We start from the raw sequence: 112350 nt of genomic DNA on the forward strand, positions 1-112350 counted from the left end.
GCTGTCGACGAGGCTGCCACCACCCGCGGCCGCGTTGTTGACCAGAATGTCCAGCTTCCCGAACTGCTCGACCACGCGCCGGATCAGGCCCGCCGCCTGCGTCGCGTCCGCCTGGTCGGCCCGGAAAGCCGCCGCACGCACTCCCTTCGCCTCCAGGCCGGCGACCACGGCCTTGGCTCGATCCGCCGAGGCCGAGTAGCTGATCGCGACGTCGGCTCCTTCGTCAGCCAGCGCCAGCGCCGACGCCGCCCCGATCCCCCGCGACCCGCCGGTGACGATCGCCACCTTGTTGTCCAGCTTTCCCATGTGCTTCCCACTTCCCCAGATGCAACGTGCCACGGAGTTCTTGACCGTGCGGTCCACCATAAGGATGGTGGACCGCACGGTCAAGAATCCGTATCCTGTTCGCATGGCACGTCCGCGATCGTTCGACGAGAAGCAGGTGCTGAACGCCGTCCGGGAGCAGTTCTGGGACGCCGGTTACGCCGCGACCTCGCTGGAAGACCTGATGCGGGTCAGCGGGCTGGGCAAAGGCAGCCTGTATGCGGCGTTCGGCGACAAGCGTCAGCTCTTCCTCCGGGCGCTGCGCAGCTACACCGACGACAGCCATGGCCATCTTCGGAAAGCCCTCTCCGAGGCTCCACGGGCCCTGGACGCACTGCGCATGCTCCTCGAGGCGCCGATCGACGATCCGACCGGCGCCGGCACGCGGCGTGGCTGCCTGATGGCCAACAGCACCTGCGAACTCGGTAACGCCGATCCGGAAGTCCTCGACCACGCCCACCGCACCTACGAGACGTCCACCGCGCTGATCGGTGACTGCGTCGCCCGCGCCCAACGCGAGGGCGACCTGCCGGCCGGAGCGGATCCGATCGCACTGGCGCGGGCCCTCCTGGCCGCGCAACAAGGGATCGTGTTCATGAGCCGGACCGGGCTGGACACGGCCACACTCACCGCCACGGCACGATCGCTCGCGGCTCAACTCCTGCCGGACCACTGCGGCGACTGAACCGACAGGCGCGAACCGACCGTTCGCACTAAGCCCTGCCAACCTGGGTGAACCTGCTGGTCAGGGCCGAGCGGCGGGTCGTGTCCTCGAATGAGTGAAGCTCCTCGCAGACGGACGATTGACCAGATCGACACGTCCCATCAGGAGCTTCACGATGCTGCCCTACCCGTCCGGGATGACCATGTCCAGCCGCGGGCTCGACCTGCTCGCAGACCTACAGCGCGGCCACCGCGCCGAACGTGGGACCCGGTGGCGCAAGCTGCCCGCCGACCGCCAGGCCCTGCTGGTCCTAGAACTAGCCCACCTGCGCAAAAACAACACCTACGCCGACCTGGCCTGCGGGTTCGGGGCCGGCACCTCGACGGCCTACCGCTGCAGCGCGAGGCGCTCGACCCGCTCGCGGCGAAGGCACCCACCCTGGAACAGGCGATCGAGGTCGCTCGCCGCAAGGCGTTCGTGATCCTCGACGGGACCCTGCTGCGCATCGACCGGGTCGGCATGACCTCCGGCTACGACCGGGCGTTCTCCTCCGGCAAACACAAGGCCCACGGGCTGAACGTACAGGTCATCGCCGACCCGATCCGGCGGCTGGCGTGGATCTCAGCGCCGCTGCCCGGCGCACGCCACGACATGGGCGCCACCCGCGAGCACGGCATCATCGACGCGTTCACCGCCCACAAGATCCCCGCGGCCGCCGACACCGCCTACCAGGGCGCGCCGGACCGACCGTGGCCGTCCCGCAGCGGCGCCGACGCAAGGACCCCGACACCGGCCGCTACCGGCCCCTGTCCCGGAACCAGAAAAACGTGAACGAAGCCCCCGCCCGCCGTCGCGGACCCGGCGAGCGGGTCAACGCCGAGCTGAAGAACTGGAAGATCCTGCGCAAGATCCGCTCCAGTCCCAACAACGCCGCCGAGCTCATCGCCGCAGTCCAGACCCTCGTGATCGCCAGCACATGATCAGGTTGGCAAAGGCCCACTGCATCCCGGCCTTGTCCAGAGCATCGATGATGCCGTGGGTTCGCGCGGCCTTGATGTCGTGAACCGCTCCGGGCAGGGCAGGTGAGGCCCGGAGTAGGTGCCCCACAGCTCGGGCCATCATCTGCTCGACGGTGCAGCGGACCAGCTGATTGCCCCTGCGTCGCAGGGCGTGGGTGATCCGCCGAGCCCCAAAGGTGGCCCCGGGTTCGGCGTGGATCTTCTCGATCACGGGCATCAGCTGCTCTTCACGGAACCGGCGGGCTGACTTCGGACGCTTCTTTCCGGCGCAATACGTCGCCGTGACAGCCCGAGAACCCGGCAGCGGGATCGCCGGAGGCCGCGCTCGCGCTGTGGTCGATCACTCGCTCGGCCTCGTCCGGGGATGGTCGATCTCCTGGGCAACAGCACGCTGGCCGCCGTAGGCCCGCCCCAGGGCCTCCAGGCCGGTTCACGTATCCTCCTGGCATGGTGACGAGTGTCGATCTGGCGCGGCATCTGGGTCTCTCACAGGCCACGGTGTCGCGGGCGCTGCGCGGTCATCCTGCGGTGACGGAGAAGACGCGCCAACGGGTTCTCGAGGCGGCGAAGGCGTTGGGGTATCGGCCCGATCCTGCCGCCCGCATGCTGGTCACTCGGCGGGCGAAGGCGCTCGGCGTCGTCGTGGCCGACTTGAGGAGTCCGCTGTACGCGCCGGTGATCGCGGCGATGCAAGAGCAATCAGCGGCGCGTGGGTACCGCATGGCTCTGATTCGTGATCCCGAGGAAGCCCATGACGGCGACGCTGTGGACATCCTGAACGAGGCGATCGTCGATGGATTGATCTTCATGTCCGCAACGGACGATTCGCCGGCGGTGGCTCGGGTGGCGGCGCATCAATTGCCGACGGTGCTGCTGAGCCGCGACGTCTCTGATCTGCAGGTGGACGCGGTCATGAGCGAGGACCGTGCAGGCGGCGAACTGGTCGCGGATCACCTGGTTGCGCTCGGGCACCGCAGGATCGCGGTGGTGTCGGTCCGGCGCGCCGTCAGCAACGGCCGCGATCGTGAGGACGGTGTGCGGGACGGGCTTCGGGCGCGTGGTCTGGACCTGCCTGAGGAGTATGTGCGGCGGGGGCCGATCGATCATGAGAGTGGTATGGAGATGGCCCGCTCGTTGCTGGCCATGGATCCACGGCCGACCGCGATCTTCTGCTCGACGGATTCGTTCGCGTTCGCGACGCTGGATGCGGCGGTCCGGCTCGGGATCCGGGTTCCTGAGGAGCTGTCCGTCGTCGGGTTTGACGATTCCGAGCCGTCTCGGTGGTCGATGATCAACCTCACGACGGTGCATCAGCCGTTCACGGAGATGGCCGCCAAGGCGGTGGACTTGCTGATCGACCGGCTCGATGGTCGGCGGGAGGGCCCAGTCTCACGGATGCTCTTCCCGGTGCGGCTGGTTGTGCGGGGCACGACCGCCGCACCGGTATGAAGGAGCAGAGGGTCAGGCGGTGTTGCGTCCGCCGCTGAGGTCGAGGGTCTGCCCGGTGGTATAGCTGGCCTCGCGTGAGAGCAACCAGGCTGCGAGTGCGGCGAATTCCTCGGGTGTGCCGACGCGTCCCATTGGTACCCTGGCGAGCAATGCGGCATTGCGTTCCGCGCTGAGGTCGTCGAGCATCCGGGTCCGCATCATCGATGGCGCGACGGCGTTGACGGTGATGCCGTCGCGGGCGTACTCCTTGGCCGCGGTCTTCACCAGGGAGATGACTGCCGCCTTCGACGCGGAGTATGCCGCCTGGTGCGGGTTGCCTTCTCGTCCGGCGATCGAGGACAGGATGGTGACGCGTCCGTAGCCGCGTTCACGCATCGGCGGCAGAGCCGCGGCGAGGCCGTGCAGGCAGCCGTCAAGGTTGATGGCAAGGGTGCGCTGCCAGCCATCGCGCGGGGTCTGGTCGATCGGGGTCTCGGGTCCTTGCACCCCGTGAGCGAACAGCGCGCCGTCGAGTCGTCCGTAGGTGCCCAGGATCTCGGCAATTGCTTGGGACCAGGCGTCGGGATTGGTGACGTCCAGGGGCAGGCAGGCCTCGGCTGAGGAGCCGTCCCCGCTGGCTGCCACGTCGGTGCGAATCACGGTGGCGCCCTCGCGGGTAAGGCGCTGACACGTCGGTGCAGCGAGTCCTCCGGCGGCTCCGGTGACCAGGATGACTTGGTCACGGTATCGGCCGGGCCAGTAGTCGGTGCTGGTGGGGAGGGTGTCGAGGAATTCGGTCATCGGCGGGCTCCTGCTGTGTCGATGGAGTTCAGAAGTGTGGTGGCCGCCAAGTGGAGTGCCGTGAGATGAGCGTTGGTCCCTTCGCGTTCGACCAGGGCGACGTTGGGGACCTCGACGCTGATCGGCACGTCCGGCAGGGCGCGCAGGATCTCGGCCAGCGGGAACGCACCAGCCCCAGGCGCGAGGCGATGTGACCGGGACTCGAGCTGGCGCGGCGAACCGTCGAGGCTCTGCCCGAGCGGCAGCTGCGCCGGCGTGGGCAGGTCTGGGACCGAAGACGGGCCGTCGCAGAGCTGAACGACCTCGACGATTTCCGTGGGCAGTGCTTCGAGGTCGGCAATGGTGCCGCCGGCGCGCACGAAGTGCAGTACATCGAGCATGATCCCTGCACCGGTCACCTGGGCCAGCCGCATGGCCGCGGCGACGGTGTTAACGCACTGATATGAGATCGGCTCCAGGCACGGGCGGATGCCGAACGCGGACGCGTCGGCCACCAGCGCGGCCAGAGAGTCCTGCAGCCGGGACGGATCAGGATCTGCCCCGATGACGTTCAGGAGGCGCGCGCCGAGCGCCGCCCCGGCGGCCAGGGCGGGTGTCCAGTCCGCTGGCCCGCGCGCACCGTCGAGGGTGAAGGCCTCGACATCCAGGACGGAGACTCCGGTCGCGCGGCAGCGCCGGACCGTCTCAGCGGTCATTGGCGTGCCGGGGGCGATCGGGTAGCGGGCCTCCGTCTTGGTGGCAGGGAACACCCGCACGCCGACAGAGGTGAACCCCGCCTCGCCTGCCGCGGTGACAAGAGAGGGCGGGGTCAGGTGCAGGGCCGACAGATGGGCGAGCCCGAACTTGACGTTCACGTTGAACCACCATCCGAGTTTGGGTATTGACGCAGCGCGTGTGAGGTTCCTACGCTGCTCCGACCAGAATGTATACGTAGTCATTCGGTGTCAATGACTCCCTGGCAGCAGGACCTTCCATATCCCGGCGGCCCGTAGAGTGATCGGTGGCCACGGCAAGTTTGGAGCAACGATGCCCCACAACGACTCTCACGCATGGCCCGTGGAGACGGCGGCCGTCCCCGCAGCGACTCCGCAAACCTCAGGTGGCGCTTCGCCGCGGCGCAGGGCGGCCGCCAGCATGGCCGGTGCTGTCATCGACTGGTATGACTTCTTCCTGTACGGCTTCGCCGCAGCGACGATCTTCGGCCCGCAGTACTTCCCGTCGCACGACCAGTTCATCGGGACTCTCGCGTCAATGGGCTCCTTCGCCGTCGGGTTCGTCTTCAGGCCGCTGGGCGGGGCGATCTTCGGGCACTTCGGCGACCGCATCGGGCGTCGGCAGATGCTGTTCCTCACTGTGCTGATCATGGGTCTGGCCAGTGCCGCGATCGGGGCACTGCCCACCTACTCGCTGATCGGCGTCGCCGCCCCCATCTGTCTGGTGCTGCTGCGCGCACTGCAGGGCATCGCGGTCGGTGGCGAGTGGGGTGGGGCGGCGCTGATGGCCGTGGAGAGCGCCCCGCAGGGAAAGAAGAACTTCCTGGCCAGCGGTGTCCAGGTCGGTTCCTTCATCGGTCTGCTGCTCGGCACGGCCGTGTTCTCACTGATGCAGGCCCTGACCACCCAGACCCAGTTCGAGGCCTGGGGCTGGCGCATCCCGTTCCTGGTCAGTATCGCTTTTACCGCCATCGGACTACTCATCCGCAAGGGCGTAGAGGAGTCCGCCGAATTCGCCAAGGTCAAGGTGGAGCGACAGCGCGCCTCGGCGCCACTGTGGGTGGCGCTGAAGACCTCGCCGCTGCAGATCCTCGCGGTGATCGGCATGCGGCTGGTCGACCAGGGATGCTTCTACATCGCCTTCACCTTCTCCCTCGTCTACGTCGAGAACTACACCGAGCACCCAACGAGCACCGTGCTGACCGCCTCGATGATCGCGCTGTGTCTCGGCTCGTTCCTCACCCCCGCCTATGGCAAGCTCGCCGACCGCGTCGGCGTCCGCTGGTTCTACATCGCCGGCCCGCTCTGCGCCGCCGCGGCCGCGATCCCGTTCTTCCTGGCCCTGCGTTCGGGGTCTCTGACGCTGATGACGCTGGCTTTCTTCGCCCTGATCAACCTGGGCCACAACGTCTCCACCGCGGTGCAGCAGACCTGGTTCACCGGCATGTTCGACATCTCCGTCCGCTACAGCGGCGCCGGGTTCGGCTACGCCCTCGCCGGAGCGGTCGGCGGTTTCATCCCCCTGGTCGCCACCGCTCTTGCCGGACACAGCGGCAACTGGCTCGGTGTGGCGCTGCTCCTGGGCTCTCTCGCCCTCGCCGCCTTGGTCACCAGTCTGTTCGCCTACCGATGGACCTCGGCAGGGTCGATGGCTCGGCGGCACCGGCCTGCATGAGCGCGGCGGCAAGGTGTCGGCCGCGCAACCGGCGGCGGCGCGCTGTGCGCCGCCATCGTCGCCGCCCACTACGAGACCGCCTGACCGTGCCGGACACGGTCGACGTCCCAAGCAAGACGAGCAAGCAATGCGCCAGGGAAGCACCCCGGCACGAGGAGAATGCGCCATGAGTGCGAAAACCATCATTCCCATAAACTCAGAAGGGGAAGCGGCACAGCTGGACTGCGACCTGCTGGTGATCGGCTCAGGCGCGGGCGGGCTGTCGGCCGCGGTGACCGCCGCCTGGCACGGCCTGAAGGTAGTGGTCGTCGAGAAGGATCCGGTGTGCGGCGGCGCCACCGCCTGGTCCGGCGGCTGGATGTGGACGCCGCGCCACCCCCTCGCCCACGCCGAGGGCTTCGTCGAGGACGTCGACCAGCCGCGTACCTACCTGAAGAACGTGCTGGGCAAGGACTTCGACGAGGCACGGGTAAACGCCTTCCTCGAAGCCGCCCCCTACATGGTCGGCTTCTTCCACGAGCACACCGCTCTGCGCTTCGTCAACGGCGCCAAGATCGCCGACATCCAGGGGTGGCAGCCCGGCGCGAGCACCGGCGGCCGCCAGGTGGGTCCCAAGCCGATCAACGCCCGCCGCCTGAGCAGGTCCCTGCGCCGCAAACTGCGCCCGCAGATGTACGAGACCTCCTTCCTCGGCATGGGAATCATGGCCGGACCCGACCTGCAGCACTTCCTTCACGCCACCACCTCGGTGAAGGGCTTCTTCCATGCCGCCTGGCGCGTCGCCTTCCACGTGCTGGACCTGATCACACACCGGCGAGGAATGCAGCTGGTCAACGGGCCGGCGCTCGTCGCCCGGCTGGCGAAGTCCGCCGAGGACCTGGGCGTAAAGCTCTACGTGAATGCCCCCGCCACGCGCCTGCTCACCGAGGACAGCCAGGTACGTGGCGCCGTGGTGTCCACCCAGGAGGGCGAGGTGGCAATCCGCGCCCGCCGCGGCACCGTCCTGGCGACCGGCGGCTTCCCGCATGACGACCAGCGGCGCCGCGCCCTCTTCCCCAAGGGCACCGGCGTGGACCACAAGACCCTCGCCCCCGCAGCCACTACCGGCGACGGCATCCGCCTTGCCGAGGAGGTGGGCGGCGTCCTCGACTCCACCGGCGCCTCCCCCGCCGCCTGGTGCCCCGTCTCCACCATCCGCCTGCCGAACGGCCGTACCGGCACCTTCCCCCACATCGTCGATCGAGGAAAGCCCGGCCTGATCGCGGTGATGCGCGACGGCCGACGATTCGTCAACGAGGCAAACGGCTACTACGACTACGCCACCGCGATGATCGACGCGACCCCACCCGGGGACGAGGCGGTCTCCTGGCTCGTCTGCGACCACCGTTTCCAGCGCCGCTACCCCTTCGGCATGGCCAAGCCGTTCCCGATCCCCCAGTGGCCCTACCTGCGCAACGGCTACATGACGCGCGGGCGCACTCTTGAGGAACTGGCGCAGGCCTGCGGCATCGATCCGGTACAACTGCGGCGCACTGTCGAGGAGTTCAACCAGCACGCACGCCGGGGCGAGGACCCCGCTTTCCACCGCGGCGCCACCGCGTTCAACCGCGGCTCCGGGGACCATGCCCACGGCCCCAACCCCTCACTCGCTCCCCTGGAAAAGGGCCCCTTCTACGCGATCAGGGTGCAGCCCGGCAGCTTCGGCACCTTCGCGGGCTTGAGGACCGACGGCCACGCACGCGTACTGAACGCGAACGGCGACCCCATCCCCCATCTGTACGCGGCCGGCTGCGACCAGGCCAACGTGATGGGCGGCCATTACCCCTCCGGCGGTATCAACATCGGACCAGCCATGACCTTCGGCTACGTCGCTGCCCGTCATGCAGCGGACGCCACCACCTACGAAACCCAGACCAGGGCTCGTTGAGTGGCCGTCCGCACACAGTGAAGAGACTGAGCGGGCCTGCAATCCCGCCTCGAACGCGAAACGTTGTCCGTCGAGAGCGCGCGGCCCAGCTCCTACTGACCTTCGGTAGTAGTTGCCCGTCGACGTCAGGAAGCAATGCTGAACGGCCGGTACGCGACGGTGGTTGGCCGCTTCACTCAGACCGCGTTTGAGGATTGCGCGGGCTGTGGTGGGTGCACGCCGGGCACCGGCCGGTGGAGGCGGAAGCGGGCCTTCAGCTCCTGGCCGGCCGCCCCGACGCTGCCGGTGTGGGCAGGCCGCAGCCGGAGCCGGTGGTGGCGCGGCCCCAGGGACGTGGCCTGGGCCTGCAGCAACGGGATGCGCAGCGGCATGAGCAGTTCTTCGCGGAACGGCTCGAGCATGCCCGCCGCATGCGCGGCACCTGGCCCTGCCGCATACCCGCGCCGGGAGGCGCGAGGGCTTCGAGCTGGGGCGGTGGCTGGCCAACCGGCGTGCCGACGCCGCCTCGCTGACCATGCAACAGGCCGCCCAGCTGGCGTGAGCGGGACCCGTGGTGGAACCCGCCCCGGCCTGTCGGCTGGCAGCGCACCTGGTACCAAGCCCGCGCCTTCATCGAGCAGCACGATCCGGTCGAGGGCCGGGACAACCTGGGCTGGGTGCTGGCCCGCCGCAGCCTGTCCGACCCCACCGAGATTGCCTACTACCTTGCCCAGGCACCCGTCGGCATCTATCAAGGCGGGCAGGCCAGCCGCCGGCTCTTCCAGCTGAGCAGGGAACTGCACCATGCGCTGCTCGTCCTCGCCGAACGCTCGCCGATGCCGTTCCCCACGTGCGGAGACGTCTTCCGCCAGGCGACCCAGGCCGGCCTGCTGCAGTGATCATGGAGATCAGACATTCTCACGGGACCCCGGTTGGCTGGTGCGCCATCGGATATCGACGGTGGGCTGGCTAGAAGGACGCAACGGGGGCGGTCTGCCGCACTGGCAGACCGCCCCGTGGTCATCGGACCGCGTCGACGACGGACAGCGCAGGGTCATCCTGTGGCGCCCGCGTGCCGGCGCCACAGCCGGTTTTGCTACCCGTTGGAGACGCGGACCGTTCCCTGCATCATCCAGTGATCGCTCAGGCGCTTTTGGTTGTACTGGTCCGACCCACCGCTGAGGATGGGGTTGCCGTTGAGGAGGTCCCACCCGTAGTCGGAGAAGAACATGTAGTCGATCTTGCCTTCGTCGTGGGTGTCACCGTGTTCCGGATCAGCCTCGAAGTTGTCGGCGTACATCGGCTTGATCGCGGCGTCGTCGGGCTTGAGGTTGAAGTCGCCGCCGGCCACGGTGCGGTAGCCCTGGTCCTGGTACTTCTTCAGCTGATCATGCAGAGACCTGACGGTGGCTTGGCGCTGATGCTTGTCCGGGTCTGCTTTGCCTGCGGGCAGATGGGTGGCGCAGGCGAGGAACTTGTTGGGGTCGTCCTTGAAGCAGGCGGCGGCCTGGGTTCCCTCCGGCCTGCCGTTGGTGCTGGGGAAGGTGATCTTCAGCGGCTTCGGGTCGCCGTCGGGGAATTGCTTGACGGCGATAGTCACCCCGGCGTCCTTGGGCTGATTGATGTCGGGGTCGCAGATGAACGGCTCACCGGTCTCCACATTGAGCCCGTTGACGTGGGAGACCTTCCAGTTGCCTGTCCCTGTGGCGTTGAGCTGCTTCTTGAGGTAGTCCCCGTAGTAGGACTTGCAGCTCTCGTTGAACATCACCACCGCGACGCGCGGGTCCCTCTTGACCCAGCCCACCATTTCGTTGACCTTGCCGTACCGGTCACCGAACGAATGATCCCAGCACGCGGTCTTGGAAGCCCCGCAGATGTTCCACGTGATCGCCCGTACATCCGTGGGAATGCTCATTAATCGATGTTCAGCGGCCCCTGCCGGGGCCGGTCCTGTCAGCGCGGCGAAGAGTCCTCCGACCGCAGCCGTCGCCAGCAGCGCTCTACGAGTGCTCATGGCGCCCCCTTTTCGGTTGACGTGTACCCACCATAACGACATAGGGGGCATGTCCCCGGCAGCCCGGCCCCTCGGCGTGTCGCTGCGTCAAGGGGAAGCTCTACGGCGCCTGGGCACAGATCGGCAGGATCGGTCTGCCGTATCTGGCAGACCGTCCCCGTCGATCTGTGGCGCGTGCAGCGGTCAGCCGTCGCGCCACGCAGCACGGCACAATGCAGCCGGTCTTGAAGTTCTGCATCGCGTAGTGGCTCGTCCATCGGCTCTCCGTCCAGGAGTAGCTCAAGCAGGACCCGCATCAGCATGAGCACCGAGCAGCACGACGCGTGCGAGGAAGAGCCGGCCCGCATCAGACAGCACCAGAGCGAGGCGATGACCGCGCGCATCTCCGTGTCCGAGGCACTCACCCGGGCCGGGGTCTCCCCCGCACAGGCGGACGGGCTCGTCTCGCAGCTGGAGGCCGGGGCCGTGGCCGGCGCCCACACCTGGATCTGTCGAGAGCAGCACCCCGCACGGTTCGGAGGAGGAATTCGAGGAGGCTGGTTCCAGGGCGCGCGAGCGGTACCGAGCAATTTGCTGCGCATCACCGACACCACCGCCGCCCAGCGCGGGCGAGCCGATGGCCTGCCGTGGCCGGGGCGTCGGTCAGGGAGTGTCGCCAGAGTAGAAGAAGCGGCAGCTCACACCCGGGCCCGGTATTCGAGGCCCGCCGGGGCGCGGCCCGAACAGCGACCGCCCGCCGGGAAACTGACCGAGCTCGGTCGACAGGGCCGCGCCACCATCGACTTCCCCGGGCCGCCAGCCGGTGATGTCCAGCAGCAACCCATCCAGCGGCCCGCCAATGAGCACGGCGTGGGTCTGGTGCGGGAGCGGCCCCGGGTCGGGGTCGTCGTGGTCACAGCCGTAGACCCGGCCGCCCAGCAGGGCCGGGATGTTGTCACCCAAGCAAGTCGAGCAGCTTCCCGCGATTGGCATGCGAGGGGCGTAACCGTCCGTGGCGTTCAGCCCTTGGGAGCGTCTTCTCAGGAGCTGAACGCTCTCTTCACGGACCCCGACAGCTGCTATAAACAGTTGCTGGGTATGCCCGGCGAGGGCGAATCGGTCAACGTTTTGGCCCAGTGGTGTACCCGGCTGGCCTGGCAGATGCGTTCGGCTGTCTGCTCTGTATCCAAGTTCCATAGTCGTCGATCGTTGGTGTCGCCACCGAGGGTGGCCAGAGTGCGGCCCTGAGGGTTCAGGGCTATCGCTTTGATGGTGGCATTGTCGCCATCGAGGACCGCTGTGGTCTGGCCGGTATCCACCTCCCACAGTCTGACCGTGCGGTCGTGGCTGCCCGTGATCAGTGTCCGCCCACTGGCGGTGAAGGCAACCGCTGTCACGACATCCGTGTGCCCGTGGAGCACGGCGATGCCCCGTGGTCTGGTGATGCTCCACAGGCGGGCCGTCCGATCACCACTGGCGGTAGCAAGAGTGTGACCGTCACGGCTGAATGCCAGAGCCGTGACAGCATCGGTGTGCCCTTCAAGTACGGCGCTGCTCCGTCGGCTAGCGATGTTCCACAAACGAGCGGTCCGATCGTTGCTTGCGCTGGCAAGAGTTTGGCCGTCCGGGCTGAATGCCAGGGCGTTGACGGCCTCCTTGTGCCCACGGAGGATCGCGATGCTCCGGCGCTCGGCAACGTTCCACAGCCGTACGGTTCCGTCGTAGGCGCCGGTGGCCAGGGTCCGGCCGTCGGGGCTGAAGGCCACCGCCAGGACGGTAGTGCGGTGTCCACGAAGGATTGCGGTCTGCTGGTGTGTCGCGGTGTTCCACAGCCGCACGGTGTGGTCGTAGGAGCCGGTGGCGAGGGTGCGGCCTTCAGGGCTGAAGGCCACTCCCCATACAGCGTTGTCACCAGCTTTCCAGGCGGCGGCCTCTTTGTTCTGGGAAACGTCCCATAGTTGGACCGTGCCGTCGGCGAAGGTCGTGGCAACGGTGGCGCCGTCGGGGCTGAACGCGGTTCGCTCCGCGGTGGCGGTATCGCCGAGTTCGGCGGTTGCCCGGCGACTTGCCACGCTCCACAGCGTGACTCTCGCATGCCTATCGGCCGTCGCAAGGGTACGACCGTCCGGGCTGAACGCCACACCGTTGGCGTCTCCGGTTAGTCTGCCGATCTTGCGGTATGTGCGGGAATCCCAGAATTTGATGCTGTCGGGGCCAGCGGTGACCACGGTGCGTCCGTCGCGCGAGAATGCGGCAGCAGTCAGCGAGTCCGCACCGCTCTTCAGCGTAGCCAGCACTCGCCGTGTTGAGACGTTCCACAGCCTGGCCGTGCCGTCATCGCTGGCTGCCACCACGGCTCGCCCGTTCGGGGAGAAGGCCAGCGCACGGATGGCGTCCAGGGGCCCGGTGAGGACGCCGGTCAGGCGTCGGGATGCCGTGGACCACACGCGTACCCTCCGATCGCTTCCAGCTGCGGCCAGGCTTCTGCTGTCCGGTGAGAAAGCCACCGCCAAGACGGTGCCGGCACTCTGATCGATGGTGGAGGTGATCTTCCGTGTCGTGGTGTCCCACAGTTTGACTTTGCCGTCGGAACTTCCCGTCGCCAGCATCCGCCCGTCCGGGCTGAACACCACAGCGTTGACGATGTTGGCATGGCCAGTGAGGGTGGCGATCTCCCGGTGCGTCGTGGTGTTCCAGAGCTTGACGGTGTGATCCGCGCTGCCAGTGGCCAAAGTGCGACCATCCGGAGCGAAGGCCACCGCGTTCACCGCGTCGGTGTGCCCGACCATTTGGTTGGCCGTGTACTTGGCGTAGGAACTGAGCAGACTGCTGCGGGCTTCCACCGTGGGGGCCAGCCGGAAGCCTTTAAGCGCCAGCATCATCGCCGTCTCCGGCTGCTGGGAAAGCGTGGCATCGGACCTGGCCGCCAGTTCCCGGGACCTGGCGACGTCTCGCTGCCGGTTTGCCGCGCGCTGGGCGTGCACCGCGTATGTGGCGGTCGCTGTGGCCACCAGGAACAGGATGCTGAGCAGGACCATCGCCTGTTGCCGCCACCGGTTGCGGCGTCGTACCGCTGCCGCTTCCGCCGCTTGCGCGGCCAGGCTTGCGTCGAGGAACTCCCTCTCGCTGGCCGACAGAGTCGACCCAGGCAGCGCAGCGGCCAGTTCCAGACGGGCGCCTCGGTACAGCGCGCCCGGGTCACGGTCCAAGTGCTCCCAGATGTGAACCGCTTCCGTGAGCTGCCGGTGAACGCGCAACCGTTCACGGGCCTGGTCGATCCACTGACGTAATCGGGGCCACGCCGTGATGAGGGCCTCATGCACAAGAGCCACTGAGAGGCCGTCGAGCGTAACGAGCCGAGCGGTGGCCAACCCCTCGAGTACTTCAGCGGTGGCCGGTGAACTCTGCGGGGCCAACTCCTCGCGAGGTGCCGGGCGGCTCGTGTCCTGCGTACCTTCCCCGGGGTTGATCAGGCGCAGCAGTATCTCTTGAGCGGTTCCGGCTTGGTGAGGGGACAGGCGGGCGTAGAAGTCTTCGGCGGTTCGGGCAATGGCGCCTGCCACGCCGTCGGCGGCGTTGTAGGCGGTGAGGGTGAGGGTGCGGCCGGTGCGGCGGCGCCAGGTCTCCAGGAGGGCGTGGGACATCAACGGCAGCCCGCCGGGCTTGTCGGTGACCTCTTCGATGATCTTTGCGGTCAGTGCGCGTTCGACGATCAGGCCTGCTGCGGCCGCTGGTTTAACGATGGCCTGGCGCAGCTCAGCCGGGCTCATGGGGCCGACGAGCAAGGTGGCCTCGCGCAGGGCGGCGGCCAACAGATGGTGCTCGGCACAGCGGCTGAGGAAGTCCGCGCGCACCGCGATGACGACGCGCAGCCGGCTGGCCGGATCGGTGGCAGCCAGGAGCTGGTCGATGAACTGGTTGCGCTCGTGTGGCGGGGTGCCCAGGGTGTAGAGCTCTTCGAACTGGTCGACGATCAGTACGGTGTCGCCGTCCTCCTCCGCCGGTGCCAGACGCAGGGCGTGGGTGCGCAGAGGGTACTCGCCAGGGGTGATCACGCGGATCGCCACCGGCTGCGGTCCGTGTTCGGAAGGGGCACGCAGGCGGGGGATGAGGCCAGCGCGCAGGAGGGAGGACTTGCCGCTCCCCGAGGCCCCTACCAGCGCCACCAGACGGTGAGTATCAACCCGGTCGGCCAGCTGCGCTACGAGGTCCTCCCGGCCGAAGAACACCTCCCGGTCATCAGGCTCGAACCGGGCCAAACCCCGGTAGGGCGCATGAGCGACGTCATCAGCTCCCGGCTCGGCGACCACTTCGTGCGCCGCCGCACGCCAGCGCCGTTCCCACTCTTGTGGATCCGCGCCGCAGGCCCGCGCATACGCCAGCACCGCCGCCAGGGACGGCAGTTGCTCGCCCGCCGCGGCCCTGGACAACGTGGCGACCGAATACTCAGTGCGCTGCGCCATGACCCGGTAGGTCAAGCCTCCCGTCTCCTGGCGCAGCTTGCGTAACTCGTAAGCGAAGCGCTGCACCGGCCCGGCTGCCGGGTCCAACGGCCCCTCACGACGCCCCATCCCCATCCCCCACGGGCAGTCCGATTTCAGTGAAGGGACTACCTTCGCACCGCGTTGCGCCAGCTACAACGTGTCTGAATAGCGCCTTTCAGCCGACGATCATCGGCTCGGAGCGATCCGGCTCTTTGTTTCATCCCGCGATCGAGGCGTGCGCAACAACCAGCCGCCCCAGAAAGCTCATCCCTGCGGCCAACCCCATCAGGCGCCGCACCACGACCCGAAATGAGAGAGAACGCATGCGACCGAACGTTGTGACGAGGACACTCGTCAGTGCCACCGCCATCGCCGGAATCACCGCCGGGAGCCTGGCAGGGGCAAGCGCCAGCCTCGCGACACCCACACCGGCTACCAAGCCGGCCGCGAGCTCCCAAGCCGTCGCCCCGTTCGCGGTGAACAACCTCGGCCTGAACACCTCGGAAGCCAAGAACGTCCAGCGCCTACTCAAGGCGGACCCGGTCTGTGGCTACACCGGCGCGATCGACGGCCAGCTGGGCACCGAAAGCTGGAAGGCGATCCAGCGCTGCCTCAAGGGCAAGGGCTGGGGCTACACCGGTCCGATCGACGGCATCGTCGGAAGCGGCACGGTCAAGGCGCTGCAGCGCATGCTGAAGGACTACGGCTACACCGGCGCGATCGACGGGATCGCGGGGGCAGGGACCAAGGCCGCGTTCAAGAGGTTCGCCAACAGCCTCTGACACTGATACCGGTCGTGTGAGCCAGGGACACCGTGAACCGAGCCTGGCCCACCTGGGTCTGGAGGAGGGCTTCCGATCGATGCCTGGCTCAGACCGCCGCTGTCGCGCCGCCCGGGGCCCCGTCGCTGTGCCGTACGTCCGGCCGGCCTCAAGCCCGGCGCCGAGCCCGATCGCACAGCACGGCGGTCTGTCAAAGGGAGGACTGCTGCTCCCCGCCTGTCGCGGTGGGGGGAACCGTGCACTCAAGCGTGGATGAGCCACGACAGGACCATCCGGCAACCGCGCGCCACGCGATCGGCCGCCCGAGGGGGCGAGTCGCGCCGTCCCGGCCAAGGCCGGGACGGCGCGACGGACCGGGTAGTTCAGGGCGAGAGCCCAGGCACGTTGGTGCTCTCTTGGTTCCGAACCGTCGTCCTGAGGAAACGCTGGAGTGCTCCGGCATGGTCAAGGCCACGGTCTGGAAGCCGTGACGTTGTCGCTCACCGGAGACTCGGCAGGACCTGCGCGACTGCTTGGGGAAATGCCCCAGGCTTGGCATGCACAACAGGAGAGAGACTATGACATTGCGTAGGCGCATCGCCATGAGCGCGTCGGTGGTGGCACTTATCGGCGGCACCGTGGCTATCGCACCCACAGCCTCGGCCTACTCCTCGGCCCCGGCAGGGGCCGCGGCCTGGAATCACACCACCTCACTCGGAGGCCCGATCAGGGAGTGCTACGCGGCCAGCTGCGATGTGGTCTGGCAGACCGACTCTGGCGTGCCCTTGGACTGGGACCACTATGCCATCAACGGGTCCGGCAACCGCTGGTATTACGTCCGATACATATTCGGCAACGGCACGCCCCACACCGTCTACGGCTGGATCTACTGCGGCAACGTCACCGCTCCCTGCTGAACCGCACTGACCGGGCAAGTGCTGACGAGACCCCAGGCCCCGGGTGAAGCCTGGGGTCTCGTGGGCTCGCGCGCCGCTTGGCTCTTCCTGCTGATCAGCCGACGCCCGTGCCGACAGCCGGTACGGCGCCCAGGGGCATGGCGGCGGCCTTGTCCGGGATCGCGCGCACGAAGCAAGCCGGACGAACTCCAACCCCGGCAGGCGATCCGGCTCCGGGCGGATCGCGGACTCTACATCAGGGGTGTGCACCACAACCCAACCAAGAGCCTCGGCCCACCACTGCCCCAGGGCCGCCGGATCTGCCGAGTATCCGCAACTACCTCACCAAAGGAGGACACATGCGAGTCAGCGCGCGGTGCACAGCAGCAGTTTTCGCGATAGCAGGTGCATCATTGCTGGGCTTATGCCCCAATACGGCGCACGCGGCCGCGAGGAACTACGAAGCCGTAATCTGCGACAATACGGACGACGGGAACTACTACACGAAGGGCAACGTCGGCGGATACAACCAGAACAATCAGTTCGTACACACCCCGAACTTCGTAATCGGACCGTGCGGGTACCAGCCAAATTGGTGGTTCAAGCCGAATCAGAAAATTGAGGTCAACCTCTACATCGCAGAACGTCACACCTGGGTGAGGAAATACCCAAAGTTCTCTTCGTGTGAACTGATTGGGAACTCCCAACGTGTCTGCGACATGCGCTGACACTCACCACGGCGCCGCTGTGAGCGCGACCAGCACGCGCAGCTGAGGCACGGTGTTCCACCGTCCCGTCCTCAACCAGAACACCGACAGCGGGCTGCACGACGTGCCAAATCGTGCGTGGGGCCAAGCTGACGCAGCACGGCGTGCAAAGCAGCGCTGTCCCCGCGGGCTCAGACGAGAGGTGCGGACCGCGCACGCTGTCTAAAGCGAGGCGTTGCCCGCCTGGCAGCCACGAGGTGTCGCGGTCCGACACTCGAACATCCCGAGAACCAACCGATCCCTCGGAACACCCATAGCAAGGGATTAGGGCCTCCTGGTAGCTCGGGGGTGCGACACTTTCATCAACAGCGGACACCGCAGCGGAAAGAGCGACGCCAACGACTCCCGCGATCGAGTCGACGGTGTCGACTACAGCCAGGTCGCCACCGAGCGACTGGAGCCGTCGCCGCAGACTCCTGACCTGCCATGGTCAAGCCCGTGGTCGACCCGGCCGACGCCGTGGTCGGGCTCACGGTCGGCCCGGCGGGGTTCATGGTCAGGGGCCGTCACGGGTCCCCACCGCTCCCACGCGGGCGCGAGAGCGGTGCGGCACCCGGAGAGCGCGACAACCGGGGCGATCAGTAGAAGTGGCGGACGAAGACGTCCGACTTGCCGTTGGTGTCGCCGGGCACGATGTCATCGGCCGTGGAATGGAAGACCACATCGCGCCCACCGGCGCCGACCGCGTCGGTCCCGGCCGAGGCGGGCTGGTCAGAGACGATCTCGTCGGCGCCCGTCTCGAGGTCACGCAGCGTGAGCGACGGTCCGTTCGTGTCGTGTGGGGCGTACAGCAGATAGCGGCCGGTGGGATCGATGGCCACGCCCCGCACGTTCGGCACCAGCTGGTCGGTGCCCGAGCTCTCGTCGTGGACATAGGTGTCGGAGCCCGAGAGGTAGACGACCTTGCTGCCGTCCCTGCTGAGCTGGACGAGTGTCGCCGCCTTGGCCGGGCCCTCGATCGGGCCGGAGGAGGTGTCGTCGGTCCGGTCCCACACGAAGACGTCCTCCGCCTGGCCGTCCTGGTAGGCGACAAAGCGGCCGTCGCCGCTGATGGACGGCCGGGCCGCGACGGTGTGGTCGAACTCGGCGACGGTCTCCGTGGTGTCGGCGCGCCAGTCCCGTACCTCGATGCGCTGCCGGGACGGCGGTCGATTGAAGGTGGCGACCTGGGCGATGTAGCGACCGTCCGCGCTCAGCGACGGCCGGCTGCAGCTGAGGCCCGGGCAGTTGATGCCGATCGTGCTTCCCGAGCTCACCTGAGACAGGAAGGACTTCGTGTCTCTTTGCAACAGCCCCCAAAAGGCAACGTATTGCCCCTCACCGCTGATCACCGGGCCCTGATTCGTTGGGGTGATGCTGCTCATCAGCGTGGTCTGGATCGTCCGCTGGTCGCGGACGAACACCCTTTCCCATGTCACCGGGTTGGCGGGTGTGAGGTTCTTCGCCAACGACGAAAAGGCGATACGCCGACCGTCGGTCGTGATCGTGGCGCCGGCGGAGTCGCCGTCGCCCTGGGTGCCGTCGGTCGCGACACTGATCCGCTCGACCCCGGCTCTGCTACCGCCCCCGACGCCCGCGGGCTCGGCCGAGGCGGCTCCGGGCAGCACCGCTGTGACCGCGCAGACCACGACCGCCGCGCTCAGGGCGGCCCGCACACGTCTGGTGGCGCTCCAGTTCGTGTGTCCCCTCATATTCCCCCCAGTCAGGATCTGTCCCCCAGCTCCCCACTGGAGGTCCGCAAGCATGGAACCGCGATGGCGCTACGGGGACAATGCGTCACATGACGTATTGAGAGGCCCGGTTTCCGCCACGTGAGAGCTTCCCGGCGAGGCACCAGGTGCCCGAGCGCCAGAACGCGGCGGCGTCGGTACGCTTCACGCCGTCCAAGTCCCGCCCGGTAAAAGCAGGAGATCGTCGCCTCGGGCGGATCCGCCCGAAGCAAGCGTTTCCAATTGCCGTCTCTTTACCAATCGCTCCAGGGGTCTAGCAGCGCCTGGGCCGATCAGGCGACATATGTGCCGCGTTGACTGCGGGATGCTTGAAATGGGAGAGGTTCAGCATGAACTTGCAACAGAGACCCCCGGAAGCCCCGCGGAGCGACCATGGACGGCCCCGAAGAACTGGGCAGGCTGACCGAACAGGCAAACAGAGCTTGGGCGGAACTCTCCGAAGGAAAGCGCGAGGACGATGCGCTCTTTCGTTCGTATCGCACGGTCAGGCGCCAGTAGCCGAAGAGCCACGAGATCGACCGTTCGATCTTCCAGTGGTGTCGGCCGAGGCGTTCGCCACCCGGCCCTCGCTCGTCGTTCACGAACGGGTCGCCGAGGCCGATGAAGACAGGCCACAGCCCTTCGTGGAACCGGCCTGTGCGGGTCGGCGTCCCTCCAGGGAACCCGCAAGATCGACTCTAATGGAGGCTGCCCATGACCGGCATGGCCGCCCGCTACCTCTATCTCACCCGACACGGCGAGGCATCATCGGATGAGAGCCAGCTGACGGACGCGGGCCACCGCCAGGCCGCCCTGCTCGGGGAGCGGCTCCGTGGGGTCCCATTGACGGCGATCCATCACGGGCCGCTGGCCCGCGCCGAACAGACCGCCCGGCTGGTCGGCGAACGGCTCGACGGCGTCCCTTTACGACGCTCGGATGCGGCTGGCGACAGCATTCCGTACCTGCCAGCGCGCGAGGAGCTGCCGCCGGAGACGGCCGACGCCATGCTTGGGTTCCTGGGCCAGTTTTCGGCCGAGGAACGCGAGCAGGGGCCCGGGCTCGCGGCGGCGGCGCTCGCGGAGTTCACCGGACCCGTCGTCGGCGACGAGCCGTGCCACGAACTCGTCATCACCCATAACTTCCTCGTCGGCTGGCTCGTCCGAGCCGCCCTCGACGCCCCGAAGTGGCGCTGGATAGGCATCAACCACGCCAACGCGGCGCTGACTGTCATCCGCTACGCGCCCGGCCGCCCCCCGTCGGTTCTCCTCTTCAACGACACCGGCCACCTCCCCGCCGAGCTCCGCTGGACCGGCTTCCCGCAGGAGCTCCACGTCTGAGACCCGGACCGATTCCTCTATGCATGCTGCGCTCGGAGAGCGCATCGCGGTGGCCACGGCCATCCACTGCGTGGGCGAACTCCTGCGGGGAACGGTGTTTCTGATCGGTGGCGCGCTGGAACAGATGGGCGCCGGCTGTCCTGGCGGCGAGCAGTCGACCGAGACGTTGATGAACAAGATCCTCCAGTGGACCGAGGTCGTGGAGCGGACTGACTTGCCGATGCCGCGCCAGGTCGTGACGGTCGTTTTCGAGGGCCGCGATCCGGTGGCGGGACCGGGCCGGGCCAGTCCCCGACAGCGAACCGCGAGCGATGACGTGCGCACTCGCGGTCATCGCCGACTTCGTAGACCGGGTCGACGGACCGGGAACGTGTGAGCGCGTACTGCTGACTGGGCTCGGCAGCCCCTCGACTGATCCGGCCGCGGCACCTCACGGCGGTCGGCGTGTCCGCCCCTCCCTCAGCGAACCTCGTGCGCTGCACCGGATGAGGGCTCCCCCTCGCGGCTCAGACGGCGGGCATCGACGTACTCGGGCCGGGCGCGGACCACCAGTTGGCGCGCTTCGACCCCCGACCGGGCTCGCTGGGCACGTCTCCGGCTCCGGCTGTCACGGTCAGCACAGACCAGAGGCGACCCGGGCACTCGAAGGGCAGATGCCTAGCGTCGCTTGCCCCTACCAGTGGTAGGCGCGCCATTCAATGAGCAACGAGGAACATCGGGGAGCAACAAAGAGCAACGTCAGAAGATATTGAATGCGACTCTCCCGATCGGGAGAGTGACCGGCACACCAGGGAGTTGCACCACTAGCCCGTACCTGTGTAGACGCGCGGTCCATTCAAGAGTTGCCAGCCGGAAAGTCGCAGGTCGGAGGCCCGAGTGGGGCGTTCTCCGGTGGACCAGGTCGGTGTGCCGGGCGAGGTTGCGCCGTTAATCGCCGCCCTGCGCAAAGTGGTCGCACAGCCACCGCTGCTATTCGACCGTGCCCGCCCCACAGAAGGGTTGAGTGCGACACCGCCTCTACGCATGCGACTTCCGCATGCTCAAAAACCGAAGGCCAAACCCATGTCAACTGATCCGAACACCCCGCGCCGCAACGACCGGGTGTGCCTGCTGCTGCTCGCTCTGGCGGTGATCCCCTTCATCGTGGGGGCCTGGTCTACGTGACGTACCAGCACCCTGCACTGGCCGATCCGCTGGCGGTCGGCGGGACAGCCGCCGCGGTCCTGGTGACCGGACTCGGGTTCGCCATCACCAAGCGGTGAAGCGCCGACGGCTCGCCGCTGTACGTCCCCGCGGTGACGTACAGCGGCGAGCCGGCACGCCGTCCCACGGAGCCGGAGCCGGGATCACGGCGGATGTCCTCATCAGTTCCTGTGAGTGCGTACGCCGTGGTCCAGGAGGTTGGCCGTTTCAGTCGCCCTCAGGATCGCGGGAGGTGGCGGGCTTCGCAGGCGGTACATGCCTCGCTGCCCGGCGGGCGAGTTCGCGCAGCGCCTGGTCGAGTGTGAGGTCCGCGCCGCCGGTCGGTATCCAGCACGACTCGCGGTGGATGCCCCGGCGCCCCGGGGCCGCCCGCTGGCGCGGGCAGGTGCCGCACGCTCCACCGGCCTGCCCGGGGCGGTGGTGATGGAGTGGGACGGTTGGCCTGGCGGACGTTTTCGTCGGGTCGGCACGCCGGAGTAGCCGATGTCTCAATGGGAGTGACCAGGTGAGCGGGGACTCGGTAGACGACTTCGTCGGGTACGACCGTGATGCGGTCCGGCAGTCACTGGTGGACTGTCGGTATTCGAGGGCTGCAGTATTCGCCGTAGAGCGAGCAGTTCCGTACCCGGCCCGGTCAGCTTGATCCTTAACGTCTGGCTTGGTCTCGTTCGTAGAGGGTGCTCGGGCGTTTGACGGTTTTGCCCACGTCACGACGGATGGCGGGGTGCCGGTTCTTGGAGCCGGGCGGGCGTCCGGGGCCGGGATGGCTGCGTTTGGGCACGCGGGCCGGGCATGGCAAGTTGGGTCGGAGGTGTCGGAACCCGCGTCGGACGCGGGTCGGGGTGAGAGCGACGCCGGGGCGGGTGGTCTTCTCCCAGGGCTTGCGCTGGTCGATGGCGAGCGGGGCGGCGAGGCGGAGCTGCGTGTGCGCAGTGATCACGAGCCAGGTCCAGTGGTCTGCCGCCTGCGGTTCACGTAGCCGCGGCCGGGTCCAGCCCAGGGACTGTTTGAATAGGCGAAACGTGTGTTCCAAGTCGAATCTTCGCAGGTAGCAGGACCAGACGAAGTCGACATCGGCCGGGTCGACGCCGGTGGCCGAGGACCACAGCCAGACCGGTGGCGCGTCGCGGTCGCCGGGCAAATGATCCACCTTGAGGCGGATCAACGTGCCCTCGATGATGGGGAGTTCGCCGTCGTGGTCGATCCAGGCGGAACGCTGCTGGAGTTCCGGGTGGAGCCGGTCCCATGCACGGGCCTCTGCCTTGCCGTAGCGAGGCGTGTCGTTGACCGTCACCACCGACGGCTCTGTCCAGGTCTGCGGCCTCGCGAGACTGAACTCCTTGCCGTGCTTGGGCGGCCGACCACCCTTGGGCCGGTAGACGCGGGGTGGGGCCGGAAGCCGCAGGGCACGGTCCGAACGCAGGCGCCCCACCAGTTCGAGGGGCAGGTCCCGCAGCAGCCAGGCCAGGCGCATCACGTCGTAGCCGGCGTCCATCACGATCAGCATGTCCCGGTCTCCGGGTCGCCACTGCCCGGCCGCGATCAGCCGCTCGGCCACCTGCCGGAGCTGGTCGGCCGTGACGGCCGCCGCGTCGTCGGCGGGCCCGAGGCGGACCGCGTCCAGCACCGCGGTCCACGAGGTGCGGTCCGGTGTCAGCGCGGCGACGAAGGAGTACGGCCAGCCCGGAATGATCTGCGCGTCCGCCTTGGAACGGCCATGGACGTGGCAGAACAGCCGCTCCGGCGAGCACGCGGCGTCCGAGCGCAGCCACGGGGAGACATCCACGGCGAGCACGATCCGCCCGCCGAAACGCGGCAGTGGCACTGACGCCAGGAGATCCCGCAGCCGGTCCACGTCCAGGCGGCCGTGGTTCAACGCACCGTACAGCGAGCCGTAGCCCCGGCGGTGCTCGGCGAGCAGGGAGAGCTCGACCGGTGTCCGCGTCGGGCCGTCCGCGCACAGCAGCGCGTCGGCCAGTTCGAAGAATGCGTCCGCCCGCCTGGACAGACACCCGTAGAAGACCGTCCGAAAGCGTGACAGTTCCGCGAACGCATCCCGCCCGCCGGCTGGCACCAGCACACTCATCATTACGGCCTTCCTTGTGAACTCCCGCATCTCATCGCAGAGTTCAGGATCATGAGGAAGGCCGCCCTCATACCCTGCAATCACTCCAAAGAGTGACCACACGAATCGGGCCCGAGGTTAAGGATCAAGGTCAGAAGCTGTGTCGGAACCGGTGATCTGTGACGTTCTGTAGCGGACGGCGAGGCAGGTGGCCAATCGGCGGGCGCGGCTGTGGTCAGGGCCGTAGACATGCGGTGAGTGCTTGAACTCTGGCCGTGAGGTGTGTACGGCTGGATGGTCTTGCTTGTGGCGAATCGCCGCCAACTGCTGGAGGGCCTTGCAGCCGACCTCCGTCACTGAAAGGCCACCACCTGCGGAGCAGGCGCCCGGTTCAGCCTGCCAGCTGCTGAAGCCAATCGCGCAGCAGCGCCGTCTCGGTGTCTCGCAGAGGTACCCCGGTGCCCGCAGCCGGTGGCTTGGTGGCGAGCACGGTTTCCAGTGCGGCGTCGAGGGCGAGTGCGCGCGAGGCCAGGTCCGACCCGGATGAGGCGGGCGGGTCCGTGGTGATCGAGGCGATGACGGTGTCCCGCAGCCGTGCCGAAGTGGTCAGGTCCCGCTCCGAGGGCTCTTCGCCGATCAGCGCCAGCGTGGCACCCGTGGTTGCCGCGTGGATGACGCGGGTCGCCTGCGCCACCGGAACCCGAAGGCGCCCGGCCTCGGCCGCCCGGCCCAGCAGTGTCACCAGCAGGGCGTGCGCCTCGTCCGCGGCCGGGGGCCGCCGCCCGGGCTGCACTGTGCCGTACATGAGCATGTAGAACGCGGGGTGCCGCACGCCGAAGTCGACGTGCAGGTCCCAGCCGCGGTAGAGGTCGGCCACCGGGTCGTCGGGGGTCAGCGCCAGTGCCTCCCGTTTCTCGGCCAGGTACATCTCGAACCCGTAGGCGGCCAGCTCGGCCAGGAGTCCGTCCTTGTCGTCGAACATCCGGTACAGCGCGGGGGCCGTGATGCCCGCGGCGGCGGCGACAGCGCGCGTGGAGACCGCCTCACTGCCGCCCTCCTCCAAGAGCTTGGCGGCCACCTGCAGCACCTGGCGCCGCGCGGCGCGTCGTCCCTCGTTCATGGAACAACGATATCTCATTTTGCGTATCGCCGCCTTATCGGTGCTACTGTTTCAACCGGAACGACGATCCATACTGCTGGTGGTCGGCGTCGGCCCGCGACACCTGGGCATGCGCCGCACCCCGGCCGGGGCCGTCGGCCCTCACTCGTGGAGCCGTGCGGCCGACCGCCGCAGCGGGCAGCTCATCGTCCGCCCGCGCCACCGAACACGCCGCCGTCGCGGCAGGAGAGGAATCTGATTCGAAAATCAACCACCCACCCAGGTCAGACCGCTTCCGTTGATTGGAGGGACACTTGATAACCGAGCATGTTGAGCTGGCTGACCAGGCGTCGCGTCTGCCGCGCCCGGCCGGTTCGCTGGATGAAGTAGTCGCCTCCGAGGTCGGCGTACTCGGCGTCGTGGGTGAGCATGTGCCAGACCGAGGTCAAGATCGTGTGGCCAACGGCGACCAGGGCGCGTTTCTTGCCGCGGCGTACCACGATGCGTTTGTAGCGGGCGGCCAGGTAAGTGTCCTTGCTGCGGGCGGCAGCGGTGGCCGCGAGCCCAAGCGCACCCTTCAGCCACGGGTCGCCGGGCCGGGACTTGCCAGAGGTGTGCTTGCCGGCAGACTCATGGTTGCCCGGACACATACCGGCCCACGAGGCCAGGTGGGCAGCGCTGGGGAAGCGGCTCATGTCGACGCCGATCTCGGCGAGGATCACCTCTGCGGACTTGGCGTTCACTCCGGGGATCGTCGTCAGCAGCTCGACTTGCCGTCGAAAGGGCGCGAGCTGCCGGGTGATCTCCTCGCTGAGCCGGGCCTCGGTCGCGGTGACCGCATCGATGCGGCCGAGCATGGTGCGAGCGAGGAAGGCATGGTGGTCGGTGAACCGGCCGGTCAGCGCCTGGACCAAGATCTCGCGTTTGGCCCGCATGCTGGCCTTGGCCATCTCCGCCAACACCCGCGGATCGCGTTCACCGGCGATCAGGGCCTCCAGCATCGCGCGGGCGGACTTGCCCAGCAGGTCGGAGACGACGGCGGACAGTTTGATCCCAGCGTCCTCCAGGAGCTTCTCCAGCCGCTGGGCCTCACGCGTGCGTTCGCGGATGACCTCGGTGCGGTAGCGGGTCAGGTCACGAAGCTGCCGGATCTCGGGTGGCGGGACGAACGAGGGACTCACCAGGCCGTGTTCGACCATCTTGCAGATCCACTCGGAATCGGCGACGTCGGTCTTGCGGCCGGGGACGTTCTTCATGTGCCGGGCGTTGAGCAGCCAGCACTCGATGTCGTTCTCCAGCAGGTAGAACACCGGTTTCCAGTACGAGCCGGTGGCCTCCATGCCGACCACGGTGATGCCCTCGGCCAGCAGCCAGTCGCGCATCGCCAGCAGGTCGCGGGTCATGGTGGAGAAGGTGCGTACTTCTTTCCGGCGCCGCTTGCCCGGCCCCGGAACGTGGACGCAGACCTTCACGTCCGCCTTGCCGATGTCGATCCCGGCGCATCGTTCGTGGACAACATCCATGCCCCGGTCCTCCCCTCACGCGGTGTGCTGTTGTGCAGCAGCCGTCCGGCGGGGACCAAGCAGGCAAAAGAATCTGATTCACATGCTCGAAGCAACACTTCCGGGTGCCTGACGACGGGTCCCCGGCGTCCTACTCAATGTCGGGTTCCGGTGGCACCAAGACTCCGCGACGTCAGCCGGACGGCCGTAGCCCGATTTTCTCCCCTTTGGGGGGTCGCCGTCAGGAGATCGGATTACTCAATGACCGAGTCAAGCCGTCTGCGTGACCGGTGGGGCGGAGGTGAAGAGCGTCTTGTCGCGCAGCATCGCCCAGAGCACGTCGACCCGTCGTCGGGCGAGTTCGAGCAGGGCCTGGGTGTGCAGCAGCCCCTCGGAGCGCTTCATGCGGGCCTGGTCGGCGATGACGCGGGCGTCCCTGGCGTCGGTCTTGCCCTCGCCCCGATAGGCGCCGGACATGCGGTTGACCGTCCGGCCGGGCACGTAGACCACCTGCTGGCCGTGCGCGATCAGCAGGGCCAGCAGCAGCGTGGAGGCACGGCCGGAGATGTCCACCGCCCACCGCACCTCGTCAGCCCGTTCAGAGGCGGTCTCGATGAGCCAGGATCTGGGCCCCGTCGTTGATCACCTTCGTCGAGAACAGCGTCTCGCCCTCGGCGTCAAGGGCCACTGCCCAGTGGTGCCCCTCGCCGGCGTCGATGCCGACCCATATCCGCGCGTGAGACGCACTCAAGCCCGTCGCTCCGTTCTGCCCAGACCAACAACGTCGTGGCCCGAGGAACACCCCGCCGACAGGTCCCTGACCAGCGATGACCGCAGTTCTCAATCAGTGGTCGGAGCGTCCCGGAGGACCGGGCGGCCATTCCTCTCGAGCCATCAACGGCAAACAACCATCAGCCACACCCGGTCCTCCCGGACCGCCTCACATTCTTAGGGAACACCCATGTCCGATATCTCGATCGTCATCGCGTCGCATTCCGGCTACGGCCACACCGCGCAGATCGCCGTGGCCGTGGCCGACGGCGCGCGCTCCCTCGCCGGGACGCACGTCCACCGCGTGGACGTCGCCTCCCTCAGCGACGCCGACTGGGAACTGATGGACGCCGCGGACGCCATCATCTTCGGCACCCCCACCTACATGGGCACCGCGTCCGGGGCGTTCCACGCCTTCGCCGAGGCCAGCAGCAAGCGGTGGATGACCCGCGCCTGGAGCGACAAGCTCGCGGCGGGATTCACCAACTCCGGCTCCATGAGCGGCGACAAGCTGCACACCCTGCAGTACCTGGCGCTCCTGGCGGCCCAGCACGGAATGCTCTGGGTGAGCCTGAACCTTCTGCCGGGCTGGAACACCACCACCTCCAGCCCCGAGGACGACAACCGTCTCGGCTTCTACCTCGGCGCCGGCGCGCAGAGCTTCAACGACACCGCCGCGGTCCATGGCGCAGACCTGAACACCGCCCGCCACCTCGGCCGGCGCGTTGCCGAGCACACCCGCATCCACCGCGCCGGCCTGACCGCCGCAGCCCACTGACACCACGGTCCGGCAAAAAACACCTTCCAGCTTCTTTCCAGCTTCTTCAGAGGAGTGCGTCATGCAGCACCGGACACTGGGAAACCGGGGCCTTGAGGTCTCGGCGATCGGCTACGGCGCGATGGGCCTGACCATGGCCTACGGACCCACCGACGAGGAGGCCGGCGTCGCCGCCCTCCGCCGCGCCCACGACCTGGGCGTCACCTTCTTCGACACCGCCGAGATGTACGGCTGGGGCACCGGATCCAACGAGATCCTGGTCGGCAAGGCGGTCAGGGACTTCCGCGACGACGTGATCCTGGCCACCAAGTTCGGGGTCGACATGTCCGTGCCTTGGGAGGAGACCGGCGGCGCTCTCAACAGCCGGCCCGACAACATCCGCACGGTCGCTGACAACAGCCTGCGCTACCTCGGCGTGGATCACATCGATGTCTTCTACCAGCACCGCGTCGACCCCCAGGTGCCCATCGAGGAGGTCGCGGGCACCGTCAAGGAGCTGATCGACGCGGGCAAGGTGAGGTACTTCGGCCTCAGCGAGGCCGGGCCCGAGACGCTCCGCAAGGCGCACGCCGTGCAGCCGGTCTCCGTCCTGCAGACCGAGTACTCCCTGTTCGAACGGGACGTCGAGCAGCTCTTCCCCACCCTGGACGAACTCGGCATCGGCTTCGTCGCCTACTCACCCCTCGGCCGCGGGTTCATCACCGGCACCGCCAAGCCCGCCGGCCAGTACGAAGCCACCGACATACGCACCGTCGACCCGCGCTGGCAGCCGGGCAACTTCGAGAAGAACGTCGAAGCCGTCGACCGGCTCACCGAGCTCGCGGCGGCCAAGGGTGCCACCGTCTCCCAACTCGCCCTGGCCTGGCTCCTGACCCGCGGCGAGCACATCGTGCCCATCCCCGGCACCCGCAGCCAAAAGCGCATCGAGGAAAACACCGGCGCCGCCGACCTCACCCTCACCGACACCGACCTCAAGGCCATCGACGAGATCCTGCCCCAGGGCGGCTTCGGCGCCCGCTACGCCGGGGGACAGGTGCCCACCTGGATCTGAGACCCGCCCCGGGGCAGATGCCACTCAGGTCGGCTCCGGTGACATCAGCGCAGGGCAGCGGGAGCGAAGCGGATGGTGTCGTGTGGGCGCTTTCGGATGCGTATGGGCACGGACCTGTAGGCCGTTTTGACCGGCTCGACGGGGTGTGGTGTGGTGCGCGGTGGCCGGCAAGGCCAAGCACATACGCATCCGGATGGAGCGGCCACAGACGATCCGACTGGCCCCACCACCTTGCGATCAGATTGCTGCATCAGGAGGGGTAGCCCTTCAAATAGTGGGCATGGCGGGCATTTGCCCCGCATGGGCAGGGGGCGTCGTGCAGTAGGGCAGCGGGGCAGTCCTCGGTGTGCTCAAAGGAGCCTTCTGGCGGCGCGAAGTACATGGCCATGGGACCCAGAGGCTCCAGGGGAGGAGGAGGCGTCACCGTGCCGTACGCGTCACTCCATCCTGCCGTGCGGCAGTCCTCGCGCAGAAGGCCTCGTCTGCGCGAAGACGCCGGATCAAGAAGAAGGCCGGCCTCTTGCGGTGAACCCACGCCGGCCGCCCGCACTCCGGTGCAGGCCTTCGCCCTCTGCCACCGCGCCGTACGGGCCCCTCCGGGCAGCGGCAAACCCGCGCGGCAGAAGGCTCACCCGGCGCTACGAGGTTCACGGCGCCGGTACGGCACCGATCTGCTGCATCACCCCGAGGAGATCGGGCTGGCCCCGTTCGCCGACGATCCGGCCGTCGGCCAGGTAGTAGAAGTTCATGGCCTGCACCGAGATCTTGTTGCCGCTCGCCGGGATCCCGAAGAATTCACCGTCGTGGGTTCCCCGCATGGTGAACCGCGCGGCGACGGTGTCGCCTTCGGTAATTGTCTCCTCCAGCGTCCACTGGACGTCGGAGAAGGCGCTGCGCATCATCCCGATGACTTCCATGTACCCATCGGGCCCCCGCAGTGGTTCCGGGTGGCTTGGAGCGTGGAACACCGCCTCCGGAGAAATGACCTCGCGGGCGAGATCCTCGTTGCCCGTGTTGATGAACTCGACGAAACGGTTCATCACTGACTCGGTGGACTGCGATGGCATCTTGCTGTGCCTCTCCAGAGACGTTTGGGCGGGTACCTACGAGCGTAACATCGAATCGATGTTCACATCGGTTCGATGTTCGCGTGCGAAGATGGACTCATGCTGGAACTCGCGATACTCGGCTTCCTCGCCGAGGGACCCCTGCCTGGACACGAGCTGCGCCGCCGCGTCTCACAGCTGACCGGCTATACACGGCCGGTCAGTGACGGCAGCCTGTATCCGGCAATCAACCGTCTGACCAGGACGGGCTTGATCGAGCGGCGCGCCGACCCGGCCGCGGGAGCGGCCCGGTACGTGCTCAGCCTGACCGCGGCCGGACGGGCCGAAATGCTTCAGCGCCTGCGCAAGCCCGCCGACCACGAGATCACCGACTTCACCCGGTTCTACGTCGTCCTGGCCTTCCTCTCCCACCTGCCCGACGTGGCCGAACAGCACGCGGTGCTGCGCAGACGGCTGGAGTTCCTGGAAGAGCCGGCGAGCTTCTTCTACGACAACGAGCGGCCCCTGCGTGCCGAGGAGGTCGCCGACCCCTACCGGCGGGGCATGCTGCTCACCGCCCGCGCCACCAGCCGCGCCGAACGGACCTGGCTGCGCGAGACCCTCGGGGAGAAGCCGCCCGCATTCGACACCGCCTGCACCGGCAGCGATCCACATGCGCCGGCCGCTCCCGCGAGCTGACTGCCCACGGAGGTACCCATGCTTGCTTCCTGGTACGACGACCAGGGCCCCGCCGCCGATGTCCTGCACGTCGGCGAACTCCCTGATCCCGTCCCCGGCCCCAGGCGCCTTGTCAGCGATCTTCTTGACCTCAAGCATGGTTGAGGTTCTAGCGTTTCCTCTGGTTGATCACCTGACAACAGGAGAGGACGCATGATTCTCGTAACAGGAGCCACCGGGAACATAGGATGTGCTCTGCTCAAGGGGAGCTGCATGCGTGCGGTGCCGGGCCGCTGCGAGGGCTCACCCGTGACGCTGCCCGGGCTTCGTTCCCCGAGGGGGTGGAGGTGGGTGAGGGCGACATTGCTGAGGTAGCTTCCCTGGAGCCCGCACTGGATGGAGTGCGTTCGCTGTTCCTCGTGTCGCGGATAGGCTCTGATGCCGACATCCTCGACGCCGCCCGGCGGATAGGTGTCGAGCATGTGGTGCTCGTGTCGTCCATCACCGTCCAGACGCATCCGCATCTGGGCCCTGCCCGGGAGAACATGGCTGTCGAGCGGCTGCTCAGGGACAGCGGCATGGCCTGGACGGTTCTGCGGCCGACGCAGTTTGCCTCGAACGCCCTGTGGTGGGCGGCGTCAATCCGTGAGCGCCAAACGGTCCGCGTGCCGTATGCAGACACCGGGCTGCCCACGATTCACCCTGCGGACATTGCGGCGGTGGCGCGAGTGGCTTTGACCGAATCCGGTCACCAGGGGCAGGCGTATGCGCTGACTGGCCCGGAGCGGGTGACGGCCCGGCAGCAGGTGGAGGCCATCGCGGCGGTTCTGGGGCGGGAGGTGCCATGTGCGGAGATCAGCCGGGAGGAGGCCCACCAGCAGATGTCCGCGTTCTTGGGAGCCGAGGCTGCGGATGCGGTGCTGGATGTGACGGGCGGGGACGTCAACGCCGAACTGCTGACGGTGCGCGACACGGTCTCAAAGGTCACCGGATCCCCCGCCAGGCCGTTCCACCAGTGGGTTTCGGAGAATGTCGCCGCCTTCCGCTGAGGCGTTCGTCCCTGAGCACCACATGCGCGCTCAGCTCGGATTTTCACGTGTATGCCGACAGTGAGACGGCCAGCGCCCTGACGGGTTGGTGGCAGCGGCATGGTCGGCGAGGTGGACCATAGGCCGGTCCCAGCGTTGGACATCGACGACATCGAAGACTCGGCTGAGTTGTTCAGGCGCGTTCTCCGCATCGAAGCTCAACGGTTTCCCCAGTCTGGGAGGAACAGCTCCAGCTCGCGGTCGTTGTGCCGACTGACCGTGCTCACGGCGAGAAGCCCTCCTGCCCGCAGCACCCTGTGCGCCTCTTGGAGTGCGAGCATGGGGTCGGCCAGGTGATAGAGCATCCACAAAGCAGCAGCGCCATCAAACGATTCGGCCCGGAAAGGCAGCCGCAGGGCGTCCCCAAGGACAGCGGGACAGGGAGCATGAACGGCGTAACCCGCTCGGTCGACGACCACGGCCCCCACACCTTCGCGAGCCAGATGACCGGCCAGGAGTCCGTTGCCGCCCCCGATGTCGACGACCGTCCGGGCACCCTCGGCAGCAAGCCGACGGGCGACTACGGGATGGACGTCACCTCGTGCCGAAAAACGCTGCGTGGCCGCCTTCTGATCTTGAATTCGTGATGTAGGTCAGCCGTCCATGACCAGGCCGGTGCCGGCGAGGCAGCCGTCGACCACATCTGGGCGGTACTGGATCCGTTTGAGCCTGCGCTTGACGGCCCTGGTGATCTGGATCAGGTCGGCTGCGGCGAGGTTGCCGGTGTCGCGCTTGACCAGCGACCAGACGCCCTCCTGCGGGTTGAGGTCCGGCGCGTAGGACGGCAGTTGGAAGACGGTGAGCCAGTCGGCGTTCGCCGCGATGAACTCCCGCAGTGGGATCGTCAGATGGATGCGGACATTGTCCCAGACCAGCACGATCGGGCCGCCGAGCTGGTTGCGGGCCCGGACGAGCAGGTCACGCACGTCGCGCCATCCGAAGCCCTTGGGCTGGTCCTTGCGCCCGTTGTACTCGCGGATCGCATAGAACATCCGGGATCGCTCGCCGGGCTTGTAGCAGGTCATGCCCGCCATCGGACACCCGTCCCGAGCCCCGACCTCGCACTCTCACCACCGGGGTCCGGCCCTTGCGGCCCCAGGTCCTGGCGCGCGGCGGCGTCATCGACTGCCCGGCTTCGTCCTCGAAGACGATCCAGCCGTCGCACGCCGACGCGGTGCTCCCACCCGCGGCCAGACCTCCTTCTTCCACAGTTCCACCGCCTCCTCGTCGCGTTCGATAGCCCTCCGGGCGGGCTGCTGCCACGACCAGCCGTGCCGCTTCAGCAGCCGCCAGTTCCCTCCACCGTGTACGCGACGTGGAACAGCCGCCCGATCAGTGTCTTCACCCGCGCCAGCGTCCACCGCTGGTCCGCCCAGCCGTGGACGAGCGTCCCTCGTTCCAACTCGCCCCTCCAGCCTGGCCATTTGCTCCGGATCGAGTCTCGGGCGGCCGGGCGAGCCCTTCGACAGGACCCCGACCTCCCCGTGCTCGCGCCAAGCCCGGCGCCACCGCTCCACCGACCGCTCACACACCCGCAACGCGGCCGCGATCTCCCGGTTCTTCTCACCGCGCCCGAATCGTTCCACGGCCTTCAGTGGGATCCGCTCCCGCGTAGCCCTTCCGGCGTCGTCAGCCCACCACCCTGCGCATATCTCACGCCCAACGGCTACCGGAGCCAGCTGGCCACCGTCAGGCGAACTGGCCCGACATCACTCAATCAAGTTCAGTAGCCAGGTCGGGCGCGACCGCGGTGAGGATATCGTCGAATCGAGTGAGAGGCAGCCGCCGACGGCCGGGGCGACCATGTCGCGCTCGGTCATCATCATCGTGATCGCGGCGCCGAGCCGGCCGCTACAGGCTTCACCGCCTCAAGCGGCCGCCGGCGCCCCGCGCCCGCTGCGCGCCCCGGACGCACCCGCGCTCGACGAGGACGACGGCGGCACCGAAGACTGACCGCCCCAGGCCCGGCGGACTGCTGGCGGGGTCAGGCAGTGAGCCTGCTCAGAACAACCACGGTCGCATCATCGCGGTACAGCTCTCCGGATTCCTCGTCTTCCTCGCCTTCGGCCGCAGCGACGAGCGTGCCTGCGAGGGCCTGCGGGTTCCCGGTGTGCTTCCGGCACAGGTCCTCGACCGTCTCCAGGTCCACCTTCCGAGACCAGCAGCGCCACGGGGCTCCCCTCGGGGATTTCGAGCTGGCGACCGAGCCGCCTGGGCGGCGCTGTGCTTGCGGTCGTTGCCCGCGCGTTTGGAGGGCTCGACGCTGCCACGCCGGCCGACGTGGCCGGTGAGGCGAAAGGACAGCTCGGCCTAGGCGCCGAGGGTGGTGAGGTGATGATGTCGCCGATGGTCTCGGGGTCCAGTGCGCAGCGTAGACGCGCACACGGCAGGACGCCCTGCTCATGGTGGTGTCGGCCTGGTGCACGCGGTGGAGGGCGGCCTTCGGCGGGCGCGTCGGGGGCAGGCCGGCTGATGTGCTGCTCCTGTCGCCTTCAGGACTGCGGGAGGTGGCGGGCTTCGCAGGCGGTGCATGCCTCGCTGCCCGGGTGGGCGAGCTCGCCCAGCGCCTGGTCGAGCGTGAGGTCCGGGTCGCCGGTCGGCTATTTGGGGCGGTGAGTCGCCGCTCGGAGTGTCGCCGCTCCAGCGCCTGGTCAGGCCGGCAGCGGCCTGACCAGGGCACTCGCCCGCAGACTGTCCACTCTTGTAGGGTCTCATCGCTCGTGACATGTCGATCTTGCGTGACCTGGGCGTTCTTGGCTGTCTCGCGGCCTTGTCACCCATGATCAGTCTCAAATCGGTGGCATTTCCTCGCAAGGGCGAGGGCGAGGGCGAGGTCGAGACCAGGCAGCTTGCCGAGTCGGCCGAGTACACCACGCTGGGCCCCGAGCACGAGGACTACTGGCGAGCCCAGATCGCGCACCGATGAGTTTCCCGCGCCGCGCTGGTCTATACGCCGGACACCCACGGACGGAAGGCTGCGCCATGCGGAAACTGATCTACGGCATGAACCTGACCCTGGACGGCTACATCGCCACGGCCGGCGACGACATCGGCTGGAGCGGACCGCCGAGCGACGAGCTGTTCCAGTGGTGGCTCGACCACGAGCAGGCGAGTGGCCTGTCGCTGTATGGGCGCAAGCTGTGGGAGACGATGAGCTCCTACTGGCCGACCGGCGACCAGCAGCCCAACGCCACCCCGGCGGAGATCGAGTTCGCGCGGAACTGGCGGGACACGCCGAAGGTGGTGTTCTCCTCGACGATCGACAAGGTCGACTGGAACACCCGCCTGGTCACCGGCGACGCGATCGCCGAAATCACCCGGCTCAAGGCCGAGGACGGCGGCCCCATGAACATCGGCGGCGCAACGCTCGCCGGGGCGGCCATGCGCGCCGGGCTGATCGACGAGTACGCGATCGCCGCCTATCCGGTCCTGGTGGGCAGCGGCACGCCGTTCTTCACCGCGCTGGACAGCTGGGTGAACCTGAACCTGGTGGAGATGCGGACGTTTCCCGGCGGCGTGGTCCTGACCAGGTACGAGACGAGGCGCTGAGCGGCAGCACTGTCCGTTCTCATCCATCGTGTCAGGGAGCCATGTCGGCGAGCTGCGCACTGACAACTGCCTTGAGACAAGACGGACGAGCGATCCGGCTGGGGATCAATGGGCTTGGACGTCACGGGGTCGATGTCCCAATGGTCTTGTCAGCTCCGGTGAGCGCCGACCAGGCTAGTGACAGAACCACAGAGACCCCGCGCGGTGGAATCTCGTCGATCTTGTCAGTTTTCCGAGCCAACACCGCCTCGGGAACGTGGCCTGGCCGCCGAACGAGCGCTCCAACGCGCACCATGCGGCATGAGCGGAGGTCGTCCGGCGGTGTCCTACCGAAGCGTGGTCCCTCTCGACACGTTATGTGACACCTACGGCTTGGCCGACGAGGTGATCGGCGATCCGGCCGGGGCTGCGGAGTCCGGCACCCCCGCGTAGTCGGGCAGCTCGACGCCGTTGATCGCGCGCCCGACCAGCTCGGTGAACCATTCGCCGGCGAAATCGGGGCGCGGCTCGGCGTCCGGCCCGGGGACGTCGCGGCTGCGGGCGTTCAACCGGCCGATCTCCTGGTTGGCCTCGATGAACGAGCGCATCCGCGCCTCGTAGCGGGCGAACCCGGCGTCGGGGTCCCATCCGGCAGCGGCCAGCTCTCCGGCCAGCAGGTAGGCACCGACCAGGGCCAGCCCGGTGCCCTGCCCGGACATCGGCGACGAGCTGAACGCCGCGTCCCCGAGCAACCCCACCCGTCCACTCGACCAGCGGTCCATCACCACCTGGGCGACCTGGTCGAGGTAGAAGTCCGGAGTGTCGTCCAGGTGCGCGAGGATGTCCGGGGTCAACCAGCCCAGGCCCGCCATCCGCTCCCGCAGCAGGACCTTCTGGGCCGCGACGTCACGGTGGTCGACGTCGAAGTCGGCCGAGGCGAAGTAGAACATGGCCATCGCCCGGGTAGTGTCCTGGATGGGCCGCAGGAGGGCGGAGCGCCCGGACTCCTGATCCTGGTACTCCAGGAGCCAGCGGTCCAGCCCGAACTCGTCGGGCACACTGTAGAAGGCCAGCGCGTGCCCGAGGTGGCGGAGGAACCGCTCATGCGGCCCGAAGACCATCGCTCGCAGCTCCGAGTGCAGCCCGTCTGCCCCGACCACCAAGTCGAAGCGCCGCCGGTTGCCGCCCGCGAAGACCACGTCGACCCCGTCCGCGTCCTGGGCGAGCTCGGCGATTCGGTCGCCGAAGACGTACTCGACGCCGTCGCGGGTGTCGTCGTAGAGCACCTGGGAGAGGTCCCCGCGCAGGATCTCGATGTCCGCGATGAACCCGTCGCCACCGTCGTCGTCGGCACGGAAGGTCTCCAGCACCTGCCCGTCCGCGTCCACGGTGTGCGCGCCGGCGGTGTCGGTGCACGCCGCGCGCACCGCCGCGTCCAGCCCCATGCGCCCGATGACCTCCCTGGCGACCCCGCGCGCGTCCACCGCCTGCCCGCCGGGACGCAGCTCGGGAGCCCGCTCCACCACGGTCACCTCGGCCCCCCGCCGGCGCAGCCAGTGGGCCAGCGCGGGTCCCGCGATGCTCGCTCCCGCCACCAACACCCTGGGACCGTTCACCCGCGTCCACGGCTCGCCCGTCCGGATCGCGTGCCCCTGGTCGGAGTCGTCGACGCTCATCACAGCCTCCATGTGCTTCCTCCCGCGCTGGAACGTCCCCAGCACAGGCCCACCGCTGTCGGTGTATCCAGCCGTATCGACCACGGATCCGCATAGAACTCATCGGTCACGGCAGACATTGATGAGAAACGCCAACTCCGACGAGACTTACATCAACCCAAAAAAACAGGCGTAAAACAGGCGAACCAGCCTGTCAGCTAGGAGGATTCCCTTAGGTCTGCCTTGATCTTGGTGTGGTTCTGCTGGGCAGGGGTTGGTGGCAGGTGGTGCAGGCGCCGGTCCAGCAGTTCAGGAGGTCGCGTGGTGGTGCCAGCCGAGCCAGGAGCGGCCTTCGAAGTGGTCCGGGCCCAGGCCGTGCTTGAGTTCGCGATAGTCGCGCTCGATGCGTCAGCGGATCTTTGCCAGGCGGACCAGGTCGGTGATCGGGGTGTCCTCAGGCAGGTCGGACAGCCGGAAGCGGGTCGGTTGGTCCTCGTCGTCGGGCCATCCGGCCAGCAGTCGCACCGGGGGGGGCAGGAGTCCGTCCCACTGGCCGTACTCGGTCACCGCGGCTTGCTGGGCCAGCCGACGCGGACGCACCCCGGCCGACCGGACCCGCATGGCGAGGAAGCGGGAGGTCATCGGGCCGCGGGAGCCTTCCCGCCAGGTCACCTCGCTGAAGGCCGATGTCGACGACGGTCCGAGCACCCTCGGCGGCCAGGCGACGGGCGACCATGGGATGGACCCCACCTCGCGCCGCGAAGCGCTGCGTGGCTGACTGGTTCGCGGCGGAGCGCCCGGGATCACTGTCGTAGTCACCCGGGATCGCATCGCCCTTGTCCATCCCGGCTCGTCCTCGAGAACCCATGGACCGAGTCTGGCCCCGGATCAACACGTAACGCACGTCGTCAAGGGCAGCCACCCGGATCACAAACAAGCACGTAATGCCAAGCTCCGCTGCCCCATCCACGTGGAAGCGGCTACCGAGCTTGGAGACCACCGGCGTCGGGAGACGTCGCGAAGGTCTGCACGTAGTCGATGGCTGACTGCAACGCGTCTTTCAGTGGGGCGATGTCCCGCGCGACCTGGGCGAGAAGCATGCCGCCCTGGAAGGCGGCAAGGAGCAGATTGGCCAGCTGCGTGGGATCCGCCTCAGGGCTGATGCGGCCGAGTTGCCGCATGCGCGCGATTCCATCGCGGAAGATGACCCTCCACTGGTCGAACACACTCGCGAGCTCGTCGTGAACGTCAAGGTCCGTCTTGATGATCTCGCTCGCGAGGGAGCCGAGGGTGCAGCCTTCCTGATAGGCGCGCTCGTAGCCGACGTAGAAATCGGCCCACGCCCGAAACGCGTCGAGATTGTCGAAGCAGGCGAATCGCTCACTGCGATGGAAGGTGAGGACGCGCTCGGCCTGCCAGGCGATCACGGCCAGGACGAGACTCTCCTTCGTCGGGAAGTAGTGGTTGAGCTGCGATCCGCTGACGCCGGCGGCGCGGCGGAGCTGCTCGTTGTTCGTCGCGTGGACACCCTTTGTGTAAATCAGCTCAGCAGCCTGCTCCAGGATGCGGGCACGCGTCGCCTTCCCCTTGGACGTGAGCTTGTCAGGCGTCGGAGCTGCCGTGTTGATGGTCATGCCCCAGGATAACCCCAGATTGGGCTTGACAGCCCAGGCTGAGTGGCGTTAACTCCAAGAAGTGGGCCGGGTAGCCCAAAAAATGTGGATGAGGCCGCAGTCACCACGGGGACTGGACCTCTCCAGCACCACGAGCCCGGCCCGGGTCCGACGATCACCACTCACCCACCCACCGGAGGCTGATCCGCCATGTCACGGCTGACCGTTCCCGCTCCCGACGATGTCCCCGCCCGCACGCAGAGCACCCTCGACACCATCGGCGCACAGTTCGGCTTCGTCCCGAACATGTTCGCGACTCTCGCGTCGAACCCGACCGTCCTCGACGTCGTCATGACACTGCAGGGCACCTTGAGCCGGGTTCTGGACGCGAAGACCCGGCACACCATCGCGCTCGCCGTGTCGCAAGCCAACGGCTGCGATTACTGCCTGGCGATGCACACGTACGTATCGTCCGAACTCGGTGGCATGTCGAGCGATGACATCGACCTGGCCCGGGCCGGGAGCTCGATCGATCCCAAGCGCGCCGCGGTCGCTCGTTTCGCCCAGCAGGTGGTCGGCAGCCGCGGGCAGGTCAGCGACGCCGACCTGGCGGCTGTGCGAGGCGCCGGGTACACCGACCCGCAGATCCTGGCGATCGTCACGGTGGCGGTGCAGGTCCTGCTGACCAACTTCCTCAACAACGTCAACCAGACCGACGTCGACATCCCTGCCGTCAACTCGGTCGGTACGCCCGGCTGACCGCCGGAACCCCCGTCGAGGCGCGCACATAGCCGGAAAACCCCTCGCCGCCCCAAACGATCACTTGAGAAAGGTTCGGTATGCCGGGCTCCGAACTCTATGAGACATTCATGACACTGCATACACGCGACGGTGGCCTCGTCATGCCGAACGCATGGGACGGCCTCTCGGCGCTGATGCTGGCCGAGGCCGGCTTCGAGGCGATCGCGACATCGTCCGCGGCGTTCGCTGCCACGCTCGGCCGGTCCGACGGGCGTCACGAAGTCACCCTTGGCGAGCACCTCGAGCATGCGCGGCTGTTCGGTCAGCTCACCGGGCTGCCGGTCAACGGAGACTTCGAGGACGGCTACGGCGACACGCCTGAAGACGTCGCTGCGAGCGTGGCAGCCGCCGTGGCGTCTGGCCTGGCCGGTATCGGGATCGAAGACACCTCGGGCAATCCCGATCAGCCGATCCGCGACTTCGACGATGCCGTCAACCGCATGCGTAGTGCCGTCAACGCGGCCAAGGGACGCATCGTCGTCACCGGCCGCACCGACAACTTCATCCAGCAGCGGCCGGATCTCGACGACACCATCCGGCGTCTGACGGCCTTCGCCGAGGTCGGCGCGGATGTGCTCTATGCCCCTCACCCACCCGACCTCGATGCCCTGACCGCGATCGTCACCGCCGTCGCGCCGACGCCGGTCAACGTCCTCATCTCGCCGGCGGACAAGGTGCTGACCGTCGCTGAACTGCGGAAGGCCGGAGTCAAGCGCATCAGCGTGGGTCCGGCGCTCTACACCCACGCAATGGGGGCACTCGAACAGGCCGCCAAGGCTCTCGTCACGGGTGACCTCACCGCCGCGACGACAGGAATCAGCTTCGAGCGCATCAGCGAACTACTTGCCCGCGGCAAGAACTAGCCATCCCTGGCGAACCGTCGTTCCTCACCCATTCATCACAGGAAGAAGGCAGGCCGACATGGACCTCGACAAGCTCATGAACAAGCACCTAACCAGGTATTTCGACCCCAGCAAGACCATTCCGGAGGAAACACTTCAGCAGCTGCTGAGGTTCCTGCGCTCGACGCCCTCGTCGGTGAACGTACAGCCCAACCACTTCTACGTCCTCGCCACGCCCGAAGGCAAAGAGCGGCTCGCCAACAACCTGGGCGAACGGTTCCAGGACAACGGCGTGAAGATCCTGAACGCGTCGCACACCATCGTCCTCACCACCCGGGCAGATGTGCCTGACAGCCACCTCGAGGCGGTGTTCACGAAGGAGAGAGCCGACCGCCGGTTCCCTGACCTGTCAAAGCAGGAGCTGTGGGAATCAATGACCCGGGACTTCCTCAATCTGCGCAACTATGGCTACAAGGACCTGAACCACTGGATGGAGAAGCAGACCTACCTGGCGGTGGGCCTGACCATGATGGCGGCCGCTGAGCTCGGCGTCGAGGCCACGCCGCTGGAGGGGTTCGATCCGACCAGCGTCGACAAGGCGTTCAAGATCCGCGAGACCGGACACAGCACGACGCTGCTGCTGGCCCTCGGCTACCCCGACCCCAAGAAGCAGTACACCACTCCGATCTCGCGATTCGACCCCGACCAGGTGTTCACCTTCGTCTAAACACCCACTTGGAAACCAAAACCCACCACACCCACGAGGAAGAGGACAATCTCAATGAAAGCCATCGTGGTAACCGACCAGGCCGCGGGAACGGCCGGGATGACGTTGACGGAGCGGCCTGAGCCGCCCGCGGCGATCAACGACGTCATCGTTCAGATCCATGCATCGGGCTTCGTCCCGACTGAGACCGAGTGGCCATCGACCTGGGCCGATCGAGCCGGCCGTGACAAGACACCGTCGATCCTCGGCCACGAGCTGGCCGGAGTGGTCACCGCCCTCGGCTACGGCACGACGGGGCTGTCGGTCGGGCAGCGGGTGTTCGGCCTCGCCGACTGGCACCGCGACGGCACCCTGGCGGAGTACGTGGCGATCGAAGCACGCAACCTCGCGCCGCTGCCCGGCGACGTCGACTTCACGGTGGGCGCGTCCCTGCCCATCTCAGGTCTGACCGCGTGGCAGGGGCTGTTCCAGCACGGCCGCCTTCAGGCCGGCCAGACCGTCCTCGCCCATGGCGCGGCCGGGGCAGTCGGGACGATGGTGACCCAGCTCGCACGTGAGGCCGGCGCCTACGTCATCGGCACCGGACGCGCCGCCGACCGTGAGAAGGCACTCGACTTCGGCGCGCATGAGTTCGTCGACCTCGAGAACGACGCGCTCAAAGACGTCGGCGACGTCGATCTGGTCTTCGATGTCATCGGTGGCGACATCCAGAGGCAGTCCGCCGCCCTGATCAAGGTCGGAGGAACGCTGGTGTCCGTCGTCGGCCCGGTCGAGGCGCGGCCCGCTGACGGCCTGGCGGTGGACTTCGTCGTCGAGGCCGATCGTGCCGAACTGAATGAGATCGTGCAGCGGGTGCGGGACGGACGGCTGCGGACAAACATCGATGACGTCGCGAGCTTCGATGATGCCGTCGGTGCCCTCAACCCGACCACGCGACGCAACGGGAAGACAGTCATCCGCATACGCCCGTAGGCAGTGACGGCCACAGTCCGACCGGCGAGCGGGTCATCCTCACGGTGTGCGAGATGAAGCGGCTCGGCCGCGACGCCGCCGAACTCACCGCGCTCGCCGGCCGTGTCGGGCCCGACCGCCGCCGTTCGTGGCCACCATGCGGCAGACGCCACCTTGGTCCTGGCCGGGCGGTCAGGGCACTCGGATCGATAGAGGAGTTGATCACCTTGGACGGACAGGAGCTGCAGAAGATCGCGGGCGACTGCGCTGTGGGACTGCCCGGCACCGACCTGGAGCATCGTATTGGCCCCGACTGGCGCCTCTGCAAGGTGCGCGGCAAGGTCTTCATGCTCATGACCGACATGCCGGGGCGCCCCGTCGTGATCCTGAAAGCCGATCCGGACGACGCCGCGGCCCTGCGTGAGCAGTACGCAGACGTCACCCCCGGCTATCACATGAACAAGAGGCACTGGATCACGGTGGAAGGCGAGGGCACCATCGACGAGAAGCTGGTGAAGGAGCTCGTGGTCGACTCCTACCGTCTCGTGGTCGGCGGGCTTCCCAAGTCCGAGCAGCCCGTGGATCCGCGCACCTACGGCCGCCGCGCCTGACCCTCGTCATGCCCATCAGCGGCGAAAAGCCCCCAGGACGGAGCGCGCGACACCGCACTGGCGCCGCCCGGGGCCAGCCACCGGGGCCTGTTCACCGAGCGGCTGAACGTCTACAAGGTGGCGGGCAAGGTCTCGGCGGTTCGCGGCAAGCGCGGCGCGCACTCTTTCCGCGAGCGGTTGGGAGGCCCACGGCGGGCGGTACGGACCCGCAGCTCGTCGGGCGGAGCCGCCGCCCACGCTCGGTGCCCGGGGCCGCAGCCCGCTCGGAGCGGCTGGCGCGGTGGAGCATCGTCAACCCGTCGAAGATCTCGCGGGTGCCGCGGATCCTGCCGAACCGGAACACGACACCGCGCTCGTACTGCCGCACGATCGCCATACCAGGACTGGCCACGCAAACCGCCTCCTCTGCTGCCGAGTCTCCAGCCGCGCGCCCCTGGATTCCCCAGATCCCGGCATGGTCACGTGCAGGGACCGCCCGGCCATGGCGAGGGCGGCCTCCAGGCCGCCGGTGCCCAGGGCGAGCATGCCGAGCGAGCCGGCGGCGCAGGTGTGCGAGTCGGACCCGGCGAGCGTCTTGCCGGGAACGCCGAAGCGCTGCATGGGGGGTGGGGTGGGAGACGCCGTTGCCGGGCTCTTCCTGCCTGCCTTCCTCCCTGCGTCCTTCGCCCGTGGGCGGTACGTCACCGCCGGGCCCGTTGGCCTCTTCGAGCGTGGACAGCGCGTGGACGGGAACCCACGGCAGGGCACGGGAACACTGGCGCGAGGCCGGCGACGGCAAGGCACGCTCCCCGAGGTACCTGGGCAGAGAGCTCGGGAGGGTGGATGAACCACTGGCTGCGGCTGACGCTCCTCGGTGTGGGAGCGATGAACTCGCCCCGGTTCGCCCCGGCGGGCCTGCTGCTGCGGTGCGCCGGGCACCGGGTGGCCTTCGACGGCGGGCCCGGGGCCGAACCGCCATCCGGGCGGCTGGACGCGTGGCTGGTCACCGACGAGGATTCCGAGCTGCGGTCGGTACTGCGGCGCCGGGCGGCCACGCGGGGTGTCAGCGTGGTCGCCGGTGATCTGCGGGTCGGCGAGGTCCTGGTGCGCTGCCTTCCGGTGGCCCACACCTCGCATCCGGCGTATGGATACCGCATCGAAGGCGGAGAGGTGGTGGCGGTCTGGGCACCGGAGTTCTGGGAGTTTCCGGCCTGGGCCGCAGGGGCGGACCTGATGTTCGCCGAGGCGGCGGCCTGGGACCGGCCCATACGGTTCCGGGGCGGCGTGGGCGGCCACGCGAGCGTCCGCACCATAGGTGAGCGAGCGGCGCAGTATGGGGTGCGGCGGCTGGTCTACGCCCATATCGGGCGCCCCAGCCTGCGCGCGATCGATGCCGGAGCAAAGCCGCCCGGCGGAGAATGGGGCGTGGAAGGCCGTACGTACTCCCTGTCTTTCCGCCATGAGCGGGACGAGACGTCACCCGAGGACAGCACATCGGCGTCATGAGAACGGGTACTGGCCTGGTCATCGGCGTACGATGGGGGGCGAGTGACCATGGCGAGCGACGTCATCGAACGCGGCGACATCTACTTCGTGTACCGGCCCCGAGTGGAGCGGGAGCGGGTTCACGGCGTAGGAGAGGTCCAGCGCCTGTTCATGATCCTTCAGCCATCGCACGACAAGCGAAGTCGCCGTCTGGTCATCGGGCGCAAGCACCTGCCGCGGCCGGAGGAGCACGAACGGTTCTGGGGTTTCGTCGATGAGGTGGCGGAGCGGCCGGAGGCCGTCGCAGAGGACCTGGGGCGACGAAGGTACGACACGCAGACGCGCGGCGCGCGGACGCAGCCCGAGGCTCGGCCGGCCGGCGAAGGTCGTTATGCGCTCGTCCGGCACGGGGACCACACGCATCTCACCTACGAGCTCGAACTGCCCGAACAGCCGGGCGATGTCCAGGAGGAACTGACCATCGAGCCCGAGGCGAGCTACATCATCGCCGTCAAGAATCCTGAGGCCGGCACACCGGCCGGAGCCAGTCTGCCCCCGCAGCAGCGGGCCGATCTGCCGAAACGGAAGCGGGAACGCTTCGAAGGGCGGCGGTTCACCGACGCCGATCCGGGCCTGCTCGACCAGGAGGGCATCGAGTTCGTGTTGATCGGCGCCGCCCACGACGTCGAGGAGGAGTTGGACGTCCAACTCGACGCGGAGGCCGAGGACGCCGAGTCCGCGGAGATCTTCCGTCGCCTGCACATGACGCGCGAGAGCCACCCCACGGAACCGCTGACAAAGGGCGAGTGGCGTTGAGCGACCCGCGGCTCCGGCAGCGCATGCGTTCGGTCCTTGCGTGCCACGAAGCCATCGCCGCCCGGCCAGACCGCCCGTGCTCAACGCTTGCGTGCGCAGCTCATGGCGCTCCTCCTCCTGGTCGATCCGGTCGTGCCGAACCCCATGCGGGACAGCACGGAGCCGCCGGCCGGCAGGGCCCTCGCCTGCGGCGGGTTGCCCGTCGGCATGCCCGCGCTAACCGGGTGGCCGGCGTTTGTCACGCCTCCCGCGTCGAAATGGTGAATGACCAGCGCGACAGTAGGCGGCGTGCACCCATCCCTCCGGCGCGTCGGACGGCCGCACAACCGATCCGACGGGAGTGGCGTACGGCAGGATCATCGGCCGGGGAGGGCCGCAACCGGGCCACGGCCACCCGCTCGCCGGAGAGGTCGTGGGCACCCGCGGCGGGCGCGGCCCGGCGCGGCAGTCCATAACCGAACGAGGCGAGTTCCGTTTCGCCTTGCCGGTCGGCGAGTACCGGCTGGTGGTCAGGGGAGACGGCCCGGCGTGCGCGGACCGGAAGGCCACCGTGACGGCCTCCTCGGATCGACGGTCGAAAGATCAACCAAACCGGTGGGAGGCAGCCGTACACATCTTGATCGTTGCTCGTGAGCAGACCGTGATCGCCCGGGTCGCCTCGCTGCTGCGGCAGCAGGGCTTCGACGCCTCAGGCGTCTCCAGCGACGAGGAGGCGGTGGCGCGCCTGGAGTCGGGTGCGGTCGAGGGTCTGGTGATCGGGGGCGGAGTGCCCCGGGAATCCCGGCGTCGTCTGCGGACCGTGGCCGAGGGCAGGCGCGTTCCGGTCGTCCGGGGAGCTCTGGCCGGCAAGGATCCCGAGGTCTATGTCCGTGATGAGCTCGCCCCGCAGCTACGGGTGGCCACCGGCGCGGAGTGAGGCGTCGGGTCCCGTGGGGCTCGACCGGAGAAGGCGGTGGCACAGCGGCGCAGGGTATCGATCGCCGGCAGCCGTACACGTCGTACCGACAGCCGTACAGGTCGTACCGACAGCCGTACACAAGGCGGCTACCGTGCGCCGGGCACGGCGAGCGTCGCTCCGGTCACGTACGAGGCCGCCGGTGACATCAGCCAACCGACCGCCTCGGCCACCTCACGGATGGGCGGGCCGGCCCATGGGCACGGCCGTCTTCACCAGCCGGTCCATGTCGGGCGGAGCCATGTCGGTGTCGACCGGGCCGGGAGCCACGGCATCGACGCGAATGCCCTCCCGCTCCACCTCGTTGGCCAGTCCCCGGGTGAGGCTTTCGACGGCGGACTTCGTGGCCACGCAGGCGACCGCGCCGTGGATCCGGCCCGTGCAGGCGGCGGCCGAGCTGATGCTGACGATGCGCCGGTGGCCGGCCGGTCAGCGGATCCGTTCGCCGTCGACCTCGACGTGGACCTTGTCGCCGTAGAAGCAGATGTGCTCGGCGGCGGCGAGGGCCTCCGGCCGCGGGTGCGGCAGGCTCCAGGCGGCGTCGGGCACCCGGACGCCGCCGGCGACCAGGTGCCAGTGCTGCCCGTCGCCCTTGTACGGGCATTCGCTGACGGTCCCGCTCCGCTCCAGCAGGCCGAGGTCCACGTCGGCGAACGGCAGGTAGTAGCGCACCGGCAGGCCCGTCTCGAACAGCAGCTTCGGGCGGCGGGTCTCGGCCACCGGGACATCCCGGTGCCGTACCAGGACATGCCGGGAGGACGCCCGGACGTCCACGCGGTGATACGGGTCGCGGGGACCGGCGTACAGCGGCTCGTCCTCCTCGAACCAGCGGTCCATCGCGCCGAAGTCGATCGTCACGTGGTCGTCGAGCGGCGGCGCGTCCGGGTGCTTGACGGGCGGGCCGGTGACCGCCTCCGGCGCGGTGTGGTCGCCCACCACCACGCTCCAGCACTCCGGGCCCTCGTCGGTGCGGTCGCGGTCCGCGGGGACGAGCAGGTCGGTGTGCACATCGGCCAGCGGGAACCAGTGCCGTGGCGGTTCACCGCGCCGGTACAGCACCTTGCCGCGCCGGCTGTCGAGCACGGTCCGGCCGGCCAGCACCGCCCGCATGCGCCGGGGCCACTGCTCCACGTACCACCAGTCCTCGGGCGGCGGGCCGAAGCTGAACTCGCCGCTGCCGGGCCCGAACGGGCCACTGCCGAGTGTCAAAGTCATCGTCGCCTCCCCGACGTTGACAGGTCGATACGAGCGTCGGCGTCATCGGGCCAACGCGTTCCACATCCTGTGCGCGGTACCCGCGAGATCGGACCCCACACTTGCACTGCGGTGGTCGCTTCTGAAGGTTGCGTACCTTCCTCCAGTCGTTCCCCTGTACAGCCGGCAGTTCGCCGAGCGCGCGCTCCGTCGACTCCGCCGCGCCCCCCGTCGTACGGTCGAGCAGGACCCGCGTACGGAATCCCTCCCGTATCGCGTCCAGCGCGGTGGCGCGTACGCAGTGATCGGTGGCGATACCAACGATATCGACCTCAGTGATCCGGCGCTCCCGCAGCCACTGCGCCAGGGGGATCCCGTTCTCGTCCACACCCTCGAAACCACTGTAGGCGGCAGCGTATGCGCCCTTGTCGAACACCGCCTCGACGGCGCCGGAGGCGACCGCCGGAGCGGAAGTCGGCGTGGAAGTCGGCCCGGTCGGAAAAGGGCCCTGGCCGGGCCGGTGCCGCAAAGGGAGGCCGCCCGTGGAGGAGCAGTTCGCCGGGTCACGACGCGCCGCCTTCGGCCTGGTGCCTTGGAGGACTTCGGGAGGGCGTGGCGACCGGCCCCCTATCCGGAGGGTCTTCAGCGCGCTTTCGCCTACTGGTCCCAGGACGGACAGGAGATCACCGGGGTGTCGTTCCGGGAGTCCGAGGAGGCACGCGACTCCTGGCGGGCCTCCGAGCCGGAGACGCAGCGGCGGGCGGCCATGACCCCGTACGTCGTCGAGGAGCGGGAAGGTCTATCGCGGCCGTGAATTCGCCATCCCCCCAGAGGTAGCCGTGGGCCGGCACGGCTGGCCTTTCGCCGCCCGCCGTGGTGTTCGGGTCAGTGCCGGTACAGGCCCACGAGCGTGCTGTCGGCCAGTTGACGCCTGTCCACGGCTTCGTGGACCTGCTCGGCGCTCGGCGTGTCGGGCAGCACGCACGGCTGTGCCAGCGCGTAGAGGTGGAAGACGTAGCGGGGCGGCTGGTTCCCGGGCGGCGGGTCGGGTCCGCTCCAGCCGCGGCGGCCGAAGCCGTTGACCAGTTCCGTGCCGCCCGGCGGCATCCGGCCCGCCTCCACGCCCCGGCTGCGGGATCGACGCCGACCACCAGCCAGTGCACACCACTGCCTGACAGCGCATCGACGTCCTCGCACGGCAGCACCGGTTCCGCCGCCTCGTCCGGCGCACCGGACCAGGTCAACGGCGGCGAGACGTTGCCGGCGTCCTCGGTGTGGCGGGACGGCAGGCGGTGGCGGTCCTTGAAGACGGGCTTTCCAGCTTGAGCGGGGTCACGCGGGACCTCTGTGGCCTCTGCGTCCGATGCAGCGGTGGGGGGCGACCGGCGGGCCGACGGGGTGCCGCACGAGCGGCGCTGCCGGCGAAGAGGCTGGTGGCCGGCTCCTCATCCAGGCAGCCGCGGATCCTTGCGACCACGCTGCCCTGCACGGCCTCTCCACGCTGCCCTGCACGGCCTCTGCCGCCACTTCGATCACCGAACGGGCATGGTGGACAGCCTTCGGGAAACTCTTCCCCTCCCGCTGGGCCACCCGCTCGAAGAATTCGTGTCCACTCATGTGCGTCGGTGGCGGGAAGATCGTGCGCCTGGCGCGTCCTGGCAATCACAAGGCGTGCCGGAAGAGGCACCACAGCCCGTCAGGCATCGACCGAATCACCCGCGTGCACCGCGGGGCAGTCGGCGTGGCCCGGTTGCCATCCCGCCACAAGGGGACTCGGCAGCAAGGCGCCTTTGGCACGCGCCCAAGCGACACAGGGCTTTCGCCTTACGGCCGCCTGTTTGCGGAAGGAGCAGCGATGGCACTCCTGGAATTCCTGGCCGCCGTGCGCGAACAGGGTGACTACGGCGACACCCCCGAGGCACTGACCGTCACCGAGGCGGTGCTCACCACTCTCGGTGAACGCCTACAGCCCGTTGCGGCCAACCATCTGGCCGATCAGCTCCCGATCGAGCTCGCCGAGGTTCTCATGGACGCAGCCGACGACTTCCCCGGCAGAGCCTGGGGGGTGCAGGAGTTCCTACGGCGGGTGGCTGAGACCACCGGGGATGACCAGGAGACCGCCCGCTCTCACGCGGAAGCGGTCCTCACCGTCCTCGCGAAAACGATCTCCGGCGGGGAGGTGAACAAGCTCATCAGCGCTCTCCCGGCCGGTTACGCCGAGCTCTTCGGCCACACCGAACTGGCCTGACAGGCTCGGCGGGACCAAGCCCTCACGTAAGGTAACTCCCATGTCACTGAGTGATGGAACGTATGCCTTCGGTCCGCCGACCGGCCGTCTGACGCTCAGGACCAGCCGCTCAGGGCTGGGCCGGAGGGCAGGGCACGACCTTGCGATCGAGGCCATCCGTTGGGGCGGGAACGCGGTGGTCGTCACCGGCGATCCCGGGAAGTCGTCGGTGACCGTGACAGTCGAGACCGGATCGCTGACCGTCCGGGAGGGGACCGGAGGGCTCAAACCCCTCACCGACGCCGACCGGGCCGAGATCAGACGGACTCTGGAGAGTGAGCAACTGCTGTACACGGCGGAGTACCCCACCATCACCTTCCGCTCCACCAGCGTCACGGGAACACCCGAGGACTTCGAGATCACCGGCGACCTGACCATCAAGGGCCGGACCCATCCAGTCACCGTGCACGGCGGCAGCGACGGCGACGGCCAGGTATGCGGCTGGGCCACGGTCAGCCAGTCCACCTGGGGGATCAAGCCGTACACCGCCTTCCTGGGCGCGCTGAAGGTGGCCGACGAGGTCCGGGTCGAATACGCGGTGACCGGCTTTCAACCATCGGCTGGATCCGGGTGATGAGCCTGGCAGGAGGCCAGTTTCGACTCGTCGGGCGGGCCGCGCCGGCGGACCCGGTGTCGCGTGCTCTTCACCCGAACGGTCGCCCTCATCGGCACTGCGCAGTCCCGTCGGTCCCCCCTCGACGCGGCCCGCGGCCGCCCATCCCTGGCGGGCCGGCCGTCAGCCGCGTGCATGACTGACTGCCTGGGCTCTATCCGGATACGTCGAGCCGTGGTGTCCTTTCCCGCTCGCCGCGGCGATTGCGGGGAGCTGCCCTGGACACGCGGTGAAGAGTGAGCCCCCGTGGCGGGAGGCCCATGACGTCAACCGCGCCGTGCAGGTGGAGGCGTCCTGGTCAACCGCCTGCCCGCCCCGCTGCGCAACCGGGTAGCCGCCGTCCCGGGCAACGGACAGGACGTCGAGAGCGGCCGGGCCCTGCTCGAACCGGAGCTCGCCGCTCCCTTCCGCGGCCGCCGCTCCGCCCGCGACCGCGACCGGCTGGAGAGCTTCGCCGCCCAGCGCGCCCGCAACCCCCTCAGCGAGGGCCTGGTCGAACACCAGCCGGTCGGGGCAGTCGGGACGGTCGGCGCGGCGGAGCCAGGGGTGCGGGGTGATGGACGCCTTTTGGCCAGGTAGGCGAGGGTTGCGGTGTCGTCGCGGACCACCAAGGTCACCGTGCCGCCTTCCTTGGGGACTGGGGCGGCCCCTGAGGTGAGGGAGCATGACCCGGCCGACAGCGCGGTAGTAGTCGACGAACTCGGCCTTGGTGATGCCCTCATCGAGAAAGAGGTCCTTGTCCGGGTTGGAACGCGGAATGCCGCACCCGCCGACCGCGGATCTCTTCTTTCTCGGCGACGAGTTCCGGCCGGACCCAGTGGACGCCACGTTCGCGCACGTCCTCACCGGCGAACGGCTGGTCTCCGCGCTCCAGGGCATCCAGCCGCTTGCGCAAGCCCGTCAGAGTTTGCTCGTCGTAGCCGGTGCCGACCTTTCCCGCGTACATCAGGCGCCGGCCTTCGTAGTAGCCGACCAGCAGGGCACCGAATCCGGCACGCCGGCCCTCCGGTTCGGTGAAGCCGCCGACCACAAGCTCCCCGGTTCCCGCACTTGAACTTCAGCCAGTCGGCAGACCGCCGGGACACGTACCCGCTGTCGGCCTGTTTGGCGATCAGCCCCTCCCAGCCTCGCTCGCACGCCTGGTCCAGGTACGCCTCGCCGGTGCTGTTGCGGTGGGTGGCGAAGCGCAGCGGAGAGGTGTAGGTCAGAGCGCGGCGCAGCAGGGCCTTGCGGGTCCGCAGCGGCAGGCCGGTGAGGTCCCGCCCGTCCAGGCGCAGCAGGTCGAAGACGTAGTAGGCGATCGCGATCCGGCTGGTCCGGGCCTGGTCTTCATCCGTGACACCCATCCGCTGCTGCAGCCGGGCGAAGCTGGTCCGGGTGCCTTCGAAGGCAACGACCTCGCCGTCGACCAGGAAGTCCCGGCAGGGCTGGCGGGCGAGGACGTCCGCCGCTTCGGGGTAGGTCGCGGTGAGCGCCTGGCCGCTTCGGGAGAGCAGACGGACTTCTGCCCCATCTCGCAGGCCGAGGCACCGTTCGCCGTCGAATTTCCGCTCGTAGATCCAGTCCGGGTCGGAGAACGGGGTGTCGGTCAGCGTAGCCAACATGGGCTTTGCACTACGCCCTTTCGATGGGCGCAGCTGCTTGCGCTCCTCCCCGGACAAACCGTCCAGGAGGCTGCGAGCGGCCACCTCTGCGCTCCCTCCAGACCGGGCGCGTCTGGGATTCCTCACGACGGTGGCAGCCGGCCGGAAACCTGCGGGACAAGCGGGTCACCGTGGGCTCCGTCAGCGATGCACCGCTGGAATCCGCGACAGCCACACCTCGCTCCCGGACACGCCCCGGACAACGCTACGGCACTCTTTCCTGCCTCGCCCCCTGCCGTCTCCCCCTTCGGGGCGGCAGCAAACGCTGCCAGCCCGCTTCCGAGCCGGACTTGATCACAGCCGGTCAGCCTCGGACAGGCTCCGTAGACCAGGGTCGGCGTGACCCTGCGGGATCCGAGGGACGCTAACGGCGTGGCGCGGAGCCGGAGGCGACCTGCCGCAGGGTGCGCCCGCTGCGCGTGGACCGCGCCCGGGACGGTGCGGGGGCGCGGCGGTCAGAGACCCGCTGATCAGCCTGTTTGACCAGCAGCCACGCCTCATCCCCGTCGTTGTCGCCCTTCCGGAAGCGGGTGAGGGCATAGCCGCCGTGGAGCTTTGCTCCCTCCAGCCAGAAGGACGCGTGCCCGCGCCTCAACGCCTCGCCCATAGACATCTCGCGTCCCTTGCGGTCGGGCAGCTGGTGGTAGGTGCCCTCGTCCCAGATCAGTACCGTGCCCGCCCCGTACTCCCCTTCTGGGATCGTGCCCTCGAAATCCTGATACCCAAGTGGATGATCCTCGGTGGGCGTGGCCAGCCGCTTGTCGTGCGGGTCGCTGGAGGGTCCCTTGGGAATCGCCCAGGACTTCAGCACCCCATCCACCTCGAGCCGGAAGTCGAAGTGCGTACTGCTGGCGTCGTGGAGTTGGATCACGTACCGGGGCTCGCCCCCGGCTCGCCGGTCGTCGCCCTCAGGTTCCTTGGTCCTGGAGAAATCGCGCTTGCTGTGGTATTTCGCGAGTGGGTCCTTCGCACTCATGGCCTCTCCCTGACGTTGCCGCTGGCTGCAGCACTCGGCGGCCTTTCGGCCACCCGGCCGGTCAATGCATGCCGGGGTGCACTCGTCGGCGCTTCCTCCGGGTACCCCTTATCTGCCGACGGGCAGCCGGTCATCCACTACGACACCGAAAGCCGCCAAGCTCGGCCTGCTGCCGGCCCTGGCCGGAAAGGCCCTCTGGTCGGTCACGCGAAGGGTCATCCAGAAAATGATCTTTAACGCGTGAGAGGGCGATCGGCTGGCCGCTCGCTGCCCGGCGCGGCCGAGGTTGCTCAGGCGGGCAATGCCGGGCACGGCGTGGTGGACGCCGTCACCTTGCCGTCGGATGCGATGCCGGTACGTGTGAGGGACAGGCATGAGGTACGGCGCCTCCACCGAGGCGGGGGCGCAGCTGGTGGAGGTGCTCCCCCGGGAGGAGTACGAGGACCTGCGTCTGCCGGGTGCCGTGCACCTGTGGCTGCGGGATCCCGGCGCGTTGGAGGAGGTCGCCCGGCAGGTCTGGGAATGGTGCGAGGAGCAGCTACGCGCCTGGCGGACGACGGCGATGCAGCGGTGACACCGACCGCCGGCTTGCTCCTTCCGGAACCCGGCAGGAGCCCCCTGTGAGGTCTCACACGCAGAGCATGCGGGCCCCGATGTTTCGTCCGCCAGGTGTGGCGGTACACAGGCAGGTCCTGCGGGCGACGCGTCGGGCATGCCGCGCCCGCCGAAGGGACGGCGAACCGCGCAGCGGTGGTGTACTCCGGCTCGAGGCTTGACACCACCGAGTGCCGACGCGCCTCACGTATCTGTGGAGGCGATGATGGGGCTTTGTGTCGTGGCGGGTGCGGCCCATCCCGCGCTTGGGGACGCTGTGGCGGCGGCGCTGGGTTCGGTGCCGGTGGGCGTGACTGAATCGCCCGGCCTCCCCAGCCCTGACAACTGCGCGAGCTCTGATGGCGACGAAGCGTCCCTGCGGCCTGGTCCGCTATGGCGCCATGCCTTGTGGGCGGCGGGCGTCACCATTCTCGGGGTCGGCCTGGGCTGGGCCGGCGCGTCGTTCCGTTCCGGCCCCGATGAGTTCGGGATGCCGCTCGCCACTCCGGGGCAGGTGCGGCCGTATCTGCTGGCCTGGACCGCGACCGGTCTGGCGGCGGCAGCCGCGCTGCGGGCTGTCGCCGCCAGGGTTCCGCTCCACGGCCCGGATGCGCTCGTAGTCATACTCACCTTCATGGGCACCCGGCTCTCACTGGGCTTTCGGCCGGAGCCACCAGTGCTGGCTGCCTCCGCCGCAGCCGCACTGACGGCAGCGGTCATATGGTGCGCCCTTGCACTGCACCGGGGCTTTCGTGGCTACCGCGGGCGGCGAGCTACTTCTGGCGGGCGAGGGGCCGGGTAAGCATGGGATCGGCATACCCGACCGTCGGCGAAGGTGCCTGGGCTGCGTCCCGGTCGAAGCGCTGGGTGTGCTTGTCGATGTGCACGACGCGCCTGGCACGGCTGATCGCCTCCGGGAACGCCGCCTTGACCTCCGCACACCACGCCTCGTCGCTCCCAGAGGGTGGTAGGTGGCTGGATATCCGTTTCGCCCTTTCGGGTGGTAACTGAGGGTTACGCCCTGGAGGACGTTATGGTGGTGTACGGTCCGGCCGCGCGGCCCGGTGAACAGACGGCGAGGCGGTTGTACCAGTCCAGGACGCCTAGTACTCCAGTCTGACTTCGTGATCTTGCTGCGGACCCGGCTGGGGACGGGTACGGCCACCGCGTGATCATCGGTTGGTGTGTGGACAAGCGAAGATCGTGCGGTGGCCGCGGACCATAGCGTAGACCCTGCCCGCTGGCGGATGATGTTCGACCAGGTCATGGCCCGGATCGCGGGGCGGCTCGGCCGGGTTGAGCCGCGGGCGACCGCCCGCGGCTATCTGCTCGGCCTGCTGTCGGGCGTCGAACGCAAGAACTGCTGGCAGCTGGCCGAACAGGCCGGTCATGTCCGGCCCGGACCGATGCAGCGCCTGCTGCGTTACGCCCGCTGGGACGCTGATGCCGTCCGTGACGACCTGCGCGCCTATGCCGTCGACCACCTCGGCACCGACGGCGCGGTGCTGATCGTGGACGAGACCGGCTTTGTGAAGAAGGGCCACGCCTCGGCGGGCGTGCAACGGCAGTACACCGGCACCGCGGGACGCATCGAGAACTCACAGGTCGGTGTGTTCCTCGCCTACGCCACCGAGCGGGGACGGGCGTTGATCGACCGTCGGATCTACCTGCCCGAGCACTCCTGGTGCACCGATCCCGGACGCCGCCGCGAGGCTGGGATACCCGACGAGGTGCAGTTCGCGACCAAGCCCCGCCTGGCCTGGGAGATGATTGAGGCCGCGCTGGACGTCGGCATCACCGCCTCCTGGGCGACCGGCGACGAAGCCTACGGACAGGACCCTCATCTACGGCTTGCCCTGGAGGCACGCGGCATCGGCTACGTGCTGGCCGTCGCCTGCTCGACGAGAGTGCGGATCAACCAGGGCCGCACCCTCATCCGCGCGGACACCGTCGCCGGCCGTCTGCCCGCCACGGCCTGGCAACGGCACAGTGCCGGCAACGGCGCGAAGGGTCCGCGCCACTACGACTGGGCCTGGGTCCACATCGACACCGGCAGCCACCGCCACCTGCTGATCCGCCGCAACCGGACCACCGGCGAACTCGCCTTCTACCTGTGCTGGTCACGCACCGCGGTGACGCTGGCCGAACTGGTCCGCGTCGCCGGTGTCCGCTGGAGCATCGAGGAGTGCTTCCAGGCCGCCAAGAGCCAGGTCGGTCTCGACCACTACCAGGTCAGGCACTGGACCTCATGGCACCGGCACATCACCCTCGCCATGCTCGCCCTAGCCTTCCTCACCGCCGTCGCCGTCGCCAGCGCGGCACCCCAATGACCCTCCCGGAGATCCGTCGCCTGCTCACTGCAGTCCTCACTCCGCCGGCCATCACCACGGCCAAACTGCTGCACTGGCCCAGCTGGCGCCGACACCACCAGTCAGCGGCTCGACGCAGTCACTACCGGCGACGATCTCTCAAGGAACCCACCAGATGGACCAGGAAACCACACTGAGGTAAGGCCGTTTCCCGGACAGCCGGTTCTACGCTTATCTGCGAGGCCTGTTTGCGGCCGACTCAGCGGATCGTTGGAGCTGGCGGCTCGACCACTTCGCGCAGCTCGGCGGCGGCCTGGGCCATGAGCTGAGCGAGGGTGGTGTCCGGCTCGGCTAGCCAGCGGGGCATGGCGCGCCGGTGGATCGCCAGCACCACGTCGATGATGAAGCGTGCTTTTCCGGGCTCGACGCCGCGGCGCTCGAGCGCCGGTGCCAGCGCGTTGGCGATGTCGGCGAGCTTGATCAGATCGCGCTCGGCCAGTGCCGGGTTGGCGGCGATCACTCTTCCCCGGCGCAGCAGGAACTCGCGCGGGCGGAAGATCTCCTCGGCGGTTCCCAGCGCGGTCAGCAGCGCCTCGATCGGGGTGAGGCCCGGGTCGGCTGCCTCGACCTGGGCGACGAGGTGGGCCTCGAGTTCGTTGCCGGCGAAGAGGACTTCCCGCTTGTCGGGGAAGTAGCGGTAGAAGGAGCGCTCCTTCAGACCGGCGGCGCCTGCGATCTGCGCGACCGAGGTGCGCTCGAACCCCTGCGTCTCGAACAGCTCGAGCGCCGCGCGTTCGAGCCGGCCCTGTGCGTCGGATTCCCATCGCGGCATACCCACCAGGGTACGACAACAGGAGCTGTTATCAGCTGATACGGTCAATGACAACAGATGCTGTCATCAGCCAGGAGATCGTCATGAAGGCTCTGCAATTCGACCGGTTCGGTTCCCCGGACGTGATCGTGCTCCGCGACGTCCCACAGCCGGAGCCGGGACCCGGCCAGATCCGGATCGCCGTGCGGGCGTGCGGCCTGACACCGGCCGACTGGCACGTCGTCGACGGTCTCCTCGCCGACCATCTGCCGCCGCTGCCCCGCGGGCTCGGCCTCGAGGTCGCGGGCACCGTCGACGCGCTCGGCGAGGGCGTCACCGGCGTCCAGATCGGCGACCGCGTGTTCGGCCCGGCCACCTTCGACGGCCCGACGGCCGGCGCCGCCGAGTACGCGCTGATGCCGGCCTGGGCACGCATTCCCGAGGACGTAACCGCCGAGCAGGCCGCCGCGCTGCCGATGGCGGCCGAGACGGCGTGGCGCGCGCTCGACGACCTTGGCGTTGAGCCGGGTGAGCTGCTGCTCGTCCACGGCGCGGGTACCACCGTGGGTGAGGCGGCGGTGCGCTTCGCGCTGCACCGGGGTATTCGGGTGATCGCCACAGCCGGGCCGACTCGGGCCGCCGCCCTGGAAGAGATCGGCGCCCAGGTGACCGCCTACGGCGAGGGCATGGCCGAACGCGTCAGCGCACTGACCCCAGGCCCAGTGGACCGCGCCTTGGACACCACGCCGACCGGGGGCCGGATCGACCGCGCCAACCAGCCCAGTCCGGCCGGCGGCTCGCTGCCGACCTTGATTGAGCTGACCGGGGATCCCGACCGTGTCCTCACCGTCTCGGACTTCGCCGCCGCAGCCGAACTGGGCGTCCGGATCACTACCGAGATCCGCTACGACCAGATGAATGAGTTCGCCAGGCTCGTCGGCGAAGGCATCCTGGTCGTACCGGTCGCCCGCACCTACACCCTCAACCAGATCCAGGAAGCGGCCAAGCTCAGCCAATCCCGCCGCCCCGGCGGCAAACTCATGCTCGTCCTGTGATCACCTTGCTGGCCTGGTCAGGCGAAATGAGTCCACACACCCCGATGATCACACGGTGACCGCACTCGTTCCCGACCAGGGTCCCTACAAGATCGCGAAGTCACACTGGAGTACTAGAGCCCGAAGCGTGTTCCATCGACTCGGCTGACCGTCGCCGTCCTCCATGGCGAACTGGACCGCGCCTCGATGCGTGTTCTCCAGTAGCCACGCGCCGTCGGGCTGTCGTTTGGACTGCACCAGGTCGATCGCCTCAGCCAGCCGAGGACCGGAATTGTCCCCGGCGACGCGGAAATAGTCCAACGCCCGCAGCACGTCGCAGTGCCACCAGGTCGGGAACGAGAAGCGAAGCCAGGCCGGGTCGACAACCTCCCCGTGCTCAGCCGGCGGAACAGCCGCCGTCGCAGCAGATACTCCTCACCGCGCCGCCGCGCCAGGACGGACTCGGCTGAACCGCCGGTCGTCCGCTCGTGCTCGAGCAATCCGCCGATCAGCCGCGTGATGATGCCGTCGACGTCCAACCCGAAGTAGGCACCGATCGCGACGGTCCGCCCATTGATGCACGGCTCGTCCTCTCCAGCGAAGAACGGCTGCCCAGCATGCTCCCACCGGCGGTTATCCCGCGCTTGCACGACCGCTTCCCGGACTGGCTCGGCATCCGGGTCGACGCCCAAAACACGCAGAAGCGACAATGTCGGAAGGGTCGAAGTCCATGGCTGAGACCGTGCGAAGTGTCGCCGCGGAAGTCGGCCGAAAAGCACGCGCCTCCTGCCCACTGGCCGTCGCCGCCGCGCAGCGCGAGCAGCCGGGCGCCCCAACCCTCGACTGCAACGCGGGCGCGCCCGGCGGCAACATCGGCCGACGGCGCGTCCGTCAGATCGCGCAGCACTTGGCAGCGCACCCCGGGATCCGAGTCGAGCAACCAGTCCAGAACGGTCACCTGCGGATTGCAAGCCCGGTTCACCGGCATCGGTACATCACCCCGGGGCGAAAAGCCTCAGAAGCGGACTGGTCGCGGCGTCGCCGGGCGGCTACGGCCCCGGCTCGGTACTTTTTTGCCGCATCACGTCCCGTCGTCCACGGCCGACACTCCCACCCTGGCCGCCGACGCCCACACGTCCGTATCCCCGACTGAGCCGGCCCAGAACGACAGCACGCCCGCCGAAGCCGACACCCGGCAGCCGACGTCGGAAGCACAGGCGCAGGCCGGACCACCAGCGGCTTCCCCCAGGGGGAGCAAGACGATCAGGCAGCGCTGGAGGCCGGTACTCGGAAAGTCTCGTCGGCGATGCTGGTCCGCCACCGCGACACGTCGGATTTCGTGGCGGCTCAGATCGGAAGTCACCCGCGTTTCCGACACGAAGCGTGAAGGCCACCCGGCGGATTCCGGGTGGCCTTCACACGGCGGCTTTCGTTCAGCGTCGCCGAGCACGCCGGACTGCTGATCACTGCCGACTGGCTCACCGAAACCGACACCGCCAAGCGGAGGCCCAAGCGGAGGCCGGCGATGTCGCCGGTTCCGTCACCGTTGCGGAGTGAAGCCCGTGACCGAACCGGACCTCGGAGCAGTGCCTTGACGATGTCGCGTTACCGGAACGGGAATTCGATGATCGTGGGCGCCCAGGCCAGTGGTCGTCATGGCACGGTGTCGTGCGTGTCCTGTTACTGGTCAGGTTGTACGAGGCCGACTGACGGGCGTGCCGATCCGTGGTCAGACCGGCTGGAGCAGTCCCAGGTCGGTCAGCAGGCCCGCGGTGTCCGGGCCTGAGGTCCACAAGTGGGCGTTCCAGCCGGCGTCCAGGGCGGAATTCACGTTCGCCCGGCGGTCGTCGATGAACAGGATTGATTCGGCCGGGAGCGCTAGCTCGTTCGTGACGTGGTGGTAGATCGCGGCGTCGGGTTTGGCCAGCCGCAGTTCGCACGAGAAGAACCAGTCGGTGACGTAGTCGCCCCACGGGGTTGCGCGGGCGGCCGTGGCCATCTCAAGTGTCGCGTTGGACAGTATCCCGACGCGGATGCCGCTGTCCGACAGGGCGGCAAGGAGGGACATCGCGTCTGGACGGACGGTCGTCCACGCTTGGGTGTCGATATGGACCAGGTCGGCGATGACGCCGGGTGTCGCAGGAATGCCGAGGTCGGCAAGGACTGAGCTCCAGAAGGCGTGTGCGGTGCCGCCCCGGTCGTACGCGTCCCGGTGCGCCCAGTAGGCGGTTTCCAGAGCTTCAGGCCGATGGGGCAGGCATGCCGCGAGGGATGCGTACAGATCTGGTGGGGTGGCGAGCACTTCACCGAGATCGAAGATGACCACGCTCGGAGCGGTTGCGGCGGGGGGTGTCATACGGCCTCCCACGAGTGGAGGTGGCGCCACGACATGTTCTGCCACCAGTGGCTGCTCCAGTCGGCCTGGAACTCGAACAGCGAGTACCAGCGGGCGGCGAAGGATTCGGGCACGTGCAGCGGGAGGCCCGCCAGGAAATCCCCGACCTCCTTGCTCAGCCGGTTGTCGACGGCCAGTTCGTGGCTTGCCAGGCCGAGATGTGCGGCGAACCTGTAGTCGGCGACCGGGGTCACCAGGAAGTCGTCGACGGGGACCGAGAGCGGCGCTACCGCCTTGGCCACCGCGTCGGCGACACGGCCGAGCGGTTCGTTGGGCCGGTTCCCGGACGCGTCGAGATTGATGTTGTATTCGTATGCGCCTGTCCCCGTCCGGACGATGCCGTGGTTGTAGACGGGGAACGGAGTGACGTTCTCGAAGACGGGATCGAGGGCGGCGATGAGTTCGGCCTCGGTGGCGCGGGTGCACAGATTCCCGATGAGGGTGGCGTGCGGTGGGAACGCGCCTGCCGATACGAGTCCGAACTGCCTGTTCAGGGCGAACGTCACCTGGGTGACGGCCCAGCAGGTTGCGGGGTCGGGCCGGAGGAAAATGCCGTAGCGGATGTCCGTCAAGGTCATCCCCTTCTGTTCTGGTCGGTGTTGGTTGGGCCGGCTACTGGCCGAGCTGGCCCTGGTAGGTCTTCATCGCCTTCTTGGCGTCGGCGGCTGCCTGGTCGAGCGCCGCGTCGATCGACTTCTGGCCGGCGAAGGCGGCCTGGATCTGGTTGATGTTGCCGGTACGGATGGCGGTCATCGCGCCGGTCACGCAGCCGGCTGGTGCGGACACGATCGGGGTGTTCTTGATCTGGGTGGTGAACGTCTGGAAGTTCGGGTTCGCCTTGAGGTACGCCTGCTGGGTGGAGGATTCGTCGGTCTTGGTGTTGACCGGCACATAGCCGGTCGCGTGGCTGAACCGCTCCTGAGCGGCGGCCGAGGTGAGGAAGGTCTCCAGCTTCCAGCCGGCCACCTTCTGCGCGTCCGTGGCGGTGCTGCTGAGCCAGAGGGCGGAGCCTCCGATGACGGGGCCGGAGCTGCCCTTGGGACCGGTGGTGGGGAACGGCAGGGCCTCGTAGTCGAACTTGGTGCCGTCCTTCAGCGCGCCGAGCGCGCCCGAGCTGTTCAGCAGGAAGGCGACCTTGCCGGCCTGGAAGCCGGAAAGCGCAGCAGAGCCGTCGGGCGCCCCGTCCACTGCCACACCCGTGCGGTAGAGGTCCGCTACCTTCGTGATGGCCGACTTCGCCGCGCCGGTGTTGATAGTGATGCCGGAGGCGGCGGTGCCCTTGCGGCCGTTGTCCGGCGTGCAGAAGTCCTGGCCCGCGGTGGCTGCGAGCTGTTCGATGTACCAGTCGTCGTCGGGCATGGTGAAGCCCTTCTGACCGGTCTTCTTGGCCACGGTCTTGGCCGCGGCGACCACGGCGTCCAGTGTGCTGAGGTCGGCACTCTTGGGGATGCCGGCCTTCGCGAGCAGGTCGCGGTTGACCCACAGTGCCGGGGTGGACATATTCATCGGGACGGCCTGCAGTTTGCCGTTGACCGTGTAGTAGTTGCGGCCTGCCGCGGACAGGTCGGCGAGCTTCAGGTCACCGGGGTTGGCCTTGGCCATGTCCGCGGCCGGGATGCTCTTCTTGACGTCGGTCATGAACCCGGTGGCGATGTCACCGGCGACCATGATGGTCGGGGTGGAATTGCCGCGCAGGCCCGCCGTGTACTTGGCCAGCAGGTCGGCGTAGATGCCCTGGAAGGTGGCCCTGACGTGGATCTTGCCCTTGTTGGCGGCGTTGAACTGGCTGATCAGCTTGTTGAAGGCGACACCGTTGGCGGCGCCGAGACCGTGCCAGACCGTGATCTCGGTGACGCCCTTGGCGTTCTTCAGAGCGGACGCATCGGGCACGGACGACCCGCTGCCGCCCCCGCTCGAGGTCGAGCCGCAGGCCGCTGAGCCGGCCATGACGGTTACCGCTATGGCCGCAGCCGCGAATCTGTTCTTCATGACGGTTCCTTCGGAGCAATGAGGAGGGACGGGCCGGTTCAGCGCAGGACACCGCGGGTCAGGCCGTTGATGAGGAAGCGCTGGGCGAAGATGACGAGGAGGATCGTGGGGACGACCACGAGGACGGCACCCGCGAAGATCACTGCCGGGCTGGCCGCCTCGGAGGCGGCGAGTTGCGAGATCCCGACCTGGATGGTCCGGGCGGCGGCCGTGTCGGTGATCAGCAGAGGCCAGAAGAAGCCGTTCCACGCGGCCAGGGCGCTCCAGATCACCGCGTTGGTGACCTGGGGCCGGCAGGCCGGCATGACGATCGTGAACAGGGTCCGGATGTCGCCGGCGCCGTCCATCCGTGCCGCCTCCCAGATTTCGGTGGGCACGGCGGCGAACGCCTGCCGGAGCAGGAAGACCGGGTATCCCGCAGCCAGGTACGGGATCACGACCCCGAGAATCGTGTTGCGCAGCCCGATCGAGCTGACGAGTTCATAGTTGGGGATGACGATGCTCTCGGCGGGGATCGCCAGCGTGACAAGGACCAGAACGAAGGCGATCTTGCGGCCCCGCCAGCGCGGAAACACCAGGGCATACGCCGCCAGCGCCCCAGTCAGCAGTTGCCCGAGCGTCTGCAGTGTGACGACGCCGACACTCACGAAGTACTCGTGCACCAGCGGGATCGCCGTCAGTGCCTCGTGGAAGTTGCCGAGCGTCACATCGGCGGGGTCGGGAACGATCCCGCTGCGCGCAAACTCCCCGTTGGGTGTGAAAGCACCGACGAACGAGACGTACACGGGCAGGAAGACGATCGCCGCGAAGACCAGCACAGCCGCGAACCGGACGATGGACCACGCCTCCGGAACGCGCACCCTGCGCCGGGAGGAGGGTGCCGCATCTGCCTCGGGCTTGATCCGTGCCGGTCTGACATCTGTCGAAATCATGCTGCCTTCTCCCGTCCGAGCAGCCGGAACTGGAGCGCCGTGATCGCAGCGACAATGAGAACGAGAATGATCGCGATGACCGACGCCCGGCCGAAGTCCGGGGTTCCGTTGCCGAAGGCCAACTGGTACATGCGGTAGACCAGGTTGGTCGTGGCTCCCGCGGGGCCGCCCCGGGTCAGCACCTGGATCTGCGCGAACGACTGCAGCCCCGTGATCGTCTGGGTCACCACCAGGAACAGGATGCTCGGACGCATGATGGGCACGAGGATGCGAGCCGCGAGGCGGAGGCCGGCCGCGCCGTCGAGCTGCGCGGCCTCGATCACCTCCGGCGGCACGTCGCGCACGGCTGCTGTCAGCACCAGGAAGGCGAACCCGAACTCGTACCAGGCGGTCGCGATGGCGATCGACCACACCGCGGCGACAGGGCTGTCCAGCCAGTGCGGGCCGGACACTCCCAGATTGCCGAGAATGATGTTGAGAACCCCCACCGACGGTGCGAAGAGCCCCGCGAACACCGTGGAAGCCGAGGCCGCGGAGTAGGCGAACGGCAGCGAGAAAACCACGTTGAAGATCCCGCCGCCCAGAAGCCGGCCGCGCAGGAGAAGCACCGCGCACAGGGCGCCGAAGGTCGCCAGGAACATGCCCAGCAGGGCGATGACGACCGAGATGACGACCGTATGCAGGAAATCCGGGTCCGACAGCAGCGAGATGTAGTTGTCCAGGCCCACGAACCGGGTCGGATTCCCGATCAGGTCGCTGGCATAGGTACTGAGCTGCACGCTCCGGACAAGCGGCCTGAAGACGAAGACCGCCAGCAGCGCGGCAGCCGGCAGAACAAGCCACGGGCCGACGCCGCTTCTGCGCCACCTAGCCGCCAGGGGCGGCGACGTATGTGAAGGCATATGAACTCCTCTGCCCGGCGTACCGCATGTCCGCCACTTTACGGGAACGTTCCCGGGCTGGCTATGGCGTGAAAGTACCAGAGGCCCGGCGACGCGAACAAGCAACGTTCTGGCAAACGACAGGTTGCGACAATAGTCCGTATCGGCAGTCCGTTGCCCTTGCCGGACAGGCGCGATCCGCGTAGCCTCCCGCCGGGAACGTTCCCGGTCCGATGGTGTGCCGGATGCCTACGCCCAGCCAGGAAAGGGGCGTCCTGTGTCGGATCCCGGTGTCATCCTCGGGCTCGCGTTCAGAATCCTCATCGCGATGGTGCTGGGCGCGGTGATCGGCATGGAGCGCCAGTGGCGCCTGCGCACCGCCGGCATCCGCACCAACGCCCTGGTCTCCGTCGGCGCTTCCCTGTTCGTCGTCATGGGGGCCGTGGGACTCGGCGCGGATCCCGGGGCGGATCCCACGCGCGTGGCGGCCCAGGTCGTATCCGGGATCGGTTTCCTCGGGGCCGGCGTGATCCTGCGGGACGGGTTCAACATCAGAGGACTGACCACGGCCGCGACCCTGTGGTGTGCGGCGGCGGTCGGCTCTCTCGCCGGAGCCGGGATGGTAGTCATGGCGATCATCGGCTGCGTGGCGATCATCGCCACCAACACGCTCCTGCGGCCCCTGGGCCGATTCGTCAACAGGCGCCAACGGCACGCCGGGGAACTGCTGCAGCAAGCGGACGACGAAGACGTCCCGACCGACTTCATGCTCGAAGTCGTCACCACCGACAAGAGCGAGCCGCGCATCAGGGCGCTGCTACTGCAGGCAGTCGATCGACCGGAGTACACCCTGCGGTCGATCGACATACGGCCCGGGAAGAGTTCACAGACGAAGGTCATGGCGGGTGTCTCTGCACAGCACGCCGGTGATACGGCCGGCCTGGAGGTTGCCGTCCAGCGGATCGGCCTGGACCCGAAGGTGACATCCAGCCGGTGGTGGCCGGCCGAAACCGACGACTGATCGGGCCCGCAAGCCGCGCACCGATCACGGCCGCCGAGGAACCCCGCCCGCCGTCCGGCCTTCGACGAGACTCCCCCTGAGCTCGACCAGGCGGTCCTGGTCTGTCTTGCCTTCGATTCTGTCGATCAGGAGATCGATCGAGGTCCTGCCGATCTCTTCCACCGGCTGGCGGAACGTGGTGAGACCCAGATAGGGGGTGGCCAGCAGGCCGAATCCGTCGTAACCGGTCACCGTGTAATCCTCGGGTGCCGATTCCCCCCGCTGCCGCAGCACCTCCAGGGCGTCGACGGCAGCCGAGTCCGTGGGACACATGATGGCCGTAACCCCGGAGCCGTCGATCTGGTCTGTGATCACCCGGCCCGCCTCTCTGTCCGAGGCGGCCTCCCAGACAACGGCAGTTTTCCCTGCGGCCCGTATGCGTTCGATCATGGAAATGCCCCGGGCGTACTGACTCAGGGAATACGAGTGGTCGGTCAGGACCACCGCGATGTGTTCGTGTCCGAGCTGCAGCACATGCTCCGCCAGCATCGTGCCGCCGTCAGCGTCATCGCAGAACACACTCGTGATGCCGCGGCTTGTCTCGCGGCGGCCGGCCACCACGATCGGTACCCGTTCGATGAACGGGACGATCTCTTCCGAGGGCAACCGAGCCGACGACACCACCAGGCCGTCCACCTGCAAGGAGACGAGGCTGGTCAGCGCACGCAGCGCGTCGGCCACGCCCAGGTCGGCGGCGCTGGTGGCGGTGACGATCTGATAGCCGCGATCCTCGGCCGCGCGCTGCATCGCAGTCTGCAGCCATGCGTAGAACGGCCGAGTGACGTCCCGGAGCAGGACTCCGACCGTCTTCGTCTGCGAGGCGACAAGCCCCCGTGCCATTGCATTGGCCACGTACCCAAGCTTGCGGGCGGCGCGCTCGACCCGGTCCCGGGTCGCCGCGCTCACCTCACCTTGTCCCGAAAGGGCACGCGACACGGCAGATTTGGAGACCCCCGCTTCCGCGGCGATGTCCAAAATCGTGGGAGCCTTGCCGCGGTCCCTCGCCATCCGTTACAGCTCCCAACCACGCTTCAGCCGATGCCATCCGGGAACGTTCCCCGTCATGACTATAACCGTTTACGCGATGAGCTTTCCCTTTTCAGCCCAGTGGCGCATCGCCTCGTGCACTGGGTCTGGTGCCGCAGCGGATTCCAGCCGTAACTGCCGCCACCGCGCACGCCACTCAGCGGGATCACCGCCACAGGCCAGGACGTAGCCGTGGACCGTCTCCCAGGACGGCCGTTCTTTGCCTCCGTGCGCTTCGCACAGCGAGGAGGCGAGACGCCACAGGCCAACGCCATCTGGTGCAGCGGGGGCCCTCCTGCCTTGTCACGCCACGCCCGCGGGTCGTCGGCGAAGTCAGTGAGAGAGGAGGAGAACGCGTCCGCCAGCGGAACACCGCAGGCCAGCAGCACGATCAGCGCGGTGAGGATGACCACCAGCAGCAGGAGCCGGGCCAGCACGACGCCGGCCCACGCACCGACGCCCCCGGGAGCGCGCACCGTGGCCGGGCAGGCCGCGTCACCCGGCAAGGGGAGGCCGTGAACCGCTGGGTCGGTATCGTGTCGCTGCGCGAGACACCACCGCCGACACCCGTGCACCGCATCGCGCTCGCCATCGAGGCCGCGCGGAACCGGACGTCATAACAGCTGGCGGACCAGACGGTGCCCTACGCGTGGATGCGGCCGGCGCTGCGCACGCTCGGTCAGAAGCACGCGCGCCACCACGAGTGGGAGCGGTACGCGTACTGCGTCGGCCTGGCCGGTGACTTCTTCGACGGTGGCCTCGCGGCCGGTAGCGATCTCGAGCGCGGCGATGGCGTCAGGGTGAGTGTGCGGGGCGATCCCGTGCCAGTCGGCCTGGAGGGCCTGGCGGTCCCCGTCGCCCGGCAGCGGATGGTGGCTGGTGTCGGGCACGGCACCGGCGGCGACCTGGTTCGGTGTCTTGCTCTGCCCGTTTTTGCAGAAGATCTCGATCTCATGCGTCGTGTGGTCGATCCGGTTGTCGCGGATGCCGTTGGCCATGTCTGTCGCGGCCACCCGCGAGGTGACGTGGAAATCGACGTTGGCGGCGGCCCTGCGCAGGGCCCTTTTCGTCGCCGCCTGCCGGGATTTCGACCACGGCCGCCTGGGCTCCGTCACGACCGGGGTGGTCGGCCGGGGTGGCGTCCGCGTCGGTCCGCCGCCGCTATGCGGTCGAGCGCACTGCGGCTTCGGTGAGGGTCGACGCGGTTCGTACGGCGCTGGAGACGGCCTCGTCGGGGCCGAGTCCGCACAGGTCGGTGAGGGTGAAGAGCGCCTCGGCGCTCACGACCACCGCGAGGTCCCGTTTGAGCTGGGTGAAGGCGTCCGGGTCCGTCGCGCCGAGTGTGTCCTCCAGTGGGAGGAGCGCGTGGTCGATGAGTCCGAAGCGGATGCCGGGGCGTGTGGTCACCGTCTGGGGCCGGGTGATGGTGGCGGCGATCATCGCCCGTACCGAGCCCTGGCGGGCGAGGATGCCGCGCAGCAGGAACTCGCAGGCGTAGGCGGTGCGTTCGACGGGATCGGCGGAGTCCGCGACCGGTGCGAGCGCTTCGGCGGGGGGTGGCCAGACACCGGCCAGGGCCTCGCTGATCAGGGAGGGCAGGTCCGGGAAGTACCGGTAGGCGGTGGCCTCGGAGACCAGGGCCGCGCGGGCGATCGCGGGCATGGTCACTTCGGTGCCCGTGCCGATGAGTTCACGGGCGGCCGTCACGATCGCCGTCCGCGTGCGCTGCTTCTGGTTGGTGCGGCCGGCACCCGTCTGCTCTGTCATCACGCGACTCCTCCCGTCTATCCCTCCACATAATAGCAGCCCCCTCTCTTCATGAGAGTCGACTTGCATAACGAAACTGGAGCCCCTTACTCTCATGAGAGCCAGCTCTCACGAAGGAGGAGCAATGAGCACCGTTCTCGGGGAGACCACCCACGCGGCGCCCGCCGGCACGCTCGCGATGATCCCGCCCGGCGCCCCGCACACCTTCGCCAACCTCGGCGACGAGCCGGCGGTGATGCTCAACACCTTCACACCGGACCTGTATGTGCAGTACTTCCGCGACCTGCGGAACATGATCGCGAGCGGCCGGGAACCGACCCCCGAGTCGACGGCCGCGATCATGAGCCGCTACGCCACCGTCCCCGCAACCGACTACGCGTGACCACGCCCCGACCTCCCCTGAAACTCATCAACCCGAGGAGCACACGGACATGACCCGCAGCACCCACACCCTCACCCTCGACCAGGGCACCCTCGATATCACCGCCGACCTCCACGGCGAGCGGGGACGCCCCTTTCTGCTCCTGCACGGAGGCGGCGGCCCGCAAACCGTCACTCCGTTCGCCCGCCTCCTCGCCGAACAGCGACCCGCCAGGGTAATCACCCCCATCCACCCCGGCTTCGACGACACCATCCGCCCCGACTGGCTGACCGACACCACAACCCTGGCCCGGGCATACGCCCACCTGCTCGACACACTCGACCTGCGGGACGTCGCCGTCGTCGGGAACTCGATCGGCGGCTGGATCGCCGCCGAACTGGCAACCCTGGGCAACGACCGGATCAGCAGCGTCACCCTCGTCAACGCCGTCGGCATCCCCGTCCCCGGCCACCCCATAGCCGACACCTTCTCCCTGACCCCCGCCGAACTCGCCCGACTCTCCTTCCACGACCCCACGAAATTCCGCTTCGACCCCAGCGCACTGACCCAGGCACAGCGCGCGGTCATGGCCGCCAACCGCGCCACCCTGCAGGTCTATGCGGGCCCGCACCACATGGCCGACCCCACCCTGCCCGAGCGCCTGGCCAAGATCACCCATCCCACCCTGGTCGCATGGGGCGCGAGCGACCAGGTCGTGGACGTCGACTACGGACGCGCATACACACAAGCCATCCCGGACGCGAAATTCCGCCTGCTGGAAGGCACCGGCCATATGCCACAGAGCGAGACCCCCGAACAACTCCTGCCGATCCTCTGGGACTTCGCCGACACCCGTGTCGTCCACCGGCCACGCCTCTGACCCCAGAAAGGGCGGACCCGATGCCTCAGCCCGGTCGCAAAAGACCCACCTTGATCCTGGCCGTCTGCTGCATGAGCGTGCTGCTGGTCAGCCTCGACACCACCATCCTCAATGTCGCCCTGCCCTCGATACAGCAGGACCTGCGCTGCTCCGTGTCGGACCTGCAGTGGACGCTCGACGCATACACCATCGTGCTGGCCTCGCTGCTGATGCCGGCCGGCTCCACGGCCGACCGCGTCGGACGACGCCGCGTCTTCCTCCTCGGGCTCGTCCTGTTCACCGGCGGATCGGCACTGTGCAGTCTGGCGCCGTCGCTGAACTGGCTGATCGTCTTCCGCATGGCTCAGGCGGTGGGCGGCTGCATGCTCACCCCGGTCGCCATGGCCATCCTCACAAACGCCTTCCCCGGGCCGCGGGAGCGGGCCAGGGCAATCGGCGTGTGGGGCGGGGTGGTCGGTATCAGCATGGCCGCAGGGCCGATCCTTGGTGGCGTGCTGGCGCAGACGGCCGGGTGGAGGTCGGTGTTCTGGCTGAACGTGCCGATCGGGCTGGCCGCGCTGCTGCTCGCCGTCCTGTTCGTCCCCGAGTCCCGAGCCCCGCGGCCCCGCGGAGTGGACCCGGTCGGCCAGCTGCTGGTGATCACCGTGCTCGGCACGCTGACGTACGCCATCATCGAGGTGCCCGGCCACGGCTGGACCTCGCCCGTCATCGTGGCCTGTCTGATCGCCGCGACAGGTGCGGCCGCCGTCCTCGTGCCCTATGAGATGAGACACGACGAACCGCTGATCGAGCCGCGCCTTTTCCGCAGCGCGCCCTTCAGCGGGGCGACGGTGATGGCAGTATGCGCGTTCGCCGCCCTCGGTGGCTTCCTGTTCGCCAACAGCCTGTACCTGCAACAGGTGTTGGGGCTCGGCGCGCTGGACACCGGGATGCGTCTGCTGCCGATGGCGGTGCCGTCGCTGTTGTGCCCACCGCTGGCCGGGCGGATCGTGGGCAGTCGCGGCCCGCGCATCCCGCTCCTGCTCGCCGGCGCCGGCATCGCCGCCGGCGGCTTGCTGGCCATCCCCGCCACCCGCCCCGACGACCGCTCGGACGTCCTCCTCTACGCGGCGTACGCACTCTTCGGCCTGGGATTCGGCTTCGTCAACGCACCCATCACGAACACAGCGGTCTCGGGCCTGCCGCGCGCCAGGGCCGGGGTAGCCGCCGCGATCGCCGCGACCAGCCGCCAGGTCGGCTCCGCACTCGGCATCGCGGTAACCGGCGCGGTGATCGCCGACGGGGTCCGCCCAGCCGCCTGGTGGATCATCACCGGCTGCGGTCTGGCCGTGCTCGCCCTGGGCATCCTGACCACCGGCCCCCGGGCCGCCCGCACCGCCGATCGGAACGTCCCGTCCGAACACGTCCTTCTGCCTCTCGATGCAGAAAGCATCCGGATCGATGGAGGGACCCCGGGGCCTACGGTTGATAAGGCCACGCAGAAGCATGGTACGGCGCTGTGACTTCCGCTCCCCGGCCTCTGAAGCCCCTGGTGGGCACGTCCAGGGCAAGCCGGCGCGGACGGCTTGAGCTCGGGCCCAGGAGGACGGGTTCGAAGCTCCGCGCGGACGGCCCCTCGTGTGACCGCAGCCCCCGGGGTCCGGTGGCCGGGTTACTTCGTCTCGGTGATGTCGTAGATCAGGACCCGCTCTCCGCACGACCTCAGTGCTGGCTCCCTTGTCGATGCCCTCGGTGTTTAGGGAAGCCGGGCGAGACGAGGGCCACGCGCAGGTCGGGTCCCGATTCCTGGCGCAGCCCCTCGGGGAACACCTTGACTGCCGACTTGGTGGCCGCGTAGACGGCCTGGGGGTTCTGACGACGTAGGCCGCCGTGGAGCCGACGTTGACGAACTGGCCGGAGCGCTGTCGGCGGAAGCCGGGAAGGGCCCCGAGTCAGGCATGGTGCCGGATTCAGGGGCGGCCAGGTTCGTCGCAGGCAGTCCAGATGAGGCGACGGGCGAGTTCACCGGTGCGCTGGGCGGGACCCTGGGGGCCGAGGACGGCGGCGGTGACGTAGACACCATTGAGGACGAGGACCAGATCGTCGGCGAGCTGCTCGGGGTCGGAAGCACAGGCGTCGGCTGCCAAGTCACGCAGCCAGTGGCGGACCCGCTGCTCGTGGGTGACCGCCACACGGTTTGCGGGGTGCTGCGGGTCGGGGAACTCGGTATGGGTGTTGAGCATGGGGCAGCCGCGGAAGGTGGGCAGTCTGGTCTCCTCGATGACGGCCGTGAAGATCGCGAGGAGCTTCTCGCGCGGGTCGTCGGCCTGGTCGGCGACCTGGCGCATACGCGCGAACCAGGCGTCGGCGCGGTCCTGTGTGAAGGCGCTGGCAAGAGCGTCTTTGGTGGGGAACTGCCGATAGACGGTCGCGTTGCCGACCCCGCTCTCTTTGACCACCAGGTCCATACCGACAGCGCGGATGCCGCGCTGGTAGTACAGGCGGCTCGCCACGGCCAGGACGTGGCGCCGGTTCTCCTCCGCTGTCTTGCGAGCCATGGTGCGCTCCTTCTGCTTGTTATGCGTCGCATCGAGTCGACGCGGCGCGCGGGGGCCCTTTGGCCGCGCGCCGGGCACGGCCTCAGCTTGACAGACGGATCGATCCGTCACAAACTCCGTGGCGGAACGATCCGTCACAAGAAATCGAGGCATGGGACACCCGCTCCCCCAAGTGAGTAACACCTATGTCACCGGCAGACGTGATTGACGTCCACGGTGGCGTGCGGAGCGCCTGCTCCGCCTCTCCCGTAGGCCGACCGCAGTCAAGGATCAATACCGATGAACCATCCCAGCCTCCTCTCCGCGACGTCAGCCGGCCCGCCCTCCTCGCGCACCCTGGTTGTCGTCGCCCACCCCGACCTGGCCTCCTCCCGTATCACCGCCCGCCTGGCCGAGGCCGTGAGCGACCTCGCACACGTCACCGTCCATGAGCTCGGCCCTGCCTACCGCGATGGCCGCTTCGACATCGCCCGTGAGCAGCAACTGCTGCGCGACCACGACCGGATCGTGTGGCAGTTCCCCTGGTACTGGTACTCCGTCCCCGCAGTGCTCAAGGCATGGATCGACCAGGTCCTCACCTACGGCTTCGCCTACGGCAGCAGCGGCTCCGCACTGCGTGGCAAGATCCTCCAGTTGGTCACCTCCACAGGCGGCCCGGAAGAGTCGTACGCTTGTGTCGATCCCACTTCCCGTTTCACGATGACCCAGCTGCTGGCGCCCCTCGACGCCACCGCCCGACTGATCGGCATGCGTCTCGCCGAGCCGCTGGTTCTGCACGGCGCCCGCACCGTCTCCGACGAGACCCTCGCCGTGCACGCCAAGCGCTACCGCGAGCTTCTCAGCTCCACCCGACGGGCCGACTGAGCCTCGCGCACAAGGCGGTCCGGGCCGGAGCCATAGGTGGTGACTCCGGCCCGGACCGCTTTCGACTGTACGGGCGCGTGGCTACTCGTCCTCGCCGTCGTCCGTCCCGAGCTGCTCAGCGACGAACCGCACCACGGAGGCCGGGACCGCGGTGGGGTCCTCGGTGAGGAAGGTCCCGGGCATCCGCACCGTGCCCCACCGCACCGCCCACCCCAGCCTCGTGGCCGGACGGCGCTTCGCCCGCGCCAGACCAAGCGCCTTCATATCCAGACGGAAGAACTGCTCCAGCTGCTCGGGGGACGGCTCGGTGGCGAACCGGCCGTAGCGGGCCTTCGCGACGAGGACGGCCGCTTCGCAGCGGACCGCGAGCCGGTCGTATCGCGTAGCGACGGCCCGGTGTCTTTTGAGGCAGTTGATGCCGCACTCGACCGCGTGGCGCAGGTAGGCGCGGTTTCGGCGGGAGGCGCGGCGCCGGTCCAGCTTCTCGCTCCTGCCCCGGCCTCAGTCGCCCTCAGCGATAAAGCCGGCCAACGCGGCGCTCACGGCATCGGGTTGTTCGTCCGGGATGAAGTGTCCCGCGTCCGGCACGACGACCCCGGTGGCGCGGTCGGCCCACGGCCTGATGGGGGCCGCCATATCGGGGATGGAGCCGTGGCTGCTGGAAATCCCGAGAACCGGCACCCTCAGGTGCTGCCGTTCCAGCGCCTCGTGGTTCTGCCGTGCCGATTCGGTGGCCTTCCGGTAGTAGGCCAGGGATGCGCGGAGGCCGCCGTCGGCGGCGACGGACGCGGCGTAGTGCTCGATCTCGGCGTCGGCGAAGGTGCCGGGGAAGAGGGTCTTGGCCTTCAGGAACCAGCCGATGTACTCGCGTTCGCGGCCCGCGAGCAGTGTCTCGGGCAGGTCGGGCACGACGTGGAACGCGAAGTGCCAGGTCTTCCATGCCCTCTCGGGGTCGGTCGGGATGGCGTCGGGGAGCGTGATGCCCGGGATTCCGGCGTCGAGTAGTGCCAGGCCACGCAGTTGGTCCTGGTGTTTCAGAGCGAGGGAGAAGGCAACCCACGCACCGACGTCGTGGCCGACCAGCCAGTACGCCGAGACCTCGAGTGCCTTCACCGCGGCGTGGACGTGGCCGGCGGCCGTGTGCGTGTCGTAGCCGATGTGGGGGCGTTCGGAGTGGCCTTGACCGGGCAGGTCGACCGCGATGACGCGGAATCGCCCGCCCAGGGCCGGCATCACCTTCCGCCATGCCCACCAGGTCTGCGGGAATCCGGCGAGCAACACGACGGTTGGCCCGTCCGGCCGGCCCCCCTCGACCGCGTGAAGCCGGACGCCGGCTGCGTCGACCCAATGGTGGGTGAAACCCGCCAGGTCGGGCAGTGGCAGGTCGCGGACCGGATTGCCCGGGACGCTGCTGATGCTTGCGGGACCACTCATGATTGCCCTCCACTGGTGTGAGGTGCGCTGATTGCGCCGGGTGCGGTGACGGTGTGATGAACGGGTCAGGTGTGCTGGTTGGTGCGGTGCGCGCGGCCGAGGGCGAGGCCCACGAGCGCGGTGAACACGATGAACGCGGCGAGTACGGTGCTGGAGAGACGGCATAGGCGAGCGCTGTGTGCGCGTTGCTTCTTCGCCAGGTGTGCGGGGTGCCGGGCCATGACCATGGCTGCACCGTACCCCATCTTGAACTGAATGGTTCAAGATGGGATGATGGTCGACGAGACAGGGGCGGAGCAGCAGGGAGGTGCGGCATGGCAGGCAAGAAGCAGTTCGACATCGCCACCGTGCTCGAGGCCGCGATGATCCAGTTCTGGCAAGCCGGGTACGCGGACACCTCGATGGACGACCTGTGCCGGACGACCGGACTCAACCGCAGCTCCATATACGCCTCCTTCGGCGACAAGGACGCGCTCTTCATCCGCTGCCTGCAGCGCTACGCCACGCGCTACGGAGACAAGTACGACGCCGCGCTGTCCTGCGCCGCCGACCGACCCCTGGCAGCCGTGCAAGCATTCTTCGACGTGACCCTGGCACGCATCGCGGATCCCGGTCTGCCCGATGGATGTCTGGTGGCCCAGACCGTCATGGCGGCACCGGTACTGAGCGCGAGTGTCACGGCGCGCGCACGGGAGGCGATCGGCTTCCAGCACACCCGGCTGCGCGACGCGCTGCACGCCGGCCGGCTGCACGAGGAGTCGGCCGACGCCTTCGCGACCCACCTCGCGGCCGTGAACCAGTCCCTTGCCGTCATGAGCAGAACCGGGGCGAGCGCGCAGCAGTTGCGCGTCATCGTCGAGGTGGCCCTCGGCTCACTGTCCCAGACTCTGGGCACCAACAGCTGAGACACGCATGGGCGGGTGACGCCCGGGCCCGAACATTTCACACAAGGCTTCCCCGGCCGTTGCCACTCGACGCAACAAGGGGATTCGGTCGTTTTCCGCGTCCCCGCTTACCTGGTCACGGCCATCGAAGACATCGACTACCCCTCCGTGCCGGCCTCATGGCAACGCCTGCCAGCCCGACCGCCGCGCCCCTCCCCCGCCGCCCCCGAAGCCCGGCGGCAGCGTGCAGCACCTGCCCGCTCCCACTATCGAAAGCTCACGCCGGTAGCTCTTCCCGCCTCGGACGTCGCCAACGTGATCTGGTCCGATTCGCTCGTCGGCTCGCGTTCACAGCGAGCGATGGAAAAGCGGTGGACACAGATCGCGCGAGCGGCAGACTGACCCGTGTGAAACGGCTGCTGGTGGTGGATGTGGAGAGCGTCACTACGCGGTTGGTACGCCGATTCGGTCCCCAAGTTGCCGAATGGTGCGCTGACACGCCGAATCCACTGGCTTACCTGGGTGTGACGAACGCGTTCGCGATGCTTCGCCTGCTGCCGATGACCGACCGGGACAAGGACACGGAGATCCTCGCTCTGCGCCATCAGATCACGGTGCTGAAACGTCAACTCGGCAACACGTGCGGCGTAACCCTGCACGGATGAGGTTTCCGGCAAGGGCAGTACGTGGTGAGGACGGTGCACAGGTGTCGTTCGCCGGTGATCAGGAGTCGGTATATCCAGGCGATCGAGCATGTGTGCGGTCACCCGTCGCCCGCCCGGTGCTATGAGGTCCATCTGATCGTGGGGTTCAGTCGCCCGGTCCAGTTGAAGACGGCCATGTTGTCCCAGCCGTCCCCGCTGTTGTTGATGTCGGCCGGATCCCAGCCGTTGCCCGGGACCGCGTACCAGGTGGGCTCCCAGTAGAAGACACCGATCGCACCGGCGTTGCGGGCGGTGTTCTGTACGTCGGTGAAGTTGGCGGCCTGGCCCGTCCAGGTGAGCGGATAGCCCGAGCAGCCGGAGGTGACCGAGTTGCCGGTGCTGTCGGCGTTCGCCGTGGTGAAGGGGTACGCGGTCTCGGCGATGACCACGTCCTTGCCGTACCGGGACTTCATGTCGGCGACCACGTCGTACAGGGTGGACAGCGTGCCGTGCCACATGCAGTAGTACGACAGCCCGGTGATGTCCCAGCTGACGCCCTTCGCCTTGATCCCGTCGTAGAACCAGCGCGCATGGGCGTCGCTGTCCGCGTTCGCGGTGTGGATGATCACCTTGGTGCCGCCGTTGCACGCCTTGGTGGCGTCTGTGCCCGCCTTGAGCAGGAGGCTGAGGTTGGTGAAGTCGTCGTTGACCACCTTGCCGTCGTTCCACAGCATGCCGACGTTGATCTCGTTGCCGATCTGCACGCTGTCCGGGGCCGTGCCCTGGGCCTTGAGGCTGTTGCAGACGTCGTACGTGTAGTTGTAGACGTCGGTCTGCAACGGGCCGATGCCATGGCTCGCCCAGGCCGCGGGCTTGCGCTGGTTGCCCGGGTCGGCCCAGGTGTCCGAGTAGTGGAAGTCCACCAGCAGCTTCAGGCCCTTGGCCTTGACCGTCTTCGCGTAGGCCAGCACCTTGGCCTTGTTGTTGTAACCGCTGGCGGGGTTGTTCCAGACCCGCAGGCGGACGTAGTTCACCCCGGCGCCCTTGAGGATGTCGAGCGGGTCCGCGGCGTTGCCGTTGGCGTCGTAGTACGTGGCGCCGAGGTCGAGGGCCCGCTGCGCGGTCGACACATCGGCGCCGCGCATGCTGAGCGCGTTCGCGGCGGACGCTTCGGCCGGCACGGTGAGCAGGGCAGCGGCCAGGGCGAATACGGCGGCGAGCAGGGCAACCTCGAGCGTGCGCAGGCGCCCGGGGCCGGGTCGGCACACGGTCACCGCGTCCTCCTCTGATGCGGCACCGCGGCCGCGCCGGGCGCGTGGCCGACCGGGGCCGCGATATGGGCGGCGGCCACGGTGCCGGGGGCGGTGCAGGGCTTGCCGTTCAGGGTGAAGTCACGTGGCGCGGGGTTGCCGCCGGTGTAGGCGCCGTTGAAGCCGACGGTGGTGGAGCCGCCGGTGGCCAGGGTGGCGTTCCAGCCCGCGTCGTCGACGGTGACCGCGGTGGCGTCCTGGCGCCAGGTGCCGTTCCAGCCGTCTGCCACCTTCTGGTTACCGGTGAAGGAGAAGCCGAGACGCCAGCCGTTGAGGGTGTGGCCCTTGTTGGTGAGCGTGACGGTGGCCGTGAAGCCGGTGCCCCAGTCGTTGCCCACCGTGTAGCCGACCGTGCAGGTGGCCGCCGGGGCCGCGGCGGTGGTCACCCTGACCGGCGCCGATGGCGGGGAGCTGCGGCCTGCGGTGTCCTTGGCCACGACGCGGAAGGTGTAGGCGGTGGCCGGGGACAGTCCCGTGACGGTGGCGCTCGTGGTGGGGGCGTCGACCGTGGCGACCGGGGCTCCCGCGGTGTCGCCGGAGTACACCTGGTAGCTCGCCACCGGGGACGATCCGGCGGTGGACGCGCCCCAGGTGAGGGTGGCCCGGTCGGAACCGACGGCGGTGGCGGCCGGGGCGCCGGGCGCGGTGGGCGGCTTCGCCTCGGAGGATCCGGCGGGCAGGACGTACTCGGTGATGGAGTAGGCCGGGAAAGTGGTGGTGAAACCGCCGTCGGTCAGCGGCTGATCGGCCAGGTGCTTGATCGCGGTGACATCGTCCTGGCCATACCGGTAGACCTGCGCCGAGCCGTCCGGCGCGGTACCGCCGGTGACGGACACCGGGGCGGTCAGATCACCGGTGGTCTTGTTCACGACGATCACGGTCAGCGCCTTGTCGCCGCTGCGCTGGGCCGCGTAGACCGCGAGCTTGTCCTGGTCGGCGCTGGCGGCGTGGACCGCGGTGTCGCCGAAGGAACCGCCGTTTCCGTCGTAGTTGCGGAACATGCGGAAGGCGAAGGCGCCGGGCTCGGTGGACGTGGGCGGATCCCACAGGGTGGCGAGGTCCAGCCCCTCCCGGCCGAAGATGCCGAGCACATCGGCCTGGGCGAGGGCCCCGTTGATGTGGTCCAGCGCGCCCCAGTTGTACTCGGTGATGGCGAGCTTGGTGCCCGGATAGTTCTCGTCGACCAGGGAGCGCATGCGCGGGATGAACTGGACGGGCTGGTTGATCCAGCTCTCGTCCACGTACGTGGGGTCCCACAGCTGCCGTGTGGAGCGCAGCCGCAGGGCCTGGGTGGCCGCGTCCACGCTGCCGCCGAACACCCCGGTCTGCTGGGGGTAGATGTGCTCGTCGAAGTAGTCCAGGATGCGGCGGCCGTGCGACTGCTCGTACGCCTTCATCTGCTGGAGGTACCAGGGGGCGAACAGCTGTCCGCCGTGGGCCGCCCGGTCGGGCGGGTTGGACCAGCAGTCGCCGCCCTTCTCGCCGCAGGTCTTCTGGTCGAGGCCGGAGTAGACCAGGGAGTTGAAGCCCCAGCCGACCGGGCCGAGGGTCTTCGCGCCCGGGTCGGCGTCCTTGATGGCGGCGGCGGTGGCGTAGGTGCTGTCGCGCATCTCGTCGTAGCCCGTGCCCTCCGGGTGGACGTCCCGGTGGGTGCTCCACCACAGGTCGGGCTCGTTGTCGAGGTTGTAGAAGCGCACGCCGCCGTCGTCCGCGGCTCCGTAGGTGCGGTTCAGATACTGCACCCAGCCCTTGGTGAACTCCGGACCGGCGGGGACGCTGGTTTCGGTTGGGTCGTTGCCGGTGACGTTCGTACCGTCGGCCTTCACACCGTTGCCGCAGTCCGGGCGCCACTGGGCGTCGTTCGCCTTCTGCGGGCCGTATGTGGCGATACTGAAGCCGCAGGCGGCGTTGCGCGCCGCTGTCGTCCAGCCGCTCATCGGCACGGTCAGCACGGTGTCGGTGGCGGTGCGGCGGTTCTGCTCGACGAACTTGTCGGCCTCCGAGCCGTTCGGCAGGTCCGCGGTGCCGTTCTCGTAGTACAGGTTCTCGAAGTACCAGTCGGCGCCCGCGTTGTACGCGTCGAGCTTGTAGTTGTAGCGGGTGGTGGCGTTGCCGCCCCACCGGCGGACCGGCAGGCGCAGTTCCTTGGCCAGCGCCTCGTCGGCGAAGTTGATCCCGTAGATGTGCGGGTCGATCGCCTTGCGGCCGGTGGTGGTGTCGACGCTGAGGGCGGGGCCTTCCGGTGCGGCGGAGGAGGGGGCGGGCCGCGCTCCCCCACCCGGTAAGGCGCTCACCTGGTGGGGGCCGGCCAGACCGGCGGCGGCCACCAGCAGCACCACGGCCGCCGGCGCGGCTCTCGGAGTCATGCGCCTCGGTCTCGAAGTCATGCGCGTGGGTCTCCTTCTCAACGGCCGTGCCGACGACGGGAACAGGGCGACGGGAGCAGGGGTGGGAGCGCTCCCATCCTGCGCATGGTCAGTGAGCCCCGTGGGAGTGTCAACCGTCTCGACCGAACCTGTCGGGTTCCAGAATTCGGCCCGGCCCCGTGACCAGCGAGAATCGATGAGACACCACAGGCCAGGCAGAATCGTCTTTCGCGTCCTTGCGCCTGCTCTTCCTGGTCATCGCTCGGCTGCTCAGCTGATTTGTGTCATTCGGGCGTTCCTCCGCCGCCAAGGACGTCGAGTTGCCCGTCCTCCGTCATGAGGTTGCCGTGCCGCTCCGCGGCAACCCGAAGCCACGTCTCGACTGGGCCGACCGTGCCCTCCTTGCGGCACTGTCCCGACTCCTGCCGGGGAAACTTCGAGCACACCGGCTGGTCACAACACGGCGTCATCGGGCTGTTCAGCGGCGAGGCTCTTCATCAGCGGCCGTTCCTTCACGCGACGTTGCTCGACACTTCGCGCGCGGCCCGTCACCCGTTCGGCTTAGCTCGTTGGTGGTGATGTTGACCATCGTCTCGGGGCCTGGGGTGGGTTGTGACCTCGTCGGAGGGGACGGCGCGGCCTAGTGCATTCCGGGTGCTTCGACTCCGGGCGGTCTTGTGAGTGGCACGTACTCACCATATTGTCCGAGGCTGCACTACTCCGGGAGCGTGTGGCACGTACACACCATAATGTCCAAGGTTGCACTACTCCTGGGCTGTCAAGCAGCCCGCCCTGTCGAGACGACCATGAAGGAGTTCCAGGTGTCCCAGAACCCGTTAACCAGTGTCTGGCGCAGACTGCGCAACATGATGATGGCCGCCCTCCTGAGCGCCACCGCCGTCATCACCGCGTCGCCGGCCGCGCACGCCGCCGCACCGGTGCCGCCCGCGCTGTCGGGCAAGTTCGTCATCGCCAACGCCGGCCACCCGGGCATGCTGCTCTGTGCCTCGCCGGTCGGCACCAACGTGACGATCAAGCCGCTGACGATGACCATCGACCCCAACTGCGTGTGGCAGCAGAGCGGGCCCGACAACGACTTCTACCTGTACAGCCCGGCAAAGAACCTGGTCCTCGACCTCAACACGACCGGCCCCCTCGGCAGCCCCACCCCTGTCAACCTGCAGCCGTATTACACCAACCCGTTGCAGAGCTACGAGCAGTGGAGCTGGAGCGGTCAGACCGGCTACGGCGGCCGGGCGATTCGCCCCTTCGACGACAACGACCTGAACCTGAATGGCCAGGTGGCCGTCACCGTCACCGACTGGAACCAGAACAGGGCCAGCATGAGCTGGAGCCTCCTGTACCTCGGGTGACCCTCCGACCAGTCCGACGGCGTGAGCCGGTGAGCCTCCTCCCAGGCCCGAGGCGGCTCACCTAGGCCAGGCACGACAGTACGAACTCCTGCGGGAGTGTGCCGGTTGACGGCGGCGCGCCAGTACCGTCCGGTCGCGCCGCCGACTTCGACGACGGGGCCGACGTCGGGTCTGCCTTGTCGGGCCTGAGGGCGTCTCGCGTGATCATGTGGCGATGATGCCCTCCATACCGCCTGTGTCGGCGGAGAACCGCGGCAGCCCCTCGGTGGCCTTGGTGACCAGGGTCAGCTTGCCATTGGCCTCGATCCGGAATCCGTCGATGTTGCCTGTCGTGGCGTTCTGTACGTAGAGGAAGGCACCATCGGCGGAGGCCGCCATGTCGATCGCGCCACGCGAGTCGGCCGACAGCGGCACCGCTTGCTTGGCCACCACGCCGACTTCCCCGGCCGAGTCCACGGAATATGCGGTCACCGCCGAGTTGCCCGTGCTGGCACCGTAGAAGAAACCACCCGCTGCCTGGATCCAGCACAGCGTGTTCTGCCCGTTCGGCACCGCAGCCGTCACCGTGGTCAGCTTTCCCTCAGTGCCGACCTTGTACGTGCTGACCGTCGACTTCTCGGCCTCGGTGACGACCATCCGACCGCCCTGGTCGAAGGTGAAGCCGAAGGGGACGTTTCCGGCCGACTTGTTCGAGACGGCCTTCTTGGCGAGGGCCCCGTCGGCCGCCACGGGGAACATCTCAATGGTATTGGTCGACTTGAGGGTCACGGCCAGGTTCTCGCCGTCGGGCGTGAACGAGACCTGGGCGGGGTTGTCGGTGAAGACGGAACGGCAGGGCCCTTGACTCCCAGGAGACGCTTCGAGCCGGGTATGGCCTTCAGACCCTGCGCGGTGATGGTGAAACCCTGTACCGACGCCTCCCCGCCGCCGTTCAGTACGTACGCGGTGTCGCCGTACACCGCGACCGACAGCGGGAAGTCACCTCCTGAGGAGACGGAGTGGCGGTCGGAGAGCTTCTGGCCGGACACGCTGAAGGAGGTGACCGACCCGCTGCCCGCGTTCACACCGATCAGCATGTGATGGCGCGGGTCGTACACCAGGGAACCCTGCGAAGCGAGCGCGTCGGTGGGCGCCCCTGTGGCAACAGCACCCTTTCCACCGGTCCGGTAGCTGCCGGCGGCGCTCAGCTCGCCGGTGTCGGAACGCTTGAACGCATGGATGGTGTTGCCGGACACCTCGTTGCCCTGGACGAACACCGCGTGGTCCGCACCGGTGGCCGCGGCGGCCGAGGCGTGCTCCTCACTGGCGTTGGCCAGGCTGAACGTCGTCACCGCTGCCGCCACCGTGGTCACGGCGGCCGAGAGGCCGATCACGCGGCTTTTCGTCTGGGACCTGCGACGCCTGCTCATTACTCGAATCCTCCTGCGTGGACGGTGTACCCGGGAACATCCTGGGAAGCCGGGCGGGAAGGCGACGGCGTTTCGGTGAGCGCGTCATGACTTCGTAAGACCCCAGGAGGCTTTGTGGGCCCATCTGGGGTTCTGCCGCTCGGCCCCGGTTCTGGCCGGAGCCGGGGCCGGTTCCCTGGGCATTGACTCGTGCGCGAAGGTGAACCGCTCCGGGTCAGGTGGAGGCTCAATTCCCTGAGAGGATCGAGTCATGGCACGTCCGCCCCCTATCCTGCTGAGCTTCGTGAGCGTGCGGTGCGCATGGCCGCGGAGATGGGTCCGAACTATCCGACCGAGTGGGCCGCGATGAAGGCAGTCGCGGCGAAGCTAGGCATCGGCACGGCGGAGACGGTGCGGACGTGGGTTCGCAAGGCCGAGGTGGACGCGGGCGGGGGCGCAGGGCAGTCGTTTCGAACAAGGGCAAGCCGTCCGAGCAGTCCTACCGGCCGTCGGAGCGCGACCAGATCCTGCTGGCCGCCGAACGGCAGTTCCGGGCCGCGCTGCTGCGGATCCGGGAGAACACCACGCTGCTGGCCCGCTACCGGGCGGGGGCACTGGACGTGGACAGCCGGGACTGGCGGATCGGGTCGGTCCTCGAGCACATCGCCGCCACGGGTGACCTTCCTGGGGCCACCGACCCCGACGGGAAGATCTACGCCCAGGCCGAGAGGCTGCTGCGCGGTCGGGACGGTGGGAAGACGACGGGTCGGTTGTTCCTGACGCGGCCGGAACTGACGGCGCCGGCCGTGGTGATGACTGACCGCTACGGCTGGAACCTTGCGCTTGCCGAAAAACCCATCCGACCTGGTGGGAGCGGTGTGGGTGGTGCAGAGAACCGCATCGGAAATCGCTCAGCCCCCTGCCTTCGCGCGGCCGTCGATCGTCACGGAATGATGGTCGACCGTGCGTTCCTGGCGGCCCTGCTGTACCGGCTGCCACGGGACGTGCTGCGCAGACTGCGCTTGGTGGTGCGTCCCGACACGGTATTGCGCTGGCACCGCGCCCTGGTCGCTCTGGCAGTTCTTGAGAGAGGCGACCGGAATCGACCCGGCGCCCGAACGGGCCTGCAGCACCTGAGCCGACTTCCGGAGCTCCCAGGCCGATGCCCTGCCGGCTTGAGACGTCCTGGAAACGGTCACCTTGTCCGGGGCCCGCCCGTACGTGTTGGCGGTCATCGAGCACGCCAGCCGACGTATCCGGATCCTGGGCGCCACCGCGCACCCGACCGCCTCTTGGGTAGGGCAGGTGGCCAAATACGAAGACACGAGCGCCTCGGCGGCACCCTCCACGAGTACACGAGTACCGACACGCGGCATGACCTGGCCGGACGGGATTTCCGGCAAGGGCACCGTCAGCCTGCCGCGTACGAGGAACGAGTTGAGCACAAGCTGGGCCGACTCGGCAACGGACTGCCTGGCCGCGGCCCGTCACGAAATGCTGAGGGAAGCGGGCTGGGACGTCCAGGCCCGCGGCCTGACCGTCGTGGTCAAGTCCGGCGCCCACGCCACCGTGCCGCGAGCCCTGCGCTTCCTCGGCCTGGGCGAGCAGGCTCCACGGATCGACGATCATGGTCGTGGAATCCGGGAACGTCAACACCGGGGCGTTCGACGACTTCGCCGCGGTGGCGGACCTGGCGGATGCGTACCGGGCCGCCGGAAATCCGGGCCGCAGCTTCACCGTCGACACCGGCTACGGCGCCAAGCGCGCCATCGACACCGGTCAGCCGGGCAGCTCCGCCTCCACCAGGTCCGCCGCCCGCCGGGAGCCGTCCCCCGCCGCGGTCCGCTCCCGCTCCGCGGCGCAGCGCGCGGCGACGGCCGGGTCGTCGGCGAGCCGCAGGACAGCGGCGCGCAGCGCCTCCGGGGTGGCGTCGGCGGTGTCGAGGTGTTCGGCGACACCGAGCAGGACCAGCCTGTTGGTGTTGCCGAACTGGTCGGCGGCCTGCGGCACGCAGAGCATCGGGGTGCCGGTGGCCAGGCCCTCCTGGGCGCCGCCGGCCCCGGCGTGGGTGACAAAGAGGTCGGCCTGCCGCAGCACGTCCAGCTGCGGCACCCAGGGGTGCACCTCGACGTTGTCCGGCAGCGTGCCCAGCTCCTGCTCGGTGACCTGCCTGCCCACCTGGAGCACCAGATGCCAGTCGGGCAGCGCACCGAAGGCGGCCGCGCAGGCGCGGTAGAAGCCGGGCTGCTTGGTGAAGTTGGAGCCGAGCGAGACCAGCGCGACCCGCTTGCCCGCGGCCGCGGCCGGGCGCCGCCAGACGCCCTGGCCCGCCCGGTCGCCCTGGCAGGCGCCGACGAAGCTGTACCGGCGGGTATCCACCCGGTCGGCGTACGGCTGGAGGGCCGGGGGAATGAGGACGAGCGAACGCGGGGGGCGGCCCATGAAGGTGTCCGGGTCAGTGCCCGCGAGGCCGTTCGCGGCGAGCCAGGAGTGCCAGCGCGCGTAGTAGGCGCGGCCACGCGCGGAGGACTTCAGCTCCTGCGCCAACTTCGCGCCGATCTCCTCCTCGTACCCCTCCCAGGGCACCAGGTTGGGGGAGAACTGCACGTAGGGCACACCCCAACGGTGCGCAAGAACCTGTGCTGCCCAGCCGGAGATGTCACTGAGCACCAGGTCGGGGATGTCCTCCCGATATAACGCGGCGAGCTGCGGGAGCGCCTGCACCGCGTCTCGCAGGAACAGCTCGGAGAGGTCGAGCCGGGTCTCGCCCCACGCCTCCGGGTCGTCCCCGGCGGCGGGCAGCGTGGACTCCCACACCCTCGGCTCGGCGCCGGTGGCGCGCACCCTCTCGACGAAGTCGCCCTCGTCGGGAATGGCGTAGCTGACCCGGTGGCCACGGGCGACCAGCTCCCGCACGATCCCCAGGCTCGGATTCACGTGACCGTGGTGGGCGATGCTGACCATGGCGAGATGGCTCATGGCGCGAACATTAATTGAGACGGCACGCATCGACAATCGTGCCTTGCCGGGGAGCACGGGCACCGGTCCACGGGGACAGGTCTTGGACACTGGCCCGAAGTCCGGCTCCCTCAACTTCCAGCCGAGCGTGTCGGCGACGACGAGGGCGGGCAACTCCAGGACTTGCCGGCGGATCGCCGCGGTGCGGCTGGCGGTCGTGGGGACGCCGAGGTCGTTGAATCAGCTCGGACAGACCGTAGGGGTGCAATGGCTGACCAGGCCGTCGGCCAGGGAGCAGCCGGCGGGAGTCACGATCGGTCGTGGTGTTCATGTTGTGCCGGTCGCGATCCGGACCAGGAGGAGTTCCACGAACGGCGCGGGACCGGGGAGGCGGCAACGTCGGGTGAGCCCGGCGAGCCACTCAAGGAAGGATGGTTCCCGTTTGACCTGGTCCGGCGGCGTACTTGCGGCTGCCGGGGGCGACGGTCGGCGCGGGCCCGCGGCTTGGGCAGAACCTCCACTGGGTACGGGGTACGGGGTACGGCGATCCACGACTCAGGGAGCATGCATGACCGATCTCGAATCTGTTCAGGTTGCTGACGGATTCTCCGTCTCCGTACCGCAGCCGAAGGACGCGCTTTTCTCCGAGATCCACTTCATCTACAACGAGGTATTCGTCGAACGCGATTATCTCAAACACGGTATACGGCTCCCCGACTCCGCGCGGATCGTGGACGTCGGCGCGAACGTGGGGATGTTCTCCCTGTTTGTCATGCAGGAGTGCCCGGGCGCGCGGATCCTGGCGTTTGAGCCGATTCCCGCGATCCACCAGGCGCTCCTGGAGAACCTGGACAGCCACGGCGCGAAGGACGTGGAAGTGGTGCGGGCAGCGCTGGGCGGACGGCCCGAGGAGCGGGTGAGGTTCACCTATTACCCCGGGCTGCCCGGGAACTCCACGCGGTATCCGGAGCAGAAGAAGCTCAATAAAGCGCTGATCGCGGAGCAGATGGGCCACGAGGCGGTGGACCGCATCATGGGCGGTGTCGAGGTGGAGGCCGAGGTGCGTCGGCTGTCCGACGAGCTGCGCGACTGGGCGCCCGAGGGCCCGATCGACCTGCTCAAGATCGATGTGGAGGGCGCGGAGCTGGAGGTCATGCAGGGCCTTGACACCTCGGACTGGCAGCGAGTGCGGCAGTGCGTGATCGAGGTGCAGGACCTGGACGGCCGCCTGGACGCGGTCCTCGGGGTTCTCGACGCCCAGGGATTCACGGTGACGACGGAGAGCGCGGTCAACATTCCGGAGGTCTTGCGCGCTTCGATGGTGTACGCCACGCGCGAGCGCGATTAAGACCGTCCTACCTTCTTGGTCGGGCAGACCGAGCCATTCGCAGGGTTGGCTCACCCAGGGGTGTCGAAGGTGGCTTTAAGACCGTTGCCCTTGGTGGCTGGGGACACTTGGCCGCTCGATCACCCACCTGCGACGGCCCAGCCGTTCGCTGGACTCAATGCCTTTGCGTGCGATCCGCGAACGTCCAGACCCTTCAAGCCGACATCCGCACCTGGGTCAAGAACTGGAATGCAGACCCCAAGCCGTTCACCAGCGGGACCACCGCAGCGCTCATGGGGCACACCGGGGCGCCCCTGCGGCCCACCATCCAAGAGCCCGGATGGTGTGACGGAGACGCGTTCCCCGGTGCGCGAACGTCTCGGACCTGACCGCCATCACCGCGGTCACGAGCGGTGTGGCCGAACGGCCCGAGCGGCTGCACATACGGGTTCAGCGGCGCGGGCAGGCCGTTCCTGGCGCCATCGACCAGATGGGCTTGGGCGACCACCGGACCATGGCCGCGACGATGAGTTGCACCGGCGTCCATGACGCGACGCCGAGGCGTGCAAGCCTCGGCTGCTTCCGGCCGCAGCGTCCCGGCCGACGCCACCTCTGCCACCGGGCGGGTTGGGACGTTGGCTCCCGTTCCCTCTGTGCGAGGCCGGTCCCCGCCGTGGTGAAACGGCGCCAGCCATCTGCCTCGCCCGAACGACGGTGGCGCCTCTTCGAAGAAGCCGACCAAAGCCTCTGGCCCAGGCGTTACCGCATTGAGGAGGGCATGGTGTTACAGGAACGCAGGACTCAACTGGCGGAGGCAGCAGCCGCCCTGCGACAGGCCGTAAGCGGAAGCGGATCGCTCCTTGTGGTCCGAGGCCCGCTGGGCACGGGCAAATCGTCGTTCCTGGAAGCAATTGCCCAGCTGGCGCAGGAGGAGCGGACCGGGCTCCTCAGAGCCCAGGCGTCTGCCGCGGAAGAAGGCTTGGCGCTCGGTGTGGTGCGCCAATTGGCGGACTCCGGCCGCTGTGGCGTCCCGGCGGGGTCCACGAGGTCGCGGGCCACCACGGCCGTGGTGGCCAAGCCTGGTGGGAGAGCAAAGGCCCCCGGGCAGGTGCTCCGGACCACACCCGAGCACACGCCGAAGGGCCTGATGTCTCTCCTGGACACGGTGTCGGCGGACGAAGCCCTGCTCGTGCTGGTGGACGATCTGCACATGGCCGACACCGAGTCGTTGCGGGCGCTGGCTCAGGAAGTGGCTCGGCGGCACAGCCGACGGCTGCTGTTCGTGTTCTCGGTCCTGTCGGGCGATGTGCGCGCCGAACGGCCCGTTATGAAGAGCCTGCTCGAAACCGCGGACCGGACGACCGTCCTGTCCGCCCTCGGTCCCATCGGCACACGGTCCCTGATCGGGGACGCGTTCGAGACGACGGCAGAAGAGGAGTTCGTCGGCGCCCTGTATGAGCGATCCGGTGGCAACCCTCTGTTGACGCGGTCTCTGATGGACGAGGTGCGGTTCCGTGGGCTGAGCCCGACCGCCGCGAACGCCGACGCCGTCCGGGCGCTGCGCCCCGAACCCCTGTGCCAGCGCCTGGCCGGCTTCCTCCGGTCCCAGCCCGATCACGTACGACGCACGGCCAACGCGTTGGCCGTGCTCGGCCGGACCGTGGGCCTACCGGTCACGGCCCAGCTCGCCGGGCTGGACGCGCACCGGTACGCGGAGGCGGTCCGTGTGCTGGGGCTCCTGGGCTTCCTCGACGAGCGGTCTGGTGCCCGAGCGGGTGGAACGCTGCTCTGGGACGCCCTGCTGGACAGCATTCCCACCGAAGAGCTCACCGCCATGCGGAGCATGGCCGCGGAGCTCCTGCACCGAGCGGGGCATCCGGCTGAAGTCGCCGCGGAGCAGCTACTGTCCGTCCCTGCCCTGCACACCCCCGAAGCCGTCCGCATTCTCCGCGAGGCCGCGGACAGCGCACTGCGCTGGGGCGCGCCCCGCGACGCGGCACGCTATCTGCGGCAGGCCCTGCTGGACAGCTCGGCCGTCGGCTCCGTCCGCACGAGTCTGCTGACCGACCTGGCGTCGGCGGAGCGCAGCTTCGCCACCATGTCCGCGCTGCGCCATGTCGCCGAGGCCCTACCGCTGCTCGACACCGTCCGGGATCGCGCGGTCGCCGTGACGCGGCTGGGCCCACTGCTGATGGAACCGGCGGAATTCACCATCGACTCGTTGATGCGCGACATGGCCGGTGGCCTGGACGGACCGGGCGCGGACGACACCGTGACCAGCGAGCTGGCCCTGCGTCTGGAGGCCCGCAGATACGCTCTGGCCGCTCATGACCCCTCCTATATCCCCGAGGCCATGCGCAGGTTCAAGGAACTCGGCCCGCGCCCGCCACTGCGCACAGCCGGTCAACGGGAGCTGGTCGCCTCGCTGGCGAATATCGCGTTCGTCACCAACAGCACATCGGCCGATCAATTGGCGGCTTTGTGTGCCCAGTTGCTGGAACGGGAGCGGCCGGGCCCGGAGCACGTCCACACCACGCTGCCGCTGGCCGTGAACGTCCTCGCCGCCGCTGGGCGCACGGAAGGGATCGCCGACTGGCTGCGCGTGGCCGGCCGACTGGCGCACCGCCAGGGCGGGGAGGTGGAAAGGGCGGTCATACGGGCCGAACAGGCCATGATCGCGCTGTCCGTCGGCAACGTGGCCGACGCCAAGCAGGAGATGCTGCGGGCCGAAGTCCTCGCCGGTCCGGAGGCGAGCGGTCTGCCCGCGCTCTGCACCGCCATTCTCGCCATCGTCGCGCTGCACAGCGAAGAGCCGGAGTTGGCGGAGGAGTTCCTCACTTGTCATCGGCTCAGCCACACGAACCAGTGTCTGGCCGCTCTCCTGCACATGGCGCGCGGACTTCTCGCGGCCCGGCGCCACGAGCCACGGAGTGCTCTCACCCACTTCCGCACGGCCGGCCAGCTGATGGAGCGGACCGGATGGCTCAACCCCATCCTGCTGCCGTGGTCCTCGTGCGCGGCCCTGATGCATCACCGCCTCGGCGAGCATGACCAGGCGCTGAGTGCCGCTTGGCTGGAGGTGGAACGGGCACGTGAGTGGGGCGCCCCGGCGGCGGAGGGCCACGCACTCGTCGCACTGGGCCGGATCATCCCCGGACGCCGGGGGGCCCAAGTGCTGGAGGAGGCCGTCGCCGTACTGGAGAGGGGCACCAACAGCCATGAGCTGTGCCGGGCGCTGTACGCCTTGGGAAGCCACGAGAAAACGAGCCGGATACGGTCAACGGACACTTTAAAACGGGCATACGACCTGGGTATGGAATGTGGCGCCGACTGGATGGTGCAGAAAATCAGCGCCAAGCTGCAAAGAGAATACACAAGCACCGAAATGGAAGAATCTCGGCTGACCCGGGCAGAACTCAGAGTGGCGCGGCTGGCGGCCGAGGGCAGCAGCAATACGGAGATCTCGGAGCAACTGGGCATATCATCCCGGATGACCGAGAAGCACCTTACGAATTGCTACCGCAAGCTGGGCATTCCGGGACGTCGCAGCTTGCGGGAGGCCCTCGACAACTCGGCGAGCGGGCACACCTGAAGCTCTTACAGGCGGTCAGCGCAGTGAGCCGTGGCGGCACGCGTGGGGGCACACCCGACGGACGGGTGCGCCCCCGCGCACTCTCCACCGATGCTCAGCCGACAGTGGTCTCCACCCGCACCAGCGCCATCGCCGTGTCCAGTGTGGCCTCCACCTCCTGCGGAGTGTCACCGACCGCGATGACGTGGCCGAGGCGGTCGTAGGCGTCCCTGGGCGGCCGGACCGCGCGGCCGGGCGTGCCAGTGGTGACGACGGCCATCACGCCGGGCACCCGTTCGGCGGCCGCGGTTCCCGTGATGGCCACCAGCCGGCCGACGTCCCCCGCGGTGAGGAAGCGCAGCCCCGCCTGGCGGGAACGAGCCGGCTCCAGGTACGCCGGCAGTCCGGCGGCAGCGCGGACCTGCTGTTCGAGGAGGTCGAGCCCGGTCGCGGCGCGGACGATCTCGGGGATCATGCCACCGGCGAGCCGCCCGTTGATCTCGATGACGACGGGTCCCACCGTGGTCAGCCGCATCTCGATGTGAGCGGGGCCGTGCTCGAACCCGACGGCCTTGAGCGCCTGCCGGGCGGCCTCCGCCAGTTCGGCCTGTCGCGCCGCCGGCAGGCCCGCCGGAAAAAGGTGCCCGGTCTCGACGAAGTGGGGCAGCGGGGTCATGGTCCGCCGGGTGACCCCCACGCACACGGCCTCGCCGCCGGTGCAGAACATCTCCACGCCGTACTCCGCACCGTCGGCGAACTCCTCGACGAGCACCTCCCCCGCGCTCTTCTGCCCGCGCACGTTCTCGGTGACGGCGAGGACGCGGGCGGCGTGCTCCACGGCGGTGGCCTCGTCCGGGCACCACCGCACGTCCTGGGAGCCGGATCCGTCGACCGGTTTGACGACACAGGGCACGCCGACGCGCGCGACCGCCTCCGGGACCCCGGCGATGTCCGCGACGACGGCGTGTGCGGGCTGGGGCACACCCGCGTTCCGCAGGGCTGCCCTGGTCAGGGCCTTGTTCCGGCAGGCGGCCGCCGTCGCGGGAGCGTGGCCGGGCAGACCCAGCGAGCCGGCTAGGCGCGCCGTGTGCTCCAGGTAGAAGTCGCTGGTCGTGGTGGCACCGGCGACGGTACGTCCGCCGGCGGCCCCCCGGACCGCGTCCAGCACGGCCGTGTGGTCTTCGGTGTCGCAGGTGACGGTGGCGCAGCCGGCGGTGCCGAACGCGGCGTAGCGGCCGGGGTCCGCCGTCAGGAGGACGGGGGCGAAGCCGAGCCGGGTCGCGGTGCGCAGAGCGAGCGTTCCCGTGCCGGTGGTGTTGGATTCCAGGAAGACCAGCACCGGGCGGTCGCGGCGTGGGATGGACGCGTACGACCAACTGGTCACGGCCGTACCGAATGCCACCCGTGCGGGTGCCTGGGCGATCGGGCCGGACGGCTGGTGCCGGTAGACCGTATCGGCGTAGCGGTCGCCACGATCAGGCATGATGCCGACCAGGCGGGTGCCCGGTGTGGCACGGGCGGCCAGGTGGGACAGGACTCGGTAGACGGAGCCGGAGGTGTTGCCGGCGAAGATCTTCTGTTCCCGGGCGAGGCTATGGGTGGCGTCGAACGCCTCGTCGTCGGAGAGCCAGTGCACTTCGTCGATGAGCCGGTAGTCGATGTTGTCGGGGAACAGGCTGTTGCCGAGGCCGCTCTGCTTGCGGGTCGTCATGTCGGGCTGGCCGAACAGGACGCTGCCGACACAGTCCACTCCGACGACCTTGAGGTCCGGGAGCCGCTCGAGGAGCGCGGCGGACGTTCCGCACAGCGAACCACCGCTGCCGACGGAACCGACCAGGACATCCACGGTCCCCAGGTCGTCCATGAGTTCTTCGGCGAGGGCGCGGTAGGCGGCGGGGTTGTCCGGGTTGCTGTACTGCCGCGGCCAGTACGCGCCGGGCAGGTCCTGGACGAGCTCCGCGAGGCGTTCCAGCCGGGCGCTCTGCCACCCCTGGGACGTCATCGCCTCGACGATGTGGACCGTACAGCCCATCGCCGTCAGTTTGGCGAGGGTGACGGGGTCGATGCGGGGATCGCTGACGATGTGGACGGGATGGCCCAGGTAGGTGCCGACGAGGGCGATGCCGAGCGCCATGGTGCCCGAGGAACTCTCCACGATGGGCGCCCCGTCCGTCAGGGCGCCCGTGCGGCGGGCCTGGAGGATCATGCGGCGGGCGACCCGGTCCTTCATCGCGTACGGGTTGTGCATTTCGAGCTTGGCGTAGACCTCCACGCCCTCCGGGACATCCATACGCAACCGGACGACCGGAGTGTTGCCGATGGCGTCGATGAGGGTGTCATGACGCATGCGTGCTCCCTGGGAAGGCGCCTGATGGGGTGGCGGATCGGTAGACGGACACGGTGCCGGGCAGCCGGGCACAGGCGGCCTTGACGGCGGCGAGCGTGTCGCGGTGGCCCGGGGCGGTGGCGTCCAGCAGGACCCCGGCCATGGTGCCGCTGTGGGCGCACATCACTCCCAGGGCACCGAGGTCGTCGGCCATGCGGAGAAGAGCGTCGAGGTTGTGCTTGGGCAGCCATCGCTGGTTGAGCCGGGCGCTGCGGGTGGCGACGGCGCCGACGCCCTGGAGGTCGCTGTCGCGTACCGCAGCGGCGAGGTCGTCGACAAGGTGTGCGTACCCGGCTCTCAGCACGGGCGGGACCCGTCTGTCGCGCCGGTTGTAGGCGACCGTGTCGAGTCGGCCGCCCTCGTCGACGGCGACGACGGTGGTGGGCGGCAGGGTTCCCAGGCGGGCGCGGAACCGGACGGCGCGGTGCTCGAACACGACGATCCCGGGGTGCATGACGCCGTCCGTGGGTTCGATGGGACGCAGCCAGTCCTCGACGGTGGCGGGCGAGGTGTCCAGACCGAGGACGGTACCGACGGCCCGGGCCGTCGCGACGAGGTCGGCGGACGAACTGGCGAGGCCCTTGCCGATGAGCAGATCGCTGTCGAGTACGAGGGAGCCGCCGCCGGTCGCGCACCGGGCGTCGAGCATGCTCCGCGCCAGCCGCAGAGACTTGGTCTTGTGGGCGGGGTAGACCCGCAGCGGGCCGGCCCGGTCATACCGGAACCACGCACGGGTGCCGCGGGTGATGGGGAACGTGACCAGGAAGTCGGTGCCGTCGGGCAGGACGCCCTGGAGCAGTTCTCCGAAGGTGCCGCAGGCGGCGGCGGTGCCCTCGTTCAGGTCCACGCCCGCACGCCGGGCGACGAGTGCCGGTTCCGTCATGACGACCGCTGACCGAGGGCGGTGAGCAGGGTGCCGTGGCGGCCGGTGGCCTCTGCGCGACGCGCGGCACGCTCGGCCCAGGCGGCGCCGAGGACGTCGAGTTCGGTGTCCTGCCCGGCGAGCAGGTCTCGTACCCGGTCGGGGTGGGCGGAGCCCGCCGACTGCTTGGCGTGCAGTCCGCGGTCGACGTCGAAGGCCGCCGTGAGCAGGTCGCCGATATCACCGATGTCGTCGAGGTCGCAGCCGGACTCGGCGGCACAGTCGCGCAGCAGCGCGGCGTCGGGTTCACCGGAGGTCAGGCCCTTGCGCACGGCGTGTCTGACGTACCGTCCGGCGATGATCTGGGCCGTGCGCCAGGGAATGCCCTGCCCGAGAGTGAGCCGGTTGGCGAGGGTGAATCCTCCCAGGTGGTCCTCGGCACATGCGGCGCGCATGCGGTCGGCGCGGAAGGTGGCGCCGACGACGACGGCGTGGGCCAGGCGCAGCACGGAGCGCATCGTGTCGACCTGGACCCGGAGCTGGCCACCGGATTCCTTCGAGACCTCGACGGTGTTGGTGTACGGGGTGTTGCGCTGTCCGGCGGCGATGTCGGTGGCGCGGCCCACGACATGGGCACAGCGGCCACGGATGCGTTCCAGGACGGGGAAGTTGCGCTTCTGCGGCATGGCGGCGGAGATGCCCGCCAGTTCGTCGGGCAGGTCCAGAAAGCCGAACCCGCTGCCGGCCCAGGTCATGAGGTCGGTGGTGAAGCGGCTGAGGACGACGGCGTAGTGGGCGAGGTCCCCCGCGATCAGGGTGGTCCAGGTGCGGGAGGCGACGGCCACCAGGGCGTGCGGCTGAGGACGCGCGAATCCGAGGAGATCGGCCATCCGGGCGCGGTCCCACGGCAGTTCCTGCCCGGCCATGGTGCCGGCGCCCAGCGGACAGGCATCGCATTCGTCGTAGGTGTGCAGCATGCGGCGCAGCGCGCCGATCGTCTCGGCGGCGAGCGCGGCGAGGTGGAAGCCGGGGCTGATGATCTGGGCGGCCTGGCCGTGGGTGTACCCCGGCATGGGCGTGTCGGTGTACCGACCGGCGAGGTCGAGGACCGCCCGTGCGAACGCGGTCAGGTCTTCCGCGACGGCCGCGAGGTCCTCGCGGGCGGCCATCAGCTGGGCGCATGCCTGGAGGTCGTTGCGGCTGCGGTCGACGTGCCAGGCGGGGAAGGGAGGGGTGTCACCGGTCTGGACGTGCCGTTCCACCGCGAAGGAGATATCGGACATGTTCTGTTCGGGGTCGGCGCGTACGGCGTCGGGGCCCAGTGTGTCGAGCCGGGTGCCGAGGGCGGCCGCGTCCGCGGCGCCGACCAGGTCCATGCGGACGTATTCCAGAAGGAGGACCTTCTCGATGGCGAGGTAGTGGTCGAGGAGATGTCGCACCTCGTAGGTGAACTGCGGTGCGAGCACTTCCGCGTGCCAGACGTCGTGGGGGATGCCGTCGATCCGGCCGGTCACTGCCATACCGTCCTCCCGGGGCACATGCGCTGCAATACGGTGGCGAGTCCGGCCACTGTCGGGTCGGCGAAAAAGGTCCGCAGCGTCACCTCGGGGTCGTACGGGGCGATGCGGGACAACAGGCGCAGGGCCTGGAGCGAGTGGCCTCCGAGGCTGAAGAAGTCCTGGTGGACGTCGACGACGTCCACGTCCAGGAGATCCCCCCACACCGCGGCCACGTACTTCTCGGCCGGTGTCCGGGGGGCGGTCGGGGCGGGCCGCCCGGCCGGGGGGCGCGCCTTCGTCGCGGAGCGGCGACGGCCGAGGACGGCTCCCAGCCCGGACAAACATATGCCCGGGGTGTCCAGGGCGGCGGGGAGCAGGCGCAGGTAGTCGGACAGCAGTGCCTCGACGGTGGGACGGTCGAACAGGGCCACGTCGTAGACGATCCGGAGGGTGTCGTCGGTGACGTCCAGCAGCAGATCCTCCTCGCAGGAGGACACGGGCGCCCCCAGATCGCCCGCGGGAGCGTGGTTGAAGGCGAGCTGATACAGGGGCGGGACTCCGGGCAGGCGCGGAGCGGGCAGCAGTTCGACGAGGGTCTGGAACGGGATGTCGTAACGCTCGTCGGCGCTGAGGGCGGCGTCCAGACGGCGGACGAGCACCGTGATGTCGGGGTCGCCGGTGGCGTCGACGCGCAGGACACGCATGTTGACCAGGGTGCCGACCATGGGCAGCGTCTCAGCCTCGGCGCGCCCGGCCACGGGCAGGCCGAGGACGATGTCCGCGGCGCCGGAGTGGTGGTGCAGCAGGGCGGTGTACGCGGCGAGGAGCAGCACGACGGGACGGGTGCCGTGGTGGCGTGCACCAGCGTTGAGGGATGCGGGGACACCGGTGGGCAGCGGGGCGCGCACCTCGGCACCACGGAAGGTGCGAGTCGGGGGCCGGGGCCGGTCCAGCGGCAATGTGTGGACCGGTGGCAGCCCGGCGAGGCGGGAGCGCCAATGAGTGGCGAGCTCCGCACGTCGAGCGGACGTGAGACGAGCGCGCTCGCGCCGGGCGTGATCGCTGTAGGTGCGAGGCAAATGCGGGAGTTTGGGCTCACGCCCCTCCTCCACGGCAGCGCAGATCTCGATGAGCTCGGCGTGCGCGTTGAAGCGGGAGGCGCTGTCGTAGACGGTGTGGTGGGCGGCGAGGATCACCGACCACGCCCCCTCCCCCAGCCCGAGGATCGCGGCCCGCCACAGCGGTGGACGCTCCAGGTCGAACGGCCGGCGTGCCAGCCCGGCGCGCAGGGAGTCTCTCGCCTCCTCCTGTTCGGCGCGGTCGAGTCCGGTCAAGTCGACCCATTCGACGGGCAGTTCCACTCGAGAGCGCACATCCTGTGTCACCTGCCCGTCGAGGACGCGGAGTCCTGTGCGCAGCGGCTCGTGGCGTGCCGTCAGGAGGGCGAGGGCCGCGCGGACGTCGGACGCGGCGATGTCCGCGTGGAGGGGAAACTCCTCGACCACGCAGTACGTCGGCGGGTCGTGGGTGAGCCGGGACGCGAACCAGGCACGCTCCTGGGCGTAGGAGGCCGGCGGCGGCCGGTCCTCGCCGGGGGCGGATCGGCCGCCGCCGGTGACCACCGGCTCGCGTACCGTCATCGGCGGCGCTCCCCGGTGCGGCGCTCCGGCACGGGCGCGAGGTCGTGCGGGCCGGGCCTGGCGAGGTTCTCCGCGCGCGGCCGCTCGGCCCCGGTCCTGAACGAGGGCTCGTGGACGAGCCGTTGGACGCCCTCGCGCAGCACGTCGGTGGTGAGGTCGCCGAGGGCGGCGACCGTGTCGGCGGCGAGGACGCCGCCGCCGTCGGGCGCGGCGTGGGCCGATATGCCGGGGCCGAGGAGGGCGGGGCTGCCGGCGGCCTGGACCTCGTGGCCGGCCGCGGACAGCGCCCGGGCGAGCGGGACCATCGGCAGCGGGCGGGAGAGGTCAGCCCGCGTCACGAATCGAACGCGCACGGTCGTCCTCCTTTCCTCGGGCCCCGGGTCCCCGGGTGCCGGGGCGGGGGCGTGCCGCCGCGCGCAGGGCGGTATCGATGATCTCCGCGATCCGCGGCTCATGGTCGACGAGAAAGAAGTGGCCGCCGCTGAAGACCCGGAGGTCGAAGGCGCCCGTGGTGTGGTCGCGCCAGTCCTCGGCGTCGGCGATCCCGACATGGTCGTCGCCGTCCCCGGTGAGCGCGACGATGTCGCAGTGCACGACGGCGCCGGGTCCGGCGTCGTAGGTCTCGGCGGCCGTGTAGTCCGCGCGCAGCGACGGCAGAGCCAGCCCGACCAGGTCGGGGTCGTCGAGGACGTCCGCGTCCGTGCCCGCCAGCCGCCGCACCTCGGCGATCAGGCCGTCGTCGTCGAGGAAGCGGATCCCGCGGTCGGTGCCGCACGCGGGGGCGCCACGGCCGGAGAGGAACAGGGTGTGGGGCGCGCGGGCCCCCTCGCGCCGGCGGAGAAGTGCCAGTTCGAAGGCGACGGCGGCACCCATGCTGTGACCGAACAGGGCGAAGGGCCGCCCCGCGACCAGGCGTTCCAGGTCCCTCGCGGCCCCACGGGCGAGGTCCCTCACGCTGTCCAGGCACGGTTCGTGCAGCCGGTCCTGGCGCCCCGGGTACTGCACGGCGAGGACGTCGGCACTCGCGGAGAGACGCCACGACAGGGAGAAGTAGCTGCTCGCGGATCCTCCCGCGTGCGGCAGGCAGACCAGAGCGACCTCGGCGTCCGGACGCGGGTGGAATCTGCGGAACCACGGACTGGCGGGGGTGACGGGCGGTGCCATGGCGGGGTCGGTGTCCCTTCGGCTCGTCGGTGCTGGCCGTGATGCGGCGGGTGCGCGTGGTTGTCCGGCTGGTATCCCCTCGTCACAGGCGCTCAGGACGAATGCGTCCAGGGCGGTCCACGCCAGGACGAGGACGCCGAGGTGCGATCACGCCGGATGACGTCCTCGGACGTCTCCGCCACGCCCCGCTCCGCGCACATCGCCTGCCGCAAGACGCCGAGGACGGTGGGCACCAGGGACAGTTGCCGCCAGGGCAGTGCGCCCCCGTCCATACGTGGCACGGTCACCGGACCGGACACCCTGTTCGTGGGGGGCCGCGCCCACGCGCCCGCCGGCTCGCGACAGCCCGCGGCAGGTCCGCTCGCGGCGGCCGTCGCCACGGCCGGCCCGGACGGCGACGGGGTCGGGGGGTGCGGCGGTCTGCCAGTCGAAGAGTGTCTCGACGTCGTCCGTGCGGTCCCCGCCGCCGACCGCGCGGGGCGGCTCCGCGGGCAGGAAGTCGGAGTCCGTCAGCCTCTGGTACATCGCGATGACGAACCGCGCGCCGCCCGGTGTCCGGGCCTCGGCGGCCCAGATCTCCTCCTGGTACCGCGTCAGCGGATGCTCGTCCATACGTAGCGCGCCCCTTTCCGTGCGACGGCCTGGTACGCGGGACACCGGCCGTTCTTGGGTCAGGTGAGGTAGTCCTCGGGTCCGCCGTCGCGGACGGTGTCGAGGGTGAAGCAGTGGAAGCCGCCACCGAACAGCCGCCGGTGCCGATGGCGTACCGGGACGACGGTGAACTTCGCGTCCTCCAGGGTCTGGACCAGTTCCGGGCTGGCCTCGTTGACCAGGACGGTCTCCGAGTCGACGGACAGCACGTTGAGGTCGATGAAGGGGCTGGTCAGGATGAGTGCGTCAGCCTCGTACCGGGGGAAGTTGTTCTGCCGGGGTGTGGGGGCGACGATCCGGTCCCAGCGGCGCAGCGCGGGCGGCAGCGCGTCGGCCACCGAGTCGGAGCGGACCAGCAGCAGGCCGGGGCGCAGGGCCAGCACCATGCTGTCGATATGGCTGTCGCTCAGCTTGTGCACCCGGTGGATGCGGAAGCGTCCTTCGAGGTGGCGCTCCAGCCAGGTGACGGCGAGTGCGTGGTGCTCGGTGGAGACGTTGGCGACGATGTCCCGCCCGAGCCGGAGGCACTGGGCCGCGTCGAACATCATCTCCACCCCCACGTCCCAGGGTGAGGGCCGCGGGTCCTCGACGGGCTCGGTGGGCCCGCCGACAGTCGCGGTGCCCGCGTACGACAGGTCGAAGGAGGCATCGGTCATGAGCGGGCGCGGCATAACGGTCCAGCGGGCGCCGCGGCGGAAGTAGTCCTGGAAGAGCGGCTTGAGGAGTTGCGTCTCGAAGTAGCGGGAGCGGATCATCGGTGAGGTCTCGATGATCTCGTCGCCGGCGATGAGCGTGTTGTCGCGGACGTTCAGCGGCGGGACGACGGACGCGGACCAGGCGGGGGTCGTGACCTCCGCGGTGTCCGCGGGCAGGGTGAGCGGCCGGTGGACGGTGACACCGAGGGAGCGCAGGGTGTCGGCGAGCCCTTCCAGGTCCTCGTTCAGCTCGTCCACGTACCGACGGGCCACTGGCGTGTGCCACCGGCCGGATCCGCCACGGCGGGCGGTCAGCCGAGGGTAGTACCACTCGGACCGGCTGGACCCCCGCTGTTCGGCATTGTCGTGCACGAGATTGTCGTGGAAGAAAAGGTCGAAGGAGAGTTCCCGCTCATGGGAGACATAGTTCTCCGCGGATCCGACGACAACTTCCCGCAAGGGTGACCATTCGTCAAAGCTGTTCAAACGCACGCAGGGCACCGCCTACTCATCGGGGTAACCCGATACTCCGGGAGAGCGCCGACCCACCGCACCAGTACTCACCGCAGTTACGGACCTGGATGAGTCACCGCCCCGGCTTTTCCTGGTATGAAGCCGAAGGGCTTTGCGAAAACCACCACCATGCGGAGGGTCATGAAGAACGCCCATGAAGACGACCCGGTTCTCGACCGGTTCCATTTCCTCGTCAACGCACCCGCACTGTTCAACGCCGTCACCACCGCCGCCGAACTGCGCATCTTCTCCTTCCTGTCCGGGAAGCCGGGCGCCCAGGCGGAGGAGATCCGCGCATTCAGCGGGCTGCCCGCACATCAGCTGCGCGTCCTGCTACAGGCGGTGTGCACGACCGGGCTGCTGGAACGCAGGGACGGCGGCTATCACAATTCCGCCGTCGCCGAGGAGTTGCTGGCTCCGGACGGGCCGGACAGCTGGCGGCACATCCTGACCGGCTGGAAGGAGGTGTACTACCCGGCGTTCGCCCACATGACGCAGGCGTTGCGGGCCGGCACCAACACCGCGCTGGACATCCACCCCGGTGACGAGCCGACCCTCTACGAGCGGCTGGCACACAATCCACCGCTGGAGGAGGTCTTCCACCGGGCGATGACCGCGTTCACGCTCCGCTCGGTGGACGCGCTGATCGAGCAACCCGTGTTCGGGGACGTCCGGCACGTTCTGGACGTGGGTGGTGGCGACGGCAGCACGTCGGCGCGGCTGGTCGCGCGCCATCCAGGGATGCGGTCGACGGTGTTCGACATGCCGAGCGTGTCGCGGCTCGCGGACGGCGCACAGGCCGCCGGGCGACCGGACCGGGTGGACCTCCTCGCGGGCGACATCTTCACCGACCCGTTCCCGGACGGTCCGGACGCGGTGCTGTTCAGCCATGTCCTGGAGATCTTCGACGAGGACGGCATCCTGCACCTGCTGGGCAAGGCGTACGCGTCGCTGCCGCCGGGCGGGAAGGTGCTGCTCTACGGCTACAACGTCTCGGACGACGAGACGGAAGGGATCTTCGGCGCCCGGCTCGGGCTCTACTTCAACGTCCTCGCCAGCGGCCGGGGCATGGCCTACCCTGCCCGGGACTACGAACGGTGGCTCGGCCGGGCCGGGTTCGAGGAGGTCAGGACGGTCGGCGGGCTGCCGTACGAGCACGGGCTGAGCCTGGGCGTCAAGCGTTGACAAACGCAGACCACAAGATGGTCATGGCACCCGCCTTGTCGGAGGCCGCCGCCCACGTCTGACGAAGCGACGGCCGGTCGTCAGCGCCAGTCTCAGCGCCGTACGGCCGTCCTCCCGCTCGCCGCGCGGCGGAGGGACCGCCGTACGGCCGTAACTGTGGTGATTGTGGATGTTTCTCCGCGGCAGCGACGACAGGTTGGGGCGGTATCCGCCGCCTCTCCGTTCTCATGTGAGGAGTGCCGTCAGGTGAGTGGTCAAGACCCGGTCCTGAAGAAGCGTCGCCCCGTGCCGTCTCCGGCCACCTGTGATGGTGGCGCATGGGTGCTGAGCGACGTCCTCCTGCCGGTCGGGAGGCGACGATGACGGAAGCACCCCGTCGGTACCGTTCGCCGCAACAAGACAGCGCCCGTTGGGACGACTTCCCGGTGCGTGTCGGTGACATCGTCATCAGCAGCCCGGCGAAGTCGGGTACGACGTGGGTGCAGATGATCTGTGCGCTGCTCATCTTCCAGACGCCTGATCTCCCGAAGCCGCTGTCAGCCCTGTCACCGTGGTTGGACCAAGTGTTCACACCGCAGGAGAAGGTCTACGCGGAACTCGCCGAGCAGGAACACCGCCGCTTCATCAAGACGCACGTCCCGCTCGACGGTCTACCGCTCGACCCGCGCGTCAGCTACCTTGTAGTCGCCCGGCATCCTCTCGACCGGGCACTGTCCCTGTACCACCAGGCCGCCGGCACCCGCGCCGAGTGGCTGCGCGCCTTCCAGGACGACCCGGACGCACCGTCTTCCAGCCCCTCCTCGCTCACGCTTCCGCCGGAGCGCGAGTGGCTGCTGAAGTGGTGTCAGCCCGATCCGGCCGACGGCTGGGAACAGGACGTGGCCGCTGCCGAGCTCCATCATCCCCTCGACGCCTGGAAAAGGCGGGCGCAGCCGAACATCAGGCTCCTGCACTACGACGACCTGTGCGCCGACCTCGCGGGTCACATGGCGGCGCTGGCCGAGTGGCTGGGCATCACGGTGGACGAGGCTGTCTGGCCCGAGTTGGTGAAGGCCGCGACGTTCGACGAGATGAAGGCCCGCGCGGAGTGGCTGGCGCCGGACTCGGAAATCCTCACGGATCCGGTGGAATTCTTCCGCTCCGGACGCTCGGGCGCCGGCCGCGAACTCCTGACCGAGGACGACCTGGACGCGTACCGGAAGCGGGTCGCCCCCCTCGCTCCGCAGCCCTTCCTGGACTGGCTGCACCGTGACCCGCCCGTCGACGGCGGTGGAGCGGGGGCACTCCGGTGAGCTCTGGCGGTGGCACTCAGCCCCTGCTGATGCCCCCGCTGGACCGGTTCCAGCAGGTCGGCCTGGCACCCGGTACGCCCTCCCACCGGGTGCCGGGAGGGCTGAGCCACCGGTCCGCCACCGCCCTCCCTCATACCTCGGCTCCCCTGCAGATGAAGGAGATACCGCTGTGCCGCAGTCCGCATCCCGGCAGCCCACCACCAGGCCCACTGCTCCGGCCGCCGCTTCCGGCGGCGGCCTCGACATCCGCCTCGTCTCCGGCGCCCTCGGCGCCGAGGTGCGCGGAATCGATCTGAACGAGGTCACGGACGCGCAGTTCGACCGGATCCACGCGCTCATGCTCGAACACCTCGTGCTGTTCTTCCCGGACCAGCAGCACCTGACCCCGAAGGCGCACGTGGCGCTGGGTAGGCGGTTCGGCGACGTCAAGGTCCACCCGAACCTGCCCAGGCTGGAGGATTACCCCGAGGTCACGCTGATCGAGCCCGACAAGGGTGGGAAGGCCGACGAGTGGCACATCGACGTCAGCTTCAGTCCCAATCCGCCCATCGCCGCGATCCTGCACCTGATCACCTGCCCGCCATCGGGCGGCGACACCATGTGGAGCAACCAGTACCTCGCGTACGAGACTCTGTCCCCGACATTCCGGGAGATGCTCGAGGGCCTCACCGCCGTCCACGTGCTGAAGGTACCGCCGGTCGTCGAGATGTCCGCCGAGCACCCCGTCGTGCGGGTCCACCCGGTAACCGGGCGCCGGTCGCTCTATGTCACCCGGATGTGGACCTCGCACATCCCGCAGCTGTCCCGGCACGAGAGCGACGCCGTGCTCCAGCACCTGTTCGAACACTCCGAGCAGCCACGCTTCACCTGCCGGCATCGCTGGGACCCGCACACCGTGGCACTCTGGGACAACCGGGCCACCCAGCACGTTGCCATCAACGACTACCAGGAATACCGCCGCGGCCAGCGCGTCGTCGTCTCCGGGGACCTGCCCACGAGCGACACCCCGCGCAAGCCCGACTACGAGCAGATCGGCGACGAACGTTACTACCCGCGCCGCATCAACGCCCGCGTCGGCTACTAAGCGCTCCGCTGGAAGTGCCCTGACCTGCGGTCGATCGTCCGCGGCACCGTCGTGGCCGGTCGGCCCGCGCGGCGGAGCCGCACATCGGCACAGCCCCGCGCCCCGGGGGGCCTGTCCTTCGAGGCCCCGTGATCCTCATTGGTCACGCATCCCAGGTGACCGGGAGACTCTTCACCCCGTGGACGTCCGCGATCTCCGCCTCCGGGCGCAGGGGGACCTGTTCGGCCGGTATGGCTAGGCGCAGTGTGGGGAAGCGGTTGAGGAGGGCGGGGAAGGCGACGCGCATCTCGACGCGGGCCAGTTGCTGGCCCAGGCACTGGTGGACGCCGTGGCCGAAGGCCAGGTGCCCGCCGTCCTGCCGGTGAAGGTCGAGCACGTGGGGGTCGGCGAAGCGCTCGGGGTCGCGGTTGGCGGTGTTGTACGACAGGATCAGCGGCGAGCCGGCCTTGATGGTCTGGCCGCCGAGGTCGACGTCCTCCAGCGCGGTCCGCATGAACGTCTTGCCGACGCTCAGATACCGCAGCAGCTCCTCCACGGCCCGGTCGGTGAGTGAGGGGTCGGCGCGCAGCGCGGCCAGCTGATCCGGGTTGCGCAGCAGCGCGAAGGTGCCGAGCGCCAGCATGTGCATGGTGGTGTCGAGTCCGGCCGCCAGCAGGAACAGGGCGATGCCCTTCAGCTCCTCATCGGTCAGATCGCTGTCGGTGAGGTCGCTGAGCACGTCGTCGGTGGGGGACGCGCGTTTGGCGGCCACCAACTCCGCGAGGTGGTTCTGAGTCGCCGTATAGGCCGCCATCACGTCCTCGCCGTCTGCCTCCACGTCCCTGAACGCGTCGATCTGTTCCCGGAAGGAGTCCCGGTCCTGGCGCGGCACCCCCAGCAGCTCACACATCATGATGGCGGGGATGGGTTTGGCGAACGCGGTCACCAGGTCCGCCGGAGGCCCGGCTTTCTCCATGGCGTCCAGGTGGTCGGCGGTGATCTCCTCGACCCGCTCGGTGAGCAGTCGCATCCGCCGTACGGTGAACTTGCCCATCAACGGTTTCCGATAACGGCTGTGCCGGGGGTCGTCCATGAAGAGGAACTCACCGGGCGGCGCCGGGGAGAATTCGGCGTCTCCGTAGTCGATGGTCGGGTGGAGCATGAGCTCCTGGCGTGAGCTGAACCTCGGGTCGGCCAGGACCGACTTGATCAGGTCGTACCCGGTGAGCAGCCAGCCGGGTTTTCCACCGGGGAAGGTGTAGCGGCTGATGGGGCCGTGCCGACGGGCGTCGAGCAGCTCTGCCGGCGGGTCGAAGGGACGGCCGGGCTGACGCGCCGTCGGCATCGTCGTGACGGTGTGCAGGGATTCATCCATGACCAAATCTCATCTCGCGACCGCATGTATTTGACAATCGACCGCACCCGGTCCGGGTCGGACCGGGTGTCCGCGTCCGTCGGCGAACGCGTCACACCGTCGAGGACGTCACGCTCTTCTCCCAGTGCATGCCGTCCTGGCTGACGACCAGGCCGTCCGCGCTGAGCGGGGTGTCGTCGACCGCTTCGCCGAAAGCCGCCTGTAGCTGGATGCGGTGCCCCTCCTGGTGCACGCCCCGGGACTGTTCGAGAAGGTCCTTCTTGCGCTTGTCGCGGTAGGACTCGGAGGTCAGCACCGCCTCGTCCGAGGCGCCGCCGCCGACCAGCCCCACGAACGCCCCGGCGCCGGGCGCGGTGTCCCGGGTGACGTGCCTGGCCACCTCGAAGTACTGCTGCTCGTCGCGATTGACGTCGTAGAAGTTCACGAGGAAGTCGTGGAACGCCTGGTACTCCTTGCGGTACCGGGCCTCGTACTCCGCGAAGCACTCGCGCTCCCCCAGGTCGCCGCGGAGCGCGGTGTTGAGGGAGCGGGCGGCCAGCAGGGCACTGTAGGTCGCCATGTGGACGCCGGAGGAGAACAGCGGGTCGATGAAGCCCACGGAGTCGCCGACGAGGGCCATGCCCGGCTGCCAGAAGGTGTCGTGGAGGTAGGACCAGTCCTTGCGGACGCGGACCTCGCCGTACCGGCCGCTGGTCACCCGCCGGGCGTCGGAGAGGTAGTCGGCGATCAGCGGGCAGTCCGCGATCAGTGCGGCCAGCGCCTCGGCCCGGTCGCCGCGCACCTGGTCCGCGCAGTCCGTGCGGACCACGGCGCCGACCGAGGTGAGGGTGTCGCTCAGCGGGATGTACCAGAACCAGCCCGCGGGGAAGGCCACACAGGTGATGTTCCCGCTGTGGGGCGGGGGCAGCCGCCGGCCGCCCTCGAAATAGCCGAACAGCGCGATGTTCTGGAAGAAATCCGAGTAGTGGCGCTGTCCGCCGACGTACCGCTGAAGCCGACTCTGGTTGCCGGTGGCATCCACCACGAACTGGGCGTGCACCGCGCGCTCGGCACCGTCCGGGTCGGTGTACCGGACACCGCGGACCCGGCCGTCGTCCTCCAGGACGTCGCGCACCGCGCACCGTTCGCGCACCTCGACGCCCTTGCGGCGGGCGTTGTCGAGGAGCAGCTGGTCGAACTTCGCGCGTTCGACCTGGTAGGCGTAAGAGGTCGGACCGGCGAACTTCTCGGAGAGCGCGAAGTCGAAGGACCAGGGTTCGGTGTTGGAGCCCCAGCGGAAGGTGCCGCCGCGCTTGCGCACGAACCCGGCGCTCTCCAGTTCCTCCGTGACGCCGAGCAGGCCGCAGATCCCGTGCACCGTGGACGGCAGCAGGGACTCGCCAATCTGGTACCGGGGAAACTCCTCCTTTTCCAGCAGCAGGACACGGTGGCCCTGCATGGCCGCGAACGTCGCCACGGACGAACCGGCGGGGCCACCCCCGGCGACCATGACGTCGTAGACCTTGCCGTCGGTGGGATGTGTCATGAGGGATGGACCTTCCGCGCGCAGGGAACCCGGCCGGCGGCGCCGGCCGGTGTGGTAGTGGCCGTCGGGCCACGGCGGGTCACGGGTGCTCGCCGTCACTCACCGGCAGCACATGGCCGGGCAGTTCGGCGGGGTCGCCCAGGACGACGGCGATGTCGCGCCGCCCTTCGTACGGTTCGCGGGCGTGGGCGGTGCGGATGTTGTCGACGAGGAGGACGTCGCCCTCCTGCCACGGCTCGCCGACGGTGAACCGGTCGTAGACGGCGTTGATGCCGTCCACCGTGGCGGCGGTGACGGGGGTGCCGTCGCCGGCAGAGGTGTCGAAGGGGAGCCCGTCGGGGCCGTAAACGTCGGTGAGGTAGGCACGGACGGCCGGGTCCATGGTGAGCCCGTTGAGGAAGGCGATCTGGTTGAACCAGCCGGGCACCCCGGTGCGCGGGTGGCGTACGACGGCGGTGCGGCGCTGGCACGTGACGAGCCGGTCGTCGGACAGCCAGGCGTGCTCGATCCCGGCGGCGGCGCAGTAGGCGTCGACGGCCGAGCGGTCGGTGGTGCCGAACGCGTCGGCCCAGGCAACCCCCACGTCGTGGTACATGCGGCGCAGCAGCCAGCCGTGGCGCTCGAAGGGGGCGACGAGGCCCGGTGGCAGGGCGGCGAGGACTCGCTGGGAGTCGGCGACGGTGGTGCGGCCGCCGCTGCCGGGTGCGGTGAGGCAGCCGAAGAGGAGGGTGCCGGGGAGGGTGGCGGCGTAGCTCAACTCGTGGTGCATGCACATCGGTTCGTCGGCGGGCCAGTGACTGCCGGAGTAGACGCCCGGCGCATGGGCGGTGCGGGGAGCGAAGCCCTCGCGCTCCGTCATCGCCGCGATGCCCAGCGCCGCGGCCACGTCGGCGACGTCGCCGGGGGTGCGGACGCCCAAGCCGCGCAGCATGACGGCGCCGGACTCGGCGAGCGCGGCGCGGGCAGCGCCGCGGTGCGCGGCGGCCCGCCCGGCGGGGTCCGGGCCGCCACGGGCGTCGAGCACGCGCAGCGGGTCGGGCCCGGCCGCGACCGGGGCGGGGGCGGCCGGCGGCGGGGCGGGGTCCGCCGGGGCTCCCTCCCCGGCCGCCGCCGCGGACGCGCGGTCGAGAAGGGCCGCGACGTCGGCGACCGTGGGGGTGTCCTTGAGGTCGGCGACGGTCACCAGGCGGTCGAGGGCGATGGACAGCCGGATCGCGGACAGCGAGGTGCCGCCGAGTTCGGCGAAGCGGGAGTCGCGGCCGATGCGCTCCTCGGGCACCTTCAGCAGCCGGGCCCACAGGGCGACGACGCGGCGTTCGGTGTCCGTGGCGAGCCGCGGGGTGCCCGTACCGGCGCCGTCGGCGCCGCCGGTGTCGCGGTCGTGGCCGGCCCGGGCGGTGAGGGCGATCTTGTCGATCTTTCCGTTGCCGGACAGGGGAAGTTCGCGCGTGTGGTACAGCCGGGGCGGCACCATGTAGTCGGGCAGAGCGGCGCCCAGGGCCCGGGCGACACCGTCACTGTCGGGGGCATCCTCGCCGGTGTAGTAGGCGACGAGTTGGGGATCGTCCTGGGTTCCGGCGACGACGACGGCGCCGTCGCGCACGCCGGGCACCTGTAGCAGCCGGTCCTCGATCTCGCCGATCTCGATGCGGAATCCGCTGATCTTCACCTGGGAGTCGCGTCGCCCCAGGTATTCGAAGTCCCCGGAGGGCAGCCGGCGGCCGAAGTCGCCCGAGCGGTAGAGGCGGTCGGTGGGGCGATAGGGGTCGTGCCCGTAGACGGCGGCCGTACGGTCGGGGTCGTTGACGTAGCCGCGGCCGACGCAGACGCCGGCCATGACGATCTCGCCGGGCGCGCCGATGGGCACGAGGTGGAGCTGTTCGTCCATCACATACACACGGCAGTTGCGGATGGTGTCGCCGAGCGGTATGGAACGGTGGCCGGGCAGCGCGTGCATGACACCGTGGTTGGAGTCGTCGCTGACCTCGGTGAGCCCATAGCAGTTGACCAGGGGGACGCCGGGGAAGGCAGCGAACCACCGGCGCACCAGCTCCTTCTTCAGCGCCTCCCCGGTGACGGCCATGACGCGCAGGCCGGGCAGTGCGGCGCGGCCGTCGGGTGTCTCCGCGAGGAGGAGTTCGAGGTAGGTCGGCACCACCTGGGCGACCTGGACGCGGTGGCGGGCCAGCAGGTCGACGAACCGGCGCACGTCGAGCACGGCCTCCTGCTCGACCAGCAGGGTACGGCCGCCCAGCAGCAGCGGGGAGACCAGCTGCCACAGGGAGATGTCGAAGCACTGCGGCGCGGTCTGAGCGACCGTGTCACCCTCCTGGACGCCGAGGTCCTCGATCTTGGCGTAGAGATGGTTGAGAAAGCCGTCGTGCTCACACAGGGCGCCCTTGGGTTCGCCGGTGGAGCCCGAGGTGAAGTACACGTACGCCAGTTGGTCACCGGCTACGGGCAGGCCCGGGTCGTGGCGGGGGCCGTCGGCGTCGATCACCTCGCGTACGTCCATGCGGTGCACCGCGTCGCGGCCGTCGAGTGCCTCGTCCAGGGGCGGTACGTCGCGGTCGGCGAGGACCCAGCGGCACTCCGCCCGGGTAAGGGTCCTGGCCATGCGCCCGGCGGGGAAACGGGGCTCCAGCGGCAGGTAGCAGCCGCCCGCCTTGAACACGGCGAGCACAGCGGCGAGCCAGTGCGGGGTGCGCTCGGTGACGACGGCGACCACGTCCTCCGGGTGCAGCCCCCGCCGGTGCAGCGCCCAGGCGATCTTGTTGGCGTCCTCGTTGACCTCGCGGTACGTCCGGGTGGCCGGGCCGTGCACAACGGCGACCGCGTCGGGGTGGCGTCGGACGCGCTCCTCGAAGAGTTCATGGAAGCGGCGGCCGGGCAGCGGCCGTACCGGGCCGGAGCCGACGGAGATGACCTCCTCGGCCTCTGCCGCCGAGAGCAGCCCGTGCCGGGTGTGCGGCGCGTCGGGGGCGCCGGTCAACAGTCGCAGGGCGCGCCGGACGTAGTGGTCCAGGCGCTCGGCGGGTATGTGGGGCTGTGCCCCGGCGCCTTCCCAGGCTTCCTCGGCTTCCTCACGCCCCTCCGCGGTGGCCGCGCGCAGGATCAGGTCGCGCCAGGTGGCGTCGGGCGGCAACGCGGGCGCCCCCAGGACCACCGAGGCGACCTTCAGCCGTGCGGCACGCCACACCGCCTCGGCCTCGGCGCCGCACGAGCGGGCCAGGGCGGCGACGGCCTCCGCACGCTCACCGGGCGCCGCCCGTTCGGCGCCGGGGGCACCGGTGGCTGTGTCCTGCATGGGGTCTCCTCCTGCTGATCGGTGAAACGGCGCGGGGCGGCTTGCCCGCGGATGGTCCCGGCGGGAACTACTCGGCCCGCCTCCCGTCCAGCTCGGCGGCCACGATGTCCCAGATCTGCCGGGCGACGTCGGGGTTCAGCAACATCTCGCGGTGGGAGCAGTCGAGCGTGTGCTCCCGGACCTCGCCGGCGACGAAGGGATGCCACAGGTCGGCCTTCGGTTCCGCGTCGGCGGAGAGCAGCAGCAAGTCACCGGCCGTCTTCCGCGTCCGGTGTGCCAGCAGGATCTTCGTGTTGTTGCGCACGATGCGGATGTACGCCTCGTGTTCCTCTCCGGTGAGTGCCCCGGCCACCGTGTCCTCCTGCTCGACGAAGCCCGCCCGCTGCTCCGCGGTGGGGTCCCCGTCCATCGGGCTCGAGTCCAGTACGACCAGGAGCGACACCTCCTCGCCGGCGTCCCGGAGCTGGGCGGCCATCTCCTGGACGACGTTCCCGCCGAAGGACCAACCGAGCAGCTGGTAGGGACCTGTGGGCTGCACCGTACGGATCTGTGCGACATAGTCGGCGGCCATCTGCGACAGCGAGTCGGGCAGTTCGGCCGTGCCCGTGTCCGTGCCCCGGGGCCGCAGGGCGTAGAGCGGATACCGGTCCGACACACAGTTGGCGAGCCAGCCGTATTCCCAGCCGAGCCCCAGCACGGTGTGTGCGCAGAAGATCGGCGCCCGGTCGCCGCTCGACCGCATGGGCACCAGCACATCCGTGGTCTTCCGCTGCCCGCCCCGGGCGATCCGGTCGAGGAGGCCGACGACGGTCGGCGCCTCGAACACCGCCCGTACCGGTATCTCCGCGTCGAGGACCGCCCGGATGCGGTTGACCAGCCGCACCGCCAGCAGCGAGTGCCCTCCCAGCTCGAAGAAGCTCTGCTCGACCCCGACGGACGGCACCTCCAGCACCTGTTCGAAGATCGAGCAGAGCAGTTGCTCCCGCAGTGTGACCGGGCCGCGGCCGCCCGATCCGGGGCCGGTGGAGTGGTCGGGTGCGGGGAGCGCGGCGCGGTCCAGCTTGCCGTTCGCCGTCAGCGGCAGTTTCTCCAGCACGACCACCGCCGCCGGCACCATGTACTCCGGCAGCCGGCTCGCCGCGAACTCCCGCACCGCCGCCGCCAGTCGCTCGCTGTCGACATCGGCTCCGGCATGGGCGACGACATAGGCCACCAGGCGCGGAGAACCGGGAACCGCTTCCCGGACGACGACCGCCGCCTGCGCCACCTGTTCATGCCCGGCGAGTGCCGCCTCGATCTCACCCGGCTCGACCCGGAAACCGCGGATCTTGACCTGCTCGTCGACTCGGCCGACGAACTCCAGCCGACCCGCGGCATCCCACCGGGCCACATCGCCCGTCCGGTACATCCGCTCCCCAGCCGGTCCGAACGGGCAGGCCACGAACCGCTCGGACGTGAGTGCCGGACGCCCCAGATAGCCCCGGGCGAGCCCGTCGCCGGCCACGTACAACTCCCCCGCCACGCCCGGTGGCACGGGCCGGAGACCACCGTCGAGCACATAGGCCCCGATGTTCCAGATGGGCTGTCCGATCGGCACCGTCTCGCCGTCCCGCTCCGGATCGCACTCCCAGGAGGTGACGGCGACCGAGGCTTCGGTGGGCCCGTAGAGGTTGTGCAACGGCACGCCCAGCGCGGCTTGGCAGCGGTCGCGCACCGGTGCCGGCAGCGCCTCCCCGATGCAGAGGACCGTCCGCAGGCTGGTGCACTTCTCCATGGCCGCGTCTTCCAGGAACGCCCGCAGCACAGAGGGAACGAGCTGAACGACCGTCACCTGCGCCCGGTCGATCAAGTCGGTCAGGTATCGGGGATCCCGGTGCTCGCCCGGTCGGGCCAGCACCATCCCGGCGCCGGTCAGCAACGGCCAGAACAGCTCCCATACCGAGGCGTCGAACCCGAACGAAGCCTTTTGCAGGATCCGGTCCGCAGTTCCCAGCTGGAACCTCTCCTGCATCCAGGCCAGTTGGTTGACCACCCCGTGGTGCGGGACGGTGACGCCCTTCGGGGTGCCGGTGGACCCGGAGGTGTACATCACATAGGCCGGATGGCCGGGCCGCAGTGGCGTTGTCCGGTCGGCGTCGGTGACCTCCCGGGCATCCGCCGCGGCCACCTCCGCCCGTACCTCCGGATCGTCCAGCCTGATCCACTCCGCCACGGCCTCCGCCGGCTGGGACGGGCCGGTGGGGCGCCGGAGCCGGGAGGCGACGCCCTCCGTGCTCACCACGGCCACCGGTGAGGCGTCGGCGAGCGAGCGGTTCACGCGCTGGAACGGCTGGTCGGAGTCGATGGCCAGGTAGGCGCCGCCGGCCTTGATGACGGCCAGGAGTGCGACGACCTGTTCCACAGAACGGTCCATGACCACGCCGACCGGGGCTTCCGGCCCCGCCCCGCGGGCGATCAGGTACCGGGCGAGCCTGTTCGTCCGCGCGTCCAGCTCGGCGTAGGAGACCCGCTCCTCCTCCGCGAACAGGGCGATGGCGTCGGGGGTGCGTTGGGCCTGCTGGTGGAGCAGTTCGGCGAGGGTCGCCTCCGGCACCGGATGGGCGGTGTCGTTCCATTCCTCGAGCACCCGCCGCCGTTCAGCGCCGTCGAGCAGATCGATGCCGTGCACCGGTGTGGTGGGGTCCGCGGTGACTGCCTCCAGGACCCGTACGAGCCGGGCCGTCAGGCTCTCCACGGTGGACTGGTCGAACAGCTCGGCCGCGAACACCACCCCGCCGTCCAGGCCCGCCGGCGCACCCGTCTCGTCGAACTGCTCGTGGACCTCGATGTCCAGGTCGAACCTGGCCGAGGGCAGACCTGTGGAATCCTCGGTCACCCGCACGTCGGGCAGTTGCGGCACCGACCGAGGGTTGTTCTGCACGGCGAGCAGGACCTGGAACAGCGGGTGCCTGGCCATCGAACGGGCCGGTGCCAGCTCTTCCACGAGCCGCTCGAAGGGCACGTCCTGGTGCTCGAACGCCTCCAGACTGGCGGCACGCACCCGGTGGAGCAGTTCCACGAAGTCCGGGTCGCCCGACAGGTCGGTCCGCATCACCACAGTGTTGGAGAAGAATCCGACCAGCTTGTCCAGGCCCTGGTCCATCCGCCCGGCCACCGGGCTGCCGATCACGATGTCCCGCCCGGCGCCGCTCTTCGACAGCAGCACCGAGACCGCCGCGTGGAGCAGCATGAACATCGTCACGCCCTGGCCCAGCGTCAGTTCGGTCAGTCGCGCGTGCAGTCGCGCCGGTATCCGCAGCGGAACCCATCCGGCCCGGCGGCCGGCCACGGCCGGCCGCGCCCGGTCCACCGGAAGGGTCAGCTCCTCGGGTGCCCCTGCAAGCTGGGCCTTCCAGTAGGCCACCTGTTCGGCGAGCACACTGTCCGGGCGATCCATATCTCCCAGCAGGTCCCGCTGCCACAGTGTGTAGTCGGCATACTGCATCGGCAGCGGCTCCCAGCCCGGCTCGTACCCCGCGCACCGCGCCGCGTACGCCTCCGACAGATCCCGCCACAGGGGACCCATGGACCATCCGTCACCCGCGATGTGATGGACGACCAACGAGAGCGCCCATTCCTCGCCGCAGGATGACTCACCTTCCATGAGGCGGAACAGGTCGCCCTTCACGGGCAGTTCGGCGGCGAGGTCGAAGGCGTGGGCGGCCAGCTCACTGCGGCGCTCCGCCAGCTCCGCTGCCATGATGGTGGTCGTCGGCAGGTCGACGGTCACCTCTTCGGCGGGGTGGACCAGCTGGGACGGCTGATCGCCCACCAAGGGGAAGGTGGTCCGCAGGCTCTCGTGCCGGGCCACCACATCGGTCAGGGCCGCCCGCAGGGCCGCGGTGTCCAACTGCCCGGACAGCCGCAGCAGCAGGCAGATGTTGTAGAGGTGGTTGGGGCCCTCCAGACGGTCCAGGAACCACAGGCGGCTCTGCCCGTAGGACACCGGCAGCACGGCGGGCCGGGGCATCGGCACCACCGGCGGCCGTACCGGGCCGACGGACTGCGCCAGCTTCCGGGCGAG

At 69.0% G+C, this 112350-nt stretch carries 98 protein-coding genes and 15 pseudogenes (2 of these 113 running past the window's edge); 51 read left to right on the forward strand and 62 right to left on the reverse strand.

What is annotated here, in order from left to right; all coding sequences use genetic code 11:
• Nucleotides 1-306, reverse strand: partial view of an SDR family NAD(P)-dependent oxidoreductase gene (locus tag ACMTAK_RS02090; RefSeq protein WP_413804536.1) — the start only. It extends 441 nt beyond the left edge of the window; the window shows 306 of its 747 coding nt (coding positions 1-306); it begins with the start codon at nucleotides 304-306; the stop codon falls past the left edge of the window.
• A gap of 103 nt (nucleotides 307-409) precedes the next feature.
• Here ACMTAK_RS02090 and ACMTAK_RS02095 point away from each other — a divergent pair, with 103 nt between their 5' ends.
• Together ACMTAK_RS02095 and ACMTAK_RS02100 are read left to right on the forward strand one after the other, a co-directional pair.
• On the forward strand, nucleotides 410-1009 hold the full coding sequence (locus ACMTAK_RS02095) for a TetR/AcrR family transcriptional regulator (RefSeq protein ID WP_413804537.1): 600 nt from the start codon (nucleotides 410-412) through the stop codon (nucleotides 1007-1009).
• 154 nt (nucleotides 1010-1163) lie between these two features.
• Nucleotides 1164-1968 (forward strand): annotated as a pseudogene (locus ACMTAK_RS02100) (transposase family protein).
• 13 nt (nucleotides 1969-1981) lie between these two features.
• On the opposite strand, the pseudogene ACMTAK_RS02105 reads toward ACMTAK_RS02100, so the two are convergent.
• A pseudogene (locus tag ACMTAK_RS02105) lies at nucleotides 1982-2224 on the reverse strand (IS3 family transposase); the annotation flags it as partial.
• A 230-nt stretch (nucleotides 2225-2454) separates the two neighbouring features.
• Between ACMTAK_RS02105 and ACMTAK_RS02110 the strand changes: the two are divergent.
• Nucleotides 2455-3456 (forward strand): LacI family DNA-binding transcriptional regulator, encoded by a 1002-nt coding sequence (locus ACMTAK_RS02110; protein ID WP_413804538.1) that lies wholly within the window; start codon nucleotides 2455-2457, stop codon nucleotides 3454-3456.
• A gap of 12 nt (nucleotides 3457-3468) precedes the next feature.
• Here the strand turns inward: ACMTAK_RS02110 and ACMTAK_RS02115 are convergent, their stop codons facing one another.
• Complete coding sequence (locus tag ACMTAK_RS02115) at nucleotides 3469-4236, reverse strand: SDR family NAD(P)-dependent oxidoreductase (RefSeq protein WP_413804539.1); 768 nt, start codon at nucleotides 4234-4236, stop codon at nucleotides 3469-3471.
• Nucleotides 4233-5090 carry a sugar phosphate isomerase/epimerase family protein gene (locus ACMTAK_RS02120; protein ID WP_413804540.1) on the reverse strand — a complete coding sequence of 286 codons (858 nt, stop codon included), beginning with the start codon at nucleotides 5088-5090 and terminating at the stop codon, nucleotides 4233-4235. Before ACMTAK_RS02120 ends, ACMTAK_RS02115 begins: the two co-directional genes overlap by 4 nt.
• A 280-nt stretch (nucleotides 5091-5370) precedes the next feature.
• Between ACMTAK_RS02120 and ACMTAK_RS02125 the strand changes: the two genes are divergently transcribed.
• Together ACMTAK_RS02125 and ACMTAK_RS02130 are read left to right on the forward strand one after the other, a co-directional pair.
• Nucleotides 5371-6624, forward strand: coding sequence for an MFS transporter (locus ACMTAK_RS02125; protein WP_413804541.1), 1254 nt, complete (start codon nucleotides 5371-5373; stop codon nucleotides 6622-6624).
• 166 nt (nucleotides 6625-6790) lie between these two features.
• Complete coding sequence (locus ACMTAK_RS02130; protein ID WP_413804542.1) at nucleotides 6791-8551, forward strand: FAD-dependent oxidoreductase; 1761 nt, start codon at nucleotides 6791-6793, stop codon at nucleotides 8549-8551.
• 176 nt (nucleotides 8552-8727) lie between these two features.
• On the opposite strand, the gene ACMTAK_RS02135 is transcribed toward ACMTAK_RS02130, so the two are convergent.
• The gene (locus ACMTAK_RS02135; protein ID WP_413804543.1) at nucleotides 8728-8952 is read right to left on the reverse strand and encodes a hypothetical protein; all 225 of its coding nucleotides are present in this window, start codon (nucleotides 8950-8952) and stop codon (nucleotides 8728-8730) included.
• Between the two features lie 255 nt (nucleotides 8953-9207).
• Here ACMTAK_RS02135 and ACMTAK_RS02140 point away from each other — a divergent pair, with 255 nt between their 5' ends.
• Entirely contained in the window at nucleotides 9208-9429 is a 222-nt protein-coding gene (locus ACMTAK_RS02140; protein ID WP_413804544.1) for a hypothetical protein, read from the forward strand.
• Nucleotides 9430-9626: 197 nt separating this feature from the next.
• Here ACMTAK_RS02140 and ACMTAK_RS02145 read toward each other — a convergent pair whose 3' ends face one another.
• The 3 genes from ACMTAK_RS02145 to ACMTAK_RS02155 form a co-directional block, all read right to left on the reverse strand.
• Complete coding sequence (locus ACMTAK_RS02145; protein WP_413804545.1) at nucleotides 9627-10445, reverse strand: endonuclease/exonuclease/phosphatase family protein; 819 nt, start codon at nucleotides 10443-10445, stop codon at nucleotides 9627-9629.
• 741 nt (nucleotides 10446-11186) lie between these two features.
• Nucleotides 11187-11486 (reverse strand): hypothetical protein, encoded by a 300-nt coding sequence (locus tag ACMTAK_RS02150; protein ID WP_413804546.1) that lies wholly within the window; start codon nucleotides 11484-11486, stop codon nucleotides 11187-11189.
• A 116-nt stretch (nucleotides 11487-11602) separates the two neighbouring features.
• Nucleotides 11603-15073 carry an nSTAND1 domain-containing NTPase gene (locus ACMTAK_RS02155; RefSeq protein WP_413804547.1) on the reverse strand — a complete coding sequence of 1157 codons (3471 nt, stop codon included), beginning with the start codon at nucleotides 15071-15073 and terminating at the stop codon, nucleotides 11603-11605.
• 257 nt (nucleotides 15074-15330) lie between these two features.
• Here ACMTAK_RS02155 and ACMTAK_RS02160 point away from each other — a divergent pair, with 257 nt between their 5' ends.
• Both ACMTAK_RS02160 and ACMTAK_RS02165 read left to right on the forward strand, forming a co-directional pair.
• A complete protein-coding gene (locus tag ACMTAK_RS02160) occupies nucleotides 15331-15789 on the forward strand; it encodes a peptidoglycan-binding domain-containing protein (protein WP_413804548.1) in 459 nt (152 codons plus the stop codon).
• A 557-nt stretch (nucleotides 15790-16346) separates the two neighbouring features.
• Nucleotides 16347-16685 carry a hypothetical protein gene (locus ACMTAK_RS02165; protein ID WP_413804549.1) on the forward strand — a complete coding sequence of 113 codons (339 nt, stop codon included), beginning with the start codon at nucleotides 16347-16349 and terminating at the stop codon, nucleotides 16683-16685.
• Between the two features lie 147 nt (nucleotides 16686-16832).
• On the opposite strand, the pseudogene ACMTAK_RS02170 reads toward ACMTAK_RS02165, so the two are convergent.
• Nucleotides 16833-16973: pseudogene (locus ACMTAK_RS02170) on the reverse strand (VOC family protein); the annotation flags it as partial.
• 50 nt (nucleotides 16974-17023) lie between these two features.
• Here ACMTAK_RS02170 and ACMTAK_RS02175 point away from each other — a divergent pair.
• Nucleotides 17024-17392 (forward strand): hypothetical protein, encoded by a 369-nt coding sequence (locus tag ACMTAK_RS02175; protein ID WP_413804550.1) that lies wholly within the window; start codon nucleotides 17024-17026, stop codon nucleotides 17390-17392.
• Nucleotides 17393-18009: 617 nt separating this feature from the next.
• On the opposite strand, the gene ACMTAK_RS02180 is transcribed toward ACMTAK_RS02175, so the two are convergent.
• Nucleotides 18010-19122, reverse strand: coding sequence for a TolB-like translocation protein (locus tag ACMTAK_RS02180; protein ID WP_413804551.1), 1113 nt, complete (start codon nucleotides 19120-19122; stop codon nucleotides 18010-18012).
• Nucleotides 19123-19854: 732 nt separating this feature from the next.
• Here ACMTAK_RS02180 and ACMTAK_RS02185 point away from each other — a divergent pair.
• Nucleotides 19855-20478 (forward strand): histidine phosphatase family protein, encoded by a 624-nt coding sequence (locus ACMTAK_RS02185; RefSeq protein WP_413804552.1) that lies wholly within the window; start codon nucleotides 19855-19857, stop codon nucleotides 20476-20478.
• Nucleotides 20479-20497: 19 nt separating this feature from the next.
• Entirely contained in the window at nucleotides 20498-20854 is a 357-nt protein-coding gene (locus ACMTAK_RS02190) for a hypothetical protein (protein ID WP_413804553.1), read from the forward strand.
• A gap of 1473 nt (nucleotides 20855-22327) precedes the next feature.
• Here ACMTAK_RS02190 and ACMTAK_RS02195 read toward each other — a convergent pair.
• From ACMTAK_RS02195 to ACMTAK_RS02210, 4 genes and pseudogenes are all read right to left on the reverse strand, one after another.
• Nucleotides 22328-23767, reverse strand: coding sequence for an NF041680 family putative transposase (locus tag ACMTAK_RS02195; protein WP_413812772.1), 1440 nt, complete (start codon nucleotides 23765-23767; stop codon nucleotides 22328-22330).
• Nucleotides 23768-24137: 370 nt separating this feature from the next.
• Nucleotides 24138-24866: a TetR/AcrR family transcriptional regulator gene (locus ACMTAK_RS02200; protein ID WP_413804554.1), complete on the reverse strand. Its 729-nt coding sequence runs from the start codon at nucleotides 24864-24866 to the stop codon at nucleotides 24138-24140.
• 263 nt (nucleotides 24867-25129) lie between these two features.
• Nucleotides 25130-26368, reverse strand: a complete 1239-nt coding sequence (locus tag ACMTAK_RS02205; protein ID WP_413804555.1) for an IS110 family RNA-guided transposase — start codon at nucleotides 26366-26368, stop codon at nucleotides 25130-25132.
• A 342-nt stretch (nucleotides 26369-26710) separates the two neighbouring features.
• Nucleotides 26711-27098, reverse strand: a pseudogene (locus ACMTAK_RS02210) (IS110 family transposase); the annotation flags it as partial.
• A 210-nt stretch (nucleotides 27099-27308) separates the two neighbouring features.
• On the opposite strand from ACMTAK_RS02210, the gene ACMTAK_RS02215 reads away from it, so the two are divergent.
• Both ACMTAK_RS02215 and ACMTAK_RS02220 read left to right on the forward strand, forming a co-directional pair.
• On the forward strand, nucleotides 27309-27896 hold the full coding sequence (locus tag ACMTAK_RS02215; protein ID WP_413804556.1) for a flavodoxin family protein: 588 nt from the start codon (nucleotides 27309-27311) through the stop codon (nucleotides 27894-27896).
• Between the two features lie 61 nt (nucleotides 27897-27957).
• Nucleotides 27958-28947 carry an aldo/keto reductase gene (locus ACMTAK_RS02220; protein WP_413804557.1) on the forward strand — a complete coding sequence of 330 codons (990 nt, stop codon included), beginning with the start codon at nucleotides 27958-27960 and terminating at the stop codon, nucleotides 28945-28947.
• A 647-nt stretch (nucleotides 28948-29594) separates the two neighbouring features.
• Here ACMTAK_RS02220 and ACMTAK_RS02225 read toward each other — a convergent pair.
• On the reverse strand, nucleotides 29595-29987 hold the full coding sequence (locus tag ACMTAK_RS02225; protein WP_413804558.1) for an ester cyclase: 393 nt from the start codon (nucleotides 29985-29987) through the stop codon (nucleotides 29595-29597).
• 126 nt (nucleotides 29988-30113) lie between these two features.
• Here ACMTAK_RS02225 and ACMTAK_RS02230 point away from each other — a divergent pair, with 126 nt between their 5' ends.
• From ACMTAK_RS02230 to ACMTAK_RS02240, 3 genes and pseudogenes are all read left to right on the forward strand, one after another.
• A complete protein-coding gene (locus tag ACMTAK_RS02230; protein ID WP_413804559.1) occupies nucleotides 30114-30692 on the forward strand; it encodes a PadR family transcriptional regulator in 579 nt (192 codons plus the stop codon).
• Nucleotides 30693-30710: 18 nt separating this feature from the next.
• Nucleotides 30711-30836, forward strand: a complete 126-nt coding sequence (locus ACMTAK_RS02235) for a hypothetical protein (protein ID WP_413813265.1) — start codon at nucleotides 30711-30713, stop codon at nucleotides 30834-30836.
• 48 nt (nucleotides 30837-30884) lie between these two features.
• Nucleotides 30885-31720, forward strand: a pseudogene (locus tag ACMTAK_RS02240) (NAD(P)H-binding protein).
• Between the two features lie 197 nt (nucleotides 31721-31917).
• Here ACMTAK_RS02240 and ACMTAK_RS02245 read toward each other — a convergent pair.
• A complete protein-coding gene (locus tag ACMTAK_RS02245; RefSeq protein WP_413812773.1) occupies nucleotides 31918-32235 on the reverse strand; it encodes a class I SAM-dependent methyltransferase in 318 nt (105 codons plus the stop codon).
• On the opposite strand from ACMTAK_RS02245, the gene ACMTAK_RS02250 reads away from it, so the two are divergent.
• Complete coding sequence (locus tag ACMTAK_RS02250) at nucleotides 32146-32346, forward strand: hypothetical protein (RefSeq protein ID WP_413804560.1); 201 nt, start codon at nucleotides 32146-32148, stop codon at nucleotides 32344-32346. The genes ACMTAK_RS02245 and ACMTAK_RS02250 overlap by 90 nt on opposite strands.
• A gap of 6 nt (nucleotides 32347-32352) precedes the next feature.
• On the opposite strand, the pseudogene ACMTAK_RS52625 reads toward ACMTAK_RS02250, so the two are convergent.
• Nucleotides 32353-33416 (reverse strand): annotated as a pseudogene (locus ACMTAK_RS52625) (IS630 family transposase).
• A gap of 146 nt (nucleotides 33417-33562) precedes the next feature.
• On the opposite strand from ACMTAK_RS52625, the gene ACMTAK_RS02275 reads away from it, so the two are divergent.
• Nucleotides 33563-33712: a hypothetical protein gene (locus ACMTAK_RS02275; RefSeq protein WP_413804562.1), complete on the forward strand. Its 150-nt coding sequence runs from the start codon at nucleotides 33563-33565 to the stop codon at nucleotides 33710-33712.
• Between the two features lie 31 nt (nucleotides 33713-33743).
• Here ACMTAK_RS02275 and ACMTAK_RS02280 read toward each other — a convergent pair whose 3' ends face one another.
• Entirely contained in the window at nucleotides 33744-33908 is a 165-nt protein-coding gene (locus tag ACMTAK_RS02280; protein ID WP_413804563.1) for a hypothetical protein, read from the reverse strand.
• Nucleotides 33909-34556: 648 nt separating this feature from the next.
• Here ACMTAK_RS02280 and ACMTAK_RS02285 point away from each other — a divergent pair.
• Nucleotides 34557-34685: a hypothetical protein gene (locus ACMTAK_RS02285; RefSeq protein ID WP_413804564.1), complete on the forward strand. Its 129-nt coding sequence runs from the start codon at nucleotides 34557-34559 to the stop codon at nucleotides 34683-34685.
• Nucleotides 34686-34741: 56 nt separating this feature from the next.
• Nucleotides 34742-35308 (forward strand): dihydrofolate reductase family protein, encoded by a 567-nt coding sequence (locus ACMTAK_RS02290; protein WP_413804565.1) that lies wholly within the window; start codon nucleotides 34742-34744, stop codon nucleotides 35306-35308.
• A 365-nt stretch (nucleotides 35309-35673) separates the two neighbouring features.
• On the opposite strand, the gene ACMTAK_RS02295 is transcribed toward ACMTAK_RS02290, so the two are convergent.
• Nucleotides 35674-36963, reverse strand: a complete 1290-nt coding sequence (locus ACMTAK_RS02295; RefSeq protein WP_413804566.1) for an FAD-dependent monooxygenase — start codon at nucleotides 36961-36963, stop codon at nucleotides 35674-35676.
• 197 nt (nucleotides 36964-37160) lie between these two features.
• A pseudogene (locus tag ACMTAK_RS52630) lies at nucleotides 37161-37629 on the reverse strand (IS701 family transposase); the annotation flags it as partial.
• Here ACMTAK_RS52630 and ACMTAK_RS02305 point away from each other — a divergent pair.
• Nucleotides 37562-37720 carry a hypothetical protein gene (locus ACMTAK_RS02305; protein ID WP_413804568.1) on the forward strand — a complete coding sequence of 53 codons (159 nt, stop codon included), beginning with the start codon at nucleotides 37562-37564 and terminating at the stop codon, nucleotides 37718-37720. The pseudogene ACMTAK_RS52630 and the gene ACMTAK_RS02305 sit on opposite strands and share 68 nt — an antisense overlap.
• Nucleotides 37721-37922: 202 nt before the next feature.
• On the opposite strand, the gene ACMTAK_RS02310 is transcribed toward ACMTAK_RS02305, so the two are convergent.
• Complete coding sequence (locus ACMTAK_RS02310; protein WP_413804569.1) at nucleotides 37923-38576, reverse strand: TetR/AcrR family transcriptional regulator; 654 nt, start codon at nucleotides 38574-38576, stop codon at nucleotides 37923-37925.
• Between the two features lie 189 nt (nucleotides 38577-38765).
• Here ACMTAK_RS02310 and ACMTAK_RS02315 point away from each other — a divergent pair, with 189 nt between their 5' ends.
• The 5 genes from ACMTAK_RS02315 to ACMTAK_RS02335 all read left to right on the forward strand — a co-directional run bounded on the left by ACMTAK_RS02315 (nucleotide 38766) and on the right by ACMTAK_RS02335 (nucleotide 42487).
• The gene (locus ACMTAK_RS02315; RefSeq protein ID WP_413804570.1) at nucleotides 38766-39314 is read left to right on the forward strand and encodes a carboxymuconolactone decarboxylase family protein; all 549 of its coding nucleotides are present in this window, start codon (nucleotides 38766-38768) and stop codon (nucleotides 39312-39314) included.
• A 110-nt stretch (nucleotides 39315-39424) separates the two neighbouring features.
• On the forward strand, nucleotides 39425-40219 hold the full coding sequence (locus tag ACMTAK_RS02320; protein ID WP_413804571.1) for an isocitrate lyase/PEP mutase family protein: 795 nt from the start codon (nucleotides 39425-39427) through the stop codon (nucleotides 40217-40219).
• A gap of 58 nt (nucleotides 40220-40277) precedes the next feature.
• Nucleotides 40278-40925, forward strand: a complete 648-nt coding sequence (locus ACMTAK_RS02325) for a nitroreductase family protein (protein ID WP_413804572.1) — start codon at nucleotides 40278-40280, stop codon at nucleotides 40923-40925.
• Between the two features lie 54 nt (nucleotides 40926-40979).
• Complete coding sequence (locus ACMTAK_RS02330; protein ID WP_413804573.1) at nucleotides 40980-41897, forward strand: NADP-dependent oxidoreductase; 918 nt, start codon at nucleotides 40980-40982, stop codon at nucleotides 41895-41897.
• Between the two features lie 206 nt (nucleotides 41898-42103).
• Nucleotides 42104-42487, forward strand: coding sequence for an MmcQ/YjbR family DNA-binding protein (locus ACMTAK_RS02335; protein ID WP_413804574.1), 384 nt, complete (start codon nucleotides 42104-42106; stop codon nucleotides 42485-42487).
• Nucleotides 42488-42778: 291 nt separating this feature from the next.
• Here the strand turns inward: ACMTAK_RS02335 and ACMTAK_RS02340 are convergent, their stop codons facing one another.
• On the reverse strand, nucleotides 42779-43087 hold the full coding sequence (locus ACMTAK_RS02340) for an aconitase family protein (RefSeq protein ID WP_413804575.1): 309 nt from the start codon (nucleotides 43085-43087) through the stop codon (nucleotides 42779-42781).
• A gap of 222 nt (nucleotides 43088-43309) precedes the next feature.
• On the opposite strand from ACMTAK_RS02340, the gene ACMTAK_RS02345 reads away from it, so the two are divergent.
• The 3 genes from ACMTAK_RS02345 (at nucleotide 43310) to ACMTAK_RS02355 (ending at nucleotide 45683) form a co-directional block, all read left to right on the forward strand.
• The gene (locus ACMTAK_RS02345) at nucleotides 43310-43972 is read left to right on the forward strand and encodes an MBL fold metallo-hydrolase (RefSeq protein ID WP_413804576.1); all 663 of its coding nucleotides are present in this window, start codon (nucleotides 43310-43312) and stop codon (nucleotides 43970-43972) included.
• A 48-nt stretch (nucleotides 43973-44020) separates the two neighbouring features.
• Nucleotides 44021-44767: a hypothetical protein gene (locus ACMTAK_RS02350; protein WP_413804577.1), complete on the forward strand. Its 747-nt coding sequence runs from the start codon at nucleotides 44021-44023 to the stop codon at nucleotides 44765-44767.
• Between the two features lie 616 nt (nucleotides 44768-45383).
• Entirely contained in the window at nucleotides 45384-45683 is a 300-nt protein-coding gene (locus ACMTAK_RS02355; RefSeq protein WP_413804578.1) for a hypothetical protein, read from the forward strand.
• 213 nt (nucleotides 45684-45896) lie between these two features.
• Here the strand turns inward: ACMTAK_RS02355 and ACMTAK_RS02360 are convergent, their stop codons facing one another.
• The 3 genes and pseudogenes from ACMTAK_RS02360 to ACMTAK_RS02370 form a co-directional block, all read right to left on the reverse strand.
• Complete coding sequence (locus ACMTAK_RS02360; RefSeq protein WP_413812775.1) at nucleotides 45897-46133, reverse strand: SDR family oxidoreductase; 237 nt, start codon at nucleotides 46131-46133, stop codon at nucleotides 45897-45899.
• Between the two features lie 18 nt (nucleotides 46134-46151).
• Entirely contained in the window at nucleotides 46152-46937 is a 786-nt protein-coding gene (locus ACMTAK_RS02365; protein ID WP_413804579.1) for a DUF427 domain-containing protein, read from the reverse strand.
• Between the two features lie 166 nt (nucleotides 46938-47103).
• Nucleotides 47104-47394: pseudogene (locus ACMTAK_RS02370) on the reverse strand (isochorismatase family protein); the annotation flags it as partial.
• Nucleotides 47395-47508: 114 nt separating this feature from the next.
• Here ACMTAK_RS02370 and ACMTAK_RS02375 point away from each other — a divergent pair.
• Nucleotides 47509-47730 carry a hypothetical protein gene (locus tag ACMTAK_RS02375; RefSeq protein WP_413804580.1) on the forward strand — a complete coding sequence of 74 codons (222 nt, stop codon included), beginning with the start codon at nucleotides 47509-47511 and terminating at the stop codon, nucleotides 47728-47730.
• A gap of 71 nt (nucleotides 47731-47801) precedes the next feature.
• On the opposite strand, the gene ACMTAK_RS02380 is transcribed toward ACMTAK_RS02375, so the two are convergent.
• Complete coding sequence (locus tag ACMTAK_RS02380; protein ID WP_413804581.1) at nucleotides 47802-48023, reverse strand: hypothetical protein; 222 nt, start codon at nucleotides 48021-48023, stop codon at nucleotides 47802-47804.
• A gap of 68 nt (nucleotides 48024-48091) precedes the next feature.
• Nucleotides 48092-48160 (reverse strand): annotated as a pseudogene (locus ACMTAK_RS02385) (YbhB/YbcL family Raf kinase inhibitor-like protein); the annotation flags it as partial.
• Nucleotides 48161-48771: 611 nt separating this feature from the next.
• On the opposite strand from ACMTAK_RS02385, the gene ACMTAK_RS02390 reads away from it, so the two are divergent.
• From ACMTAK_RS02390 to ACMTAK_RS02400, 3 genes are all read left to right on the forward strand, one after another.
• On the forward strand, nucleotides 48772-49164 hold the full coding sequence (locus ACMTAK_RS02390; protein WP_413804582.1) for a DUF2267 domain-containing protein: 393 nt from the start codon (nucleotides 48772-48774) through the stop codon (nucleotides 49162-49164).
• Between the two features lie 40 nt (nucleotides 49165-49204).
• The gene (locus ACMTAK_RS02395) at nucleotides 49205-49777 is read left to right on the forward strand and encodes a YceI family protein (protein ID WP_413804583.1); all 573 of its coding nucleotides are present in this window, start codon (nucleotides 49205-49207) and stop codon (nucleotides 49775-49777) included.
• Between the two features lie 333 nt (nucleotides 49778-50110).
• Entirely contained in the window at nucleotides 50111-50395 is a 285-nt protein-coding gene (locus tag ACMTAK_RS02400) for a baeRF2 domain-containing protein (RefSeq protein WP_413812776.1), read from the forward strand.
• A gap of 139 nt (nucleotides 50396-50534) precedes the next feature.
• Here ACMTAK_RS02400 and ACMTAK_RS02405 read toward each other — a convergent pair whose 3' ends face one another.
• The 3 genes from ACMTAK_RS02405 to ACMTAK_RS02415 form a co-directional block, all read right to left on the reverse strand.
• On the reverse strand, nucleotides 50535-50762 hold the full coding sequence (locus tag ACMTAK_RS02405; RefSeq protein ID WP_413804584.1) for an ATP dependent DNA ligase: 228 nt from the start codon (nucleotides 50760-50762) through the stop codon (nucleotides 50535-50537).
• Nucleotides 50659-51420 (reverse strand): ATP-dependent DNA ligase, encoded by a 762-nt coding sequence (locus ACMTAK_RS02410; protein ID WP_413804585.1) that lies wholly within the window; start codon nucleotides 51418-51420, stop codon nucleotides 50659-50661. Before ACMTAK_RS02410 ends, ACMTAK_RS02405 begins: the two co-directional genes overlap by 104 nt.
• Nucleotides 51421-51823: 403 nt before the next feature.
• Nucleotides 51824-52435, reverse strand: a complete 612-nt coding sequence (locus ACMTAK_RS02415) for a DNA polymerase ligase N-terminal domain-containing protein (RefSeq protein WP_413804586.1) — start codon at nucleotides 52433-52435, stop codon at nucleotides 51824-51826.
• Between the two features lie 373 nt (nucleotides 52436-52808).
• On the opposite strand from ACMTAK_RS02415, the gene ACMTAK_RS02420 reads away from it, so the two are divergent.
• Nucleotides 52809-53009 carry a hypothetical protein gene (locus ACMTAK_RS02420; protein WP_413804587.1) on the forward strand — a complete coding sequence of 67 codons (201 nt, stop codon included), beginning with the start codon at nucleotides 52809-52811 and terminating at the stop codon, nucleotides 53007-53009.
• Between the two features lie 1285 nt (nucleotides 53010-54294).
• A pseudogene (locus ACMTAK_RS02425) lies at nucleotides 54295-55535 on the forward strand (IS701 family transposase).
• A gap of 62 nt (nucleotides 55536-55597) precedes the next feature.
• On the opposite strand, the gene ACMTAK_RS02430 reads toward ACMTAK_RS02425, so the two are convergent.
• Complete coding sequence (locus ACMTAK_RS02430; RefSeq protein ID WP_413804588.1) at nucleotides 55598-56170, reverse strand: TetR/AcrR family transcriptional regulator; 573 nt, start codon at nucleotides 56168-56170, stop codon at nucleotides 55598-55600.
• Nucleotides 56171-56253: 83 nt separating this feature from the next.
• On the opposite strand from ACMTAK_RS02430, the gene ACMTAK_RS02435 reads away from it, so the two are divergent.
• Nucleotides 56254-57204: an NADP-dependent oxidoreductase gene (locus ACMTAK_RS02435; protein WP_413804589.1), complete on the forward strand. Its 951-nt coding sequence runs from the start codon at nucleotides 56254-56256 to the stop codon at nucleotides 57202-57204.
• A 1708-nt stretch (nucleotides 57205-58912) separates the two neighbouring features.
• Here the strand turns inward: ACMTAK_RS02435 and ACMTAK_RS02440 are convergent.
• Genes ACMTAK_RS02440 through ACMTAK_RS02460 form a run of 5 tightly spaced genes read right to left on the reverse strand, consistent with a single transcriptional unit; the run spans nucleotide 58913 to nucleotide 63401 of the window.
• Entirely contained in the window at nucleotides 58913-59539 is a 627-nt protein-coding gene (locus tag ACMTAK_RS02440) for an HAD family hydrolase (RefSeq protein WP_413804590.1), read from the reverse strand.
• Nucleotides 59536-60156 carry a hypothetical protein gene (locus ACMTAK_RS02445; RefSeq protein WP_413804591.1) on the reverse strand — a complete coding sequence of 207 codons (621 nt, stop codon included), beginning with the start codon at nucleotides 60154-60156 and terminating at the stop codon, nucleotides 59536-59538. Before ACMTAK_RS02445 ends, ACMTAK_RS02440 begins: the two co-directional genes overlap by 4 nt.
• 34 nt (nucleotides 60157-60190) lie before the next feature.
• Nucleotides 60191-61567, reverse strand: a complete 1377-nt coding sequence (locus ACMTAK_RS02450; protein ID WP_413804592.1) for an extracellular solute-binding protein — start codon at nucleotides 61565-61567, stop codon at nucleotides 60191-60193.
• Between the two features lie 38 nt (nucleotides 61568-61605).
• A complete protein-coding gene (locus ACMTAK_RS02455; RefSeq protein ID WP_413804593.1) occupies nucleotides 61606-62499 on the reverse strand; it encodes a carbohydrate ABC transporter permease in 894 nt (297 codons plus the stop codon).
• Entirely contained in the window at nucleotides 62496-63401 is a 906-nt protein-coding gene (locus tag ACMTAK_RS02460) for a carbohydrate ABC transporter permease (protein WP_413804594.1), read from the reverse strand. Before ACMTAK_RS02460 ends, ACMTAK_RS02455 begins: the two co-directional genes overlap by 4 nt.
• A gap of 307 nt (nucleotides 63402-63708) precedes the next feature.
• Between ACMTAK_RS02460 and ACMTAK_RS02465 the strand changes: the two genes are divergently transcribed.
• A complete protein-coding gene (locus tag ACMTAK_RS02465; protein WP_413804595.1) occupies nucleotides 63709-64401 on the forward strand; it encodes an MgtC/SapB family protein in 693 nt (230 codons plus the stop codon).
• A 24-nt stretch (nucleotides 64402-64425) separates the two neighbouring features.
• Here ACMTAK_RS02465 and ACMTAK_RS02470 read toward each other — a convergent pair whose 3' ends face one another.
• From ACMTAK_RS02470 to ACMTAK_RS02480, 3 genes are all read right to left on the reverse strand, one after another.
• Entirely contained in the window at nucleotides 64426-65448 is a 1023-nt protein-coding gene (locus ACMTAK_RS02470) for a LacI family DNA-binding transcriptional regulator (protein ID WP_413804596.1), read from the reverse strand.
• 632 nt (nucleotides 65449-66080) lie between these two features.
• Nucleotides 66081-66581: a hypothetical protein gene (locus ACMTAK_RS02475; protein WP_413804597.1), complete on the reverse strand. Its 501-nt coding sequence runs from the start codon at nucleotides 66579-66581 to the stop codon at nucleotides 66081-66083.
• A 46-nt stretch (nucleotides 66582-66627) separates the two neighbouring features.
• Complete coding sequence (locus ACMTAK_RS02480; protein ID WP_413804598.1) at nucleotides 66628-67233, reverse strand: TetR/AcrR family transcriptional regulator; 606 nt, start codon at nucleotides 67231-67233, stop codon at nucleotides 66628-66630.
• A 94-nt stretch (nucleotides 67234-67327) separates the two neighbouring features.
• On the opposite strand from ACMTAK_RS02480, the gene ACMTAK_RS02485 reads away from it, so the two are divergent.
• From ACMTAK_RS02485 to ACMTAK_RS02495, 3 genes are read left to right on the forward strand one after another with little or no spacing between them, the layout of a single operon-like run.
• A complete protein-coding gene (locus ACMTAK_RS02485) occupies nucleotides 67328-67615 on the forward strand; it encodes a cupin domain-containing protein (RefSeq protein ID WP_413804599.1) in 288 nt (95 codons plus the stop codon).
• 49 nt (nucleotides 67616-67664) lie between these two features.
• Nucleotides 67665-68474, forward strand: coding sequence for an alpha/beta fold hydrolase (locus tag ACMTAK_RS02490; RefSeq protein ID WP_413804600.1), 810 nt, complete (start codon nucleotides 67665-67667; stop codon nucleotides 68472-68474).
• A gap of 20 nt (nucleotides 68475-68494) precedes the next feature.
• On the forward strand, nucleotides 68495-69976 hold the full coding sequence (locus ACMTAK_RS02495; RefSeq protein ID WP_413804601.1) for an MFS transporter: 1482 nt from the start codon (nucleotides 68495-68497) through the stop codon (nucleotides 69974-69976).
• A gap of 138 nt (nucleotides 69977-70114) precedes the next feature.
• On the opposite strand, the pseudogene ACMTAK_RS02500 reads toward ACMTAK_RS02495, so the two are convergent.
• Nucleotides 70115-70399, reverse strand: a pseudogene (locus ACMTAK_RS02500) (SDR family NAD(P)-dependent oxidoreductase); the annotation flags it as partial.
• A 24-nt stretch (nucleotides 70400-70423) separates the two neighbouring features.
• Nucleotides 70424-71011 (reverse strand): TetR/AcrR family transcriptional regulator, encoded by a 588-nt coding sequence (locus tag ACMTAK_RS02505; protein WP_413804602.1) that lies wholly within the window; start codon nucleotides 71009-71011, stop codon nucleotides 70424-70426.
• A 279-nt stretch (nucleotides 71012-71290) separates the two neighbouring features.
• Here ACMTAK_RS02505 and ACMTAK_RS02510 point away from each other — a divergent pair, with 279 nt between their 5' ends.
• Entirely contained in the window at nucleotides 71291-71875 is a 585-nt protein-coding gene (locus tag ACMTAK_RS02510) for an NAD(P)H-dependent oxidoreductase (RefSeq protein WP_413804603.1), read from the forward strand.
• Between the two features lie 81 nt (nucleotides 71876-71956).
• On the opposite strand, the pseudogene ACMTAK_RS52635 reads toward ACMTAK_RS02510, so the two are convergent.
• From ACMTAK_RS52635 to ACMTAK_RS02525, 4 genes and pseudogenes are all read right to left on the reverse strand, one after another.
• Nucleotides 71957-72193: pseudogene (locus ACMTAK_RS52635) on the reverse strand (DUF4158 domain-containing protein); the annotation flags it as partial.
• Nucleotides 72194-72208: 15 nt separating this feature from the next.
• Nucleotides 72209-72313 (reverse strand): annotated as a pseudogene (locus ACMTAK_RS52640) (IS5 family transposase); the annotation flags it as partial.
• Between the two features lie 63 nt (nucleotides 72314-72376).
• Nucleotides 72377-73309 (reverse strand): alpha/beta fold hydrolase, encoded by a 933-nt coding sequence (locus tag ACMTAK_RS02520; protein WP_413804604.1) that lies wholly within the window; start codon nucleotides 73307-73309, stop codon nucleotides 72377-72379.
• 65 nt (nucleotides 73310-73374) lie between these two features.
• Entirely contained in the window at nucleotides 73375-73536 is a 162-nt protein-coding gene (locus ACMTAK_RS02525; protein WP_413804605.1) for a hypothetical protein, read from the reverse strand.
• Nucleotides 73537-73623: 87 nt separating this feature from the next.
• Between ACMTAK_RS02525 and ACMTAK_RS02530 the strand changes: the two genes are divergently transcribed.
• Nucleotides 73624-74214, forward strand: a complete 591-nt coding sequence (locus tag ACMTAK_RS02530; protein WP_413804606.1) for a TetR/AcrR family transcriptional regulator — start codon at nucleotides 73624-73626, stop codon at nucleotides 74212-74214.
• Nucleotides 74215-74600: 386 nt separating this feature from the next.
• On the forward strand, nucleotides 74601-74858 hold the full coding sequence (locus ACMTAK_RS02535; protein ID WP_413813267.1) for a hypothetical protein: 258 nt from the start codon (nucleotides 74601-74603) through the stop codon (nucleotides 74856-74858).
• A gap of 119 nt (nucleotides 74859-74977) precedes the next feature.
• Here ACMTAK_RS02535 and ACMTAK_RS02540 read toward each other — a convergent pair whose 3' ends face one another.
• Complete coding sequence (locus ACMTAK_RS02540) at nucleotides 74978-76111, reverse strand: glycoside hydrolase family 53 protein (protein WP_413804607.1); 1134 nt, start codon at nucleotides 76109-76111, stop codon at nucleotides 74978-74980.
• Nucleotides 76108-78513 (reverse strand): glycoside hydrolase family 44 protein, encoded by a 2406-nt coding sequence (locus ACMTAK_RS02545; RefSeq protein ID WP_413804608.1) that lies wholly within the window; start codon nucleotides 78511-78513, stop codon nucleotides 76108-76110. The genes ACMTAK_RS02540 and ACMTAK_RS02545 overlap by 4 nt, the downstream gene beginning before the upstream one ends.
• Before the next feature lie 821 nt (nucleotides 78514-79334).
• On the opposite strand from ACMTAK_RS02545, the gene ACMTAK_RS02550 reads away from it, so the two are divergent.
• On the forward strand, nucleotides 79335-79886 hold the full coding sequence (locus tag ACMTAK_RS02550) for a hypothetical protein (protein WP_413804609.1): 552 nt from the start codon (nucleotides 79335-79337) through the stop codon (nucleotides 79884-79886).
• Between the two features lie 204 nt (nucleotides 79887-80090).
• On the opposite strand, the gene ACMTAK_RS02555 is transcribed toward ACMTAK_RS02550, so the two are convergent.
• Together ACMTAK_RS02555 and ACMTAK_RS02560 are read right to left on the reverse strand one after the other, a co-directional pair.
• Entirely contained in the window at nucleotides 80091-80654 is a 564-nt protein-coding gene (locus ACMTAK_RS02555; protein ID WP_413804610.1) for a lactonase family protein, read from the reverse strand.
• Nucleotides 80651-81259 (reverse strand): lactonase family protein, encoded by a 609-nt coding sequence (locus ACMTAK_RS02560; RefSeq protein ID WP_413804611.1) that lies wholly within the window; start codon nucleotides 81257-81259, stop codon nucleotides 80651-80653. The genes ACMTAK_RS02555 and ACMTAK_RS02560 overlap by 4 nt, the downstream gene beginning before the upstream one ends.
• Before the next feature lie 336 nt (nucleotides 81260-81595).
• On the opposite strand from ACMTAK_RS02560, the pseudogene ACMTAK_RS02565 reads away from it, so the two are divergent.
• Nucleotides 81596-81742, forward strand: a pseudogene (locus tag ACMTAK_RS02565) (IS3-like element ISMyma3 family transposase); the annotation flags it as partial.
• A 482-nt stretch (nucleotides 81743-82224) separates the two neighbouring features.
• Nucleotides 82225-82588, forward strand: a pseudogene (locus tag ACMTAK_RS02570) (integrase); the annotation flags it as partial.
• A 465-nt stretch (nucleotides 82589-83053) separates the two neighbouring features.
• On the opposite strand, the gene ACMTAK_RS02575 reads toward ACMTAK_RS02570, so the two are convergent.
• Complete coding sequence (locus ACMTAK_RS02575) at nucleotides 83054-84283, reverse strand: macrolide family glycosyltransferase (protein ID WP_413812778.1); 1230 nt, start codon at nucleotides 84281-84283, stop codon at nucleotides 83054-83056.
• A gap of 517 nt (nucleotides 84284-84800) precedes the next feature.
• Between ACMTAK_RS02575 and ACMTAK_RS02580 the strand changes: the two genes are divergently transcribed.
• Together ACMTAK_RS02580 and ACMTAK_RS02585 are read left to right on the forward strand one after the other, a co-directional pair.
• A complete protein-coding gene (locus ACMTAK_RS02580) occupies nucleotides 84801-85580 on the forward strand; it encodes an FkbM family methyltransferase (protein ID WP_413804612.1) in 780 nt (259 codons plus the stop codon).
• Between the two features lie 757 nt (nucleotides 85581-86337).
• Nucleotides 86338-89151, forward strand: coding sequence for a helix-turn-helix transcriptional regulator (locus ACMTAK_RS02585; protein ID WP_413804613.1), 2814 nt, complete (start codon nucleotides 86338-86340; stop codon nucleotides 89149-89151).
• Nucleotides 89152-89245: 94 nt separating this feature from the next.
• On the opposite strand, the gene ACMTAK_RS02590 is transcribed toward ACMTAK_RS02585, so the two are convergent.
• The 8 genes from ACMTAK_RS02590 to ACMTAK_RS02625 all read right to left on the reverse strand — a co-directional run bounded on the left by ACMTAK_RS02590 (nucleotide 89246) and on the right by ACMTAK_RS02625 (nucleotide 98486).
• Complete coding sequence (locus tag ACMTAK_RS02590; RefSeq protein WP_413804614.1) at nucleotides 89246-91477, reverse strand: pyridoxal-phosphate dependent enzyme; 2232 nt, start codon at nucleotides 91475-91477, stop codon at nucleotides 89246-89248.
• Nucleotides 91467-92399: a GHMP family kinase ATP-binding protein gene (locus ACMTAK_RS02595; protein WP_413804615.1), complete on the reverse strand. Its 933-nt coding sequence runs from the start codon at nucleotides 92397-92399 to the stop codon at nucleotides 91467-91469. The genes ACMTAK_RS02590 and ACMTAK_RS02595 overlap by 11 nt, the downstream gene beginning before the upstream one ends.
• The gene (locus ACMTAK_RS02600; RefSeq protein WP_413804616.1) at nucleotides 92396-93898 is read right to left on the reverse strand and encodes an argininosuccinate lyase; all 1503 of its coding nucleotides are present in this window, start codon (nucleotides 93896-93898) and stop codon (nucleotides 92396-92398) included. Before ACMTAK_RS02600 ends, ACMTAK_RS02595 begins: the two co-directional genes overlap by 4 nt.
• A complete protein-coding gene (locus tag ACMTAK_RS02605) occupies nucleotides 93889-95517 on the reverse strand; it encodes a condensation domain-containing protein (RefSeq protein WP_413804617.1) in 1629 nt (542 codons plus the stop codon). The genes ACMTAK_RS02600 and ACMTAK_RS02605 overlap by 10 nt, the downstream gene beginning before the upstream one ends.
• Nucleotides 95514-95870 carry a hypothetical protein gene (locus tag ACMTAK_RS02610; RefSeq protein ID WP_413804618.1) on the reverse strand — a complete coding sequence of 119 codons (357 nt, stop codon included), beginning with the start codon at nucleotides 95868-95870 and terminating at the stop codon, nucleotides 95514-95516. Before ACMTAK_RS02610 ends, ACMTAK_RS02605 begins: the two co-directional genes overlap by 4 nt.
• A complete protein-coding gene (locus tag ACMTAK_RS02615; RefSeq protein ID WP_413804619.1) occupies nucleotides 95842-96681 on the reverse strand; it encodes a thioesterase II family protein in 840 nt (279 codons plus the stop codon). Before ACMTAK_RS02615 ends, ACMTAK_RS02610 begins: the two co-directional genes overlap by 29 nt.
• A 92-nt stretch (nucleotides 96682-96773) precedes the next feature.
• Nucleotides 96774-96968 carry a hypothetical protein gene (locus ACMTAK_RS02620; protein ID WP_413804620.1) on the reverse strand — a complete coding sequence of 65 codons (195 nt, stop codon included), beginning with the start codon at nucleotides 96966-96968 and terminating at the stop codon, nucleotides 96774-96776.
• 384 nt (nucleotides 96969-97352) lie between these two features.
• The gene (locus ACMTAK_RS02625; protein ID WP_413804621.1) at nucleotides 97353-98486 is read right to left on the reverse strand and encodes a glycine amidinotransferase; all 1134 of its coding nucleotides are present in this window, start codon (nucleotides 98484-98486) and stop codon (nucleotides 97353-97355) included.
• 195 nt (nucleotides 98487-98681) lie between these two features.
• On the opposite strand from ACMTAK_RS02625, the gene ACMTAK_RS02630 reads away from it, so the two are divergent.
• From ACMTAK_RS02630 to ACMTAK_RS02640, 3 genes are all read left to right on the forward strand, one after another.
• Nucleotides 98682-99725: a methyltransferase gene (locus ACMTAK_RS02630; RefSeq protein ID WP_413804622.1), complete on the forward strand. Its 1044-nt coding sequence runs from the start codon at nucleotides 98682-98684 to the stop codon at nucleotides 99723-99725.
• Between the two features lie 359 nt (nucleotides 99726-100084).
• Nucleotides 100085-101017 carry a sulfotransferase domain-containing protein gene (locus ACMTAK_RS02635; RefSeq protein WP_413804623.1) on the forward strand — a complete coding sequence of 311 codons (933 nt, stop codon included), beginning with the start codon at nucleotides 100085-100087 and terminating at the stop codon, nucleotides 101015-101017.
• A gap of 169 nt (nucleotides 101018-101186) precedes the next feature.
• The gene (locus tag ACMTAK_RS02640; RefSeq protein WP_413804624.1) at nucleotides 101187-102101 is read left to right on the forward strand and encodes a TauD/TfdA dioxygenase family protein; all 915 of its coding nucleotides are present in this window, start codon (nucleotides 101187-101189) and stop codon (nucleotides 102099-102101) included.
• Nucleotides 102102-102243: 142 nt separating this feature from the next.
• Here the strand turns inward: ACMTAK_RS02640 and ACMTAK_RS02645 are convergent, their stop codons facing one another.
• The 4 genes from ACMTAK_RS02645 to ACMTAK_RS02660 all read right to left on the reverse strand — a co-directional run.
• The gene (locus ACMTAK_RS02645; RefSeq protein WP_413804625.1) at nucleotides 102244-103455 is read right to left on the reverse strand and encodes a cytochrome P450; all 1212 of its coding nucleotides are present in this window, start codon (nucleotides 103453-103455) and stop codon (nucleotides 102244-102246) included.
• 91 nt (nucleotides 103456-103546) lie between these two features.
• The gene (locus ACMTAK_RS02650; RefSeq protein WP_413804626.1) at nucleotides 103547-104980 is read right to left on the reverse strand and encodes an FAD-dependent oxidoreductase; all 1434 of its coding nucleotides are present in this window, start codon (nucleotides 104978-104980) and stop codon (nucleotides 103547-103549) included.
• A gap of 79 nt (nucleotides 104981-105059) precedes the next feature.
• Nucleotides 105060-108287, reverse strand: a complete 3228-nt coding sequence (locus ACMTAK_RS02655; RefSeq protein WP_413804627.1) for a non-ribosomal peptide synthetase family protein — start codon at nucleotides 108285-108287, stop codon at nucleotides 105060-105062.
• Nucleotides 108288-108354: 67 nt separating this feature from the next.
• Nucleotides 108355-112350, reverse strand: partial view of a non-ribosomal peptide synthase/polyketide synthase gene (locus ACMTAK_RS02660; RefSeq protein ID WP_413804628.1) — the end only. Its footprint extends 14805 nt past the window's final position; only the last 3996 of its 18801 coding nucleotides appear in the window; its start codon lies off the right edge, out of view; it ends in the stop codon at nucleotides 108355-108357.

The sequence above is a fragment of the Streptomyces lacaronensis genome, from assembly GCF_047337785.1.
Classification (GTDB): Bacteria; Actinomycetota; Actinomycetes; order Streptomycetales; family Streptomycetaceae; genus Streptomyces; species Streptomyces lycopersici.

Coding starts and splice junctions, on each gene's coding strand:
- ACMTAK_RS02095 (WP_413804537.1), top strand. CDS start 410: ATGGCACGTCCGCGATCGTTCGACGAGAAGCAGGTGCTGAACGCCGTC.
- ACMTAK_RS02110 (WP_413804538.1), top strand. CDS start 2,455: ATGGTGACGAGTGTCGATCTGGCGCGGCATCTGGGTCTCTCACAGGCC.
- ACMTAK_RS02115 (WP_413804539.1), bottom strand. CDS start 4,236: ATGACCGAATTCCTCGACACCCTCCCCACCAGCACCGACTACTGGCCC.
- ACMTAK_RS02125 (WP_413804541.1), top strand. CDS start 5,371: ATGGCCGGTGCTGTCATCGACTGGTATGACTTCTTCCTGTACGGCTTC.
- ACMTAK_RS02130 (WP_413804542.1), top strand. CDS start 6,791: ATGAGTGCGAAAACCATCATTCCCATAAACTCAGAAGGGGAAGCGGCA.
- ACMTAK_RS02135 (WP_413804543.1), bottom strand. CDS start 8,952: ATGCTCGAGCCGTTCCGCGAAGAACTGCTCATGCCGCTGCGCATCCCG.
- ACMTAK_RS02145 (WP_413804545.1), bottom strand. CDS start 10,445: ATGAGCATTCCCACGGATGTACGGGCGATCACGTGGAACATCTGCGGG.
- ACMTAK_RS02160 (WP_413804548.1), top strand. CDS start 15,331: ATGCGACCGAACGTTGTGACGAGGACACTCGTCAGTGCCACCGCCATC.
- ACMTAK_RS02165 (WP_413804549.1), top strand. CDS start 16,347: ATGACATTGCGTAGGCGCATCGCCATGAGCGCGTCGGTGGTGGCACTT.
- ACMTAK_RS02175 (WP_413804550.1), top strand. CDS start 17,024: ATGCGAGTCAGCGCGCGGTGCACAGCAGCAGTTTTCGCGATAGCAGGT.
- ACMTAK_RS02180 (WP_413804551.1), bottom strand. CDS start 19,122: ATGAGGGGACACACGAACTGGAGCGCCACCAGACGTGTGCGGGCCGCC.
- ACMTAK_RS02185 (WP_413804552.1), top strand. CDS start 19,855: ATGACCGGCATGGCCGCCCGCTACCTCTATCTCACCCGACACGGCGAG.
- ACMTAK_RS02190 (WP_413804553.1), top strand. CDS start 20,498: ATGCATGCTGCGCTCGGAGAGCGCATCGCGGTGGCCACGGCCATCCAC.
- ACMTAK_RS02195 (WP_413812772.1), bottom strand. CDS start 23,767: ATGAGTGTGCTGGTGCCAGCCGGCGGGCGGGATGCGTTCGCGGAACTG.
- ACMTAK_RS02200 (WP_413804554.1), bottom strand. CDS start 24,866: ATGAACGAGGGACGACGCGCCGCGCGGCGCCAGGTGCTGCAGGTGGCC.
- ACMTAK_RS02205 (WP_413804555.1), bottom strand. CDS start 26,368: ATGGATGTTGTCCACGAACGATGCGCCGGGATCGACATCGGCAAGGCG.
- ACMTAK_RS02215 (WP_413804556.1), top strand. CDS start 27,309: ATGTCCGATATCTCGATCGTCATCGCGTCGCATTCCGGCTACGGCCAC.
- ACMTAK_RS02220 (WP_413804557.1), top strand. CDS start 27,958: ATGCAGCACCGGACACTGGGAAACCGGGGCCTTGAGGTCTCGGCGATC.
- ACMTAK_RS02225 (WP_413804558.1), bottom strand. CDS start 29,987: ATGAACCGTTTCGTCGAGTTCATCAACACGGGCAACGAGGATCTCGCC.
- ACMTAK_RS02230 (WP_413804559.1), top strand. CDS start 30,114: ATGCTGGAACTCGCGATACTCGGCTTCCTCGCCGAGGGACCCCTGCCT.
- ACMTAK_RS02235 (WP_413813265.1), top strand. CDS start 30,711: ATGCTTGCTTCCTGGTACGACGACCAGGGCCCCGCCGCCGATGTCCTG.
- ACMTAK_RS02250 (WP_413804560.1), top strand. CDS start 32,146: ATGAACGGCGTAACCCGCTCGGTCGACGACCACGGCCCCCACACCTTC.
- ACMTAK_RS02275 (WP_413804562.1), top strand. CDS start 33,563: ATGTCGCGCTCGGTCATCATCATCGTGATCGCGGCGCCGAGCCGGCCG.
- ACMTAK_RS02290 (WP_413804565.1), top strand. CDS start 34,742: ATGCGGAAACTGATCTACGGCATGAACCTGACCCTGGACGGCTACATC.
- ACMTAK_RS02295 (WP_413804566.1), bottom strand. CDS start 36,963: ATGAGCGTCGACGACTCCGACCAGGGGCACGCGATCCGGACGGGCGAG.
- ACMTAK_RS02305 (WP_413804568.1), top strand. CDS start 37,562: ATGGCGAGGAAGCGGGAGGTCATCGGGCCGCGGGAGCCTTCCCGCCAG.
- ACMTAK_RS02310 (WP_413804569.1), bottom strand. CDS start 38,576: ATGACCATCAACACGGCAGCTCCGACGCCTGACAAGCTCACGTCCAAG.
- ACMTAK_RS02315 (WP_413804570.1), top strand. CDS start 38,766: ATGTCACGGCTGACCGTTCCCGCTCCCGACGATGTCCCCGCCCGCACG.
- ACMTAK_RS02320 (WP_413804571.1), top strand. CDS start 39,425: ATGACACTGCATACACGCGACGGTGGCCTCGTCATGCCGAACGCATGG.
- ACMTAK_RS02325 (WP_413804572.1), top strand. CDS start 40,278: ATGGACCTCGACAAGCTCATGAACAAGCACCTAACCAGGTATTTCGAC.
- ACMTAK_RS02330 (WP_413804573.1), top strand. CDS start 40,980: ATGAAAGCCATCGTGGTAACCGACCAGGCCGCGGGAACGGCCGGGATG.
- ACMTAK_RS02340 (WP_413804575.1), bottom strand. CDS start 43,087: ATGCAGCGCTTCGGCGTTCCCGGCAAGACGCTCGCCGGGTCCGACTCG.
- ACMTAK_RS02345 (WP_413804576.1), top strand. CDS start 43,310: ATGAACCACTGGCTGCGGCTGACGCTCCTCGGTGTGGGAGCGATGAAC.
- ACMTAK_RS02350 (WP_413804577.1), top strand. CDS start 44,021: ATGGCGAGCGACGTCATCGAACGCGGCGACATCTACTTCGTGTACCGG.
- ACMTAK_RS02365 (WP_413804579.1), bottom strand. CDS start 46,937: ATGACTTTGACACTCGGCAGTGGCCCGTTCGGGCCCGGCAGCGGCGAG.
- ACMTAK_RS02380 (WP_413804581.1), bottom strand. CDS start 48,023: ATGCCGCCGGGCGGCACGGAACTGGTCAACGGCTTCGGCCGCCGCGGC.
- ACMTAK_RS02390 (WP_413804582.1), top strand. CDS start 48,772: ATGGCACTCCTGGAATTCCTGGCCGCCGTGCGCGAACAGGGTGACTAC.
- ACMTAK_RS02395 (WP_413804583.1), top strand. CDS start 49,205: ATGTCACTGAGTGATGGAACGTATGCCTTCGGTCCGCCGACCGGCCGT.
- ACMTAK_RS02405 (WP_413804584.1), bottom strand. CDS start 50,762: ATGTACGCGGGAAAGGTCGGCACCGGCTACGACGAGCAAACTCTGACG.
- ACMTAK_RS02410 (WP_413804585.1), bottom strand. CDS start 51,420: ATGTTGGCTACGCTGACCGACACCCCGTTCTCCGACCCGGACTGGATC.
- ACMTAK_RS02415 (WP_413804586.1), bottom strand. CDS start 52,435: ATGAGTGCGAAGGACCCACTCGCGAAATACCACAGCAAGCGCGATTTC.
- ACMTAK_RS02420 (WP_413804587.1), top strand. CDS start 52,809: ATGAGGTACGGCGCCTCCACCGAGGCGGGGGCGCAGCTGGTGGAGGTG.
- ACMTAK_RS02430 (WP_413804588.1), bottom strand. CDS start 56,170: ATGCCGCGATGGGAATCCGACGCACAGGGCCGGCTCGAACGCGCGGCG.
- ACMTAK_RS02435 (WP_413804589.1), top strand. CDS start 56,254: ATGAAGGCTCTGCAATTCGACCGGTTCGGTTCCCCGGACGTGATCGTG.
- ACMTAK_RS02440 (WP_413804590.1), bottom strand. CDS start 59,539: ATGACACCCCCCGCCGCAACCGCTCCGAGCGTGGTCATCTTCGATCTC.
- ACMTAK_RS02445 (WP_413804591.1), bottom strand. CDS start 60,156: ATGACCTTGACGGACATCCGCTACGGCATTTTCCTCCGGCCCGACCCC.
- ACMTAK_RS02450 (WP_413804592.1), bottom strand. CDS start 61,567: ATGAAGAACAGATTCGCGGCTGCGGCCATAGCGGTAACCGTCATGGCC.
- ACMTAK_RS02455 (WP_413804593.1), bottom strand. CDS start 62,499: ATGATTTCGACAGATGTCAGACCGGCACGGATCAAGCCCGAGGCAGAT.
- ACMTAK_RS02460 (WP_413804594.1), bottom strand. CDS start 63,401: ATGCCTTCACATACGTCGCCGCCCCTGGCGGCTAGGTGGCGCAGAAGC.
- ACMTAK_RS02465 (WP_413804595.1), top strand. CDS start 63,709: ATGGTGCTGGGCGCGGTGATCGGCATGGAGCGCCAGTGGCGCCTGCGC.
- ACMTAK_RS02470 (WP_413804596.1), bottom strand. CDS start 65,448: ATGGCGAGGGACCGCGGCAAGGCTCCCACGATTTTGGACATCGCCGCG.
- ACMTAK_RS02480 (WP_413804598.1), bottom strand. CDS start 67,233: ATGACAGAGCAGACGGGTGCCGGCCGCACCAACCAGAAGCAGCGCACG.
- ACMTAK_RS02485 (WP_413804599.1), top strand. CDS start 67,328: ATGAGAGCCAGCTCTCACGAAGGAGGAGCAATGAGCACCGTTCTCGGG.
- ACMTAK_RS02490 (WP_413804600.1), top strand. CDS start 67,665: ATGACCCGCAGCACCCACACCCTCACCCTCGACCAGGGCACCCTCGAT.
- ACMTAK_RS02495 (WP_413804601.1), top strand. CDS start 68,495: ATGCCTCAGCCCGGTCGCAAAAGACCCACCTTGATCCTGGCCGTCTGC.
- ACMTAK_RS02505 (WP_413804602.1), bottom strand. CDS start 71,011: ATGGCTCGCAAGACAGCGGAGGAGAACCGGCGCCACGTCCTGGCCGTG.
- ACMTAK_RS02510 (WP_413804603.1), top strand. CDS start 71,291: ATGAACCATCCCAGCCTCCTCTCCGCGACGTCAGCCGGCCCGCCCTCC.
- ACMTAK_RS02520 (WP_413804604.1), bottom strand. CDS start 73,309: ATGAGTGGTCCCGCAAGCATCAGCAGCGTCCCGGGCAATCCGGTCCGC.
- ACMTAK_RS02525 (WP_413804605.1), bottom strand. CDS start 73,536: ATGGTCATGGCCCGGCACCCCGCACACCTGGCGAAGAAGCAACGCGCA.
- ACMTAK_RS02530 (WP_413804606.1), top strand. CDS start 73,624: ATGGCAGGCAAGAAGCAGTTCGACATCGCCACCGTGCTCGAGGCCGCG.
- ACMTAK_RS02545 (WP_413804608.1), bottom strand. CDS start 78,513: ATGACTCCGAGAGCCGCGCCGGCGGCCGTGGTGCTGCTGGTGGCCGCC.
- ACMTAK_RS02575 (WP_413812778.1), bottom strand. CDS start 84,283: ATGCGTGCCGTCTCAATTAATGTTCGCGCCATGAGCCATCTCGCCATG.
- ACMTAK_RS02580 (WP_413804612.1), top strand. CDS start 84,801: ATGACCGATCTCGAATCTGTTCAGGTTGCTGACGGATTCTCCGTCTCC.
- ACMTAK_RS02585 (WP_413804613.1), top strand. CDS start 86,338: ATGGTGTTACAGGAACGCAGGACTCAACTGGCGGAGGCAGCAGCCGCC.
- ACMTAK_RS02590 (WP_413804614.1), bottom strand. CDS start 91,477: ATGCGTCATGACACCCTCATCGACGCCATCGGCAACACTCCGGTCGTC.
- ACMTAK_RS02595 (WP_413804615.1), bottom strand. CDS start 92,399: ATGACGGAACCGGCACTCGTCGCCCGGCGTGCGGGCGTGGACCTGAAC.
- ACMTAK_RS02600 (WP_413804616.1), bottom strand. CDS start 93,898: ATGGCAGTGACCGGCCGGATCGACGGCATCCCCCACGACGTCTGGCAC.
- ACMTAK_RS02605 (WP_413804617.1), bottom strand. CDS start 95,517: ATGACGGTACGCGAGCCGGTGGTCACCGGCGGCGGCCGATCCGCCCCC.
- ACMTAK_RS02615 (WP_413804619.1), bottom strand. CDS start 96,681: ATGGCACCGCCCGTCACCCCCGCCAGTCCGTGGTTCCGCAGATTCCAC.
- ACMTAK_RS02630 (WP_413804622.1), top strand. CDS start 98,682: ATGAAGAACGCCCATGAAGACGACCCGGTTCTCGACCGGTTCCATTTC.
- ACMTAK_RS02635 (WP_413804623.1), top strand. CDS start 100,085: ATGACGGAAGCACCCCGTCGGTACCGTTCGCCGCAACAAGACAGCGCC.
- ACMTAK_RS02645 (WP_413804625.1), bottom strand. CDS start 103,455: ATGGATGAATCCCTGCACACCGTCACGACGATGCCGACGGCGCGTCAG.
- ACMTAK_RS02650 (WP_413804626.1), bottom strand. CDS start 104,980: ATGACACATCCCACCGACGGCAAGGTCTACGACGTCATGGTCGCCGGG.
- ACMTAK_RS02655 (WP_413804627.1), bottom strand. CDS start 108,287: ATGCAGGACACAGCCACCGGTGCCCCCGGCGCCGAACGGGCGGCGCCC.